The organism is Thermococcus fumicolans (assembly GCF_055386755.1).
This window is the reverse complement of record NZ_AP042424.1, coordinates 113691-223055: the sequence shown is the minus strand read 5'-3', so window position 1 is coordinate 223055 and position 109365 is coordinate 113691. Positions and strand designations below refer to the sequence as shown.

Here is a 109365-nt window from a genome sequence, read left to right as displayed (position 1 = left end):
TGGTGGAAGGACTTCGGTGCGGGACTGCCCGAGGACATCCAGTACATGCAAGACGGCTTTTACGTGAAGAGGATAGACATCCCCCTGGGAAAGAGTCTGGACTTCTGGTTCATCCCCCTCAACCATGCTAAAATAAAGGTCAACGGCAAGTTGGCGTTTTCCATTAAAGAGGAGACCCTCGTTAAGTTCAGGGTCAAACGTTGCATGCTGTTTGAAACACTCATAGGGAGGTGCTGAGATGCCCGATGTTGATAAGGAACCGAAGGAGTTGAAGGAGCTCGAAGGGGAGAAGGCCGAGGTTGTTATTGAAAGGACCAGAACCCTCACGCCGAAGCTGGAGCTCGTGATAAAAACCGCCGCCGTTCTCATCGGTATCTACGAGATCCTCTTCATATTCAACTTCAACTACACGCTCTACGACATGTTCAGCAGGATGGGCATCCACATCGGGATCCTGAGGACGACCTTCCAGCCGAAGCAGGGGGAGGCCTTCGTACTGGCCATGATCCTCCTTATAACGTACCTCCTCTACCCCCTCAGGAAAACCGAGAAGGAACTGAAGAGAGTACCCGTTTACGACTACATCCTTGCCATACTGGGGGCCATCTCCGCTCTCTACCTCTTCGCGGTCTACCAGAGGTACGCGGAGTTTGCCGACGTCTACACGCAGGACGTGGTTTTCGGGGTTCTGGCGATAATCCTCGTCCTTGAAGCCACCAGGAGGGTCTTGGGCTGGGTTCTTCCAACCGTGGTTCTAGTCTTTTTGATCTACGGCATACGCGATCTCGGGTTCGACTGGATCCGCTTCACTCAGCAGCTCTACTTCGATGAGGGTATCTTCGGGATCCCGTTCTTCGTCATGACGACTTACGTCTTCGCCTTCGTCTTCTTCGGTGCTTTCCTCCTTAAGATAGGCATAAGCGACTACATAACCGAGTTCATGATAACGCTCTTTGGAAAGAGGCCCGGCGGACCTGCGAAGGCGGCCGTTGTCTCCAGTGGCCTGATGGGAACAGTCAGCGGTTCGAGCGTCGCCAACGTCCTCACCACGGGAACGTTTACGATACCCCTCATGAAGAAGGCGGGCTATCCTCCGGAGATAGCCGGTGCCGTCGAGCCAGTGGCTTCCACTGGAGGTCAGCTCATGCCCCCGATAATGGGTGCGGCCGCGTTCATCATGGCCGAGTTCCTCGGGGTTCCCTACAACAAGCTCATAATAGCCGCGGTCATTCCGGCGCTGGTGTACTACTCCGGGGTCTACCTCTTCATAGACCTCGAAACGAAGAGGCTCGGCCTCAAGGGCATGCCGTCGGAGCACTTCGCCCCCCTCAGGTACTTCCTCAGGAAGCTCTACATCCTCCTTCCGATACTCGTCATCACCGTCGCGCTCGTCTGGGGGATCCCGCCTCACATCTCCGCAATATCCTCCCTAGGAGTGGCTATCTGGGTGGCGTGGGTGGCCAAGGACGAGATAAAGGGACACGAGGGGCTCTACGTTGGCATAGTCCTCCTTACGACTCTCCTCATGTTCACGGGGAGGTCAATGGCAACTCTAGCGGGAGGGGTTATGCTCCTCCTTGCCCTGGCCCTTGTGGTTCTAGCCTTCGTTAGCGACCTCGTCGGCTTCAACGAGAAGCTCTACATCAGCCTGCTCTTCATACTCTTCACGGCCATGACGAAGTTCCTTGGAATGTCGAAGGAGCAGATACTCCTCATGAGCGGCGTTATGGGAATAGTGTTCTCCCTCATAGTCGGCTACGTCTCAAAGAGCGAGGACGGAAGGAAGATGTACGAGGCGACCTACCAGTCCATGATCGACGCGGGTAAGACGAGCACGAGCGTCATGCTTGCCGCCGCCAGTGCTGGCCTCATACAGGGCGTCCTAACGATGACGGGCCTCGTCACGAGCCTCGGCTACCGCCTCGTTGACCTCACCGCTGGTAACCTCTGGCTGCTCCTCCTCCTGACGATGGTCTTCAGCCTCATCCTCGGAATGGGCGTCCCGACGACGGCCAACTACATCATAACGTCCCTCGTTGCAGCGCCGGCCATATACAACGCTGTCCTCGGGCTCCAGCCCTACAGCTCATCGGTTCCGGGCTTCAGCACGCCGATAGCACTCCTAGCGGCTCACTTCTTCGTGTTCTACTTCGGGATACTGGCCGATGTCACGCCACCCGTGGCGCTGGCGAGCTATGCGGGCTCGGCTTTGGCGGGAGGAGACTTCTGGAAGACTGCCTTGAACGCAGTGAAGTACGCACTGGCGGGCTACATCGGCCCGTACATCTACTTCACCCATCCAGAGATGTTCCTCATAACGGTCCAGGATTGGACGGTAAAGACCGCACTAACTGTCATCTACGACTTCGGGGCAACGCTGCTCGTTATGTACATCCTGGCAATAAGCCTGACCGGCTGGTTTAGCGTCCACATAAGAAAGGAGCTCAGGGTTCTGCTGGCTTTGGTCGGCCTGCTCTCGGCCACGCTCCACCCGATCCCGGTGGGCATTGGTTTGGCGGCGGTACTCGGCATAAAGTTCTTTGGGAAGAGGGACTGAGCCCTTTTCTTTTTATCCTCGTTCTAGAAGGCTGAGAAAAAGGGAACGCAAAAGGGCCCTCAGTAGAGCATGACCTCAAAGCCCAGCTCGCTGAGCAGATCCGCGAGCTCTTCACTGTCGACGTATACCAGCAGGTGGTGGTTCCCGAGCGTCCCGTCGATGAAGTCCATCGCGTCCTCGATTCTGAGCTTTACCTGCGTCCTGCAGCGCATGTTGCTGTGCTCCTGGCCCACAACTTCAACGCCGGCGACGACGGCCTTTCTCCCGCGTATCTTGAGCAGACTTGCTTTCCCCTTCGGCAGCTGGACGTCAACGCCGACACCGGTTCCGCTCTCGAAGTGGCTCCTGAGGACGTACCTCCCGATGAGAGGCGCGGTGCAGTGGGCTAGCAGGACGTGGCTCTCATCGTAGTCAGCTATGTTGCCCATGAAGGCCGGCTTGTCAAAGAAGAGCCTCGCTATCATCATTCCCAGGAGCGAGTTGAGCTCCCCCTCGCACGCCGCCGGGACCCCCAGGGCGTTGAACATGGCTAAGGCCAGACAGGGGGTCGAGCCTATCTTCCCTATGAGGTCGAAGCAGCCTATGGTGAAGCCGCTCAGCCTGTAATCCTCAAGGATCCTCTTTATCGCCACGTATATCCTGCCCGCCTTGATCAGCGCCTTTTTGTCCGGTTCCTTGATCTCGGCCGCTTTGGAGACTATGCCTTCAACGGCCTCCCAGCCCTCCTCGTCCGCAACAGCGTCGTAGTACTCGTAGAACTTCTTGAGGCTTATTTTCGTGTAGGGGAGCTCAAAGCGCTCGTTTATTAGCCAAGGCGAAACCCTGCCTATCAGGCCTATGCGCATTCTCAGGAACTTGTCCAGGGTTTCTTTCATGTCCTCGTACCCGAGCAAGGCAGCTTTAAGCTCGTTGAAGTCCTTGACAAGGGTCGAGGGAATAAGCCTCTCGCGAAAGTACTCCCTAAGCTCTATTCCGGCCGCGAGGGAGTTGTTGAAGGGGTCGCCGTACACGATGGTTGGCTTCCTGTAGACCACGAACTCCTTCAGCCCGTTCTCCGTGCCGCCGGTTAGGGGATACAGGATTATCGCGTCCGCTTCGTTGAAGTCAGCTTCCTCCTTAACGGCTTTGAAATCAGCTTTTTTCGAGACGAAAAGGCCGCCCATGACCTCGAACTCCCCGGCCAGTCTCGTGAGAAAATCCGAGGCCTTCTTCTCGAACTGGGCCGGCTCCGCTAGCTCACTTACGCCAAAGACCACGCCGACTTTCATTAGATCACCTCAAGTTGCTAGGCAAGTGGGGATAATAACCTTGCGGTCGGGGAAAAATATAAATAGTAGTCACCGCCAGACATAGGAGTTGAATACCATGATTAGAACAGAGGTGAGTAAGATGGTCTGGGGAGGGAAACGCTTTGTCTCAGTCTTTCTGGTTTTTGTAGTCGTGCTTGGAACCGTTGTGGTAAGCGGGTGCACCGGCGGGGGCTCGGGCGAGAAGAACTGGCTTAAGCTCGTCCCTGAGGATGCGGTATTGGCAGGGGTTTTTGACGCCTCTACCCTCGACGACCTGAAGGACTTGATGAAGGAGATCCCCTACGAGGACGGGTCCGTGTACGACGCGTACATAGATGCCAAATCTGAGATAGAGAAGGAGCTTGGAATGGATCCCGACGATGTTTCGAGGGTTATCTTCGTCATTACGAAGTTCCCGAAGTCAGACTATGAGGAGCCCCTCTTTGCCATCTACGCCGAGGGCAGCATAGACACCAGCAGGGTGGAGGAGAAGATCAAGAACGCTACGGCCGATACCAACGTGAAGGTCAAGGAGTACGGGGGTGCGAAGATCTACTACAGCGCTGACTCAGGCGAGAACTTTGGCGTTGCCCTCGGTGACGGTTACATAGTCCTGGGATCCAGCGTTGGGCTCATCGAGGACATAGTGGACCTCAAGAACGGGAAGGGGAAGTGGGCCGAGAGATACGAGGACGTTGTGGACAAGGTTGGCTCCGGGAACCTGATCCTGGTGTACGACATCAAGTACTTCCTCGGATCCATCAGCAGGCGCGAGTTCGGGGATCTTAACCAGGCCGAGGCCAGGATGCTGAGCTTCGCCGGCAAGATGGAGTACGGGGCCTTTAAGTTCAAGGTTGCCGGGGAAGAGTATTCGGTGAAGACCGTTTTGAGGGCTGAGGACGAGGCAACCGCTAAGAGCGTCGTCAAGAACGCCAACGCCCTAATAACCCTAGCCAACACAACCCTCGGCCTTGGAATGGCCGGGGCTCCTGAAGACTTCGTGAAGAGCCTCCAGGATCTGCTCGGAAAGATCCGGATCGAGGCCGACGGGAAGTACGTGGTTCAGGAGTTCACCGTGAACAAGAAGGATATAGAGGACATAATGGATTCCCTCAAGTCCTACGAGGGTTATATGCACACCCCGAGGGACGAGAGCACCTCTGCAAAGAGAACCGTAGAGGAGATAAGCAACATACTGGAAAATGAATTGAGCGAAGGAATGAGCGGGTGATAGCTTTTTATCCTTTCTCCCCCTCTTTGGTCGGGTGGTTCGAGTGAGTAGACTGCTCCCGCTCCTGCTCAAGGAGTTCAAGCTCACCTCGAAGAGGAAGGCACTTCTCTTCATGATATTCGGTCTCCCCCTGTTCTTCGGTCTCGTCTTCACCACGTATCAGGAGGCCATCCCAAGCGACACCCCGTGGCCATCATCATAGACCAGAAGAATCTGAGTCAGGCCCAGATAAACTCGATAATGGCCATAGCCAGGACGTTCTCAAATCCCCATCTCGAACCGTCCGTTGAAGAGGCAACGGCGAAGCTCCAGAGGGAGGAGTACTACGTCGTCATCGAGATAAAGAGGTACCGGAGCTTCACGGACGCGAGCTACGTGGTCTACTACGACGATTCGATGACGCCCGTTGCCGCCATCTCCGAGAACCTGCTGGAGATCCTCAGGATAAGGCTGGGTGCGACCCAGATAGAGGAGCGTCCGATAAACAGACACGCCTCACTGCCGGAGTTCTTCTTCCCTGGTGTCCTCGTGATGCTCTCCGTTCTCGTTGGGCTTGAGCTCGTTCCCAGTACAACCCTGGAGGAGAGGGGCGTGCTGCCGAGGCTGAAGCTCTACTCCTCCCTCCCCCTCAACTTCGTCGCAAAGGTGATCGCGGGGGAGGCCGTTATCCTCCTCCAGGCCCTCATCACGAAGCTTGTCTACGACCACTCCGGCAGTGAAGTGGGCTTCGGCTGGGGTGTTCTGCTCGTTCTCCTGCTCACCACCCTCTACCTCTCCCTGATGGGCCTGTGCTTCGTTTTCGCCTTCAGGTTCGAGGGCCACTCCAAGACCCTCCTCCAGGTAAGCGCTGGCTTTCTCGTCCTCATGTCCGGTCTGCTCTACCCGGTCGGCTTCTTTCCGAAGGTGTTCCAGGAGTTCGCTCGGCTTCTGCCGACCTATTACTCTGGGGTCCTCCTGAGGGCGTTCATGTTCCGGGACGTCAGCGTTGGCCTCTTCGCGGACTACCTTGGCTATCTCATCCTGACGGTTTTTGCCTTTGCTCTCCTTGACGTTCTCCTCTACAGGAGGGTTCGGGAATGGAGTACTCTGTGACGATCAAAAACCTCAGGAAGTCCTACGGGAGCGTACAGGTTCTCAGGGGCATCGACCTCAGCGTTAGGAGGGGCGAGTTCGTCTGCATAGTCGGAAGGAACGGGGCCGGGAAGACTACCCTCCTCAATGCGGTGGCGGGCCTCATTGAATACGAGGGGGAGATAAAGGTAAACGCAGAGAGGATGGGTATACTGGGTCAGAAACCCGCCCTCTACCCCAAACTTACCGTCAGGGAGAACCTGGAGGTTTTCAGGAGAATACTGGGCGTCAAAAAGCCCGATCCCGAACTCGTCGAGAGGCTTGGTCTTGGGAGGTACATGGACACCCCGGTGGAAGAACTCTCCCACGGTAACGTGAAAAAGGCCGAGATCCTCTGCGCCCTCCTTGGGGATCCCGATCTGCTCCTGCTGGACGAGCCTTTGACCTCCCTCGACTACGAATCGAGGATCCAGTTTCTAGGTCTTCTCGGGGAGCTCAAAGAGCGAGGCCGGACCGTTATAGCGGTCACTCACTTCCCAGAGCTAATGTGTCCCCTCTGTGACAGAACCTTCCGCATAACTGATGGGCTGTTGAAGAAAGAAAAGTGCCGGGGGCTCACTTGAGCCTCTCCAGGATTATTGCGGGGCAGACCTTGGTAACGCCTTCGATCTTCCCGATCTTGTTGGAGATTATGTCCGAGAGATCCTCGCCGTCCTTCGCCCATATCTCGGTCATTATCATGTGGTCGCCGCTGGTCAGGTACACGTTCCTCACGAACTCGAACTCCTTGAGCTTCTGGGCGACCTCGAATATTTTCTCCGGGAGCGTGTCTACGCCTGTGAGACTGACTAGGTTGTAGCCGAGCTTTGACGGGTCTATTACTATCGTGTACTGCTTTATCACTCCGGCCTCCTCGAGGGCCCTCACGCGCTTTCTCACGGCCGTCTCGCTTATGCCTAGGACCTTGGCGATCTCGGTGAAGGGCGTTCTGGCGTCCTTAGTTAGCATCTCAATTATGACCCTATCCCTCTCGTCGAGCAATTCATTCACCTCCTGCTGATCTCGAACTACGGCATTATGATTTATTAACTTAGTGGTTCTTCAACGGGATCCTTGACGTTTTAATTCAACCACGACCTCCACGTGGGGTGTGTGGGGGAACATGTCGAGGCCGGTTATCGACTCCACTCTGTAAGCTTCCTTGAGGTTCCTCAGGTTCTCCGCTAGGGTTTTGGGGTTGCACGACACGTAGATTAGCTTCTCGGGACCGTCCTTGACGAGCCTCTTCACGAGCTTTGGATGGAGGCCAGCCCTGGGGGGGTCCACTATCACGGTGTCGTATTCCATGAGGGACTCCACGTCCCTATCCGCACCGACCTTGAACTCCGCATCGACCCCGTTCAGTTCGACGTTCTTTCTGGCCATCTCGACCGCGAAGGGGTTGACCTCGATTCCCTCCACGACGAACCCCCTTTTCGCCAGGTAGACCCCGAAGGTTCCAACCCCTGAGTAGAGGTCGAGAACCCTTTCCCCCTCCGCCACATTCTCAACGACTTTGAGGAGGTTGACTGCCTGGTAGCTGTTCGTCTGGAAGAAGCTGTTGGGGTGGATCAGATAGGTAACGTCCCCGAGGCGCTCCCTTATGAACTCGGACTTCCAGAACGCCTCGATGTCCCCGTACGAGACGTCGCTTGAGGTTCTGTTGACGCTCCAGTATACTGAGTCCGCGTAGTCGAAGTAGTCGGGGAACCCCTCCGGGAGCTCCCCGGGGGAGGTAACGAGGTTCACCATAAGCTCGCCCGTGAACTTGCCCTCCCTTATCACGATGTACCTCAGGAAGCCCCGGTTCTCCCCTATCTCGTAGAGGCTTGGCCTGTGGTCTTCGATGAAGTCTCGGAGGGATGATAGAACCTTCCTCGAAGAGGGCCCGAAGACGGGGCATTCCCCTATGTCAACCGCGTCCCACCACGTCCCGTACCTTCTAAACCCTATGCCTTTTGTCGAAATGACAACATCAATCCTATTTCTGTGCCCAAATATCTTTGGAGACGGAATAACTTTGACTTCTTCGCCCAAGATTTTTTTGAGTTTTGACTCCTTGAACTCCAGCTGTCTCTCATAGGGCAAGTGCTGGAGGAGACACCCACCGCAGCGTCCAAAGTGGGGACACTTGGGATTGCTTCTCATCGGACTGGGTTCTAGAACCTCAAAAGTATCCGCTATGATCTTCTTTTTCTTCCTTCTGGTTTTCTCAACCCTAACCCTGTCCCCCGGGGCGGTGAAGGGGACCAATATTTTCTTCCCCCCCTCCCGGAGTACCCCAAGCCCATCCTCGTTGAGTCCCTCTATCCTTCCTTCCACCGGCATCGGGGTGCCTTGATGGAAAAAGTTTATAAACTATTGCCATCGTCGCGGTGACGATTTTTGGCCAATAAAGTTTATTTATGTTGAGGACGCACTATTAATGGTGCCTTCCCGATGTTCGGCAGGAGCAAGGATTTAGTTTACCGGGTTTTGGCGACCAAAAAGCGGGCGGTTGCACTCCAGCACCTGAGTTCTGAGCTTGAAACCCCTATGCCTGCCCTTCTCTCGACCGTCAAGGCCCTCGAGTCGGATGGCCTGGTCGAGGTGTTCTACGGAACCGAGAAGGCCCATATAATGGTGAAGGCCAAGACCCTCGAGGACTACGTTTAGTTTAATTTTGTTTTGAAACGTTTTTTCAGCCCTTCTAATCAGGGGAAACCCTTTGGGGGAATCCGGACGACCGGTGTCGTTATCACGGGACGCGGCGGGGCTGGAAAGACCACCATGACGTCAAACCTAGCCGTGTATTTCGGCAGGGTTCTGAAGGAGGACGTCCTGGCCGTGGACGGTGATCTCTACCTGCCAAAGCTAGGCTTCCATTTTGGGATATACACCCCGAAGGTTTGCATACACAGGGTTCTTAAGGATCCCAGGGTTAACCCCTTCGAGGCCGTTTACAGGGATCCCAGGACTGGGGTGTACGTTGCCCCGGGGAGCCCTAACCTCTACGACGTCCTCGACCTCGATCACCGGCAACTAGCTAGGGTGGTGAGGGAGTTTGGGGAGAGGTACGGGTTTATAATCATCGACTCCCCCGTCGGCATACCCTTTGACACGCTCTCGACCTTTAACCTCGTTGACTACCAGCTCATAATAGTCGAGCTTGAGAGGTCTCCGATATATTCGGTAGAGAGGATGATAGAAAACGAGGTCGTTAAGCTGAAGGCCATCGGAGACGAGTTCGGGCTGAAGGTTGGCGTGATCCTGAACAAGGTCAGGGAAGCCAGGCCCGAGATAGGGGGAGTTCTGGAGCTTATCGAGGGTTCCATTGGCGTCCCTGTCCTCGGGGTAGTGTCTCTCGACGAGAGAGTCCCAATGGCCCTAAACAGGGGCCTCCCCGTGCTGGAGGCCTTTCCGAAATCCAGGGCAACCATTGACATTAAGAGAACCGGTGAGAACCTGATCGAGTGGATGTTCGGAAAGAGAGTTGAGCGGAAGGAGAACTTCCTTCTGGCCTTCCTGCGCGTCGTTAGGAGATCCCTCAATCCCTATCTCCACTGGGAGTAGGCTTTCTGGCCAGTAGCTCTGATACCCTTATGACTGGCAGGAACCTGTAGCCCTTCCCTGTTATGTTCTCCTCCGCCCCCTCCTCGCGGTCGACGACAACTGATATAGCGGCTATCTTGGCTCCCAAGGACTCAAGAACAGAAGCGGCCTTAAGGACGCTTCCCCCCGTTGTCGTAACGTCCTCCACGAGGAGTACCCTCTCTCCCTTCCTCACCTCCCCCTCGATCTGGCTGTTGGTTCCGTATCCCTTGGGCTTTTTCCTGACTATGACCAGGGGCTTCCCGGTTTCTAGAGAGAGGGCCGTCGCTATCGGCACCGCACCGAGTTCCGGTCCCGCTATTCTGTCGAACTCTATCCCCTCTACCCTAACCTTTTCAGCCATCAGGCGGGCTATGAGCCTCAGCGCCTCTGGATCAGTGATCACTTTTTTGACGTTGATGTAGTAATCGCTCTCTTTTCCAGAGGCAAGGACAAAGCGGCCGAAGAGAACGGCCCCCGCCTCGAACATCTTCTCGATCAGCCTCTCCTTCCCCTTCATTTTTGACACACCCGTTTAAACTTTCAAAAGCCTAACTGGATGAATCGACAGAAAAGAGTTTAAAAAAGTAGCGGCCTCACTCGGAGGCCTTCTTCTCTTCCATGGACTTCTTAAAGGTCTCACCGGCGTCGGCGAAGCTCTTGAAGAGCTTGAGCATCTCCATCGGGAGGGGTAGCACTATGACGTTGCTCTTGTCGCTGGCCACGTCGCTGATGGTCTGGAGCGTTCTGAGCTGGAGTGCCATCGGGTGCTCGCTTATGATCTCTGCCGCTTCCCTGAGCTTCTCTGCCGCCTGCCTCTCTGCCTCAGCAAGGGTTATCCTTGCCCTCCTCTCACGCTCGGCCTCTGCCTGCTTTGCCATGGCCCTCTGCATCCCAGCTGGCAGTTCAACGTCCTTTATCTCAACGGTACTGACCTTTATTCCCCACGGGTCGGTTGCTTCATCTATAATCTTCTGGAGCTCCATGTTGAGCTTCTCCCTCTCGCTTAGGAGCTCATCAAGGTGGGCCTGGCCTATGACGCTCCTCAACGTCGTCTGGGCTATCTGGCTGGTGGCCATTATGTAGTTGGCCACCTGGGTTACGGCCTTTACCGGGTCGACGACGCGGAAGTACACGACGGCGTTCACCTTAACCGGAACGTTGTCCTTTGTTATGGTCTCCTGAACCGGTACATCCAAAACCCTAGTACGGAGGTCGACTATGTAGGCCTTCTCGAATATCGGGATGATGAAGAACAGTCCCGGGCCCCTTGCACCGACGACCCTACCGAGCCTGAATATCACTGCCCTCTCGTACTCCTTCACTATCTTTATGGCGCTTGCCAGCACCATCAAAACAAAAAGCAAAACGATTCCCAAAACAATAGTCCCAACACTGGTCATGCTTCACACCTCCTTTCCTTCATCGGGGTTCTCCCTCTCCTTTGTCACAATGAGGGTTAGGCCTCTAACCTCAACGACTTTAACCCGCTCCCCGACCTTTATCGGCCTCCCGTCCTTGCTCTCGGCCCTCCAGAGCTCGCCCCTGATCTTCACCATTCCCTCTGGGTTCAGATCCTGGACGACCCTTCCTATTTCTCCGATCATCTCCTCCTTCCCTGTCTGGGCCTTCTTCCTCCTGTCCCTCACGACCGCGGCGACGCCGAAGGCGAAGAATGCCGCGAGGAGGAGGGCTATCACTACTATGACGATCCTCAGGGTGGAGAACGTGGAAGTCTGGATGAGGTACTCGTTTCCACCTCCAAAGAGGAGTATGCCGCCTATGATCATCGTCACTACCCCCGCGACCGTGAACAGGCCAAAGGTCGGCGTCAGTGCCTCGGCTATGAAGAATATTATGGCCAGAAACACCAGCAGAAGGCCCGCTGCGTTGTAGCCGAAGTAGCCGAGGCCGATGAGTCCGAGGACGAGGAGTATCGCCCCGACGGTCTCCGGAACGTGCCACCCTGGGGTCAGGAAGCCGAAGATGAGCCCGAGGATGCCGATGTTTATGAGGACGTAGGCCACCGTCGGATCCGAGATGTACTTAACGACCTCGTCCTTAAAGGAGGGCTCCATCGTCACTATTCTGACGTTCGTGAAGTTCAGCGTTACGTAGCCCTTCCCCTTAACGGGGATCTTCGTCCTCATTCCGTTCGCCTTTTTGAGCAGGTCGGGAACGTCCTCGGCCACTACCTCTATGGTGTGGGCCTTTAAGGCCTCCTCCGGGGTCAGGCTGAGGTCCTCCGTGATGAACTTCTCGGCGGCCGTCATGTTCCTGCCGCTCGCCTCTGCAAGGCTCTTGATGTAGGCTATGTAGAAGTTCCTTATCTTCTCGGGGGCCTTCACTATGCTCCCGTTGGCGGAGTAGCCCATGATGGGCTCGCAGGCCCCTATGCTGGTTGAGGGGGCCATCGCTATGAGGTGGGAGCCGAGGGCTATGTAGGTTCCGGCCGAGGCCGCTATCGCCCCTGGTGGATAGACGTAGATGATGACCGGAACCCGCGACTCCTTTATCCTCTGGATTATCTCCTGCATCGCCTCACCGCTGCCGCCAGGGGTGTCGATCTCTATTATCAGGGCCTCGGCGTTTCCCTTCTCCGCGGCCCGGATGTACCTTGAGAACTGATCAACCGAATAGCTCGTTATGACGCCCTCGAACTTCGCAACGTACACCTTCCTCTCGTTTCCTCCGGCCGATGCCGAGGGGACGAGCATCAGAAGGAAGGCGACTACCAAAAGGATGTAAACGACCCCGTGTTTTCTCATCCCCACCGCCCGGGCATATGTACTCACAGGAGTTTAAAAGGTTTGCACTACGTTGGTTTGCATCCTCCGGGAAACTGTTTTATATCATCCCGCCCAAAATGGGATGGTGCCTGCGGTGAGGGACCTGGGGGCGCTTTCAAAAGCCTACCGGGTGGCCAGAGGGGAACGCAAGCTGGAACTAGCCCGGGAGCTCGTTAGGCGCGTCTCCCGGTACTCCCGCATGGAGCCCTTCTGGGAGGGGATCAAGGGACTGGGCGTAAAGCCTAGCCTCGTCAAAGACGCACTCACTCTCCTGGAAGAGGCCGGCGAGATCAGGATAAGGCGCTCCGTTGATGGGAGGCGCCTCTACGTTCTTACCCTGCGGGAAATCCGGAAGAATCCCGTAAAACTCGATGCGTGGCTTTTCAGCCCTCGATCCCGCGGAGGAGTGCAAACTCCCTCTCATCCCAGGAGGAGGGGTCGGTGATTAAATACAGCTTTCCCCCGGCCAGGATAACGTGATCCCTCAGTGTGTGGAGGAACTTCAGAAAGCTCTCAAACCCGTTGTATATGGCCAGGTACTCCGGGCACTCTATGACAACGGCCTTTCTCGGGTTTTCCCTGAGCTCCTCAAGGATTCGGTGGAGGAGTTTGGGGAGCTCCCGGGGACCTATGAAACCCGGCACGGTGCTCACGAGAAGGGGATCCCACCCGGAGGGAACGCTCTTCCCGGGCCTGGTAACGAGAAGGGCCTCTCGCTCAGGTACGGCCTCCCGGGAGCCCACTATCTGGAAGTGGACGGGCCCAGGGGGAAGGGGGTGGGGTGAGCTTGAGGTGTTGAACTGGGCCTGTGCGATCATCGATAGCACTGCCCTGACGGGGCTCATGCTTTCACCGCTGGGGAATTGGGCTTCGTGATATAAGTGCCTTTTTTGTAAGTGGCTATGTAGGTGCAGATGCAGGCCCTCGGTTTCCTGGACTGATCATCACCGCTCAGCCGGTTGATCCATCGTCATCGGGCGGAGGAAGTTACGAATCCAATACCCTCCCCCTATCTATCCAGACTCCCCAGGTTTTAACGGTTCCGTTTCTGAATACCACAATCCCTGAAATGCCCGGTAGGCTACCCCTCTTATATCCCCTCTCAAAGATCTCCCTCGCGTGGGGGTTCACGTAGATCCCGGTGGCGTTTATTAGGATGCCCTCAACATCGCCCCAGCTCAGCTTTTTTGAGAACCTCCTTATGAGCCGAACGTAATCGCTCCCGTTGAAGACCGGCAGGTTTTGGGAAGGCACAAGGCCCCAGACCTCTGCATCAGGGTAGATGACACCAACCCTGTCGTGGGTTTCGTTGTATGGTTCTACGACGAGCCAGGTTTCCCTACAGAGTGGCCTGTAACTGTACGAGCCGGTGATGACGAACACTCCACCTGCAGGTCTGATGTCCATGAGCTTAGTTTCCCCACCGACCTTGAGTCCCCTGAGAAGCTTAAAGCTCCTCCCGGAGAGGAGGGAAGTTATGTTCCTGCATCTCGCGATCCCTTTGTACTCGTCCTCCATAATCCGATAATCCGTCTCGTTCAGGAAGTAGAGGCGGTTGACATAGCCTTTTTCTTCAACCATTCCGAGGTTTTTTAGGGCCGAGAGGGGCATCGAGATGGATGAATAGTCGAGGCTGGTTGGATACTTCCCGGAGGACACCCCGTCTTTGGTAATGTACACGAGGGTTAGGGTTCCGTTGGGGTGGTAGAGGTAGACCTTCCACTCTATTACCGTCTCGGACGGATGCCATATCCGCAGATGGGCCGCCAGAAGCCTGTATCCCTCTTCGTCGTAGGGTTTAAGGTAGTTTTCGTAGACGTAGGTGGAGTTCACGAGAGGGATCTCTGAGGATGGTGTCCCGAAGTGGCCGAGGTATCCCACAGCCGCAATGATCAGGCCGAGCACCATGAGGGCCTTTAGGACGCTCTCCCCCTTCAACTCCCATCACTTCCCAGGGATTCTTCAAACGTGCCGTACCTGTAGTTGGGGAGGAGGAATATCCCCTCCACGGAAGCGTTTCCGTTGTCATCGGATACCCATACCTGGATGTAGGTGATATCGGGCCAGACGACCTTTGGGATGGCTTCTCTCAGAAGCTGGACGCTCTTCCCAGTGAAGGTCATGGTTTCGTTCATGTATCTCTTTGCCTTGATAGTTGTGGAGAGGCTGATGCCGGGGTAGAACACTGTGATGTTTAGCTTGTCCCCCTGAAGTTTCTTGACCACCCACACCATTTGACCGGATTCGAGGCTGTATCCCGGGATAGTGAGAAGCCCTTCGTACCCGATGAACCCTCTGCAGACGTAGTCATGGGCGAAGAGGCTTGGAGGATCACAGATCGTCTTGGTTTTGATCCAGATCTTATCCCTGGAGCCTGTCCCTTCGATGGAGTAGTAGACTTCCCCGGGCTTTATCACATCCGAGAAGGCAGGGAGGTAGGAGCCGTTTACCTTGTCTCCATAGACCCACCCCAGGGTTTTAAAGAGGAGGGCCGTTTGGTGGGGGCGGTAGTTGCGGAGAAGAGAAACTTCCATTGCGAGGGGGGAGTAGTTAACCAGGGCCTCCGCCCTTTCGACCTTTCTGTCGAGTCTTCCAAGGATGAACGCCGAGAGGGGTTTCCACTCCACGGTGTAGACATTCAGGATTCCATCCCCGTCGATGTAAGTGGCAAACTGCCAGGTGTTTCCGTGGTGATAGGCTGCAACGAGCGTCTCGTTTTCTGGAACCCCGGCTCTTTCATAGGCAACAACGGCGGATCTGAGTTCGTATTTGAGATACGCCGCCCTCATCCCGAGGATGAGGAGGACTATTAAAAGCAGAGTTTTTAAAACCTTGCGAAGTCCCGTCATTAACTCTTACCCGAGGATTGTGAATACTCACAAATTAAAAATATTTCGCAAAAAGTTGGAACTCAAAAGAGCTCCTCGAGCTTGACGTCGATCTTGTCCGGGTTGAAGGGCAGGACGTGCCTCGTGGTCTTTGGGGAGTAAACCTCGCCGCGCTTGACGAGCTCCATGACTTCTTCCTTGGTCGGGGCCTTCCTGATGAAGACGTAGTCGATCTCGCCCTTGCCCATGTCCTCTCTAGCATCTTCCTTGAGGCCGTAGTAGATGAGCTCTATCTTCCCCTCGACGCTCATCTCGTCGAGGACCTTGCTGACCTTCTTCTGCTCCTCCAGAGAACCGGGGATGGCGAAGCTCTTCTCACCGACGAGGGCGAAGGCTATCTCTCCCCTCTCAGCCTTCTCCTCAGCCTCGGGGTCTTCAACGACCTCGAGTCCTTCCGCCTTAAGTCTCTCGAGAACCTCGTTAAGGTCTCCCTTGAAGGCCGGGTACCAGGTGTAGACCTTGACGTCGTCGCTGAAGTAGTCAAGGATGACCGAGGGAGCGCGCTTGGCGCCGAGCTTTTGGAGGCCGGCCCAGCGGTGGTGGCCGTCAACTATCAGGTACATATCCTCACCGGGAACCTTGGCGAGGAGCATCGGCTTCCAGAAGATGCCGCTCCCTGTGACGCTCTCGATGAACGCCTCAAGCTCCTTCTGGACGAGCTGCTCGTGGGGCTTCATCTTGTCGAGCTCGATAAAAACGTAGTCCACTTTAACAGTCGGGATGTCGTACTTCGGAACCTTTTCAACTCCCATCCTCAACCCTCCGTAAGCGTTAAACCTTCAGACCTCCCTCGAAACGAGGGGTAAAAAGGCTTTCCCTTTCATATGGACAGCCTTTCCCGGGCATTTTGCGGAAAAACAGGAAAAAGCATGAGGATTTTAAGGGACAACCGTTAAAACACCAAAGGCTCAACTAACTCCGATGAGGAACGTCGCCGATCTGCCCCTTCACGGCGGCCACGTTCCAGCGTGGCTCGCCCAGAGGATGAGGAAGCTGACTAGGTTAGTGCTCATCTTAGCGGTCGAAGAATACGGGACGAAGGGGCTCCTTGAGAGGCTCTCAGACCCGGTGTGGTTTCAGGCCTTCAACAACGTTATCGGGATGGACTGGGACAGCAGTGGCTCGACGACGGTAACAGCAGGCATGATAAAGGACGCCCTCTGGAGGGAGGAACTCGGAGTAAAAGCGGCCGGCGGGAAGGGGAAGAAGAGCCGGGCTACTCCAGAGGAGCTGAAAACCATCGCAAAGCTCTACGACCTCGACCCCGAGCCGTACGTCAGGACTTCAAGGCTGGTCGCGAAGGTCGATACCGTTGCCCTTCAGACCGGCTACCAGCTCTACCACCACGTCTTCTTCCTCGATGAGATGGGGAACTGGGCGGTGATACAGCAGGGAATGAACGAGAAAGCTAAGCTCGCGAGACGCTTCCACTGGTTTGACGCGGAAACCTTCACCCTCGACCCACACAAAGCCATTGCCGGCCTAAAGACGGAGTTCGCGCTGAACACTGTATCGAAGGACGCGAGGGAATATCAGAAGACGCTCCTTGACATCGTCCAGGAGAACCCCACGAAGATAGAGCGTGAGCTTGAGAGCCTGAAGGCAATTGCCAAGGGTTACAGGCCCCTCGTTTACTACAAGCCCCGCGAGCCCTGGGAGAAAGACCTGCTGAAGCGCTACGAGAGTCTCGGGAGGTTCGAGCTGAACAGAAAAGCCCTAGAATTTGCGAGGGAGCTTAGCGTTTCGAACTACGAGGAGTTTTTGCTCCTCAAGGGCCTCGGGCCGAGCACTTTGAGGGCATTATCGCTCGTCCTTGAGTTAATCTATGACGTCCACCCGAGCTGGAAGGATCCAGTAACCCACCCGCCCGACCCCTTCAAGTTCAGCTACGCCGTTGGCGGGAAGGATAAAGTGCCGTTCCCGATAGACAAGCCCGCCTACGACGAGCTGCTTTCCTTCCTCGAGGAGCTTGTCTCAAGGCACCCCGAGGAGAAGGCCCTCGTGAGGAACGTGACGAAGATAACGAAGAACTGGAAGTTCCCGGAGAGGGAGAAGAGGCTGACCTAGCGCGAATTGTTGCACCATGATTAGTCTAATCGTGTTGCAACTACCCAAGCCTTTCCCCGAGGTTGTCAGTTCTCTCACGTCCACTTAACGTTGTTCTCCTGGCCTTAGAGAGAGCATTGAGGCGAGTGTCCTCACAAGGCTGTCGTGTAGAGCCCCGTAGCTTCCACCTTTGAGGGCTTCCTTGAAAAGAGGCCGCTGGCGAGGAGGCTACTTTCACATCTCAACTTTTTGAAGTCCCTTCAAAATCCCTCAAGTCCCAGGCGAGCCATCCCCCATTGCGAAGCTCCTCTTTATCCCCCAGGCCCTTTGCGACGATCCCGTACCATCTTTCCCAGCTTTCCAGCTCTACAAAATCCGCCTTCCTCTCCAAGTCCTTCAAAACTCCCTTTGCTTCCCTCCCGCTCAGCTCCTTCCACTTCACCTCAATGAAAAGGGCCTTTTTCTCCCGCTCGTTGAGAGCGAGAAGGTCGATCTCCTCGTTTTTCTTCCACCAGCCGCCAATTTTCGTGAACCTAAACGGGAGTTTCCCGGCACGGTTCAATTCCTTGAGAAAATCACCCGCCACCTTTTCAAAGACGAAGCCAAGATAGCGGTTGTACTCTTCATCAAAGTTCTCGATGTAGCCGAAGTCGAGGAGCTGGGAGCGGTTGGGATAGACGAAGCGGAACCAGAAGTTGAAGTAGAGGTCGCTCAGGTAGTAGCGGGCGTTTCTCCTCCTCTCGGGTTCTCCAACCGGGTGCCTCTCCTCAACTATGTGGAGCGTCTGGAGATTGCTCAGGTACTGGGAAACCGTCGAGCTTGGAAGGCCCGTAAAGTTCACTATATCTCCGAACTTCGTCTTTCCGAAGGCTATCGCCTTCAGTATCGCGAAGTATCGAGCTGGCTCCCTAAGCTCGCTCCGTAGGAGGAATTCGGCCTCGTCGAATAGCGGTTTGTTGGGCTGGAATACTTCTTCAAGCTTTTCTCCTGCCCTCAGTCTAAACTGAACTTCCTTAATGTACGCGGGTATGCCGTCGGTTATTCCGTAGATTCTCACGAGCTCTCCCCAGCTTTTCTCGGGGAAGAACTCCCTCAGATGAAGAAAGCTCAGTGGTTCAAGTTTTATAGAGAGCGTCCTTCTGCCATAGAGGGGACTTTTGTAGCCCAGAACGTGGCTCTCCATCACGCTTATCGCTGAACCAGTGAGTACGAGTTTGAGTTTCCTTGAAGAATCCCATATCTTCTGGAACTTTGAGAGGAGGCCTCTGTTTGCTTTCAGAAGGTTTGGGAACTCGTCTATTATGACCACAACTCCCGAGCCATCGAGAATTTCAAAGACCTCCTCCCACGAGAGTTCCGCCTTTGCTATGAGGGGGTTCTTAAGGGCATTGCCGACAAGAGATTGAAACGTCCGGAGGTTTTCCTTCTCTAGGGTCTCCTCTGCAAAAAAGTATATGTGGGGAATACCTTTCACCGACTTCTTAACGAGGGCGGTCTTACCAACCCTTCTTCTCCCATAAACGATTATGAGCTCTTTTCTGTTGCTCTCATAAGCTTCCCTTAATGCCTGCAGTTCCCTCTCTCTGTTCACGAATTGTTCACACATGATTATGATAATCCACTTCGAACTATTTAAACCTTTCTTCCCCCACTGCAAGCCCTGGGAGATCCGAGCGGTTTCCTCAACCTTTTTACTTATCTGGGTGCTGGCTTCCACTTCTCAAACACACCATGCTCCCCTGCGGCACTCCCAGTTCTCTCGCTATCGGCCGGCACTTCGCTTTGAGGAGGTAGAAGACGCGATCGTCCTTTATCTCGCTCAGCGTCTCGAAGTTGCCCTGCCCCTTGGCGATTATGACATCGGCCTTCTCAAAGACCTCCCTGAACTCAGAGGAGACCCGATCGATGGGGACGCCGACTATCCGTGTCCCCGTCGAGATTATCTCGGTGAACTCCTCAAAGCCAGCCCTCTCAAGGTCTTCAACCGTTGCGTCGTTGATTATCGGGCCGTCTTTAGCCGCAACGTAGATTTCAAGGTGCGGGAAGGCCTCCTTCAGCTTCCTTATGAAGAGCCTGTCAAAGTAGATCTCGCCGCAGTTGTCCGTGAGGTAGAGGAGGGCCTTAGCTTTTTCCAGCCTCTCGAACAGCTCATCGGAGTGGTCAACGTAGAGCTCCTCGCCGAGCATCGCCTTCACGTCCTCCTCGATCCTCTCCGGGGAGTAGCCGACGGCAAAGTCTATCACGTTGCCGATTATTGCGAGCTTGAGAGCGGTCTTCAGGTCTATCTCCTCTTTCTCGATGTCTGAGACAACCTTCTCAGCCAATCTGTTTGAGAGCTCCTTGTAGTCTTTAAACGGGTCGTCGTTGCCTATAACTTTATAAACGCCTAGAAAGACCTCGCTGCCGAAAACAGCGGGGATTGAATTCTCGTTTATCCTCGCCATGAGCTTTGCCGCCTCGATGACGCCCCTCTTTCTGAGCTCCAAGTCGTCCGTGCCCATCTCGACGATTTTCTGACACTGGTTGGCGGCGCAGGCAAAGCACTCGTAGTGGATCTCCACGTCCACCACCGGAGGATGAAACACTCCCAAGCTTTTTAATCTCACCGGTAGAGGGGAGATGGGTCGTTCTGGGACTTGAGGGGGAACTTTGCTCCTTAAAAATATCAGACTGAGTCCGCATGTCCTCTCAAGTTTGCAAGCTCAAAGTAGGTTTGAGCCTGAAAAAGCAAGCTCAAATAGGTTTCAACTTCTTTTCAGCGCTTATTGGGTGCCTTTGGAAGTGAAACGCTCACCAAGCAAGCTTTGTTGGGCAAAGCTTGACCAAAATCTCGTAGCTCTCTTCAAAATGAGAAACTTTGAGGGGGTTTAACATCTAAGACAGACTCTTCAATGGAGGAACTTCCTTTAAGGCCAGACGGCAGGAGTTTACTTTTCTCCGACGCCCATCGGGCGTATTTCCAGTGTAAACACCCTTTAAAATGAGCTTTAATGAGTTCCCTCTCCAAACGGGTAAGTTCAGGCAGAAACCCCTTGCAGGATGCGCTTGGGAAAGAAGCTACCTCTTTTGATCAAACTTTTCGCCAGAAAAGTTTGCTGAATGGTGGGGGCGCGGGGATTTGAACCCCGGTCCGCGGGTTTCTCCGGGTCAGAGCTCCAAAGGCTCATCCCCAATCAGCAAACCCGCAAGTCCTCATACCTCTGGAGCCCGCGATGATAGACCAGGCTACACCACGCCCCCATCCGTCTCAACCTTAACGGCCCCGGGTTTATAAACTTTGCTCCCGGAAGTTTTATTAACCCAAACTTACAAAAATATTCCGAGGTGGTGGCTGTGGAGGAGCCCATAGTGGTTGGAAAGGACAAGTTCAGGATAAGCGAGGACGAAACGGCCAGAAGGGAACTGCGCGTTCTCAAGGTTCACGACGACGTTATACAGGTTCAGGAGGAGGTTCACGGCATCATAGCCCTCGTCGGGGCAAGCTCGAGCGTCAACATCAAGAAGGACGAACTCAAGAACCTGATCAAGGTCGCCAAGGAGAAGTTCGGCTGGACCGACATCTGTGAATGATCTCCCCTTTCTTCCAGATCTTGTTAGAACGCCCGAATTTTGACGCCTTTTTGTGTATCATCGACGGTGATATTAACGTTTTATAAGCATGAAAGTGGTTAAAGCTACCGGTGGTTGCCATGGCCGTTGGGGATAAGATAACGATTAGCGTTATTAAGGCGGACATCGGCGGCTGGCCTGGGCACTCGAGGGTGCACCCCCAGCTCGTCGAGACCGCTGAAGAGGTTCTTTCAAAGGCCGTCGAAGAGGGGACCATTATCGACTTCTACGTCGCGACCTGCGGCGACGACCTCCAGCTCATAATGACCCACAAGAAGGGCGTTGACAGCCCCGAGATACACGGACTCGCCTGGAAGGCCTTTGAGGAGGCCACCAAGGTTGCCAAGGAGCTCGGCCTCTACGGGGCCGGCCAGGACCTTCTCAAGGATGCCTTCAGCGGGAACATCCGCGGAATGGGGCCGGGCGTTGCAGAGATGGAGATAACCCTGAGGAAGAGCGAGCCTATAGTTACGTTCCACATGGACAAGACCGAGCCTGGAGCGTTCAACCTGCCTATATTCAGGATGTTCGCGGATCCATTCAACACCGCTGGTTTGGTCATTGACCCCAAGATGCACATGGGCTTCCGCTTTGAGGTCTGGGACATCCTCAAGCATAAGCGCGTGGTTCTCAACACCCCCGAGGAAGTCTACGACCTTCTCGCCCTCATCGGCGCGAAGAGCAGGTACGTCATCAAGCGCGTTTACCCGAAGGAGGGTCACCCGATAAGCAAGGACGAGCCAGTTGCAGTAGTCAGCACCGAGAAGCTCTACGAGGTCGCTGGAGAGTACGTCGGTAAGGACGATCCCGTGGCGATAGTCAGGGCCCAGAGCGGTCTTCCGGCTTTGGGTGAAGTCCTCGAGCCCTTCGCCTTCCCGCACCTCGTCAGCGGTTGGATGCGTGGCTCTCACAACGGCCCGGTGATGCCGGTGGCGATGCACCAGGCCAACCCGACCCGCTTCGACGGTCCGCCAAGGGTTGTCGCTCTCGGCTGGCAGATAAGCCCAGAAGGGAAGCTCGTCGGACCGGTTGACCTCTTCGACGACCCCGCTTTCGACTACGCGAGACAGAAGGCCGTTGAGATAGCCGAGTACATGCGCAGGCACGGCCCGTTCGAGCCTCACAGGCTCCCGATGGAGGACATGGAGTACACTACTTTGCCGGGTGTTCTCAAGAGGCTCGAGGATAGGTTTGAGGACGTCGAGTGATTTCTCTTTCCTTTTCTGCCTTTTGAGGAGGCAAAGGATTTATACTCCTTTACCGTAGCTTTTGAGAGGGCCGCAATCGGAAGCCTTAAATATTCTTCGCCAAAGATTTAACACCCGGAGTGATACAAGGGGGTGCAGGCATGAGGTTCACGGTCTTACACCTCAAGCTTGACGATGGGAAGGTCGAGAGGGAGGAAGTTGAGAGGGAAGGGGTCTACGGGGTAATAGACTACGGTCTCGATCTCCACGAAAAGCTCGGAACCCATGGCATTGATCCTTACGATCCCAGGAACGTCGTAGTAATGGGTATGGGGCCCTTCTCGGGCTCAATCCTCCCGGGAGCGCACAGGCTCATGTTCTTCTTCAGGTCACCCCTCTACGGAACGCTCTTTCCATCAGCCATGGGGGGAGCGGCCTACGCGTTCAAGAACGTTGGCGTGGACTTCGTAACCTTCGAAGGGAAGGCAGAGAAGCCGGTGGTTGTTATCCTCTACAACGACGGCGAGAACGTGAAGGTTGAGCTCCACGAGATAGAGCTGGAAAAAGTCATCGAGATCTGGAGGGACTACAAAGGCGAGGAGGGCGTTTATGCGCTCACCCAGTATCTAATAGACACGTTCGGTGAGCGCTTCGACTTCGAGTACCGCATAGCGGTCGTTGGCCCCGCTGCTCTAAACAGCAACTACGGGGCGATATTCTCCCAGACTCTCAGGAAGGGCAAGCGCGTTGAGGGGAGTGAGGACTGGGCCGCCAGGGGTGGCTCTGGCTCCGTTCTTCTGCGCGCCCACAACGTCGTTGGAATTATCTTCGGCGGAAAGCCGAGGAAGAAGGCCTTCCCCGGCGAGGACATCTCGTCCTTCAGGACGGCAAAGGAGATAGTTGAGGGTGTCCACAAGAAGCCCTACAACGACGTAATAGCGGAGAAGACCGTCAAGTACAAGTACAACCCCAAGCTGAAAACCGGAGGAACCTTCGGAGGGAACTATCCAGCTGAGGGCGACTTCGTGCCGATACTCAACTGGCAGATGCCCTACATTGAGAAGGAGGAGCGCATAAAGATACACGAGGCCATAATGAAGCACTACTGGGAGCCCTTCAACAAGGAAGCAATCGAAACCAAGAACTGGACCAACTGCGGCGAGCCGTGCCCCGTCGTCTGCAAGAAGTACGCCAACGGCCACCACATCGAATACGAGCCGAGGGAAGCCAACGGCCCGCTCAGCGGCGTTATAACCCTCCGCGCGAGTGACATAAGCGTTCCAGCGGTGGACGCGATGGGCTTCGACGCGATAGAGTTCGGTGGAACGGCAGCGTGGGTTCTGGAACTGGTTCACCGCGGGCTTCTCAAGCCCGAGGAGGTTGGCCTCAGCGATAAGCCGGATTTCACGAAGGAGGCATTGATAGAGCGCCCTGTCGAGGCGAGCGAGAAGAACGCGAAACTCGTTGCGGAGTTGGCCCACAGAGTAGCGTTCGCCGAGAACGAGATAGCGAAGATAATCGGCCTCGGCAAGAGGAAAGCCAGTGTAATACTCGACGAGAGGTTCAAGGACAGGCTCAGCTATGGAGAAAGCTTCAAGGACTACGCCGTCTTCACCCCGCTCGGCGAGGATGGCGAGATGACACCTACTATGTACTGGGCCATAGGAAACTACATCCCGCTCCCGATACAGGGAAGATACTGGACGTTCTACCAGTTCGGCGTCTTCCTCGAGCCGGAGGAGCTGGCGCAGAAGATCATAGCCTCTGCTCTTTGGGAGTTCTGGTACGACAACGTCGGCTGGTGCCGCTTCCACCGCGGATGGATGAAGCCTGTCTTGAAGGCGCTCTTCATGGACGCCTACGGCGAAAATGTAGACATGGAGGAGCACGCGAGGAAGCAGCTCAAGCGCTTAATCGAGTTCGCGAGGAAGGCAGGCTACACACCAGCATTCTGGGACAGCATGCGCGTCATAGATCTCGTCGCCAGGGGAAGCGAGGAGTTCGGAAACGAGCGCTGGGCCGGGAAGTTCAAGCTGGACAAGGTCGGCACGGCAAAGGAATACCTTGAGAGGGTTCTCGACGCCTACAGCGAGGAGCTTGGGGTGGAGTGGAGGCTCTGAACAATTCTGCCCCTCGATACCCTTTTATATCTCCCTTCTCCTTCAGTTCTGGTGATAGAATGAGGGCAGTGGTGATAGGCTCCGGAATAGGCGGGCTTTTGACTTCTTCCTTTCTCGCCAAGAATGGCTACGAGGTCACAGTCCTCGAAAAGGCCCCCTACATCGGCGGCCGCTTCACGAACTTAGATTACAAAGGCTTCGGTCTTTCCACAGGGGCGTTTCACATGCTCCCCCACGGTGAGGACGGGCCGCTCGCTTATCTTCTCAAGCTCCTCGGTGCGAACGTCACGATAGTGAACTCAAATCCTAAGGGTAGGATATTCTACGGGGGAAAAACCTTCCACTACCGCGACGGATGGAAGTACTTCGGCTGGCGGGAGAAAGCAAAAGCCATGAAGCTCCTCGCGGACATCAAGAGGAACAAGCTTCCAGCTGAAGAAGAGGCCGAGATGAGCGGGCGCGAGTGGATACGGGAGAGGATCGGCGACAATGAGTTCGTCGACCTCTTCATTAAAAGCTTCCTCGGCTGGGCCGACAGCGTTTTGGACGTTCCAGCCGGAGAGCTTGCGAGGGAGATAAAAGCGGCTCTGAAGTGGGGCGGACCGGGTCTCGTTAAGGGCGGCTGTAAGGCGATAACCGGCGAGCTGACGAGGATAACGGAAGAAGGCGGTGGAAAAGTCCTCACGAGGGAGAAGGTCGTCGAGATAGACCCGGACGGGAAGAGGGTCATCACCGCCGATGGCGAGGAGTTCGCCTACGACGTGCTGATCTCCAACGTCGGGATAAAGGAGACTGTCGAGCTCATCGGTAGAGACAACTTCGACCGTGAATACCTCAAGCGCGTCGATGCCCTCAGGCCGAGCGAGGGGATAAAGTACAACGTTGCCTTAAAAGGCGAACCGAGGATAGGCAACACCGTCGTCTTCACCCTCGACACCGAGAGGATAAACGGCTACAACGAACCCTCCAGCATTTCTCCTGAGCTGGCTCCAGAGGGCCACACCTTGATAATGCTCCACCACGCCCTCCAGAGCAGGAACGTCAAGGCCGAGCAGAGGAAGGGAATCGAGGACATCTATCGCATATTCCCGAACCTCGATGAGGAGGGAGAAATCCTTCTCATCCAGACCTACCTCGATGGAAACCCGGTCAACAGGGTCGCCAGCGGGCAGACTGTGGAAGACTTCCCACTTCAGGACGTCTACATCGTCGGCGATGCCTACAAACTCCCCGGCGGAATAGAGGTTGAAGGCATAGCATTGGGCGTAATGAGGACCCTCGAGAGGCTGGGGTTGGGTAGCTTCTCCGAGTGGTACCTTTGAAGCCTTCCTCCATCCCTTTACCTTTGCAAACTTATCCTCCACCCCACCGAACCTTTTTCCAGTGAACAGTCATGGCACCTAACGAACGTTTTTATGCCCTTAATCTAAAACGTTCACCCGGAGGTGAGGTGCATGGAGAAGAGAGTGGTCATAGCACTGGGGGGCAACGCCATTCTCCAGAGGGGTCAAAAGGGTACTTACGAGGAGCAGATGGAGAACGTCATGAAGACGGCTAGGCAGATAGTTGATATAATCGAGAGGGGCTACGAGGTGGTTATAACCCACGGGAACGGGCCGCAGGTTGGGGCCTTGCTTCTCCACATGGACGCTGGCCAAGCCGTTCACGGCATCCCGGCCCAGCCGATGGACGTTGCTGGGGCCATGACCCAGGGTCAGATAGGCTACATGATACAGCAGGCGCTGGTTAACGAGCTGAGGAAGCGCGGAATAGAGAGGCCCGTGGCAACGATAGTAACGCAGACTATAGTGGACAAAAACGATCCCGCCTTCCAGAACCCGAGCAAGCCCGTTGGTCCGTTCTACGACGAGGAAACCGCCAAAAAGCTCGCGAAGGAGAAGGGCTGGGTCGTCATAGAGGACTCTGGAAGGGGCTGGAGGAGAGTGGTTCCCAGTCCCGACCCGAAGGGCCACGTCGAAGCGCCGATCATAGTTGACCTCGTTGAGAAGGGTTTCATCGTCATAGCCAGCGGCGGCGGTGGCGTTCCGGTTGTGGAAGAGAACGGTCAGTTAAGGGGCGTTGAGGCCGTCATAGATAAGGATCTCGCCGGAGAGAGGCTGGCGAAGGAGGTAAAGGCGGACATCTTCATGATCCTGACCGACGTAAACGGTGCCGCAATAAACTTCGGAAAACCCGACGAGAGGTGGCTCGAAAGGGTCACGGTGGACGAGCTGAGGCGCTATTACGAGGAGGGCCACTTCAAGAAGGGCAGCATGGGGCCGAAGGTTTTAGCAGCTATGCGCTTCGTCGAGTGGGGTGGCGAGAGGGCTGTGATAGCAGCTCTGGACAGGGCCGTTGAGGCACTTGAGGGGAAAACAGGTACTCAGGTTGTGAAGGCCTAACTTCCCAGCTATATTTTCTATGTATCCCTATATTCGCTATATTCGCAGCTATATTCTACTGCGGCAAGATATTTATATCGGTTCCTTTATCTCCCCCCGGTGAGAGGGATGGACCCTTGGCTGCTCATAACGATAGTCCTTGGTTTTGCCATGGCGTGGGCGATAGGGGCGAACGACGCGGCGAACTCCATGAGCACCGCGGTTGGGGCTAAGGCGATAACGCCGAAGCAGGCCGTGATCATAGCCGGAGTCCTCGAGTTCACGGGTGCCTACTTCTTCGGAAAGAGCGTTACCGAGACGATAAGGAAGGGCATCCTCGACCCCTCGAAGATAACGGATCCCCAGGTTTTGATATACGGGTCAGCGGCCGCCTTACTCGCCGCGACCCTGTGGCTCCTCATAGCGACCAAGTTCGGCTTGCCCGTCTCGACCACCCACTCGATTATAGGGGGTATAACCGGCTACGGAATAGTCTACGCGGGGTTTTCGATAGTTAACTGGGGCAAGATGACCCAGGTCGTTCTCAGCTGGATCCTTTCGCCCATAATCGGCGCCGTGATGGCTTACCTCATCTTTAAGGCCTTCACGAAGAGCATCTTCGAGAGGAAAGACCCGGTAAGAAGCGCCCGCATCTGGTCGCCCTTCTGGATAGGATTGGCTTTCGTGGTTATTGGAACGATGTTCTACATCAAGGTTCTCCACGGCAAGAGCCTGAAGACGGGCGTTTTCATGTACGGCGTTCCCCTCGGTGTTGCGGTCTTCTTCATCACCTACCTTCTCCTGAGGCTCCGCTTCCCGAGCAGCGACCCCTTCATAGGCGTGGAGGCCATCTTCAGGAGGGCGCAGGTTGTCACGTCTGGCTACGTGGCTTTAGCCCACGGTGCCAACGACGTGGCAAACGCGATAGGACCGGTGGCGGCTGTTTACGCAGTCGCTAGCATGGGGATTGCTGGCATGAAGGTTCCGGTGCCGAGGTGGATACTCGCCCTCGGTGGTCTTGGAATAGCGGTTGGAGTGGCCACCTACGGTTACAGGGTCATGGAAACGGTGGGGAAGAAGATAACTGAGCTAACCAACACCAGGGGCTTCACCATAGACTTCTCGGCTGCTACCGTAGTCTTGGTGGCCAGCTGGCTTGGGCTCCCGATATCGACAACCCACGTTGTCGTTGGGGCTGTGATAGGAGTGGGTTTAGCTAGGGGAGTAAAGGCAATAAACAAGGACATCGTGAGGGACATAATAATCTCCTGGTTCGTCACCGTCCCGGTCGCCGCTCTAATAAGCGCGGCCATATTCGAGATCCTGATGTTCGTGGGGTGATACCATGCAGGTCTGGACTAAGCTCTTCGCCAAGAGCCCCTTCAAGCCCCTCATAAAGCACTCCGAAGTGGTTCTCAACACGGTGGAGACCCTCGAGAAGGCCCTCCGCGCCTGGGAGGGCGGAAACTACGAGGAGATGAAGAGGCTCTCCGTTGAGGTCGATCGCCTGGAAGACGTGGCCGACAGGATAAAGGAGGAGATAAGGGACTCCCTCAGCTCGAAGCTCATGATGGCTGTGGCTAGAGAGGACGTCCTCATCTACCTCCACATGCAGGACAAAGTGGCCGATGCTGCCGAAGACACCGCCAAGTGGCTCCTCATAAAGAGGCCCGGAACCGTTCCGGACGAGATCAGGGAACTCATAATCCAGATGGGTGTGGAGAGCATAAAGGCTGCAAAGCTCGTCCACAGGGCGATAGTCCAGATGGACAGGGTTATAGAAAGCGGTTTCGCCGAGAGGGAGATAGAGGAGGAGTACAGGATAATCCACGAGATAGAGGGCGTTGAGAAGAAAATAGACGGCCTTGATACGGAGCTGATGCAGAAGGTCTTCGAGATGGCCGACGAGCTGAGCTGGGGCGACGGCTTCTACATTCTGAACATCGCCAGAACGCTGAGCAACATCTCGGACAAGGCGAAAGATGCAGCGGAGAGGATAAGGCTCATGATGAACAAGTGAACCCCTTTCCCTTTTAGCGGAGGGTTCGGGAAGAATAGCAAGGGAAAGAAAGGTTCAGATGGCTATCATCGTCGAGGTCATCTGGATCTCGGGCATGCGCCTTATCTTCTCCGTTATGAACTGGTCAAGGTCCTTGAGGGTCTCGGTCTCGACCTTAACAACGAGGTCGTACTCGCCGTAGACGACGTAGGCCTCCTTAACCTCCGGCATGGCCAGAAGTTTCTCCATGACTTCCCTCTCCTTTCCGGCGGCCGTAACCATCAAAATAAAAGCCGTCACCATTGGCTATCACCAAAAGTATTTTATCCGAGGGGGTATTTAAGTCTATCGAGGGGCATGTTCGAGCACCTGATAAGCAAAGCCAGGCTGGAAGGGTTCTACTCCCACTTAGGGTCCCTTGGGCTCGTCGAAATCCGGCCCTGCGCCAAGGGAACGACCAGTCTGATCTTCAGGGCTAGATTAGGTGAAAAAAACGTCATAGTTAAGCTCCAGAGGCCGGACTCACCGAGACAGAACTTTGCCAGGGAGGCGGGGATAATAAGGGCAATCGAGCCCTTCGGTGTAACTCCCCCTCTGGTCGCCTACGGGGAGTTCGACGGGCTGGAGTACATCGTCAGGGAGTTCGCCGAGGGGGAGGCCATCCTCAAGGCGGACCTTGAAAAGCGCCACCTCTTCGAGATAGCCGAGAAGACGGCCCTTCTAGACAGGCTTGGCCTCGACCACGGCCAGATACAGGGGGGAAAGCACGTAATAATCGGCGAGCGCGTCTGGCTTATAGACTTCGAGAAGGCCAACTGGAGAAAGCCGAAGAACCTAACCTCCGCGATGGCCATGGTCTTCCTGAGCGACAACGCGGTATCAAGGAGGGTCAGGCGGAAGTTCAGCGTTGGGGAGGACTTCCTGGAAGAGCTCAGGGAGGCCCTGAAAACCTACAAAAGGAGTGGAAAGCTTTCTGTTGTATTGGAAGTCCTATCAGCCCTGTGATCTCTTTGCCCTGTCCGCTGCCAAGGCCAGGAGGGGAACGAAGACCGCCATGGCTATGAGCCCCAACCTCGGATCCCAGAGGTAGTTGAAGACCAGTATGACTGCCATCGCTATGCCTATCATGAGGAAGAGGTCGCGGTCGTAGAGCCTCGACTTCGCGAGTATGTTCTGCTCCCTGGCTATGTACGCCAAGTAGAGCGGTATTCCGAGGGCCGCAACTGCGACTCCGGCGTAGGTTCTGAAGGCCAGCGAGATGAGTACGCCGATCGTCAGGATGATTCCAACGGCTGTCTCCTCCCTCATGTTCCCACCTGACCCTTCGGTATCCGTTCCGTCTTTTAAACTTCCCGGTGGACAGGGGAGTGCTTCGAGGTTAAGCTTATATACCCCGAGGCCCATTATAGGTCGGTGATAGCGTTATGAGCAACATCGAATGGGATGAGAAGACCTTCTCCAAGTTCGCCTACCTGGGCGACCCGAGGATAAGGGGCGGCTTCGTCGCCTACACCCTCACCAAGGCCAACCTCGACGAAGATAAGTACGAGAACACGGTGGTCGTTGAAGACCTTGAAACCGGGGCCAGGCGCTTCGTCGAGAACGCCTCTATGCCCAGGATTTCCCCGGACGGCAAAAAGCTCGCCTTCACCCGCTTTAACGAGGAGAAGAAATCAACGGAGATATGGGTCGCCGACCTTCAGACGCTCAGCGCCAAGAAGGTTCTCACCGCTAAAAACGTCCGCTCGATCCAGTGGAACGACGACTCTAGGAGACTGCTAGTCATCGGCTTCAAGAGGCGCGACGACGAGGACTTTGTCTTCGATAGCGAGGTTCCGGCCTGGTTCGACGGCATGGGCTTCTTCGACGGCGAGAAAACCACCTTCTGGGTTCTTGACACGGAGGGCGAAGAGGTAATAGAGAGCTTTGAAAAACCGCGCTTTTCCAACGGGATATGGCACGGGGATTCCATAGTGGTGAACGTCCCCCACCGCGAGGGTTCAAAGCCGGCCCTCTTCAAGTTCTGGGACATCTACCTCTGGAGGGACGGTGAAGAGGAGAGGCTCTTCGAGCGGGTCTCTTTTACCGCGGTTGACTCCGACGGAAAAAGCCTTCTCCTCCACGGGAAGAGGGAGAAGAGGTTCATGAGCGAGCACGAGTGGCTCTACCTCTGGGACGGGGAGCTTAAACCGGTCTACGAGGGGCCGTTAGACGTTTACTCGGCCAAGCTCGACAACGGGAAGGTCTACTTCCTCGTGCCCGACGCGGGCAGGGTAAACCTCTACGTCTGGGACGGAAGGACCGAGCCGGCCGTCGTCGGCGATCACTGGGTCTACGGCTTCGACGTCCACAACGGAAGGGCAGTCCTCCTCATAGCCACCGCCACGAGAATAGCGGAGCTCTACCTCTACGACGGCGAGCTTAGGCAGCTCACCGATTACAACGGGCCTATATTCGAGAAGCTCAAGACCTTCGAGCCGAGGCACTTCAGGTTCAGGAGCATTGACCTTGAGATAGACGGCTGGTACCTCAAACCGGAGCTGAAGGAAGGCGAGAAGGCCCCGGTGATAGTCTTCGTCCACGGCGGGCCGAAGGGCATGTACGGCCACCGCTTCGTCTACGAGATGCAGCTCATGGCGAGCAAGGGCTACTACGTGGTTTTCGTGAACCCTCGCGGCAGCAACGGCTATACCGAGGACTTCGCCCTCCGCGTCCTCGAGAGGACGGGCCTTGAGGACTTCCAGGACATAATGAACGGCATCGAGGAGTTCTTTAAGCTTGAGCCGCAGGCAGACCGCGAGAGGGTTGGAATAACGGGCATAAGCTACGGCGGCTTCATGACCAACTGGGCCTTAACGCAGAGCGACCTCTTCAAGGCCGGAATAAGCGAGAACGGCATAAGCTACTGGCTGACGAGCCACGCCTTCTCGGACATCGGCCTCTGGTACGACGTGGAGGTGATAGGCCCGAACCCATTGGAGAACGAGAACTACCGCAAGCTCAGCCCGCTCTTCTACGCGAAGAACGTTAAAGCCCCAATCCTGCTCATTCACTCGCTGGAGGACTACCGCTGCCCTCTCGACCAGAGCCTGATGTTCTACCACGTGCTCAGGGACATGGGCAAAGAAGCTTACATCGCAATATTCAAACGCGGTCCCCACGGCCACAGCGTCCGCGGCAAGCCGAAGCACCGCTCAAAGCGCTACAAGCTCTTCGTCGAGTTCTTCGAGAGGAAGCTGAAGAAGTACGAGGAGGGCTTCGACGTCGAGAAGATACTGAAATCCTGAGCGACGGGGAAAGGCCTATATACTTTCATTTTTTAACCCCGATGGTGATCCGATGAGGGGAAAGACCCTTATGGCCCTTCTCATTCTGGGCCTCCTTGTGGCGTCCCTCGGTTGCATAGGCGGCGGGGGCGGTACAACGAGTTCCAGCACGACGACAACACCCACCCAAACCTCCTCCACCACTGAAACAAGTGGGACAACAACCTCTCCCCCGTCCACGACGACTTCGGCTTCTGCTACCACGACCACCAGCCACCCGGTTACAACCACAACGACCACAACGGCACCTCCCCAGACGTCGAGTACGAGTCCAGTGACCCAGACCACCACAACAACGGAATCCACCACGACCTCGACCACGACAACCCCCTCGGAAACGCCAACGACAACCACTACCACGACCTCGGTGACGACAACCACTGCCAGCACAACGACCACGCCCTCTGAGCCGACTGTGAAGGTCTCAGAACTCCCCGGCGCCAGTGGCCAGGTCTACCTCGAGGCGAGGTGGGTGAGGCTGTACTACGACCCCTCAAACCGCGTCTACCTGATGGAGGTCAGGGACGACTCGGGAACCGCAAACCTGACCGCCGATAGGTCGATCCTCCCGAACCCCGCCGAGGTGGGCACCGGCAGTTTGATTAGGTTCCTCGTTGACGCCGGAGAGCTCAGGGTTCTCAACCTGTCCGTCGTCGAGGTCGAGGCTTCCCCGGTTCTCCATGCCTCTGAGGTGACATTTGACCGCATGGGGACCACCGCGATAGTTGAGGGAAACGTTGCCAGCTTCCAGACCCTGGGGTCGAACCTCAAGTTCCTCCTGGTTGACTCAACGGGCAACGTTACCATCTTCGTTCCCGGCTCCGTCGCTCAGGATCTCCCGGAGGAGGTCAGGGAAGGCCTGGAAGACGGCGTTCGGGTCAGGATAGCAGGGTACATAACCGAGTACAAGGGCACGATCGAGATAATACCCTACAGGCCGGAGGGCGTCGAGTTGGTGTCCTGACTCCCCTCTCCGGTGTTTTTATTTTGGCCTCTCGTAAAGTTCCCCCTTAACCAAACCTGCCCACTTCTGCCGCTATTTGACACGAAAGTGTTAAAAAAGCAGCCCTTCAACTCCCTTGCTACGTCAAATAAACCGGAGGTTGGCCTATGGAAGAGAAGAAAGGCGAGAAGAAACTGTACTATCACGGACTTACTGAGCAGAAGAAGCTCGACGTGTCGAGGCTCAAATACATCTCGGTGCTCGTAGCCGTGATAGGCGTTGCGCTCCTTCTAGTGGCCGCTCAAGGAGCCAGGGCACCCCTGACGAAGGTGAGCGACGTCTACGGCAACTACCTCATGAACTACGCGGTCGTGAGGATCAACGGGACGGTCGTTACAGTCCCCTACGTCTCCGAGAGCGGTGGGAGGCTCGGGTTGACCTTCACCGTCAACGACGGAACCGGGAACATAGACGTTAGGGTCTACTCCCCTCTCGCGGAGGAGATGATAAAGAAAGGCCTCGTCCCCTTCCCGGGCGACAACGTAACCGCTGAAGTCCAGCTCCGCGTGAGGGAAACTTACACCTACGCGATACTCAACTACCTCGACGGGCTTAAGTTCAACTCCAGGCTCTACTCCAAGAACCCGGAGACTGTAAAATACCTCGACAAGAACATGGACGGCAGGTACGTGGCGGTTGAGGGAATAGTGACGGAGTTCTCGGACGTGAGCTCCGGCTACTTACTCACCCTCGACACCGGGGAGTCGCTCGTGACGGTTCTCATCCCCAAGGTTCTCCTCGTCTTCAACAACGTCTCGGTCAAGGTCGGCGATACCGTCTACGCCCCAGGGATAGTCTACCTCTACAAGGGCACCTCGCCGGAGATCGTCGTGAGGGACCTGAACCAACTCTCGATAACCCCGATAGAGGAAGCCCCGGAGGTACCCCTCGAGGAGGCCAAGGACTATCCGGGAATGGTCATGTCCGTTAGGGGCAAATTGGCGGGAATAAGCTACGAGAACGGCCGCTACGTTCTCACGATTACCGACGGCTCGAACTACCTCGAGGCCCTCCTCCCGAGGGACGTTCTGGCGAAGCTCAACCCGTTCAACGCCTCGGACGGAAGCCTGCTCAAGGTCGCCGGAAAGATGGGCAACGACGGAAGGCTCGTCGGGGCCTACCTGGAGGTTCTTGAGCCGGTTAAGACTGAGTTCAGGCCGATAGGCGTTCTAACTACAGACATGCGCGGCTCGATAGTCGCAGTGAAGGGCAACATAGTCGAGGTGGACAGGGTCGGCTCGAACCTCAAGCTCGTCATAGACGACACCACCGGAAAGCTCGACGTATTCATACCCTCGGCGACGCTGATGGAGCTCTCGAACGAGACGATGGCAAAGCTCAAGCCGGGCCTCGGCGTCGAGGTGGCCGGCTACCTCGAGGAGTACCGCGGAAGCCTCGAAATCGTCGTCTATACCGGCGATGGCCTCAGAGCCCTTGGCGAACCGGTTCCGCCGAGCGAGATAGTCCTCCCGAAGGTCACCGCGGACGAGCTCAAGGACTATACAGGCCAGCTGGTCGACTTCAGCGGCTCGCTCGAGGGGCTGACCTACGAGAACCACACCTACTACCTGCTCGTGGACGGAGTCAAGGCCTCGCTTCCGAGGGACGTCCTAATGAACCTCAACCCGCTTGAAGCTGGCACCGGAAGCCAGGTGACGGTAAGGGGCGTCGTGGAGAGCGCGAACCTCGTCAAGGGCTGGAACCTCACCGTTGAAGTCCCGGTTTCCCCGACCCCGCTCAAGCCCGAGGAAGTAACCCCGGACATGGAAGGAAAGCTGATCCTCGTCGTCGGAAAGGTCACCGACGTCGCGAACCTCAGCGGCAACCTCAAGATAAGCCTCGGCTCGTTCCCGGTCTTCGTGCCGCGCTCAACGGCCAACGAGATGACATACGTCCCGGAGAAGGGCGACCTCGTTGAGTTAGCGGGCTACGTCGAGATATACCGCGGGGAGCCGGAGCTGGTTCTCTTCAACCCCGTTGCAATAAAGGAGATGGAAGTCAGCGGGCCGGTCGAGGGAACCGTCAGCGACCTCAATACAGCAGTTGAGCCGCTCCTCCTGACTGTCACATGGGACGCCCTGAGCTACCAGAAGCCCGACTACCTCATCACCGTCCACGACCACACCGGAAGCACCACCCTAACCATCGACCGCTCTCTCCTCCCGAACCCGCTCGAAGCCGGGACCGGAAGCGAGCTTAAGATAGTTGTCGACCCGCTGAGCGGCTCGATAACCTCCCTAAACGTCTCGAAGGCAGTCCCGGCGAAGCTCGTCAATACCGGCTCGGTAAGCCTCGGAATGAAAGGAAAGACGGTAGCGGTCAACGGAACCGCGGTTGACGTTGGGATCATCGGCAAGAACCTGAAGCTCACGGTGGACGACGGAAGCGGTGAGGTGGCTGTCTTCATCCCCGGAGGGTCTAACATAAGCGTGAGCAAGGATCAGACCGTCTACCTGGCCGGCTACGTCGACGAGTACAGGGGCGAGCCGGAGATAGTCGTCTACACCCTCGATGCCGTCAGGGTTTACGAGAGACCAGCTGGAGGAGCGGAGGAGGTAACGGTCTCCGAGCTGCCGAACGCATCAGGCAAGGTCAACCTCACCGTCACCTGGGACGCCCTGAGCTACGAGAACGGCGCCTACTACATGGCAGTCCACGACTCCACCGGAAGCACGAAGCTCAAGGTGGCCAGGGAGCTCCTCCCCGACCCGAGGGAAGCGGGAACGGGAAGCGAGCTTAGAGTTACCTACGACGCCGACGCCGGTGAGGTGGTCTCCATCACCGTCCTGAGCGCAGTTCCCTCTCAGGAGCTGAGGACCGGCGACGTCAGCCTCGACATCCTTGGAACGACCGTTATTGTTGAGGGAACCATAACGGACGTCTACACAGGCAAGAGCTTCGTCAAGCTCACCATCGACGACGGAAGCGGGGAGCTGGTGGTATTCATCCCGAAGAGCGTCGCAGGTGATACAACCTTCGAGAAGGGCCAGAGCGTCAGGATAGCCGGCTACGTGGCCGAGTACAAGGGAACCGTCGAGGTCATCCCCTACAGGGGCGACTGCATCGAGGTGAGGTGATGGCCATGCTCCCCTTTTCCACAATTTTGCTCTGGTCTCTCGCGGGGGTGCTCTTCGGCTCCCTCATCTCGTGGATTCCGGGCTTCCACATATTCAACATCATGGCCCTACTCGTTGCCGTCTTCGGCGTAGGCGAGCTCATGCCGGTTCAGGCATTCCCCTTCTTCGCCATTGGGGCCATAGTGGCCTACGCCTACGTCAGCGCGATCTCCAGCGTCTACTTCAGCGTTGCCGATGAGAGCGCCGTCTTCCTCCTCTTCCCGACGCAGCGCTATCTACTCCTCGGTAGGGGCCATGAGGCAGTGCTCCTCTACCTCATCGGGGCCGTTGCAGGAACGCTGATACTCGTGCTGAGCGCGCTCTTCATCTTCCCGCGCGTCCTGCCGCCAATCTACCAGGCGACCAGTCCCTACATCACCTACTTCCTCGTGGCGATAGTGCTCTTCATGTTCATGAGCGAGTGGCCCAAGGAGGGTGACAGAGGGAGGACTCCTGCTGAGAGGCTCTGGTTAGCTTGGAGGCAGATACTCGGCGGAATACTGGTGTTCTTCCTCTCAGGAATCCTCGGCTTCGTCGTCATGAACACGAACCTCCTGCCAACCACCAGCGCCTACACGAGGCTCACGCCAATGTTCATAGGCTTCTTCGGAATGTCGTGGGTGATACTCAACATCCTCTCCAACCCGCCTATGCTCGAGCAGGTTCCCGACGACAAGGTCGAGAGCAGCGTCTACAACATGGCGAAGGCCAGCTTCGGTGGGGCCCTCGGAGGAACGATAGCCGCTGTTTACCCGATCATCACCGGCGGAATGGGCGCGCTGGTTGCGGGCCACATGACGAGCCAGCGCGGCGACGACGCCTTCATCATAAGCCAGGGCGTCAACAGGGTCATCTACTACGTCGGGGCCTTCACCCTGCTCTTCCTGCCCAACCTGAGGCTCACGAGGGGTGCCGCTGCCTGGCTCGTCAGCTCGGTCTACACGCCCAAGAGCTACGCAGAGTACCTGGCCGCGATAGGCGTCATCCTGCTCAGCGCGGGGATAAGCTTCATCTTCACCTACTACCTGTCCAGGTTCATAGCGAGGAGCTTCAACGTCGTTCACATCAAGAAGCTCTCTTACCTCGTCGCTGCAACGCTGGTCGTCATCTCCTACGTCCTGACCGGCCCGATGGGTATAGCCGTGCTCCTCGTCTCGACGGCGATAGGCATGATGGCGGCAGCGTTCAACACCAGGAGGAGCTACTGCCTCGGCGGACTGATCCTCCCGGTTCTCATAAGCATGACTGGTCATACTGGCTACTTCATGCACCTGCTCGGGCTGGGGTGATGTGAATGAGGGGCTTTACCCACTACATATCGGGCCTTGCCGCTGTCACGTTCTTCCCCTCCTTGGTAGCGGATCTGAGGATGGGTATCCTGATCCCGGTCATAGCGGCTGCGGCAGCCTACTTCCCGGACTTCGTTGACTTCAAGTTCGGCAAGTTCTTCGCGAGGAGGGACTACGAGATAGATCCGGCACCTTGGGACGAGAAGAAGCACTACGCTCCCAAACTCGTCAAGATCAGCGAGCTTAGCGAGGAGAACCGCTACCAGTTCTTCGCCCTCAAGGGAAAGGTCGAGGAGATACTGGCCAAGGGCTCGGGGACGATATCCTACGAGGTCGTTGAGAAGGATGGAACAGTGAAAACTGTCAGCGAGGAGTACAACAGCGTCGTCTTCACATTGAACGACGGAACCGGGAAAATAACTGTGGAGGCCTTTGGAGACGACTACAAGTTCTTCGAGGAGGAGTTTGGTGAAATCGAGGAGGGGAAGGATATCCTGGTCTTCGGCTACATCGACGTTGGGGACGACGGTTCGCTCAGGCTAGTCGTCAGCGACGCGCCGCACCCGCAGGGCATAGCCGACACGATAGCCAAAGCCATCGAGGAGGCCTATCGCGAGGGCGAGAGGATAGTCAAGATACACAACATCCGCCTGCCCGGGGACGTCTACAGGCGCTTCATGATACACCTCGACCCGCCGAAGAGGGAAGTCCGCGTCGAGATGGGGCCGATAGTCACTCCAGGCGGCGTTGCCATAGGCGGCGAAGTGCCCGAGTACAGGAAGTACGGGGTAGCCAAGGTTGACGTTCCCTTCATCAAGACCTATCCAAAGCCCACGAGGATCGATTCGTTCTCAGGCCCCGAGATAGCCTTCAGAAGGGCCAAGTTCAAGGGGAAGACCGTCGTCAAAGACCGCTTCCTGCCCTGGCACCACGGCTTCAGCCACTCGCTCACGATGGGAATCATAATCGGCCTCGTCGTCTTCGCCTTCTTCAAGCTGGTAGGCTACAGCCACGCGACTGAGCTTGCTTTAGCGTCGATGATAGGCCAGTGGCTCCACGTCTTCGAGGACCAGCTCGGCTTCATGGGCAGCAACCTCCTCCCGCCGCTCACCAAGGACGTTATTCCAGGCTTCAAGCTCGGAGAGAGCGGCAGTGGGCTTACCAACTTCTCCACCGCCTGGCTCATGATAGCCTTCATGATATGGAACTTCAACCGCTTCACCGACCCAAGGCCGATTCCGATAGGTGACGCGAAGTTGCTCTTCTACCTGATATGGCCGTCAATAATAGGCTTTGGAATAGCGATAGCCAGGAGCTTCAAGCTGAGAAGGGAGATAGCCCAGCTCATGGACTACTACACGAACTTAGAGGCCTTTGAGGAGCTGGAGGAGGTCGGGGGGATCTAACCCCAAACTTTTTATACATTTTTGGACATAGCCTATGTTAGGGTGTGTCCAAAGATGTTGTTTGATGTCCGTCCTAAGACCTCAATCAAAGACCTCTTCGGTAGAAGGGCCGAGTACCTTTACTTCAAGGACTCTATTGAGAAGGGAAGGAACTTCATAATAATAACCGGGCCAAGAAGAATTGGAAAGACCAGCTTTCTCTACGCGACTCTAAACGAGCTTCACAAAGAGATGGGGGTGGATCACTTAGTTATAGATGCCAGGGCGGCAACTGCGATTAACTCGAAGTATCCCCAGAGAATCATTGCCACACAGCTCTTCAATGCACTAAATGGGAACCTACCCCAAAGGGCCATAACCAAAATCAGCTCACTCCAAATTGGCCCCATTGGGGTATCCTTCTCTAATGAGCAGCCCAATATCGTGGATCTGCTTTCGGCACTTAATCGGTCGGGAAAGCGGGTTATCATAGCCTTTGACGAAGCTCAGTACCTCAGGTTCTCAAACGAAGACCTCACAAGGCTGTTCGCATGGGTACTGGATACCCTTGAGAACGTGACTCTGGTCATAACCGGTTCTCAGGTTGGTGTGCTCGAGAGTTTTCTGCGGTTGGACGATGGTACCTCCCCCCTATTCGGGCGGTACGAGACAAGGATACAGCTTCCAAGGTTCAACCCTTCTGAGAGCGTGGAGTTTTTGACAAGAGGATTTAAGGAGGTGGGAATTCACGTGGATGAAACCGAGTTGCTGAGCACTGTCCGGACGTTGGATGGGATTCCCGGGTGGCTGGTTCACTATGGAACCGCAAGAGTAGACGGAATGACCCATGAGGAAGCCGTGGAACACGTCCTTAGCAAGGCAATGACCTATGTAATGTCTGAGTTCCAGGAGTTGGAGGGGAGGTCCCCGCGTTACAGGATTCTAATGAAGATAATAGCGGAGTTGAGTGAAGGTAGGGGATACGCAAAATTCGAGGCAATAAAGGGGAGGATGAAGAATATCGACGACAAGTCCCTTTGGAGGTACCTTTCGAAGCTCATAGATTATGGCTTTCTTGAAAATATGGGATACGGAGAGTACAGGATACCTGATCCAGTCGTTTACCGTGTTTTTAGGAGACTATGATCTTTTGTCCATTCCTCCCGGTTTTCTCGCGACCACTCCGAGAGCCTCTTCAACGCGCTTAACTCCTATAAAGCCCACCCTCCTCAGGCGCTCCATGACTCCCTTCTGGAGGTCTTTTCTGCGGTACTTTTTCCCCGGGTTGCCGACGTAGTGGAAAAGCCTTCCCCCGGGCTTTAAAACCCTGAAAAGCTCGCGGTAGAACTCCTCGCTGTAAAGCTGGCCCGCCAAAGAGAAGCGTGGGGGATCGTGGATGATAACATCGAAGCTCTCCGGCTTGAACCTTTTGATGACCTCAAACGAATCGCCCTGAATAACCTGTATCCTCCCGCCGGTGAACAGCTCCCTGCTCCATGGGTTTATGCGCGCGAGTTCGAGGACGTTGGGGTCCTTCTCGACGGTTATCACGTAGGCCCCCCTCTTGGAGGCCTCTATCGCAGTGTAGCCGAGCCCCATACACGTATCAAGGACGGTCTCCCCTTCCCTTGGCTTCACCGCGTTCACCTTGTTCCTCGTGTCCTGGAGGGGGTTTACCTCCTTCGTGCGGTGCATACGGATGCCGTTTATCTCGATCGTCGGCGGGATCGTTGGGACGAGCTTGTAGTAGCCCTCACCTGCTATAGCCGCCTTGTAGACGCCGCCACTTTTGACGAAGTATATGGAGGAGTCGTCCTTCGCGATCCTCTCGATTACACCCTTCTCGACCCTCGTTCCGTCGGGGAAGACGAACTCATCGCCTTCCCTGGTGATCTCAAACGTCCTGTTCGTCTTTCGAAGGTCGAGGTTGACCTTAACGGGAGCTGTGGACATCAGGAGTCTCCTGGCTTCTCTCGCCGTTAAGAAGTAGATCTCGCCTTCCAATTCATTCACCGGGGAACGTTTGCTGGGGACGTTAAAAACTTGTTGGAGAGAACAAAAAGTTAATATCCCCCGAGGAGTATAACGGGTATTGATATCACGGAGGCAAGGTGAGTGCGTTATGAAAACCCCCGTTGAGAGGATATCCACCGGCGTGAAGGGGTTTGATGACCTCATCGAGGGTGGCCTGATCCCCGGAAAGGTTTACCTCCTCACCGGTCCCCCCGGGAGCGGGAAAACCACGATGGGTATGCACTTTCTGCTCGAGGGCGCCAGAAAAGGTGAAAAGGTGGCCTACGTCTCGCTGATTCAGGATCCTAACGAGGCGGTAAAGGACATGATGAGGTTCGATCCATCGGTTCAGGTGTACGTGGGTTCGAAGAAGATGCTCCTCTTTGACCTGGGTCCGGTCCTCTGGAGGGAGTCCGCCCACGTGCCCACCTGGAAGAGCGTCCTCTTCAGGATAAGGGAGATAGCGGAGGACGAGAACATATCCCGCCTCGTCATAGATCCCCTAACGGCGATAGAGTTCTCCGTTGAAAACCCCGCCGAAAAGAAGGCCGAACTGGCCCGCTTCATACGCGGACTCGAGGATCTGGGCGTTACGGCATACCTGATAGCCGAGATGACGGACATGAACCGGTACACCGAGGAGCACTACCTGGCCAGCGGCGTCATAATGCTCCACTACTTCCTGCTCGAGAGGAAGATGGTGAGGGCGCTCCAGGTTCTGAAGATGAGGAGGACCAAGCATGAAACCGGGCTCTTCCTGATGAGGTTCACTGGAAAGGGACTGGTGGTGGAGCACAGGAGCCCCTTTGAGGAGACCGATTAGCCCACGACTGAGCTAAAGACCCTCTTCATGTTTTCAAAGGTTATCGCCTGCACTTCCCTCTCGCTGAAGTTCTCGGAGAGCAGCGTTAGGAGATCCGGTATCTTGGACTCGTTCTCAAAGCCCTCAACGGACTTCCCGCTCCAGCCCGGCAGGTAGTAGACGAAGTCGAACCCGAGGCCGACGTGTTCGTAGCCCGCCAGGTCGACCATGTACGCTATGTGCTCGACGTACTTTTCGAGGGTTGGCCTCTCGGGATGGACGAAGCTCGGAATCGCAACGGCCCCGACCACGCCATCCCTTTCGGCTATGGCCTTTATCTGTTCGTCCGTGAGGTTTCTGGGATTGTCGCACAGGGCCTTCGCGTTTGAGTGGGACGCGATCACCGGGAACGACGTTACGTCGAGGGCGTCCCAGAAGCCGGCCTCGTTTATGTGGCTGAGGTCGATGAGTATACCTAGCTCCTCCGCCTTTCCGACAACCTCGATCCCGAAGTTGGTCAACCCGCCGCCCGTTCTCTCGAAGACCCCGTCCCCTATCTGGTTCCTGAGGCTCCATGTGAGGGTGAGAACCCTGAGGCCGAGGTTGTGGAAGACCTCTAGGACCTCGAGGCTCTCCAGGGGTTCTCCCCCTTCCATGCCCATCCAGAGGGCTGTTCTCCCCTCCCCGATTGCCTTCTCCATATCCCCGACCCTGGTCACGATTTCAAGGTTCTCGCTCTCATCAACGTCCCTGCGGAACCTTACGAAAGCCTCCAACGCGTACTTCAGGGCAAAGCCCCTCTTATCCACCGGCGTCCACACCGAGGCGACCCTCGCCTTAACGTGCTCTCCGAAGAACTCGCTGAACCTCGACTCCAGAACCCTAGTCTTGCCCCTCTTCCTCTCCTCCCAGACGAGGGTGGGGAGGTCGGAGTGGGCGTCAAAAACCGGGTAGTTCTCCATAAAGCTCCCCCCTAAAACTCGGATCTAGTTCTCTCCTCTATCCTGGCTATCTCCGCCGAGAGCCTTGTTTTCAGCATTGAGTCCGAAACCAAAGCCGCGACATTCCTGGCCTCGTGGAACTCCTTTCTCTCGGCGAGTTTCAGTGCTATAGCCGCGAGCGCCTCATCCCTCTTCTCCGGATCCTTTATGTCGATGGCGAACTTGAGGGCCCTCTCGAGTTCGTCCATGTCCGTGAGTATCGCCGCGGCCCTCTGCACGTTTCTGTCCGAGAGGCCTATGCGGTCCAGCAGGTTGAAGGCCTCGTCCAAGACGTCCAAGTACTCCAGCGCCCCCATCCTCTTCATCCAGTTGGCTATCTCCAGAATAGCTATGAACCTCTCCTGCGGATCCTTTATGCCCTTCTCGACGGTCTTGACGGCGAACTTGTAGCGGCCCTCCAGGAGCGCCTCCCTGATCTCGGGTGTGCCGTGGTAGTAGGTGGTCCTGGCCAGCTCGACCTTTTTCTCAAGATCCGCGGCCTTTTGGCTTATCCTCAGCTTGTCGTATATGTCGTAGGCTATCTCGTAGAACCTGAGTGCGTCCGAGGATTTGAGGCCGTCACCGGCCGCCTCTATGAGGCCCGCTATCTCGGTTATGATGTCCAGCTTCTTCCTGTAGTCCATACCTGCCGATATCGCCATGTCGAAGGCCTCGTTAAACGCGTCCATGGCCTCGTCCAGAAACCCAGCCATCGACAGGTGGTAGGCCAGGATGGCCGTTGAGACTGCCCTCTCACCATCGTCCTTTATCTTGCCTATCTCCTCTGCCGCGGAATCGAAGAACTCCGATGCTACCGCCGGGTTGCCTATAACGCTGTAGGCGTGGGCCAGCCTTGAGTTCAGGTACGCCCTGTCCCTCGGGTCCTTGACCTTGCGGGCTATCTTTCTCGCCCTCTCCAGCAGCTCGGAGGTGATGTCGGGCCTGGAATCCTTGGCCCCCACCGCGATATCGATGAAAGCGTCCGCCTGCTCAACGGGGTCTTCCAGGCTTAGGGCGGCCTGAATGGCATCCTCGAAGAGTCCCTTTGATACGAGAAGCGATATGTTATCGTACGAGGCCATACTCATCACTGTTATCTTGATTGGGGACAACAGTTTATAAGGGTTCTCGGCTGAGTTTAAGCGGTGTCGGTAATGCTCACGCTGGCCCTATACAACACCTACGATCCCAGGAAGCTCCACGAGGCCCACCTGAGGGCTATAGCCAGGGCGGCTCCTATAACTTACGCCTTCGGCTTTCACCTGGCTCTCGTTGGGTTCCCGGTTGAGGGGAAGCCGGCTGAAGTTGCGAGGGAAATAGCGGAACACACGACTATTGGGGAAGGTGGAAGGTATCTGGTTGAGATGGCCGAGGGGAACCGCTTCCATATCCTGGATTTTCCAGAGAGGGGCTTTCCGCCCCAGTTCGGCACGGTCGTTGCGACCACGAGAAAACCTGACGAGAGGAAGGAGATGTCCCCTCTCGAACTGGCCGAGAGGGCCCTGAGGGGGGAGAGCTTCCTCCTGCTGGTGGGGCTTGGGAGGCATGGCCTTCCGAAGGAAACGTTTAAGATATCCAGGTACCACCTGGACATAACTGGGAGGAGGGTGAGCCTTGAAACCTGCACCGCCATAGGTGCCATTCCTGCCAGGCTGAGCACCCTGATGGAGGGCCTGAAATGGGGGACGAAAGCTGGAAGAAGGACGTGGCGTGGCTGATAACTGCCATCATCATAGTCGCTGGCCTGAACTACGGGCTCAAGTTCGTGATGGGCACCCCTTCCCCGCTGGTGATAGTGATAAGCGGCTCTATGGAGCCCGTTATGTACAGGGGGGACGTGGTGCTCCTCAGGGGGGTTGATCCCAAGGACGTTCACGTTGGGGACGTTATAGTGTACGACGCCCCCATGTACGCCTATCCGATAATCCACAGGGTTCGTGAGATAAAGACCGTCGAGATAAACGGAAAATTGGAGAGGTGCTTCGTCACGTGGGGCGACAACAATCCAGCTCCGGACTGGGGGGAGTACCGCCTGTACCCAACCCCCTATGGCGGCCTGCCGTGCGTCCCGGGGTACGCGGTTGAGGCGAAGGCCGTTGCCGTGTTCCCCAAGGTTGGCCTGGTCCCCCTCTGGATAAGGGAGCACCTTTAGCGGGATGATGTGAGGGTAGGTGGCTGAGGGGTGATGAGCTAATCGGCCCCTGACCGTCCCTTCCCCTTTTCTTGGTTCCTTCGGGCACTTGAATCAGGCGCTGGCCCTCTCCCCGGGTGCCTGGGCGTAGTACTCAACTGGGGGCCTTAGGACTCCCTTCTCGACGAGAACGGCTATGTCTCTGGAGACCCGTCTTAGGGTTGGCGGTAGCACCGCCTCGTCCCCGTAGGCGGCCTTCAGAACCTCTTCCAGCGGGGCGCTGTAGAGCCTCTTCTTAAAAAGGTACACCGTGTGACCCTCAACGAGGAGCAGGCCGTCAGGGTACGCCACCCTGACCGCCATGCGCCCCACCTCCGATTATTGAAACAAAATGTAACTTAAAAATTTAACTGCCCAGGAATGGGAATCGGGGAGGAAACAAAAGTAGAGGGGGCTCAGAGGTTCTTGACTTCCTCGTCGATGCTCTCCTCGAGCTCCTTCTCCCACTCCTCGATGTCGAAGTCCACAAGCTCTTCCTCGAGCTCCTCTTTCAGGTTGGTTACACGCCTCTTAAGGGCGGACTTGGTTTCCTCGTCGTAGACGACGTAGTACGGGTTCTTCTTGGCCGAGAGGTAGAGCATCAGGAGCGCTAGGTTGAGGAACACTAGGAGGATGACGATGGCGTACAGAGCCGCCCCCGCCATTGCTATCACCTCTTTCCTCCGAAGATGGCCTTGAAGACCCTCTTAATCGGGCTCTCGGGCTGCGGCGGCTCCCACTTGATTCCAGCCAGCTTGGCGGCGAGCTGTTTGATCGCTATCGCGGCTGGACTCGTTGGGTTCTTTATGACGAGCGGGACACCGTAGGCGCTGGCCCTCTTGACCTCCGGATCCTCGGGGATAACGGCCAAAACCGGAACCTCGAGGATGGCCTCTATCTCCTCCTGAGTGAGCTCGGTCTTCTCGTTGGTGACCCTGTTGAGTATTGCACCGAGCGGGAGCGTTCCGAGCTTTTCCGCTATGAGCTTGGTCTTGAGGGAGTCGGTTATAGCCGATATCTCCGGGTTCGTGACTATTATCAGCTCCTTACCGATGAGCAGCGCCGTAACGGAAGTCATCTCGAGACCGGCGGGGGCATCGATGAGAATGAAATCCGCCATCTGGCTTATCTCCCTTATGACCTCCCTCAGCCTTTCGGGCTTGGCCTTCTTTATTTTCTCCAAGCTTAGCCCACCGGGAATGACCTTGACCCCAGCCGGACCCTCGTAGATGGCATCCTTAAGATCAGCTTCCCTCGCTAGAACGTCGTGGAGCGTTATGGGTATGTCCTCCATTCCGAGGACGAGGCTCAGGTTTGCCATCGTTATGTCGGCGTCGATGAGGATCACTTCCTTCCCAAACTGGGCCAATGCGACACCTAGGTTAGCAACCGTCGTGGTTTTTCCAGTACCTCCCTTTCCAGAGGCAAAAACGATGGAGCGCCCCTCCAAGAGTTACACCTCCGTCCTTTGATTTAATTTCAGGGCATCAACGTGTTTGTCCACAGCCCCTTTAGAACGTTAAAGCTTTTATCTTTTGTGGTTTTTCATGTTCACAGTTGTTCTTTGAAAATCTGCCCTGCGCGGTCCACTCGAAACCCTTAAATTCCGGCAAGGTTTTAAGGAAAACGTAAAGAGAAAGGCAAGGCAGGTGGGAGAAGTGAGACCGGAGCACAAGTTCGCACTCTCGGTTTACCTATGGGGGGCCATATGCGGCGTCGTTAGCGGGGCCCTCTCGGTTCAGAGCAGGGCGGCGTGGGTAATCGGGGCTTTAATGTTCCTCGTGACGGACGTCTTCGTTAAAATCGTGATCAAGGACAGCCTTCCAGAGGATCTTCGGGGTCTTGAGGGGGGCCAGTTCAGGGGCGCGGTGCTGAGGAAGGCCTTCTGGGGCTGGTTCCTGTTCTGGCTGTACTTCACAATGCTGGTCTACACGGTCGGGATAGACTTCAAGCCGGTTCCCTACAGCAACCAGAGCCTGCTCTACCAGATGATGAACGGCACATGAGGTGGGAGAATGAACGTTGAGGAACTCAAGAGGGCCGTCGCCGTTGAGGCGCTCTCGTTCGTGGAGGACGACATGGTTGTGGGACTCGGCACGGGCTCCACGACTTCGTACTTCATCAAACTCCTCGGGAAGAAGGTGGTGGAGGAGGAGCTCGAAGTATACGGCATTCCAACCTCTCACCAGTCGAGGCTTCTCGCAGTTGAGTCAGGGATCCCCGTGGTGTCCCTGGACGAGGTCGATGCCATAGATATTGCAGTTGACGGGGCCGACGAGGTTGATCCTCACCTCAACCTCATCAAAGGCCGCGGGGCCGCGCTCACCATGGAGAAGATCGTTGAATACAGGGCCGGAACCTTCGTAGTCCTCGTGGACGAGAGCAAGCTCGTTGAGAGGCTGGGGCAGAAGATGCCCGTTCCCATAGAGGTCATACCCGCGGCCTGGAGGGCAATAGCTGAGGAGCTGGAGGTCTTCAACGCAACGGCCGAGCTCAGGATGGCGGCTAAAAAGGACGGGCCGGTCGTAACTGACAACGGCAACTTCATACTCGACGCCCGCTTTGAGAGAATAGACGACCCGCTGGACATGGAGATAGAGCTCAACACTATACCTGGAGTTGTGGAGAACGGCATATTCGCCGACATAGCTGATATAGTCCTCGTGGGAACGCCTGAGGGTGTCAGACGGCTCGAACGTTAAGTTTATAAACGCCGCTTCATTCCCCCCTTTGATCTCGTGCGGGGGTAGCCGAGCCTGGCCAAAGGCGCGGGATTCAGGGTCCCGTCCCGCAGGGGTTCCGGGGTTCAAATCCCCGCCCCCGCACCATAACGAAAGACAAGGGGGTTTCATCCCGCGGAAAGAAACTTTGCCTTTGCAAAGTTCCATCAAAGTTCGTACCTTTTTTCTTTTGAAAGCATCGCCCTTTAGGGTGGATGGGGTCAGTCCTCAATTGCTGGTTCTGAGCGTTTGCTTTCTATGGTGTCTTTCGGACGCCTTGAGGAAAGCAAACTCAATGTTACGTTCGCTGTTTCATTAGTTGCGCTCGTGGCCTATTAGGCAATTGCCGATAGGTTTATAACTCCGGGGCGAGATTTTTCAACTATGCTGGAGAAAGAGAAAGAGGCCCTGGCAAGGAGGATAGCGGGGGAGATAACCCTATCCTCAGACCCCGGGAAGACCATGAGGAAGTGGAGGGAGATCTTCGGCATCAGCCAGACCGAGCTGGCCGAGCACCTCGGCGTTTCATCCTCAGTCATAAGCGACTACGAGAGAGGAAGAAGGAAGAGCCCCGGGGCGGCCACGATAAGGAAGTTCGTAGAGGCCCTTCTGGAGATCGATGAGGCTCGCGGCGGCAACGTGATAAAGGCCTTCAGCAGGACCATAGGCGTCGAACTCCCGACGTCTGCGATACTCGATATCAGGGAGTTCGCCATTCCGGTCACCGTCTCCGAACTGGTCGAGGCTGTCAAAGGTGAAGTCGTGGCAAAGGGCGAAGCCCTCGGCAGGAAGATCTACGGCTACACAGTCGTCGACAGCATCCAGGCCATACTCGAAATGAGCAGCGAGGAGTTCCTCAGGCTCTACGGCTGGACGACCGAGAGGGCGCTGGTATTCACCAAGGTCAGCACCGGCAGGAGCCCGATGATAGCCGTCCGGGTTCAGGGGCTCAAGCCCGCTGTTGTGGTGCTCCACGGCGTCAAGAAGCTCGACGAGCTGGCGGTAAAGCTGGCGGAGAAGGAGAACATACCCCTTGTCATATCGCACGCGGACAACGAAACCGAGCTCATAAACGGCCTCAGACGGCTCGTGGAAAAAACTGAGAGAGCGTCTTAGTCCAGCCTTTTCTTCCTCCAGACCCCCCCTTCCGCCAGTCTGGTGAGCCTGTCCCTCATATAGATCAGAACGTCGCTCAGCGTTTTCCCGTTGTCGTATTCTTCGAGTATCTTCAGCAGCTCCTCCCGGCTGTAGTCCTTCATCTCCCTCGCGAGCTCCGTCATCCTCGGGTAAGCCCTGACGATGTTGTCGACTATCGTTACGTCGGCCATCCTCGCCGAGCGGGAGAGCGGGTTGAGGTCGATCGTTATCACGAACTTGCCCATAGCTACTAAAGCCTCCGTCCTGTCCCCGTCCTCAAGCGGGACGACAACGACGTCGGCCTTCCATATTCCCTCCTCGTCCACCTTGCCGCGCTCGTGCTCTAAACCAGGAATTCTCTTCGTCGGGTTTATCCCGAGGAGCTCTATCTCAGGGTCGTACTTCCTCAGCTCCTCGGCGATGGCCCTAACGCGCTCCTCGGTGCGGTAGAAGAGGTTTATCTCGAGCTTGGCGTTGATGGCCTTAGCCAGCTCTATCGTCTCCTTCGGAACCAGGGCGGCAACGTTCCCGTTCACCGAGATGACGGGATGCTTTGCCAGGAGGAGCTTTGCAACCGCCGCCCTCATCGCCCTCTCCGCCGGCTCTATCGTCTTCTCCCCGATTATGTAGTCGAAGGCCTCGCCGCGGCCGTGGGCTATGAGGCCGGCCTTTGCGGTCATGCCCTTTTCCATGCCCTCGATGATCTTCTCCCTGTAGTAGAGGCTCCAGTATCGGGGGTGACTCTTCGGTATCTTCACCACGTTGACCACCCAAAACCCCTCATCCCCGATACTAAAAAGCATTGCCTCCAAATAAACTCTGCTTTCCGGGCTTTTCTCGGCTGGAAAAGGGTTCTAAACCTTTGGTTCAAAAAAAGCGTATAAACCTTCGGTTCTTAACTTTCAGTGAACATGTTCGTACCCAGAGAGGGGGTGTTCGGGGTGGGATACAGGATTACCGCGAAGGCCGATTTGAGCCCGATTGATTATTTCGTCGAGGTCGAGGCGCCCCACGTGGCACGGGCCTGGAAGCCCGGCCAGTTCGTGGTTTTTATCCTCCACGAGAGGGGCGAGAGGGTCCCCATGTCCGTCTACAGAGCAGAGGATGGAAAGGTCGGGATGTTCATCAGGAAGCTCGGAAAGACCAGTCTGCAGCTCTACTACGAGTTCAACGTCGGAGACGAGCTTTACAGCATGGTGGGGCCTCTTGGAAAGCCCATAGAGGTAAAACACTACGGGAACGTCGTCTTCGCTTCCGACGCCGTCTGCGGGCAGGCCGAGAACTACGCGACGCTGAAGGCCATGAAAGAAGCAGGAAACTACACGATCTCGATACAGAGCTTTGAGAACAAAGACAACGTCTATCCCGAGGAGTTTCTTGCGAAGTCCGTTGCCGATGAGCACTACATAACAACCGACGACGGGAGCGTTGGAATAAAGGGGAACTACCTCGACGTCGTTAAGGAGCTCATCGAGAAGGACAAGGTCGATGTAATCTTCGCGGGCGGAAAACTCGGGACGCTCGCAAAGCTCACCGAGCTCACCAGACCGTACGGAATCCCAACGATAACGACCGTGAGGCAGATAATGGTCGATGGAACGGGAATGTGCGGCTCCTGCAGGATACTCTACGGTGGCGAGGTTAGGTTCGCGTGCAGGGACGGGCCGATGTTCGACGCCCACAAAGTCGACTGGGAGGACGTTCTGAGGAGGGCGAACCGCTTCCTCGAACAGGAGAGGCTCGCAAAGGAGCGCTATTTGGCGGAGCTGAAGGCTAACGGGGTGATCTGAATGCCCAAGCTTATCAAGGAGAGGGTCCCCACTCCTGAGAGGCCCGTTGAGGAGCGCGTTAAGAGCTTCGTCGAGGTCAACCTTGGCTACACCTTCGAGCTCGCCAAGCAAGAAGCGGAACGCTGTCTGCAGTGCCCGGTCGAGTACGCCCCTTGCATCAAGGGCTGCCCGGTTCACATCAACATCCCGGCATTCATAGCCAAGATAAAGGAGGGGGACATCAAGGAAGCCCTGAGGATAATCTGGAACGACAACACCCTGCCGGCCATCACCGGCCGCGTCTGCCCGCAGGAGGACCAGTGTGAGGGCGCATGTGTTGTCGGAAAGGTCGGGCAGGCGGTCAACATCGGCAAGCTCGAGAGGTTTGTGGCCGACTACGCGAGAGAACACGGCATAGACGAGGAGCTCTGCAACGAGATGATGGCCGAGGTGAAGCCACGCGGTGGAAAGGTCGCCGTTATTGGTGCCGGCCCGGCCGGACTGACCTGTGCAGGGGAGCTGGCCAAGATGGGCTACAAAGTCACGATCTTCGAGGCCCTCCACAAGCCGGGCGGGGTTTTGATATACGGCATCCCGGAGTTCAGGCTTCCCAAGGAGATACTGAAGTGTGAGCTCGACAGGCTTGAGAAGTTCGGGGTGGAGCTGAAGCTGGACCACGTCGTAGGCAGGACCGTCACACTTGAGGAACTCCTCAACGACTACGACGCCGTATTCATCGGAACTGGGGCCGGAACGCCGAAGCTCCTCAACATCCCGGGGATCCTGCTCGGCAGGATTTACAGTGCCAACGAGTTCCTCACGAGGATAAACCTGATGAAGGCCTACGAGTTCCCGGAATACGACACCCCGATAGCCGTTGGCAAGAAGGTCGTCGTCATTGGCGCCGGAAACACCGCGATGGACGCGGCCCGCTCCGCGCTTAGATTGGGTGCGGAAGTGACGATAGCCTACCGCCGCGGAAGGGAGGACATGACGGCCCGCATCGAGGAGATCCAGCATGCGGAAGAGGAGGGAGTAAAGTTCGAGTTCTTCCTCCAGCCGGTCGAGTTCATAGGCGACGAGGACGGGAAGGTGAGGGCGGTTAAGTTCGAGAGGATGAAGCCGCTCGAGGAGCGCGACAAGAGCGGGAAGAGGAAGATAGTCGGCACCGGCGAGTACGTTACCCTCGAGGCCGACACTGTGATCATAGCGATAGGCCTCGAACCCAACAGGATAATAAGCGAGGCTACCGGTTTGAAAACGAACCCCAACGGTACCCTGGTCGTCGACGAGAACCTCATGACGAGCGTTCCCGGCGTTTTTGCCGGTGGAGACGCGATAAGGGGGGAGGCGACCGTCATCCTCGCTATGGGCGATGGAAAGAGGGCAGCAAAGGCCATCCACGAGTACATCCAGGGGAAGACCTCAAACGCCTGATCACCATTCTCTTTTTCTTGATCCCACGAGGAACCCGTGCTTGAGTATGTCCATGAACTCCGCGTTTACAAACATCTTCGTGAACTCCATCGTCTCGTCTTCGTCAAGCCATTCAACGTCCTCGGGAACACCCTCCGTCCACAGGTAGACGAGTTCGTCCCCGTCCCTGGCTATCAGGAGTGTGAAGACCTTCACCCCCTGCTCCCGGGCAAGCCTGACCTCCCTCGCCACGAGGGACGTGAACTTTCCGAGAACCGCAACAGCAACGAAGGCTTCGGCCTCCTTTATCCTTCCGCTGGTGTCCCTCAGCCCGTAGTTCGAGGGAACCAGCACGTTCGTTGAGCCGAGCTTTTCCTCTATTATCTCCAGGATCGTTTTCTCGGTTGCGGTCTTGTAGAGGAAGGTGGGCTCGCTGAGGTACACGAAGGGCCCGCGCTTTTCTCGACTCCTTCTCAGGAAACCGAACATTGGACCACCTCAGGTGGGGATAATCTCCTCATCCGCTCAGGAGGGATGACACTCATCACAGGTGGTTCTGGTCGGAACCCCTCCATACGGCCTTCTTTCACCCAAAGGAAGATTTTGAGAGGCCACCGATAGCCCATTAGACGGTATCCTCCAAACCCTATCCCGACTGGAGGCTTAATAAGCTTAGCCCTGCCCTGAACTCTATCGCAAAAAATTTAACTTGAACCAGCGGTGGTAAACAGGGGTGAAATCACGTGGACTTGATTAAGCGGTACAAGCTGTTCTTCGCCCTGCTCAACACAGGCTTTGTTGGAAACATCCTCATCATCTACTACCTCTCAAAAGGCCTCACATACGCTCAAATAGGCACGGCAATAGCCATATCAACCATCGGAACCTTCCTCTTCGAAGTTCCAACAGGAGTAGTAGCCGACAAAATCAGCCGAAAAACCAGCGTCCTAATCAGCCTCACCCTCTACCCAATCGGAACCCTAATCCTCATATTCCTCAAAAACTTCCCAATGCTCATCGCCTACTCCATAATAACACCCCTCGCAGTCGCATTCATGAGCGGAAGCCTCCAAGCATGGCTCTTTGACAACCTCAAACACCTCGGCAGGGAGAAAGAATACAGGGCCGTAATGAGGGACGTAAAAACAATAACCCTGCCTTTAACCGCCCTAACCGTAGCCGTTGGAGGAATCCTCGCCCAACTCTACGGCTTCACCCTCCCCTTAGCCCTAACCCTCATCCTCGAAATAGGGACGCTCATAGTAGCCCTCACCATTCCGGAGTATGAGTTCCAGAAGCCCGAACGCTCCTACCTAAGCCACACCCTCCAGAGCTTCAAAGAAATCCGCCGGCCCGAACTCCTCTGGCTAATAATCCTCTCCATAACCGTCGTCATGGCCACGAACCAGTTTAGGCAATTCTTCGAGCCGTATCTGGGCGACATACTCGCCAAAAGCCTCAAAACCACCCTCATGGGCACCCTCGGAATCCTCGGCATCATTGAAGCCATCGTAAAAGTCATTCCAAAACTCATCGGAATACGCTTAAGGGACTCATGGAGCGTCAAAGCCTACTCCTTCGCCCCCGTCATCGTCCCAGTCCTAACTGCCCTCTCCGTCATCTATCAAAACCCCCTCTGGATAATCGCCCTTGGAATCATCGTTACGATTGTTCACACGGCCTTTGGCTTCAACCTCGGTGTAGAACTCCAGCACAGAATTCCCAGCGAGAAGAGGGCTACGATGATGTCAATCTACTCGATGGTCTCAGCGTTGGCCATGAGTGGGTTCTACTTCATCTACGGTTTCGTCGTGGACTGGGTAGGGCTTGCTAGGGCAAGGCTCATTTTTGCAGTAATACTCCTCGGTGCAGGAGTGCTCTTAAAGGCTGGGGAAGTTTTAGGTCCGCTCAGGGACGTTCTAAAGCTCAGGCACATGGAGGTTCTACCGAGCTCTTCATGGAGGGAAAAATCGTGACACCAAAGATTTCTCTCCCTTCACGAAGTTTCTCTGATGAGACCCTAACAGCACTCAATTCCAGATCCTCCGTATTTCCTTTCCCTCCACGTACCTGAGGGACGGGAGCTCGTAGAGGTGCTTTATGGTCCCCTCCCCGTAGATGCTGTAGAAGTCGTGCATCCTCCCAAAGCTCTCAAAGCGCCTTATCTTGAAAACACACTCATCCTTCGAAATCCCAAATACGAGGGGGCAGTACCCATTTAAAGCAACGTTTTTCCCGTCGGGTAGCATCCTGTTCCTAATACTCTCGCATTTTATCTGAACCCTGCTAACATCAAAGGCCGGCACCCCTATGGGAGGAAACCAGTCGTAGAGCTCCCATTTTCCATCTTCAGGGTAGTATACGGTCAGGAAAGCATGGCCAACGGTGGATGTGAGGAAGTACCTGGCCTTAACCCCGTACTGGCGATTTATTTTAGAGATCAAGGCGTAGGCAACTACGTGCCAGTCGTCACAGTCCCCGCAGTGGGTGACAACGTAGCGTGGATCCTTGGTCGGGCCTCCAGCGCAGTAATTCGCCCTCTCAGCCATAACTTCGTACGCCGTGCCCCTAAGGTAGAGCAGGTACTGATCCTGTGACACGTTGAGCCCCCTTACCCTTCCCTCGGCCTCTTCTATTACCGAGTCTATGAACCTCTGGACGGTGGTTGAGTTCAGTATACTGGGCAGTTTTTCCCGAGGGAAGCTGGTGTAGGTCCAGTAGGGATAACGGTACGAGTCCTTTGGCTTGTTGAGCTCCATGTCGTAAGCCTGCAGGGGTATGTGATCGACGAATTTCTGATTGAAACTGCCCAACGTTCCAAGGTATATCCCCGTGGCCTCGTAGAAGCCGTTGATGAGCTTTGTCGTCAGGTCGTCCCACGGCTCCCCGACGACGGGGAGTTCCCTAAGCCTGCCCGTGTTATGTCCTACCACACCCGTGATCAGAAACAGTATTACAATCGGGACGATTGCCGTCCTGTAGACCCCCATCGAAAGTAAGATACCACCCCAGGGGTTTTAAGCATTGTCCCGGATATCCCTAGGGTGATAGAATGCGCGTCATCCCCCTCGCAAGCGAGAGCCTTGGCGTGAGGAGTTTGGCGACCTTCGTTGAGACCTCTGGCTTAAAAATCCTCATCGACCCTGGCGTCGCCCTCGGCCCGAAGCGCTACGGCCTTCCACCAGCGAAGGTGGAGCTCGATACGCTCCAGCGGATGAGGAGAAAGCTCCAGGGATATGCTAAAAGGGCCGACGTTGTGACCATCTCCCACTACCACTACGACCACCATACCCCTTTCTTCGAGGGGCTCTACGAGAGCTCGAGCGAGGAATACGCGAGGGAGATCTACAAAGGTAAGCTCCTCTTCATCAAGCATCCAAAGGAAAACATAAACTTCAGCCAGAAGAAGCGCTCCTGGGCCTTCCTCAAGAACGCCGAGCCGATAGCGGAAAAGATAGAGTTCGCCGACGGGAGAACCTTCGACCTCGGAGGAGTCACGCTTGAGTTCTCGCCGGCGGTTCCGCACGGGAACGAGGGCTCGAAGCTCGGTTTTGTTGTTATGGTTCTCATCGACGACGGCTCTCGCTTAATCCACGCCAGCGACATACAGCTCCTGAACAGGAAAGCGATAGGGTGGATAGTCGAGAAGAACCCCGACATGCTAATAACCGGCGGGCCGCCGACCTACCTCGGAAAGCGCGCCGAGGGGAGCTGGGAGACCGGGATAAAGAATCTGAACGAGATAATCCGCGAGACGAACGCGGAAGTAATCCTCGACCACCACATAGTCAGGGACAAACGCTATCCGGAGTTCTTCGACGGGCTGGAGAAGAGGCCCAGAACCTTCGCCGGCTACCTGAGGGTCGAGGATAAGCCCCTAGAGGCCTACAGGAGGGAGCTCCACAGGATCGAAATGGGAGAACCTGCGGAGGTGCCTTTCCGCTATTCCCCGCGAAACCCTTAAACTCTGAGCGCCAACTATTACCGGTGATGAAAATGCGCGACTTCTACATCGCCCATGAGGACGATATAAGGGCGGGAAAAACGACAGATGTCTACTTCATCAGGACAAAGAAGATTCTGGAAGAAAAGGGCATCCACAGGAAAGTCTTCGCTGACGTGACGACGACCTCTTTGCCCCACGGCTGGAAGTGGGGAGTTTTGGCCGGAATTGAGGAAGTTGCAAAGCTCCTCGAAGGCCTTCCGGTGAACGTCTACGCGATGCCCGAAGGCACAATCTTCCATCCCTACGAGCCGGTTCTCCAGATAGAGGGGTTTTATGAGGAGTTCGGGATCTACGAGACGGCTCTGCTCGGAATGCTCAGCCAGGCGAGCGGCATAGCGACGGCAGCTTTGAGAACCAAGATAGCGGCCAAGTTCAAGCCGGTCTACTCCTTCGGAATAAGGCACATGCACCCTGCCATAGCCCCAATGATAGACCGCTCAGCCTTCATAGGCGGCTGCGACGGCGTCTCTGGAGTCCTGGGAGCGGAGATGATGGGAGAGAAGCCCGTTGGAACCATGCCCCACGCCCTCATTATAACGGTGGGCGACCAGGTGAAGGCCTGGAAGTACTACGATGAGGTAATGCCCCCGGAGGTTCCGAGAACCGCTTTGGTGGACACCTTCTGCGACGAGAAGTTCGAGGCGCTGATGGCTGCAGAGGCCCTCGGCGAGAGGCTCAACGCCGTCCGCTTAGACACCCCGAGTTCCAGGAGGGGCAACTTCAGGCGCATAGTGGAAGAGGTTCGCTGGGAGCTCGACCTTCGCGGCTACGAGCACGTCAAGATATTCCTCAGTGGAGGGCTCAACGAGGAGAGCCTCAGGGAGCTTGCGGACGTTGCCGATGCCTTCGGTGTCGGCGGCTCAATAGCAAGTGCCAAACCCGTGGATTTCTCCCTTGATATAGTTGAGGTTGAGGGAAAACCGGTCACCAAGCGCGGCAAGCTCAGCGGGAGGAAACAGATATACCGCTGCGAGAACGGCCACTACCACCGTGTTCCGGCCGACAAGAAGCTCGAACGCTGCCCGGTCTGCGGGGCAAAGGTCGAGCCGCTCCTGAAGCCGCTCATAGAGAACGGCGAGATAGTCGCGGAGCTTCCTAAAGCGAGGGAGATAAGGGAGTACGTGCTGGAGCAGGCGAAGAAGTTCAACCTGGCGCTCGATTGATTTCTTTTAAATTCCCCTTTCTCCCCAAAGCGTCAAAAAGCGGGGCCAACATGATCCATTGAGACAGTAGGGAACTTCAGAAACGGGTTATCAATGAGAAGGAAAAAGAAGAGGCTTCAGGCCTCTTCAAGGGTTATAGCGCCGACCGGGCAGGCCTCAGCGGCCTCCTGGGCGCACTCGAGGTCGGTGGTGTCGACTATCGGGTGGGCCTTTCCGTCGTCGCCCATCTCGAAGACGTCCGGGCAGAGGCTTGCACAGATGGCGTCACCAATGCAGGTGTCCTGGTCAACCGTAACCTTCCACGCCATGGAACATCACCGCTTTTAGGTGAACTTGGACGAATATAAAGTTTTCGTCGGGAGAAAAACGGTAGAACTGGAAAAACCTGTAGAAAAGAGCGAGAGAAGGAACCTCAGTGAACAGATATCGTCGGGGTTGGTCAGTAGAGGCCAAGTCTCTTCTTGTACTCCGGGCTTATCATGTCCGGGCTCCACGGAGGGTCGAAGGTGAGCTCGATTTCCGCGTCCTTGACGCCCGGAATCTCGAGTATCTTGTCCTCTACAGCCCTGAGAATCCACATCGTCATTGGACAGCCCGGAGTAGTCATTGTCATCTTGACGTAGACCGTGTTGTCCGGCCTTATCTCCAGCTCGTAGATGAGGCCGAGGTTGACCACGTCTATGCCTATCTCCGGGTCGATGACCTCCTTGAGCCTCTCCAGGATAAGCTCCTTCTTGAGCTCGACGTTCTCTCCGCCTTCCTTGACTTCCCTCTCGCGGTTTATCGTTATCAAACCGACGCCCTCGAGCTTCCCAATCTCGGAGTGGAGCTTGATGAGGACGTTATCGATGTCGGGGGTATCTTTCGTGAGGGTTACGGTGACGTTACCCTTCTCGTCCACCTCGATGGATTTGACGAACTTCTCGTCAACGATGCCCTTAACGACCTTTTCAACGTCTTCCTTCGTGACCATTATTCACCACCTGGCCGGAGTTAGGGAAGACAAATTTAAACCTTTTGGGTCAGAAGTGGGTAGTTACGGTGAGAGGATGTCAAGTATCAGTTTTTCCGCTATCTCGGGCGTTATTGCCCTGGCCCTGAGCTCCCTCAAGACCCGCTGTATTGCAAAGCGCCTCACCGACGGGGCCCTCCTGAAGGCTTCCCTCAGGAGCGGGCAGCCGAACCTGAGATCGTACTTCCCCCCGATGAGCTCGATTATCTCGGCCTTGTCGAGGGCGAGGAAGGCGGGAAGGTTGAGGATCACTAGGTCTCCGGAGCGGTAGATTGAAATTAGGCCGGAGCTCAGAAGGTCACCAGAGGCGAGGATTTTTATTCCCCTCTCCCTCGCGTAGTCCTCAACGGCCTTCATGACCATGGAGTGGCACTTCCCGCATATCGGCGCACCCTTCTCCATCTGGGCGGTTATCACGTCGAGGTAGTTAGGGATCTCCACGAAAACGGCCCCTTCGCGCCTGGCCTTCTCGATCACGCGCTCGTTCATCTGGGGGAACTTTGCGGTAACGGGAACCACGTCAAAGCCAGCCCAGCGGAGGATTTTGAGGGCGGCTGTGCTGTCGGAGCCGGCCGAGAAGGCGAGGGCTATTTTCACGCCTAGCGGGGAGCGGTCGAATTCCTCTCCCGTCAGGCGGTACTCGATGAGATCCTTAAGGCGAGAATAGGCCCCCTCCCCGATTTCTCCCCTAACCCTCTCGAGGGCCTCGAGGTTGTACTGCAACCGATACCGCTTGACGAAGTCCTCTCCTATCTGCCTTATCATCGAGGGCCAATCGCGGGCCGGCTTATTAAACTTGCCGCTGGGAAAACCTTAAAAGAAGCCCACCCTAACCCCGTCCACGAAGCAAATCCTTCTGGAGGTGCTTGCGATGATGGAGATAGTTGAGAAGGTTAAGGAGAAGACGAGCATTCCCCTCTACGAGAGAACCATCGAGAACGTTCTGAGCGCGATACAGGCGAGCGGTGACGTGTGGAGGATCGTGGATCTCAGCGAGGAGCCGCTCCCGCTGGTCGTGGCCGTTATAACTGCCCTCCACGAGATGGGGTACGTTGCTTTCGATGGCCCGAACGTCGTCCTGACCGAGAGCGGGAAGAAGCTCGTTGAGAAGTATGGGATCGGTGCGAGGAAGGACTACACCTGCTCCCACTGCGAGGGCAAGACCGTTGAGCTTTCGGCTTTCAGCGACCTCCTCGAGCAGTTCAAGGAGATAGTCAAGGATCGCCCGCAGCCGAAGCACGACTTCGACCAGGCCTACGTTACGCCCGAGACGACCGTCGCAAGGATCGCTTTGATGCACACCCGGGGCGACCTCGAGAACAAGGAGGTCTTCGTCCTCGGCGACGACGACCTCACGAGCATAGCGCTGATGCTCTCCGGCCTTCCCAAGAGGATAGCCGTCCTCGACATCGATGAGCGCCTTGTCAAGTTCATCGAGAAGACCGCGAACGAGCTCGGCTACGAGAACATCGAGATGTTCACCTTCGACCTCCGCGAACCCCTGCCCGATTACGCGCTCCACAAGTTCGACACCTTCATCACGGATCCACCTGAGACCGTTGAAGCGATAAGGGCCTTCGTTGGAAGGGGAATCGCGACCCTCAAGGGTCCCGGCTGCGCTGGCTACTTCGGCATAACGAGGCGCGAGAGTTCCCTCGACAAGTGGCGCGAGATTCAGCGCTTGCTCCTCAATGAGTTCAACGTGGTGATCACCGACATAATCAGGAACTTCAACGAGTACGTCAACTGGGGCTACGAGGAGGAGACGCGCGCCTGGAAGCTCCTCCCGGTGAAGGTCAAGCCGTCCTACAACTGGTACAAGAGCTACATGTTCAGGATCCAGACACTCGAAGGCTCGAAGGGCTTCGAGGAGAGAATAACGGTCGGCGACGAACTCTACAACGACGAGGAAGCGTCGACCACATGAAAAAAGAAAGGGTTTCACCCCTTCCTTTTCCGGTTTTCTATCTTGACAACCGCGTAGAACGCCCCCAGAATCCCAACGGTCAGGAGGACGAGGGCCAGGTACTGTTTCTCGTTTCCCCTCCACGGCTTTTCTGCGTTGAAGCCGTTTATTGAAACGGCACCAATTGCCAGTGGGTTCTTTTCGTTGTATATGTAGACCGTTCCGTCCAAGCCGTCTGTTTTAATAGTTCCGGTAGTGTTTCCGGCATACTTTCCGTCCCTCACTAGGAGGATCGTTGAGTTCTCCACCCTGAACGTACCGTTTTCCATTTCTGGAACTGGCAACTTAACGTAGAGTGCCCCTTTGAGGAACTCCCTTCCCTTGGTGTAGAGGTCGCTGTCTCCGAGCCCGGCCTTTTCGAGTGCCCAGAGAACAGTAGCCGTTGACTTTATGCCCTCTGGGGAGCCGACTGTGTAGCCCCATCCGCCGTTGGGCCCTTGTCTCTCTCTCAGGATTGAGAGGGCCCTGTTGAGGGCATCGCTTCTGTTGAACTCCTTGAAGACAACCAGTGCGTAGGCGTAGTAGTAGGTCGGGGAGTCGTTGCTGAGGGTTGACTCGAGGTAGTTGAGCGGTCCGCTGTAGTCGGTGCTCACGTTTAGCTCGTAGAGAACCCAGATGACGTATTCCGTGTTGTAGAAGTCCCCCCAGGAGCTTCCGTTTCTGTGTGTCAAGAGGTAATTGACCTCGTCCCCGTAAGGTTCCCCGAGCAGGGCCTTGATCTTGGCTATTTCGGCCACCTGCCAGGGCTTCAAGGAGGAGTAGGATGACTCGTTGGGGAGGTCAGCCTTCATCCCGCAGGATAGGAAGTACCTCGCGTAGACGACCTTCTCCCACTCAAATTTTATCTGGGGCTTTATCCTAGCCAGGTATGGGCACGCTACCTCTCGAAGATCCTCGAAACCGCTGATCCTTGAGGCGTCCATGAGCTCCACCGGGTTGTAGCGCAGGGTTCCCCAGAAGCCAAAGTGCTCCATGCCCAGGAGAGCCTGATGGTACTTTTCGTCCCCAGTCGCGTAGAGGAGGAGCGCCGCTTCAAGGGCGTTTTTTGGTGTTTCATTTTTCGGGATGCTTGGCCTTTCCCCGAGATACGCTAGGGCGAAGTACTTGAACGGACTGTCCTGGAGCTTTTTAAGCTCCCCCTTCTCGTGGAGCGCCATGTAGCCAAAGATTCTTTCCTCATCGTTCCTCGGCGGGTGGGTGGAGAGCCAGGCTTTACCCCTTTCAACGGCCTTTTTCACCTGGTCCTTAAACTTGGGGAGTTTAGGGTCGATGTATTTGCTGTTCAGGAACTCCTGGAGAGCCACGATCGCTATTGCAGTCCCGGTATAATCCTCCCAGGAGCCGTCGGGGTTCTGCTTGAATATCAGCCAGTAGGCCGCCCCGTTGATCGTGTCGAAGTACCTTCCCCGCGCTATGCTCTCTCCCCTTATGAGCGCCATGAGGGCCAAACCGGTGAACTTGGCCTCGTGTTCGGCCCCGTAGGTCCTCCCCCAGGAATCGAAGGGAGTCTTGAGCTGGAGAAGCCACTCACAGCCCTCCAGGACGTGAGAATAATCCCCCACCCGGTAGAGGGCAAGAACAGAAAAAGCCGTCTCGGGCACGGTGGGGATGTAAACGTAGGGCTTTTCCTCAAAGCCTACAGCACCAACCGGAACCGACGAGGATACGAGGAGGATTATTGCCAGCACCAGAAGCCTTGATTTCATTCAAATCACCTCGGCGGAGAAAAGAAAAGAAGGTTAAAAAAGCTTCAGCCGTAGTAGACCTTGGCGTCGAGCTGGTAGTCCGCCCAGCCGTATGTGCTGTAGGCGTAGACGAGGAAGTACCAGGTTCCGGGGGCGGGGTTGGTGTACTCGACGTGCTCGTAGCTGTTTGAGCTCTCGGAGCGGTCGACGAGGTTCTGGTTCGGGTCGTAGAGGTAGAGGTCAAGGTCGTGGTAGCTCGTGTCAAAAGTTAGGTCTCCTGTTATCTTGGTGGCGCCGCTGTTGACGGTCATGGTGAATGTGTCAGAGGTGTCGTAGTAGTCGTGGACGTAGCCGGTGAAGGTCTTCTCGTCAACGATCGGCTGGCTTCCTCCGCTACCGCCGTTATCCCCTCCGTTGTCCCCGCCACTACTCGGCTGACCGAGGCTTCCATCACTGACGACGTCGACCTGGTAGTTGGCACTGCCGCTGTAGCTGACGACCTTTATAGTCCAGATTCCGGCCGTGGGGTTGTAGTAGCCGACCTTTTCGAAGCCGTAGTAGGCTGTGTAGGAATAGTCAACCTGGTTGCCGTTCGGGTCGTAGAGGTAGAGGTCAAGGTCGCTCTTGCTGTTGTCCCAGTAGAGCGTAGCCGTAACGAAGGAGGCGCCGCTTATCGTGAACTGGTGGCTCTCCTGGCCCTTGTCGGAGACGTAGCCTGTGAAGGTAAGCTTGGCGTAGCTGTCATAGTGGGCAGCCTTGTAGGCGTTTACCCTACCGGCACCGTAGGCGATGTCGGCTATCTCATCGGGCTTGACTATGTCAGCGGTCTCAATTAGGGCTTTCTTAACCTGGTCAGGGGTCCAGCTCGGGTGAGCCTGGAGGATTAGTGCCGAAATTCCAGCGACGTGCGGCGTTGCCATGCTTGTTCCCGGGGCGGCAACGTAGTAGTCGCCGATGGTGACGTCGGTGAGCTGGGTTCCGCTGGCCCTAGCCGCGATAATCCAGTTGCCTGGGGCAACAACTTCCGGCTTGAGCCTGCCGTCGGCCGTCGGTCCCCTGCTGGAGAAGTCTGTTATAACATCGTTCTTGTCAACGGCACCGACGGTGATAACCTTGCTGGCGGCGGCCGGAGAACCGACGGTGTACTTGTCGGGCCCGCTGTTTCCTGCTGCAACGCAGACGACTATGCCAGCGTCCCAGGCGTTGTTAACGGCCTGGCTGAGGGAGTCCGTTCCATCGGAGCTCTGGCTCGAGCCGAGGGAGAGGTTGATGATCCTGATGTTGTACTTGTCCTTGTTCTGAACCGCCCAGTCAACGCCGGCTATGATGTCCGAGATGCTGCCGCTTCCCTCTCCGCTGAGAACCTTTATGCCGACAAGCTTGGCTCCAGGGGCCATACCCTTGTACTTGCCGTTGCTGGCGGCACCGGTTCCGGCAGCTATGCTGGCGACGTGGGTTCCATGGCCGTTGTCGTCGTAGGGAGTGGTTTTACCGTTGACGAAGTCCTTCCACCCGATGACCTTGCCCTGGAGGTCTGGATGAGAGGCGTCGATTCCGGTGTCTATTATACCGATGGTGATTCCCGAACCGTCGTATCCGAGGTTCCACATGTTGGTGGCCATGACTTGAGCGGCCGACTCGTCGAGGCCCTCGGTGTCAACGGCCACCTTAACCTTGTAGTCCTCCTGGACAAACTGAATACCAGAAATCAATGAATCTCCAAACCCGGATATCCTCAGGAGTTCCTCGGCAGGCATCCTCACTGCCAGTGCCGGGATCACCCTGTAGTTGTACTTCACCTTGATTCCCATGGATTTGAGTTGCCTCAGGGCCCTGTTCTTTGAACCCTGGTCGTGGAACATTAAGATAACACTGACCTCCTGGTCCGAGTTTATGCTCTGTATCTTCTTGAAGAGGCTAGGGCTTAGGAGGCCGTAGTCCTTGGGGCCAACTGCACTGTAAGCCCTGCCGGGATTCGGCGCAGCCGCGGCCGTTCCCACCATCAGCCCAACCAACAGGAGGGCAAGTACTACCACTGTCTTCTTCATTCCACTTCACCTACGTTCAATTATGTTCATCCGGGATAGTACTCCCGTCATCTCAAGCCAAAAGTGAGCACTGTCACAGTTATAAAATTTTCGTGCTATCTTGGAATTAACACCACCAACTGCAACATACTCAACATATCGGTTTCACAGGGATATCCTGCCGTGCATCTTTAGGAATAGAACGCGCTTTTTAGATGCTTCATCCGTACTTTAATGAAAATTTTTCGCGTGATGCATCACATCAAAAATCTGGTTCGGTGACTTTAAATATCGGCCGGAGAATTAGTTCGAATTTAGAACCAAACGTTGGGATGATTCCGGTTCGGACGCATTAAAATGGGCCATCGTGACTCAGATCTCCATAGTAATGCAGTCCTGCGGGACCCTCTCGACTATCCTCACGTTCTTCCCGGCCCTGTAAATCCTCAGCCCTTTCCTCCTAAGGCAGTCGGCGTTTATCACGAGAAGAACCACGTCCCTCCCGTGCCTCCTGCCCGTTTCTAGGGCCTCGTCTTTGCTCGTACTCAGGTGGACGAACTGCCTTTTCATAGGTTTCAGGCCTTCCCGGAGAATAGAGGGCAGGTTCCTCCTCGGCGTCCCGTGGTACAGAAAGCGACTCTCCGTGTCCTCCTCGTGGTTCAAGCTCACCGGAAAGCTGTGGCCGTAGCGGGCGCGGATTTTATCGCCCCTGATCTCGTAGCGGCCCTTTGGGTCGTTCGCAACGATCTCGCGCACGAAGTCCTCTCCAACGCCTGGATAGACTGTTCTGAGAGCATTCACGAGCTCACCGAGGGGAACGAAGCCCTCCATGTCCGGTTTTAGCCCGAACTCCTCCGGCGAGTGCCTCAGGATGTAGGCCATCAGCTTGCTGACCCTTGTCCTCGTTGGTCGCCCCATGGTGGAAAATTGGGGAGAAAGGCTAAAAAGCTCACGGGAGCTCCACCAGCGCCCACACGGGCCTGTGGTCGGAAACTTCCACATCACAGAGGCAGCCGTAGTCCTTCACTTCCGCAGGCCAGCCCTTTCTGAGCAGGATGTAGTCTATGTTCTCCTCGTCTCTAACCCCGTTGCGCTCCCAGAGGAACGTGTAGGGTGGCCTCTCCTCGAAGGCATCGCGGTAGTCGCGCGTGAGTATCTCTATGGCCTTCTCCTCAGGCTCTGCGTTGGTGTCGCCTGCTATGATCTGGGCCGTTGGGGAAGCCTCGGCGAACTTTATCAGCTCCTCCGCCTGCATCGCGCGCTCTTCCTCGCTCAGCCCCATGTGGACGTTGACGAGGGTAATTCCGAGCTCCTCTATCGAGACCTTCTGGGCCGGCCTCGCCTGGCCGACGCTCTCGAGGTTCAGCTCGCCTTCAGTCCTCATGTGCCAGTGGGAGAAGACCGCTATGCCGTAGGTGCCCTCAGCGGCAGGCTTGTACTCGTAGGCATAGCCGAGGTGAGCTGAGATCAGGAGCGGCACGTCCTGGTAGCCGTTCCCTATCATCCCCCCGACGACCTCCTGAGCCGCCCAGATGTCGGGTTTCTGCTCTTTGAGGAGGTTGACAAGCTCGTAGCCGTTGAAGGTTCCGTCGTAGGGCCCGAAGCCTTGGTGGACGTTGTACGTCCAGATCAGGACTTCCTTCTTCGCCGGCTCATAGGTCGGGCCCGCGTTGAAGAGCGCCAGCACTATAACGGCCGCCACCGCGAGACCCACCAGGGAACCGGCAATCTCCTTGGGACTTGGAAGCTTGGTCTTGGGGTTCTTCCCGTAGGCGCTCAGGGCGTATATCACCGCCGCCGCGAGGATCAGCGCCTCGAGCCTGTCCTCCATGAAGGCCAGACCGATGTCCCTGCCCACGTAGGCGCCTATGCCGAGCGTGGCGGTCAAGAAGAGGTAGACCGCCCCGATGACGCCGCCCCTGCTGCCCTTTGCGCCCTCAACGAGGGCTATGGCAGAGGCGAGGGCCAAGGGGAGACCGACCAGTCCGGCCGGCTTCACGAAGAGCGAGGCCAAACCGAGGATCAGGAGGACTGCAGCCAGTTCCGGTTTCTTCGAGAGGTACGGGCCAAGCAGAATCGCAAGAGCCACCACGAAGGAGAAGCCGATGAACTGGGGGAGGTAGTAGACGTTAAAGCCAGAGTAGCGCATGATGGCGTTCGGGTATATGAGGCCCAGCTCAAGCAACGCCGCGAAGGCGTAGAGGCCGAAGCCGGGCTTCTTCAGCGTCCCGGGTTCCCTCCGGAGGGCGTAGGCCCCGAGGAGGAGCAGCAGTGCGAGGATAACCCTAGTGTACGGGAAGTCAATGGGTTCGCCGCCAACGGCCAGGACGCGGAGGCCCAGGTCTGCAACGAGGCCCATCGCGAGGTACTTGACGTCGAGCTCCTTAACGAGTGCAAGAGCTACGGGAAGGGCGAAGGCAGCGATGAGGTGTGTGTATTCGGTTGCATCCGTGATGAGCACAGCCACCGCGTAGGCGGCCATTACCAGTGCACCGGCCTTCCTGCTCATCCGCCCGACGAGAAAGGCCGCTATGATGAAGAGCAGTATCCCGATTCCAGACGGGAAGTTCATTCCGTAGAAGAACGTCTTTTCGAGGCTTGAGTAGGCACCGGCAACGAAGACCCTCAGCGATGAGGCCAGAAGGACACCGGTTCCAAGTCCGAGCAGGATCCTATCCCTCTCTTCGACCTTCATGTCATCACCTGAAACTCAAGTTGTCGGGAGAACACTTAAACTTTGTTGGTGTTTCAACAGCATAAGGAGAGAAAAGAAACTCAGCGGAACCTCCTGAGGGCCATCTCGGCCGCAACGCTTATCGGGTCAATCGTCGGGCTTATCGGTGGAGCGTAGGCGGTCTCGAGGTAGACGACGTCCTCCACCGTTGCTCCCTTCTGCGCCAGAGCGGAGAGCGTCATTATCCTGCCCCAGACCCGCTCGCCGCCGACTATCTGTGCCCCGATGAGCTTCCTGTCGGACTTCCTGAAGATTAGCTTTACTGTTATTGGCTTTCCGCCCGGATAATACTCGGGCTTGGTCGAGCCCTTGAACTTGCCGACGGCTATTTCGATGCCCTCCTTCTTCGCCCTCTCCTCAGTGATTCCGAAGGTGCCTATCTCGAGGCCGAAGAGTTCAGTTATTGCCGTGTTGAAGACGGGCCTAAACGATACGTCCTTGCCCGCTATGTGCTCGGCCGCGACTTTGGCCATCCTGACCGCACTCGTCCCGAGCTGGCTGAGCGTTCTCTGCCCGGTGACTGCATCAACCACCTCTGCGCAGTCGCCTATCGCGTAAATATCTGGATCGCTCGTCTGGAGGTGCTCGTTTACAACTATTCCCCTGTTGACCTCGAGGCCGGCCTTCTTGGCGAGGTCAACATTGGCCCTGACGCCGGTGGCGACGAGAACCAAATCGGCGGGAACTTCCTCGTCGCCTATCTTGACGGCCTTAACGGGGCTTCCAACTATTTCGCTGACTCCCTCATTGAAGCGGAAGGAAACGCTGTGCTTTTCCATCTCTGCCTGGACGAGCTTTGCAGTATCCTTGTCCAGCATCGTCGGCATTAGGCGATCCATCAGCTCGACGACGAGAACCTCAATGCTGAGCTTCGCGAATGCCTCGGCCCCTTCGAGGCCTATTAAGCCGGCGCCGATGACGACGGCCTTCTCCGGCTTCCTCTCGGCGATGTAAGCCTTTATTTTCCTCACGTCGTCGAGGCTCTTGAGGGTGAAGACGCCTTCGTTCTCAACGCCCTTTATCGGCGGAACGAAGGCCTTGGAGCCGACCGCTAGGACGAGCTTGTCGTAGGGGACTTCTCCCTTATCGGTGACCACTACCTTCCTCTCGCGGTCGATTGATTGGACCTCGGTGCCGAGCATGAGGTTTATCCTCTGCTTCTCGTAGAACTCGTTCGGGAAGACGATGACATCTTCAGGCTTCTCGATCGTGCCGCTTATCACGTGGGGCAGGGCGCATGGGGAGTACTGCATCGTGGGTTCCTTCCCTATGACGGTTATTTCGGCCTTCCTATCGAGCTTGCGCATGAAGAGTGCGAAGTTGCTTCCCGCTGTTCCAGAACCGACGACCACGATTTTCATGGACACCACCGGAGGGAGAAGGGGGAGGAGGTATAAAAGGATTGAGATCGCCTCTGTAGAATGCGTAATGCATAAAAATTTCAACCTAACAATCAAATGTGATATGCGATGGAACAAAGAGATTTGATTGATATTTCGGATGAGTTATTAAAGGAAGCTAGAGCTGACCTTGAATTGGCTAAGATGGTTTTATATAGCCTCGAAAGTACCTCATCTTCAATGTCGGATAAAATAAAGAAGAGAATAATTTACTCTCTTCAACAGGCCTCTGAAAAGGCACTAAAGGCTTACTTTATGTCCACTTTTGTTGGGGCCATGGTGAGTTTTTCCAGTCTTATTGATGAGCGGAATGACCGGAAAAGAGGCTATGGTAGATGTATTTCGTTAATAAAGAGAGCCAAGAATTATACCAAACCGCGAGCATTCGGGCATAATTTTTCAGGATTTTTTAATTATATGAATGAAGTTTTTCGGGAATTTAATAATGGAAAAATGGGGGAATATCTTGCCCTGCTATTTGAGAGAGTTGCCGAGAATATTGAACATCTAATGAGTCGAAATTCTAATGCAACAATTGAAGAAAAAGAGTTCATAACAGAATCACTTAAATTAATTGCGTCGATATTTAGAGAGAGTAGTGTGGACGAGAACTCAACCACTAATAGAGAAAGACCACCTACAATCATCCAATCTAGCTCAGATAAATCCTTAAAGAGCCCCAAATATCCATGTATAAGAATGACCTCCGAAAAATACCTAGCCTTATCAACGAAACTCGAAAATGGGTTAGAAGACTTAAAAGGAGAGATAGCTCTATCTACAAAAGAATTAGAGGAAATAACCGGGATTACATTCCCAGAGAGTCTTTCTAACCTGAATCTTGATCAAATGCTTCAAATTGTAATGGATCTAATAAAGCCTATATTTGTAATCCCGTTGCACCTATGTTTGACCAAGTATGAGAGTTCAAGTAGATACCCTTCAGGTTTGAATATCCCAGAAGAAGATTTAGATCCGAGTTCTATAACTTTGGCTATTGACGTATTAGGAGACTTACTAGAGACCATGTCACGACAGAGGAAAGAATAAAAAACTCTTAAGGCTCCACAACAGTTCCGTGGTGCTTGCCCCTCACCACATCGAAGAGGTGGTAGGCATCCTCCTTGCCGACGATGTAGGTCCTTATCCTGCCCCGCTGGATGAACTTCGCAGCCAGGGCATCGACGACGCCGCTTCCGCCCGCTTTGCTCTCTGCCTCCATCGCTATCTCCACGAGCTGCTCCGGAGTTATCCTCTCGAGCTTCCTCGCGTCCGGGTTCTTCCTAGGGTCGCTGTCGTAGACGCCGTCCACGTTCGTGACAACCACGAGAAGGTCGGCCTGGAGGTACTCCGCGAGGAGCGCTGCAACGGCGTCAGTCGTGTGACCCGGATGCGTTCCGCCCATTATCGGTATCTTCTTGAGCTGGATGACCTCCCAGGCCTTACGGAAGTCCTGGATTATGAACGGGTATGCCTTCTCGCCGAGGGCAGCGATGAGGAGCATCGCGTTGGCGCGCGTGATGTGTATGCCGATGTAGTCCTTGAAGGTCTCGTTGGGCGTGAACTCCTTCGCGGCCCTGATGTACTTCCTCGACACCCTTCCGCCGCCGACGACGACGGCCACCTCGTGATCCTCGCTTATCTTGACGAGCTCGTACGCTATCGCCTTGATAAAATCGATGTCTGGATCGTCCGGAACGAGAACTGAACCGCCTATATCAAAGACTATTCTCATGATGACCCTCACGGTGCTAATCGAAGCCCCTTTATAACCTTTTTCTTGCCGCAGGGGTGGCAAAAATTGGGGGTAAAAGGAAGGCCTCACCCTATCTGGAATGCGCTCGTGCGGAGCTCGCAGCGCTCGAAGCGATAGGGGTCGTACCACTCCCAGTCGAGCGAAACCTTTGAGCGGCCTTTGGCCATAAGCTCCGCCATCGCCTGGGCAACGGCCGGCGCCATCATGAAGCCGTGACCGCTGAAGCCCGCCGCGATGTAGAAGTTGTCGAGGAGCTTCCCGATGGCGGGATTGCTGTCCGGGGTCTTCGCGTAGAAGCCGGCCCACTGGCGGACGATGTGAGCATAACGGAGCGGAGGCGCTATCATCGTTGCGTAGCGGAGGACGCCCCTGAGGAAGTCGTAAGTCGGCTCGTAGTCGTCGAGGCTCCTGGCTCTGTGCTCTATCCCGGCACCGCAGATTATTCCGCCGTCCTCGCCGTCCTGGATTATGTAGGCGTCATTCCAGCCCGGCGGGCAGACCAGCGGCTCCGCCTGGCCGGGTTCGAGCGGTTCCGTCTTGACGAGCTGGTGCTTGTAGGCGGTTATAGGCACGAGGTCGCGCTTCAAACCGGCCATCTCGTTGATGAGCGGCGCCCAGGCGTTGGCCGCGTTGAGGACGGCGTCGACCTTAACGCTCTCGACCTTCCCGTTGCTACGATACTTCACTGCGGTTATCACATCCCCCTCACGTTCGAAGCCGACAACTTCAGTGTGCTCCCTCGCGTCGACGCCGAGTTCCCTTGCCCGGAAGAGGTAGGCGAAGAGAGTCTTGAAGGGGTTCGCCTTGCCGTCCTTGGGGTTCCACGCTCCAGCTAAGAAGGGCTCGGTGTTGAGGATCGGGACTATCTCCTTCGCTTCATCCATATCGATCAGCCTCGTCGGGACGCCGAACTTGTTCTGGAGCTTTATGTTGTTCCTGAACCCCTCGACTTCCTCCTCGCTCGTCGCAAGGAACAGATAGCCGGTCTGTTTGAAGTTTATGTCGAAGCCGAGCTCCTCCTCAAGCTTTTCCCAGCGCTCGACCGAGTGCTTCATGAGCCTTATGTTGGCCTCGTCCGTGAACTGGGCGCGGATTCCGGTGGCGCAGCGGAAGGTGGAGCCGGAGCCGAAGTAGCTCTTCTCGAAGAGGATGACCTCCTCTCCCAGCTTTGCCAGCTCGTAGGCGGTGGCAACGCCGATTATTCCGCCGCCGATGATAGCTATTTTACTCATCGGCACCACCCACTATGACCTCTACGCGGACGGGCCTTATCGGAACCCTGGCCCGTGGAAGAGGTATCTCGTCTGGTGTCTTGCCCGTCCTCCTCGCGAGGATCGCCATCACGAGCGGTATGCACGTCCTCCCCTGGCAGGGGCCCATTCCTATGCGGAGGAGCCTCTTGATCTCCTCGATGTCCGTGACGCCAGAATCGATGAGCGCCTCGATCTCCTCGACGGTGACGTCGTTGCAGCGGCAGATGATTACCTTTCCGGACATTTCAATCACCTCTCCACCCTCACGGCCCTCACGTCCCACGCGAGCTCAATCGGCACCTCGACGATGATTATCGGCGTGTCCCCCTTCGTCTTCTCCCTCGGAACGACGGTGAGCACCTTGCCTTTTCCTACGGACTCCCCCACGCGGTTGAGGAGAACAACTTCCTCGCCCCTCTCGGGGAGCGGAAGGAGCTCGTGGGGCATCGTTATTCTCGCCTTATCCCCGACGTAGTGAACCATGAAGAAGGCCAGCCCGGGGCATATCTGGACGCAGAGGGAACAGCCGATGCACTTCTCGTAGTCGACTACCGGCAGGTCGTTCGGCGTGGGCATGCTTATCGCGTTGGTCGGGCATATCTCCCTGCAGGGGGCGCAGGGTATCTCCTGGGGGCACTCCGGGACGGCGACGGGCCTCGCCCTCAATCTCTCCTCGCTCGGCTTCGGGATTATTCTGAAAAGCTCATCGGGAGTTATGTAGCCCTCCCTGAGGTAAGCCGGAACTTCAGACATTTCCACCGACCTCCGCAAGTAGCTTCCTTATCCCCTCGGCGACGTGCCTTCCGAAGGGCCCGGAGCGGAACTCTTCAAGGTCGCGCTGGGCCCTCTCTATCTCCTCCACCCAGCTCTCCTCGGCTATTCCGAGCCGCAGGGCGGCGGCTATCCCCGCCACCTTCCCCTCGAGCATGGCGGTGGTGGCCTCCTCTATCCCCGCCGTGTCCCCGGCAACGAATATTCCCCTGACTGTGGTCTCCATCCAACTGTCGCGGACTGCGACGTGGCCGCCAAGCTCGCGGACGAACCTTATCTGGCAACCGGCCTGGTGTAGGAGCTCGATGCTCGGCCTCAGCCCAACGGCGAGGGCTATGACATCGACGTCGAAGACCTTCTCCGTCCCAGGAATAGGCCTCCAGTTCTCGTCGAGCTGGGCAACGATGGCCCTCTCTACCTTCTCCTTCCCTTCCGCGCGCAGAATCGTGTGCCTAGTGAGGATCGGCACCCCGAGGCGCCTCACCTTGGCAGCATGCACGAAGTAGCCACCCACCTTGGGCATCGCCTCCACTATCGCCTTGACCTCGACGCCCGCCTGTATGAGCTGATACGCCAGGATAAGCCCGACGTTTCCGGCACCGACTATCAAAACCCTGTCACCGGGCTTGACGCCGTAGGTGTTCATCAGCGTTTGAATCGCCCCGGCGCCGTAGATTCCCGGCAGATCGTTGTTCTCGAAGGGAATCATCTTCTCCATCGCACCGGTGGCCACTATGAGTGCCCTTCCGCGGAACTCTATCAGCTCGCGGTTCTTCCTCACACCGAGGACGAGCTTTTCATCCCCCTCCTGGAAGATACCAACGGCAGAGGTTTCAAGGAATATCTCGATGTTCTCCCTCTTTCTGGTCTCATCCTCCAGGATTTTCGCTATCTCAACGCCCCTGACCCCGGCGAACTGCTCGCGCTTTCCGAAGAACTTGTGGGTCTGCTTCACGAGCTGGCCGCCGAGTATGGGGTTCTCGTCGAGGAGAACGACGCTCGCCCTGGCATCGGCCGCGTGAATAGCTGCCATCAAACCAGCGGGCCCGCCGCCGATGACCACTATATCGGCCTTCACTACCTTCGCGTCCCTGAACTCCGGGAGCTTGGCCTCCTTCGGCAGCTTTGCCTTTCCCCTCTGGGGCTCTATTCTCATTCCGTCCTCCACGAGGGTTATGCATGTTCTGACGTTCGGTATGCCGTTTACTATCATGAGGCACGAGGAGCACTTCCCGATGGCGCAGAAGAGGCCCCTCGGACGTTTCTGGTTGTTCGAGTAGTTCAGAACCCGTATTCCAGCGGCGTGAAGTGCCGCGGCGATCGGCTCACCCTCGTGGGCGGTGATTGGTTTCCCCTTGAAGTATATCGTAACCTCCCTGCCGCGTTTAAATTTTAGAATAGGATGTTCATTAAGACGCATTGGACGTCACCTGTGAACGAGTTAGCGGCAGAACTTATGAAAATTTTTCAATCTAAAGGTGGACAACCTTTGGTTCCCGACCTACCAAAGCTTTATATATCTGGCCCGGAAACTAAAACCTGGCGGCGGGCTAGGCCGGGGGGTTCGGCGTCCCCTGTAACCGGAAACCGTCGATATGCCGGGGTCGAAGCCCGGGGGGCGGTTCCCGAAGCCGCCCGCGGAAGCCGGGGCACAACGGTGATCCCTCGTCCCGGGGGGCCGGCGGTGGAGGAGGCGGAGCTGGAGGGCTCCGCTAACCTCCTTTGCCCGCCGAACCCCGCCAGGCCCGGAAGGGAGCAGCGGTAGGCGGGACGTGCGGCGCTCCCGGGGTAGCGGGGGTGAGCGAGCCCCGGTGGAAGCGGGCGGTGGAGGGTTCCCACCCCCGGGCGCGCCCGCCGCCACTAAAGAGACCTTTTCAAGATCCTGGGCAAAAACTTAATAGTCTGGCGCTCTTTTGATATTGAGGTGTCAAAATGGCCAGCCTTGAGGTCGAGCTTTTCGGGATAAGGTTCGAGAACCCGCTCATCCTCGCGTCCGGGATAAACGACAAGGTGCCGGAGCAGTGGATAAGGGCCCACGAGGAAGGGGCGGGGGGCGTCGTGACGAAATCGATAGGAATCAAGCCGAGGAAAGGCTACGACAACCCGACCATAGTCGAGCTCCCATACGGCCTGATAAACGCGATGGGACTGCCAAACCCCGGCTGGAAGGGCTTTCTGGAGATGGTGGGGGGCTACACCTTCGACTTCCCGCTCATCGTCTCCATCTTCGGTGGCACAGCCGAGGAGTTCGCCTTTCTGGCGGAGAGGTTGAGCGACGTTGCGGATGCCTTTGAGCTGAACCTCAGCTGCCCCCACGCCAAAGGTTACGGCATGGAGATCGGCCAGAAGCTGGAGAACGTGTATGAAGTTGTCAAGGCCGTCAAAGAGGCCACTGATAAGCCGGTTATAGCAAAGCTCACACCCAACACCGACGACATAACGAAGCTCGGCTTGGCTGCTGAAAGGGCTGGAGCAGATGCCGTCTCGGCCATAAACACGCTGAAGGCGATAGCGATAGACGTCTACGCGAGGAGGCCGATACTGAGCAACAAGGTTGGAGGCTACTCCGGGCCAGGGGTTAAGCCGGTGGCTCTGAGGACCGTTTACGACCTTGCGAGAACTCTTGACATCCCAGTCATTGGAATTGGCGGCATAACCACCTGGAAAGACGCGGTCGAGTTCCTTCTCGCGGGAGCTTCCGCCCTCCAGATAGGCACGGCCGTCTTCCTCCGCGGATGGAAGGTCTTCAGGGAGATAAGCGAGGGGATTGAGAGGTACCTTGAAAGAGAAGGCTTTTCGAGCGTGAAGGACATCGTTGGCCTCGCCCTCGAGTGAGCGAAAGGGTTATCTAGTAGGAAGTCCTACTATACTGCGGTGAACTACTATGCCGCTCACGAAGGTCACGCGCAACTACCAGATAACCATTCCCGCCGAGATTCGAAAGGCACTCGGCATAAAGGAGGGCGAATATCTGGCCGTCGAGCTGAGGGGAGACGAGATAGTCATTAAAAAAGCCGAAATGGAGTGGCCGAGCCTCGACCTTGGAAGGGACTTCACACCAGAAGAAATCGAGGAGAACTCCAGAAAAGCCCTCGCGGAGGCATCCAGATGGGAAGAGTAGCGGTCGTTGATACAAACGTCCTCCTTTACTCTATCAACCGCAGCTCTAAGAGGTATGCGGAAGCAAGGGAATTGATAGACTCCCTTGATAAGGTAGTGCTACCGACAATCGTCCTTTATGAGCTCGTCTGGAACCTGGCAGCGGCAGGGGTTGCACCCAAGGAAGCAGAGAAAATCGTGTCAAAGATTCTTCTAAACGAGAAGGTTAGCCTCATCGATGACAGAAGGTACCTACTTCCGGCCTTTGACCTCTTCGGAAGCCTCGGCTTAAAACACCACAACGACTCCGTGATCCTCGCGATAGCCAAAGACGTCGGTGCCCTCGCGACCTACGACAAAAAGCTTAGAAACCGGGCTGAGAAACTTAACGTTAAACTGCTCCCGGAGGTGGTTGAATGAAGCGCGCGGTCGTTCTCTTCAGCGGTGGGCTGGACTCGACGGCCTGCCTCTACTGGGCGAAGAAGAACTACGACGAGGTGATAATGCTCACCGTCAACTACGGTAGCAACGAGGAGAAGGTTACGAACAGAGTTGCCGAGTTCTTCTCGAAAGAGCTAAACGTCCCGCTGAAGATAGTTCGCCTCGACTTCCTCGAAGAGTTCTCCAAACTGCGGGGGACGACCCTCGTGGGGGGCGAAACTCCAAAGGTTACTGGGAAAGAGCTCGATGACATGAGCGTCGCGCAGGAAACCGCAAAGAGCGTCTGGGTTCCGGCAAGAAACGTTGTTTTGATAGCCGTTGCCGCTTCTCTTCTCGATGCCCTCGGCGGCGGGGACATAATAGTGGGCTTCAACGCCGAGGAAGGGGTCACCTTCCCGGACAATACCCCCGAATTCGTGGAGAGGATGAACGAGATGCTCCGCTACGGCACGATGGCTGAGGTCAAGGTAGTTGCACCGCTCATAGACCTCGACAAGAGGGGCATAGCGAGGCTTTTGAAGGAGCTGGACGCGAAGTACGAGTACTCCAACTCCTGCTACATGCCGAAGGGCTTCACCGAGGACGGGAAGCCGATACACTGCGGCGAATGCGAGAGCTGCGTGAGGAGGCACCGCGGACTTATCGAAGGAATCGGGGAAGACAGGACTGTCTACGCTGTCGAGCCGAAGATTTGAAAACCCTACCGTGACAGGAACAGAGTACCGCAAGATTTATAAATCCGATCCAGCCTTTTATCTTTGGGCGTGGGGCGGTAGCTCAGCCTGGGAGAGCGCCGGACTGAAGATCCGGGTGTCGGGGGTTCAAATCCCCCTCGCCCCACCACTTTCTCGCAATGCGGTGGTAGTCTAGCCTGGTCTAGGACACCGGCCTTCCAAGCCGGTGACCCGGGTTCAAATCCCGGCCACCGCACCACAACAACCCTTTCTGACGAAAGCGCCGGCTGAGAGTTAAGGAGTATTTTGGAATGCTAAAAATGGGGGATTCCTTTTATCTAGCCCGGCAATTTAGGGTGAATTCCTTCATTACTGCCCTTCCCGGGAGAGTTCCTCCTTTTTGACACCCTTCGGGCGTCGGTTAGAGCTGAACTCCTTCCAAAACAAAAAACTAAATGCTGGGATTCAAGATTCAATCCAGTGTTTTTCGGTGGAATCCTCCCTCAAACTGGTGATTTAGCAGGAATCACGAACTTCGATGAAACTTTTGCCTAGCAAAAGTTTCTGTGGTGGGCCCGCGGGGATTCGAACCCCGGACCTCCACCTTGTAAGGGTGGCGTCATAACCGTCTAGACCACGGGCCCGCCCGGTGGAGGAAGAGAGGGGAAGGATATAAAGCTTTCGCTAAACATCCCTGAGGATCTCCTCGGGGGCACCGGCGAACTCCACCAGATACTCAGCCTCCACTATGTGGAGCCTGCCGGGAACAATGAGAACGTGCGGCTGTCTGCCGAAGTCCTCCTTGATGAGATCCCTAACGTAGCCCGCCCTGAGCGTTGGGTTTAGGGAACCGGCCCTCGCGAGGACAACGACCAGCGTGTCCGGCGTAAAAACCCCCCCTCCCTTCATCTCCTCCACCTGAAGGAGGATCTCCATAGCTTCGTTGGCAGTCATGTAGCGGTTCTGATCGGCTTTTATGTCGAGGAACAGGAGTGTGTGAAGGCCCCTCTCCCCGTTTTCCCGTATCACATCGTAGTGACTCGTGGGGAACCAGTTCTTCTCGGGATAGGCAACGGTGGCGCTCTTCCCGAACTTGTAGATGTGTAGACCCGTTACAGCTACGGCGGAGTATATGCTCGGAGCGTGGATGACGTAGCTCTCAACCCCGGCTTTCTTCGCCCTTATCCTGAGGTCGGAGTGAGTCGTTGCCACCATCGGGTCTCCGGCGGTTAGGAAGGCCACCTCCCTCTCCTTCGCCGCCGGAAGGACTATCCTCTCGAAGTTCAGCTCGACGTCCTCCCTGCTGAGCCTCCTTATCGGCTTTCCAATGAGCTCCTCTATCCCCTCTATCGTCGTCCCGGCGAGGATGGACGTGTAGAACTCGGCAAAGACCTCGTCGCATCTCCTCGCTATCTCAAGTCCCTTAAGGGTGATGTCCTTCTCATCGTAAAGGCCGAGGCCTATGAAGTAGAGCGCCATCTCGATCACCACGCCGGCTTGGAGAGAGGCCTTAAAAAAGCTCCCCAGAAAACCGAAAAAGCAAGAAAATCAGACTATCAGCGAAACCAGATCCCTTATGGCTTTCTCTGGGTCTTTGGCCTTCGTAACGCCGCTCGCGAGGAGAACTCCGACACTTCCAAGCTCCAGGGCCTTCTTGACGTCCTCTCCAGTTGATATTCCCGCTCCTGTGAGAACCTTCACTTCGGGGTTGATCCTCTTGACTAGTTCCACCGTGTTGGTTATCACCCCTGGCTTGGCCTTGCTGACGGGAATTCCCGTCCCTATCAGCTCGGGAGGCTCAACTGCAACGTAATCGGGGCCCAAAGCAGCAACGGCAGCGCTGACAGCTGGGTTGTTTGAGCAGACCATCGTCATGAGCCCAACTTCCTCGGCCCTTCTAATGCTCGCCTCTAGATCCGCTAGAATCATCCTGTTCTCCGAGTGGTTGAGGAGCGTTCCAACCGCGCCGGCCTCTTTTACTGCCTCCGGGAGAACGTGGCCCGTGTGGCTTCCCGGCTTAATCGGGTCAATGTGCTGTGCAAAGACCGGGATCTCGACGCTCTCAGCTATCATCCTGAGGTCTGCCAGTTGCGGGGCTACGACTATTGTTATTCCAGTCTCCCTCCAGACTTTTTCAGCGGCCTTAGATATTTCCAGGGCCCTCTTTCCGGTTGCCTCGATGTACGTCTTAAAGTTAATCGCTATAACCGGCTCCTTGAGCTTCTCCATGAGTATCACCGGAAGTGTTATGCCCTTCCTCCTTAAACCTCTTTTGGTTCGTCATGTCCGGGCCGGGATCAACGCTTAAGGCCTGCTTTTTCGGATGAGGCCGTGTAATCACCTACACAAAAGAGTTAAGTATCGGGCGGCCCTTAGAAATAGGGGGGATGAACATGAACAAGGCTCTGCTCATAATGGCGATCATAACACTGGCGCTGTTCGGCTACGCGGTGAAGACGGCCCACCTGCCGCCGGCCAGCGTTGACTACCGCGAGGTCTTCTACATAGACAACCAGAGCGTTGTCTTCGTTGAGAAGGACGGCTGGGGCCTCTTTGAGATGGACGTGAAGCCAAAGGTCAGCGGCTTCGAGCTTAAGATAACCTTCCCCAAGGGGACGGAGTACCTGATCGAGTACAACGGGGAGCAGAAACGGGGAAGCGACGAGTTCAAAACCACCGTGAGCAAGAGCGGGACGATGTACATTCACTTCAGGGTTCCCAGCGATCTCGTTAAGTCCCTCTACTACGAGAAGGGCACCGCTCAGGTTAAGATACACCTCGAAAAGGCTCCCTTCTGGAGGGACGACTACACGCTGACCCTAGCCCCGAGAAAGTCCAAGTGATCTCCTTTCGTCTCCTCCCAATTTCTCCCGGAGTTTCTCTACGGTTTCCCTCTCCTTTACGACCCTCAGGTCAAGCCCTATCTCCCTGGCGTAGTTGAGAACCCAGCCCGGGTTGGAGTTGAAGTTCGAGACGACCCAGAGCTCTGGAAAACCTGCCCGGTGGGCCTTGACGACGTCGTAGAGCAGCCTCTGAGGGAACCACTTGAAGGACGCCTCCAGCTCAATCGCGAGGAGCTTTTTCTCCCCGTCGAGGACGGCTATATCTATCCGCGTGCCATCAGTGGTTCGGTATTCGGAGACGGCTTTTAGGCCGAGCTCTCCCGCCAGGGAGATTATTTCCCGTGTTAGTGTTTTGACTTTGATGGAAAACACCCCAGAAAAGAGAATAGGAATCAGCCGAGGCTCTTCTTAACCTCGGCTATCGCTTCCTCGGCCTTGAGCGGGTTCTTTATCCTGCCCTGCGCTAATTCTTTCCTTCCGCCGCCGCCACCGCCGGCGACGCCCGTTACGACCTTCGCCAGCTCACCGGCCTTGAGGTCGAGGCCGTCTCCAACGGCAACGACGAAGTGGCCCTCCCTGGTGATGAGGACTACCACGCGCTTATCCTTCCTGAGCTTGTTGGCAGCCTCGCGGAGGTCGTCTATCGTCCCCTCGACGACTTTACCTATGAACTCGACGTCGCCGACCCTCTCGACCTCGCTCTCGAGCTCGTAGACGAGGAGCTTTGCGAGTTCTTTCCTCAGCTTCTCGACCTCCTTCCTGGCCTGCTTCCACTCGTTGAAGAACCTCTCCGCCGTCTCGGGCACCTTCTCCGGAGGAACACGGAAGACCTCGCTCGTTCTCTTGAGTATCCTCTCGGTCTCCTGCATCCAGTTTATAGCTGCCTCTCCTGCGGCGAAAACAATGCGCTCAACGCCGTCCTGTATGCGCTCCGTCCTCAGTATCTTTATCGGGCCGATTAGGCCGGTGTTAGGCAGGTGCGTTCCACCGCAGGCCTGGACGTCCCAGTCCTCTATCTTCAGCACGCGGATGACCCTTCCCGGAACGACTCCACCCTGGTAGAGCCTGAAGCCGTACTTCATCTCTGCCTCGGTCCTCGGCAGCCACTCCCAGGTGACCTTCCTGTTCTCCATGACTATCCTGTTGGCGAGGCGCTCTATCTCGCGGAGCTCCTCCTCGCTGACGCGCTTGTAGTGGCTTATATCAAGCCTGGCCCAGTCGGTGTGGAGCTGGCTTCCCGCCTGCCAGACGTGCTTTCCGAGAACCCTGACGAGTGCGCCCATGAGAACGTGCGTTCCGGTGTGGTGGCGCATGTGCTGGATTCTCCTGTCCCAGTCGAGCCTTCCGTGAACCTTGGCCCCCTCCTTGAAGAGCTCGGGCCTCTCGACCCTGTGGAGGATGACCTTTCCGACCTTCTGGACGTTGGTTACCTCGACTTCCTCACCGTCAACGCTCAAAACGCCGGTATCGTACGGCTGACCGCCACCCTCGGGGTAGAAGGCCGTCTGGTTGAGGACGACCCAGTCGTCTATAACCTTGAGAACCTCCGCATCGAACTCCTTCATGAAGGGGTCTTCGTAATAGAGCGTCCTGGTGTCCGGAAGGTCCTTAACGAGCTCGAAGTCGACGACGTACTCTCCAGCCGTCTTCTTCTCGGTCTTCTCGGCCTCCTTGGCGACGAGAGTGTAGAAGTTGTCCGGTATCTCGACCTTTACTCCCTCTTTCTGCGCCACTTCCGCCACTATCTCCGGCGTCAGTCCGTGGCTCTCGTAGAAGAGGATGAGCTTTTCGAGCGGTATCTCGTTGATGCCCTTCTTCTTGAGCTTCGCTATTTCGCGCTTCACGAGGTCGCTTCCCCTCTTCAGCGTCTCCTGGTAGCGCTTCTCCTCGACGTTGATTATGTCGAGGATCACATCCTCCATCTCCCTGAACTCGGGGTAGGTCGGCGAGAGCTCCTTTATGTGCATGGCGACGATCTCAGCGAGCGGAACCTCGAGGCCGAGCTCGCGGAGGTGCCTTATGCTCTTCCTTATGAGCAGCCTCGCCAGGTAGCCGGCCTTGACGTTGGAGGGTATGACTCCATCGGCGAGCATGAAGGTCAAAGCTTTAGTGTGGTCTGCTATCGCGTAGATGAGCTCGTAGGGCCTCACCGCTTTCTCGAGCTCTTCGACGGTTATGCCCACCTTGCCCGCGACCTGCTCCCTCAGATAGCGAAGGTCGCCCATGTCCTCGATGTCGAACATTCCAGCTAATCTGGAGTTCTCCATGAGTATTCTCTCGTCTATCTTCTCTACCCCGGCCATCTTCTTCAGCGGCTCGACGACGTAGCCGAGAACCGCGTCGTAGGCCGTTGGCGTCCCGTGGCTCATCCAGACGAGCCTCTCCAAGCCGTAGCCGGTGTCAACGACCTTCGTCTCCATCGGGACGTAGAAGTCGCCCTTTATCTCAACCACCTGGCTCGGGTCGGCGTTCTCGGGGGCCTTCTTGTACTGCATGAAAACGAGCGTTGCCACTTCCAGACCGCGGTAGAGCACCTCGAAGGCCGGCCCCGCGTTCCCTCCGCCGGCCCACGGGTTCTCCTTGAAGGTTATGTCCTCGGCCTTCATCTTCAGCTCCTTGGTGAAGAACTCGAAGGCAAGCTCGACAGTCTCGTCCATCCAGTAGATCGGCCTGCCCGGGTAGTTGAAGGCGTGGTGGGCCATCATCTCGAATATCGTGAAGTGCCTGCCGGTTATTCCGACGTTGTCGATGTCCGTAAAGCGAATCGAGGGCTGGCTTATCGTGAGCGGGTTCGCGGGCGGGTCTGCCTCGCCGCTTATAACCCAGGGCTGGAAGTCCATGATTGAAGCGCCGACGAGTAAAACATCGTCTCTCCACCTCGGCAGAACCGGGAAGCGCTTAACCCTTCCGTGGCCGTGCTTCTCGAAGAAGCTTAGGAACTTCTCGCGCATCTCGTCGAGGGTGTACTTCTTCGGTATGCCGGGCTTTCCGATGAAGGAGTACTCGTCACACGGCGGGTCGCCGCAGGTCTCCCTATCTGGGTCGAGCGTCCAGAAGAACTTGCCGCACTTCGGGCACTGCTTCCTAATCCAGCCTTCCTCCTTAAACATCCTGGTGGTCATGTCCATGCTCATAATCCTCACCTCACTTTAGCTAACCCAAGAAGAGTTCAGCACTAATTAAGGTTTCTGGTTGTCTTTAAGATCGGGGCGTAGATCAATGTCGACGTCCTCGAACTCCTCCTCGTCGATCAACACTAGGGGAACCTTCAGCTTTTTGAGGAGCTCGACGATGAGCCTCTCCCTGCGCTCCAGCGTTTCCACCTTATGCCTCAGGCTGGTGTTCTCTATGCTCAGGCTCGTTACCTCCTCGGTCTTCTTTCTTAGCTGCATCCTGAGCTCGATTATCTCCTCCTCCAGCTCCCTCACGGAGAGCTCAAGCCTCTCGATCTCCTCGATGTACTCCCGACAGAGGCGCTCCTTTATCATCCCGGTCAGCCCCGCGAAACCTCCTCACCGCTCAGGGGGCTCCAGACTCATCATCCCTACGGCACAAAGGGTTTTAACGGTTGCCTCTTATAAAAGCTGGTGGTCGAGATGCGCGGGCTTCTGAGGAGGGCTTTCCATAGGTGGCGCTCCCGGTGTCCCTTCGTGAGGCGAATTGAGGGGTGGAGGATGAGGAGAAGGGTAAAGGAGTTCAGGTTGGAGCGGAGGGATTAGGGAGCCAGGAGCTTCAGAACCTCCTCCACAACCCTCTCCTTCTCCACCGCCCTCTGTTCTCCGGTTTCCATATCCCTTACCGTTACCCTGCCCTCGGCCAGATCCCTCTTTCCGATGAGGACGACGTACGGCACGCCGAGCCTTCCGGCGTAGTCGAGGGCCTTGCCTATCTTCCTGCCCGTGAGCTCAACGTCGGCCTTAACGCCGGCCCTCCTCAGTGCTGCAACGACCCCGACGGCGGCTTTTTTGACCTCCGTGTCCTTTCCGATGGGGATGACGTAAACGTCCGGCCTGAGCTTCGGCTCCGGGATGAGGCCCTTCCACTCGAGTATGGGGATGAGGCGCTCTATCCCTATGGCAAAGCCCGTGGCAGGGGTTGGCTTCCCGCCGAAGACCTCTATGAGGTTGTCGTACCTCCCTCCACCCCCAATCGAGCCGATTCCGAGGTCGTTCGGCGCTATCGCCTCGAAGACAACGCTTGTGTAGTAGTCGAAGCCCCTCGCGATTCCGAGGTCGATCCTTATCCAGTCGGAGACACCGTAGGAACCTAACAGGTCAACCAGCTCGTAGAGTTTGGCTATCTCCGCCTTGGCCTCATCGCTCGTGAACAGCCCCTCCGCCTTCGGGAGAACCTCGTCGGGTTTGCCTTTGATCTCGATGAGCGCGAGAACCTTCTCAACGCCCTCTTCACCAAGCCCGAACTCCCTGAGCGCCCCAATAAAGTCCTCCCTGCTCATCTTGTCCTTCTTGTCTATGAGCCTCATGAGCCCGATGTCATCCTCAACGCCGAGCATCCTCGCGAACTCGTCGAGCAGAATCCTGTCGCCGATGTTGACGGTGAAGTCCTCAAGACCGGTCGCGAGGTAGCTCTCGACGAAGAGCGCTATTACCTCGGCGTCGGCCTCGACCCTGTCGCTCCCGAGGAGCTCAACGCCCGCCTGCCAGAACTCCCTATAGCGGCCGCTCTGGGGCTCCTCGTAGCGGAACATATTCGCGATATAGTACCACTTTATCGGCTTCGGGGCGTTCTGGAAGGAGTTGACGTACAGGCGAGCGACGCTCGAGGTCATGTCCGGCCTGAGCGAGAGGTTCCTCCCCCCTTTGTCCTCGAAGGCGTAGAGCTGCTCAACCACTTCTTCGCCGCTCCTCAGCTGGAAGAGCGCCGTGTACTCAAAGGTCGGCGTGAGGACCTCGTGAAAGTTATAGCGCTCGAAGACCTCCCTTATTCTCTCGAAAACCCATCTCCTCTTCGCCATCTCCTCTGGCAGGAGGTCTCGCGTTCCCTTGACCTTCTCGAGCCTTTTCATCCTCAACCCTCCTCTCCGGGAGAAAAGCGGAAGGGGTTAAAAGGTTAGCCCAGGGCTACGCGCTCGACGTCATGAGCAGGTAGATACCAACGACGCCCTCGACCATCATCTGCGCCCCGATGGCCATTATGAAGAGGCCTATTATCCTTATCGTCACGCTCAGGAAGGTCTTGTTTACGGACTTCATCATGTAGAGGGCCACGAACATGGAGAGCGCAACGAGGGCTATCGCTATGGCAGTGGCTGAGAGTGAAACCGTGTAGCCGTACTCGGCGGTTAGGGTTATGACCGCTGTTATCGCCGCTGGGCCGGCTATAAGGGGCATCGCAACGGGAACCGCCGCCAAAGCCAGTATGTCCCTTTCCCTCTTGAGGGTGAACATTCCGCCGCTCTCGAGTGCCTCCAGACCTATCTTGAAGAGCACGAAGCCGCCGGCAACTTTCAGGGCGCTTATGTCGATGTGGAATATCTCCTGCAGGATTATCTGGCCGGCAACAGCGAAGCTGGCCAGCAGGATGAAGCCTATCAGGTTGGCCCTCACTATGAGCGCCTTTATGTCCGCTATCTCGAAGTCCTCGCGCAGGAAGGTGACCAGGAGTATCTTGTCGCTTGGGTCTATCATTATCAGCATCAGCAGTGCCGAACTCAGTATTGTCGCCAGATCGCTCATGCTGGGAGCTTGAGAAACCGATTTAAAAATCTATGCCAACTTTGGCAGGCGATGACGAAACCGGCACTGGCTGACGTGTGATGAGTACCCGGTTGGCCGAGCCTTTTAAATTGGTCGGATGAATGAACCAAAATCGTTAAATATATGGTCAGTTAACTGACCAAATTGGTGGATATTGTGGTTCAACTTGATGACTATCTTATAAAACTCGCCGCGGAACTTCCCTCGAGGCTGGGCTACTCTCAAAGGCTGAGGAGGAGGTTTCTCTTTGAGAGACTGGCTAAGGAGATCGATGAGTATCTTGAGGAAGGAACGACAGGAACGCTCCTCTTGCCAGGCCTAAGGGGAACGGGGAAGACAACGCTCCTTGGACAGCTTTATTTCTACGCCCTCCAAAAAACCCCGGGAGTGCTTTATCTGCCCGTGGACGAGCTGCACCTCCTCGGGTTCACGATCTATGAAGCCGTTGAGAGGTACGTGGATATATTCAGACCTGAGAAACTCATTCTTCTCCTCGATGAGGTTCACTACGATCCCAGATGGGACCTCACCCTCAAGGTTCTCCATGACAGGAGGCGGTATTTAACGATTGCAACGGGTTCCTCGGCTATAAAACTGAGGGAAAGCCCCGACCTTGCCAGGAGGGCCGTTAGCTTGGATGTTGAACCCCTGACGTTTCTTGAGTACCTCCATCTGACCGGAGAAGAGGTTCAACCGGTGGGACTGGATGCCCTCTTTGAAGCCGATGAAAAGGCCCTCCGGAGGGCTTTGGAAACGGCCGCAAAATACGGGAACACGGCAGAAACGTATCTCCGCAGTGGCTCCCTGCCGGTGACCCTAGGAATGGCGGAGCGTGAAGCCCACGAACTTCTCTTAAGTCTCACGGAGAGGATTATCTACCTCGACCTCCGGAACTTCAGGGACTTTGACGCTTCAACCATTGATGCCGCCATGAGGCTCCTCGTTCTTCTATCCGCACCCAAAGGGGAGCACTTCAGCTACGAAAGGCTGTCGAAATCCCTGGGGATAGGAAAGGCCACCGTGGTCAAGCTTGTAAGGGCTCTAATCAAAAGTGGCCTTCTGATCGAAATTCCACCGGCTGGGAGCACCTCTTCAAAGGTTAGGAAAAGTCCCAAGCTCAAGTTTTCGGCCCCCGCGATAAGGGCCGCTATCCTGAGCCGCTTCGGAATAGTGGAGCTGGGTGCACTGCTCGAAGACGCCACCGCGTTTTACCTTTCCAAAGCGGGCATCTTGGAGTATGAACCCAGGAAGGGGGGAGCGGACTTCGTTCTGCTTAGGGGAGGCAAGAGATACGTCATCGAAGTGGGCCTGAGCAAGAAAAGCCGCTCGCAGGTTGAGAGGAGCATGGAGCGGCTGAAAGCCGATATGGGAATCGTGGTGGGTCAGGAGTTCGATGTTGAAGGAGACATAATCTCGATTCCCTGGAGGGCATTTATGGCCCTGATTTAGGCCCTTGGGTTCACTTAGAGTACATCCACTTCAGGATCGGCGGCGTTATTACGGTGGTCGTGAACACCATGAGTATCGCCACCGTGAGCGCGTCGCCACCGACGACGCCGCTGGCCATAGCGACGGAGAGCATGGCCAGCTCGACACCCATCCTCGGTATCATGCCCACGCCAATCCTCAGGGAGCTCTCCCAGGAAAAGCCTGCTATCTTTGCACCCATCCCACAACCCACCACCTTGCTCGCAACCGCCATAAGGGTATACACAACGGCGAAAAGACCCGCGTGGAGGATGTAGCCTAGCTCAACCCTCATGCCCACTTCCACGAAGAAGAGGGGGATGAAGAGGGAGTAGCCGAGGGTGCTGACGTGTTCCACTATCTCCCTCTTTCTGGAGCCTTGGCCGAGGGCGAGGCCCGTCAGGTAAGCACCGAGGATCGAGGCGAGGTTCAGATGCTCGGCCAGAACCGCGAAGAGCATCATGAACACTATCGCGAAGGAGGTGCTCGTTTCCGGGAGGTCTATCTTGGAGATCATTCCAAAGACCCTGTCCGCGAACTTGGGGCCGAAGTAGAGGAAGACGAACAGAAAAGCCGAGACCTCGGCCACTATCTCAGCTATAACTGAGTAGTGGACGCTGCCCTCGCTTACTAAGGATATGGCTACCGTGAGCACCAGTATGCCCAGCACGTCATCCACCACCGCCGCCGCCAGGATAGTCGTCCCCTCGCGCGTGTTGAGCCTTCTGAGCTCCATGAGAACCTTTACCGTTATGCTGACGCTCGTGGGCGTCATGATGGCCCCGTAGAGGATCGCCTCGTGGGGCTCCACAAACGGGTAAGCCGCCAGAAAGCCGAAGACGAAGGCCACAACAACGCCTACACCCGCCACTATAACGCTGGGCTTTCCAACGCGCTTGAACTCCTCGAGCTCGCTCTCGAGGCCGGCCAGAAAGAGAAGCATCAAAACTCCGAGGTTGGAGAACTCCTGGATTACGGGCTCGGTGTCGAAGAAGACCCCCATTAGAAACCCGCCTATGAGCTGCCCCAGGACGACGGGCTGGCCGAGGCGCTCAAAGGCGTAGCCCATTATCTTGGCAACCGCAAGCATGAGGGCGATGAGCAGGATTATCTCCATCCTATCGCCCCTACTCCTTTGAGAACGCCCACTTCAGCAGGAAGGGCGTCACGATCGTCGTTATGAGAACCATCGTAACCGGGATCGAGAAGGTTCCGTTGTCGAAGACGCCCTCGTTCAAAGCCACGTTGGCCATTATCAAGGCCACCTCCATCCTGGGTATCATCCCTATGCCGATCTGGAGGGCCTCTTTCGGCTTGAAGCGAGAAGCAAAAGCCCCCAGGCCGCAGCCGAATATCTTGCTGATGATTGCAAGAACCGAGTAGACGAGAGCGAAAATCCCTGCGTGGGCTAAAACGCGAACGTCGCTCTCTATTCCGATGCTGACCAGGAAGACTGGGATGAAGAGCGAATAGCCTATGGTCATCGTCTTGTTGGTTATCTCTCTGGCCTCCTCGGTTCCCGCCACTAAGATCCCGGCCAAGTAGGCGCCGGTTATGCCGGCTATCTGGAACTGCTCCGCCAGATAAGCGAAGACCAGCATTATCGCTATCGACATTGCCGTAACTGTCTCGGGGAGGGTTATCCTCTCAGAAGCTTTTAGGGCCTCCTTAACGGCAGGGTGTCCAACGAAGAGGCCCAGGGCGAAGTACAAAGCAACCTCCCCCAGTATTATCATCAGGTCATCCAGGTACACGCTACCGCGGGTGTTTATCCCGACCAGTATGGTGAGCACTATTATGCCCAGGACGTCGTCGACGACTGCCGCAGCCAGAATCGTCGTCCCGACCCTCGTGCGGAGCTTCTTCATCTCCATGAGTATGCTGGTGGTAAGACCAACGCTCGTTGCCGTTAAAACACCTCCCAGGAAGAGCGCCTGGACGCTCGAGTATCCCCAGGCCATCGCGCCTAGATAGCCCAGGACGAAGGGAACCAGGACGCCGAGCGAGGCCACTATGAAAGCCGGAACCCCAACGTTCCTGAACTCCTCGACGTCGGTCTCCAATCCGGCCAAAAAGAGGAGCATGACGACGCCCAAATCAGCCAAAAGCTTCACTCCTTCGTCATAACCCACCAGTCCGAGGATTGAGGGGCCTATGAGTATGCCTCCGATGAGCTGGCCGAGGGCCGCTGGAAAGCCGATGCGAACGGTTAAGTACCCGAACAGCTTGGCAATCACTAGTATGAGCGCGAGCTCGAGGAAGACGTCCATGATTACCATCCCCTGGGTTGATTTAATCGTCAGGAAGATACTATGCGGATCAGGCGAATTATGTCCTTGACCTCTAGGACTCCATGAACCCTCCTCTTGTCATCTATAGCTGGAAGATGATGCTTCCCAGTCTCGAGCATTAGCTTTATAGCCCTTCCTAGGTCGGAATCCACGCTTACGGTTACGGGGTTTCTGATCATTAAATCCTCAACCTTCGATGCCCTGTTGAGGGAGTACTTCTTCAGTAGGTTGATGCCCACAACGGAGTACCTCCTCGGGGGCTCGAAGTAGTGGAGAAGGTCCTTCATCGTTATGAACCCCAAAAGCTTGCCCTCTTCATCAACGACAACGGCCGAGCTCTCCTCGCCCCTGAGGCGCTGGATAAGGTACGACAGCGGGTCAGAGGGGTGGAGAACTAGGAACTCCCTGTCCATCACCAGCTTTACCGGCACCTTGGAGATGTAGCGGATGTTATGGCTCAGCTCCTCCTTCCTCTTGAGCTGGATGAGCCTCCTCTTGCTGTGGATTATGTGGATCTTCTTGTTCTTTGCTTCGCTGGCCTTTCCCGAAAGCTCACCCATGCTCCTCACTGTTAGGCACTACTGTGCAAACCTGTTTAAGGTTTTCGGGAATTCGTTGACAAATTCACGTCAAGTTTTGATGTCGAACTCGGCCAATTGTTCATCAACATGCCAAAAGCTTTTTAAGGGGCTGGCCATAAAAGTTGGCAAGGGAAATATGGTTTCTGGGAACGGAAGCGGAAAGGTCTACGACGTCGTTATTATTGGAGCAGGCCCCGCAGGGCTTTTTGCGGCCTACGAGCTCGCCGAAAGGAGCGATTTTAGGGTTCTCGTTATAGACGAGGGTGGAGACGTCGATCAAAGAACCTGTCCGATGTACGAGCTCGGCTACTGCATTGGTTGCCAGCCCTGCCACATAATGAGCGGTGTCGGCGGTGCCGGCGGCTTAAGCGACGGCACGATAAACCTCCGTCCGGATATCGGGGGGAACCTGACCGAGCTGACGAACGACGAGAACTACTCCTGGCAGCTCGTCTGGGAGGTTGACCAGATTTTTCTGAGGCACAAAGCGCCGAGGAACCTCTTCAAGGGAAAGCAGGAGCAGGTGAAGTACTGGGAGCAGAGGGCCGCTCAGGCCGGCGTGAAGTTCATCCCGATAATCCAGAGGCACATAGGCTCCGACAGGACGCCCGAGGTAATAGGCGACATCAAGAAACATCTCGAAAGCAAAGGCGTGAAGTTCCTCCTTTGGACCAAGGCGCTCGAATTCGGCCGGGGATGGGTTAAAGTCAAGCGCGGAAAGGACGTCTTCGAGATCAAAGCTCGCTACATCATCGTTGCACCGGGCAGGGGAGGGGCCGACTGGTTCCACGACGTGGCCCAAAAAATAGGACTGAAGGCGAGGCACGGGCCTATTGACGTCGGCGTCCGCGTCGAGGTTCCGGCGATAGTGATGGAGCCGATAACGAGCATAAACCACGACCCCAAGTTCCACATCTACACCGACACCTACGACGACTTTGTGAGAACCTTCTGCACAAACCCGAACGGCTTCGTCGTCGAGGAGCGGTATGACGGCTACGTTGGCGTTAACGGTCACTCGATGCACGAGAAGAAGAGCAACAACACGAACTTCGCCTTCCTGAGCAGGATAGAGCTGACCGAACCGGTGGAAGACACGACGGCCTACGGCAAGAGCATAGCCCAGCTGGCAACGACCATAGGCGGCGGAAGGCCACTGATCCAGCGTTTGGGCGACCTCAGGAGGGGGAGGAGGAGCACGTGGACGAGGATAAGGAGGAGCGACGTCGAGCCGACCCTTAAGCACGTCACGCCGGGGGACATAGCGATGGCCCTTCCTCATCGTGTCGTGACCAACATCATCGAAGGTTTGGAGAAGCTCGATCGCGTTCTCCCGGGAGTCGCGAGCGACCACACCCTGCTCTACGCCCCGGAGATAAAGTACTACGCGATGAGGGCGGAGGTCGATGAGAACCTTGAAACGAGCATCGAGGGGATCTTCGCGGCAGGAGACGGCGCCGGTTTGAGCAGGGACATAGTCAACGCCGCCGCGACCGGCCTTCTCGCGGCAAGGGGGATACTGAAGAAGGAAGGTCTCTACACGGAGAGGGACTTCAGGAAGCCCGGAAACTGGAAGAGCAGGGTTGAAGGACTACAGTGATGCCCCGGTTTTTTCCTTTGACTCCGCAAACTATATAGGCAGGAGCGCAGATAAAAACTCCAGGGGGTGTTCATGGTCGATATCCTTGGGGAGCTCCTCAGTGCTAAAAGTGCCACTGTCCTCATAGAGTACCCACCTAGCGGTCATCCCGAGCGCGTGTTCGCCGACATCATCAAGGGATACGCCGCGATGGGGGTAAAACCCCTCGTGGTGGACATCTGGGACACGCTTCACGTGTTCGTCCAGAACCTCCGCTTCAGCGGCATCGAGGTTGACCTCGAGGGCGTTCCGGTGATCAAGGAGAAGGGGGCTGTGAACGTTGGAAACGTCCTGGGCAGGGTGGACGTGCTGGACGACTTTGAGTATCACCTCGCGGTGTACTCCAGGGTGGCTAAGTCGATCCCCGAGGAGAGCAGGTCTTACACGATCGTCCTCGGCTTGGAGAAGTTCCCATTCACTTTCCTCGACGACCCGCCCAAGCTGGAGAGGTACTTCGAGACCATTACGAGGAGGTACCTACCCGTTTTCAACAAGGTGAGCCTTCTCTTCCTCAACACGGGGGTCGCGTCGAGGTACCTGATCAAAGAACTCGAGCAGGAGTCGGACTACGTTCTCCTCGTCAAGAGGGGAGGTATCGAGCTCATGAAGTCTCCGGGTGATGTCCCATGAGGTTCTCGGAGTACCTGCGGCTTATAAAGCCCGGGGAGATAGTTCTGCTGGAGCACACCTCGCTCTCGCCGTACCATTTCATGCTCCACGCCATCGGGGAAACCTACGGCTGGGAGTCCGTTCTGGTGGTCGACGTGATAGACTCCATAATTCCGGTCGTTAGATGGGCTATGCTCTCTGGCAGGGAGATACCGGCCGACGTCAAGCGCATAAAGGTCGGCGGGGTCTCGGACTTTGGGAACGTGATACTTGAAATTGATCCCCATAAGGATCCGGGGATCTTCATGACCCGCTTCTCACGCTACCTCAGGGAGTTGTACTCAAGCTCCTCTGGAGGTAGGCCCCTCGTCACGGTAATAATGAACCCTGAGCGCGTCATACCGATGCAGAACAACGACCCGCGCTTTATACTGTCCCTGACGGGCTTGGCTGTTACCTTCCTCGGAAACCCGATCAGGAGGGCGTTCTACTTTGTGAACTCCGACATGGCGTACCCAAGGTACGTATTCCTCCTCGAGGAGCTCTCGACCCGGGTGATAAGGATAGACGACTCCGGGAAGATCAGCGTCGTCAAGTCCCCTGTGGTCGAGGAAGAGGACTCCATCCTTTTGCCCTGAGGTGGGAGCGTGGGGTTCCTGGGCAGGCTCCTTTTAGCCGTCCTTCTGATCCTCATCCTCTGGGTTTCGTACATCGCCTACACCCTCTCCTCGTCCCCGCCGAAGATCCGCGCCAGCTGGGGCCCGGTTGATGAGAACAGGACGACGATCTTCATAAACGCCTCCCTGAGGGGGCCTCCCCTGGTTCCGGCCAGCGTTGAGAACGCGAGGGTCTCTTTCATGGGCCTGCCGGTTGGGAGGGTCGAGAGCTTTCACTACTCCCCGTTCTCCAGCTCGATGTCAGTGGTGCTAGCTCTGGACAACAGGGAGCTGGTGAAAGCCTTTGCCAGGTACCTGGAGAATGGAGAAGAGGGAGAACTTAGGGTTTTGGTGGTGCCCAAGTTCCTCGGCCTCCTGTCCGCGGAGTTCAACGTCTCCGTTGGAGTTCGGGAGAGGGTTCTGGAGAAGATCCGCCTCTCAGCCGAAAGCCAGTCGCTGGGTGGTCTTCCCCTGGTTAAGACCCCTGCCCTACTGGACACGAACGTCTCTTATTTGGGCACCGAGGGAGACAGCATGGTTTTCAGGACCCGGCTGGTCCTCTACAACCCGAACCCCTTCCCCCTGCCCGTCCTGAAGACCTCCTACAGGGTCAGGGTCAACGGCTTCGAGCTGGCTCTAGGCTCCAGCGAGGAGACCGTGATCATACCGCCGAAGGCCCGCTCTTCCGTGACTTTGGTGACCTACCTGAACTCCTCGATGCTCCCAGCCGTGTGGGCCTCCCACGTGAGGAACGGGGAGAAAAGCACCGTCGATGCGGATCTCTACCTGAGGCTCAAGATCGAGGCCCTCGGGGTGAGTGCGGTCAGGGACGTTAAGCTAACGACGGTGAGGAAGACCGTTGAGACGGACTTGATGTCGGAGATAAACGGGAAGTTGCGGGGAATCAACAACCCTTAAAAACCGGTTCCCCTTTTTCTCCCCTGGTGAGATACATGGGGAAGCCAAATGTTCGCGAGATCCACGACTTTCTCAACGAGATGTGGGAGAGCATATTCACGCTCAACGGGGAACTCAAGGCCGATCCGCCGGAGGGCTTCAAGGTGGAGGATGTGGAGGAGGTCTTCGGGGCCTACGTCTTCCTGGACGGCGAGTGGAGGCTCATGAAGTACCCCCACCCTGCCTTCGAGATAAAACCCCAGATAGAGGTTGGGGCCACACCGGAGAGCTACTACTTCGTCGTCGCCGTTCCAAAAGAAAGGATAAGCGAGAACTTCGTCGGCCTCTTCCTCGAGGTCTTTCCCAGGAGCTTTATCTACGGCAGCGAGGACTTCCTGAGCGACGTCTACAACTGGAGGCGCGATGGGAGAATCTCCCCGACGGAGGTTCTCAAGAAGATAGCCGAGAGCGACGAGAAAGTTTTCCAATTCGAGGCCAACTTCGGGGGCGTAAAGGCCCTCAAGCAGGGGATCAAGAGGCTCATAGACCTCGGAAAGCGCTTTGAAATCTTCGACCTCTGAGGGGTTGCTATGGGCTACGAGGAGGCCTTCCCATCAGAGCTGAGGAAGTACTACAGGAAGCTCTTCGGGGATGAGGCCGAGGAGATAATGGCCTCCCTCAGGACGCCGGTGGAGAAGTACTACATCCGCGTGAACACGCTCAAGACCAGCCGCTCGAAGCTGATGAGCATCCTCAGGAAGGAGGGCCTGAAGCCGAAGAGGAGCCCCTACCTCAAGGAGGGGATATACTTCGAGAGGGAAGGCCCGAACTTTCCCGACGACTACGAGCCCGGCCTCCCCGTGGTGAGGGCCAACAAGTTTGCAAGTGAAAGCGTCTACCAGGGGGCGATGCTCTACGCTCCCGGGGTTCTCCAGGCGGATAAGAAGATAAAGCCGGGAGACGAGGTGGAGATTAGAGATCCGAGGGGCCTGCTAGTCGGGATTGGGGTAGCAAGAATGAGCGCCAAGGAGATGGTTGTATCTACGAGGGGCCTGGCCGTAGAAGTGACGCTGCCGAAGTTCAGGCTGCCGAGTTTGAGCGAGCTTGAGAGCTTTAAGGAGGGCCTCTTCTACGCTCAAAGTTTGCCCTCGATGGTAACCGCGAGGGTTCTCGAGCCGAGCGAGGAGGAGCTGATAATCGACATGGCTGCCGCTCCCGGTGGGAAAACCTCTCATATTGCCCAGCTGATGGGGAACAGGGGCGAGATAATTGCGATGGACAAGTCGAGGAACAGGCTGAGGAAGATGGAGGAAGAACTGAAAAGGCTCGGCGTGAAGAACGTTAAGCTCATCAGGATGGACTCGAGGAAGCTGCCTGAACTCGGAATCGAGGCGGATAAGATACTCCTGGATGCACCCTGCACCGCCCTCGGCATAAGGCCGAAGCTCTGGGAGAGCAGGACGCCGAAGGACATAGAGGCGACCGCGCGCTACCAGAGGGCCTTCATCTGGGCGGCGATAAAGTCCCTCAGGAAGGGCGGCGTTTTGGTCTACTCCACCTGCACGCTAAGCTATGAGGAGAACGAGGCCAACGTTAAGTACATGCTCGAGAAAGGCTTAAAGCTCGAGGAGCAGGGCGTCTTCATAGGCTCCCACGGCATCGGGATGGAGAACGTGCAGAGGTTCTACCCGAACAGGCACCTCACGCAGGGCTTCTTCATAGCCAAGCTGAGGAAGGTGGGCGGATGAACCCGAGGAAGGTCCTTCCTTTCCTCGCCGCGATCCTGATAATAGCCCTCCTCGTGTGGTGGGCGGGTGCCGAGGGAGTCCTCGAAGTGCTCAGTAAGAGCAACCTCCTAGTGCTCTCTCTGGCTTTTCTGGCGTATTTCATGGGGTTTTTAACGTGGGCGCTCCGCTGGCACGTCCTGATGAGGAGCCTGGGCCTTGAGGTCAGGTTCAGGGACACGCTGGCGGCGCTCTTCATAGGTGTGCTCTTCAACAACATAACCCCGGGCGCGAGGGGGGGCGGCGAGGCCGCGAGGGTGTACTACCTGGTGAAGCGATCCAGCTCGACCTACGGTCAGGTGTTCGCCACAGTCACAGCGGACAGGGTCCTCGACCTCCTGCCTGTGATGACCATGCTCCTCGTCTCGGCCGCCTACGTCTACAGGAAGGGCGTGACGAGCCTCTTCCTCGTCGTGCTGATCCTCACGCTGGTTCTGGCAGGGTTAACCGGGCTGGCCACCCTGATAGTCACCAGCGAGCGCAGGATGCGGAGAACCCTCTACTGGTTTTTCAACCTCCTCCTCAAGCTTGTTCCGTCGAGGGTCAAGAAGTACGAGGAGAAGTTCAACAGGGCCGTCGACGTCAACATCCCCCACTTCACCGGGGCCCTCAAGGGCGTCATGAGGGACAGGAGGGCCTTTGCAGTCTCGACTTTCTACTCCTTCGTTACGTGGTTCTTCGTAATCCTCAGGAACTACCTGGTGTTCCTGAGCCTAGGCTACAGCATCCACTTCATGGACGTCATGGCCGTCCAGATGATAGCCACGGCCGTCGGCCTGCTGAGCGTCATCCCCGGCGGGGCAGGTCTGATAGAGGCCACGACCTCCGGCGCCTACGTAGTTCTCGGCGTGACGAGGGAGATGGCCGTTACGTCGAGCCTCTTGGACAGGATAATCTCGTTCTGGCTCCCACTGACCATAGGGGCTTTCCTCATGACGTACCTCGGGCTGAAGCCCAAGGTGCCTAAAACCTCCTCTTGAGCCTGATGGTGTACTTCGGGTACACGTCGTTTGAGAAGCGGACGAACTTGGCCTTTCTCGGGGACTTCCTTATCCTTATCTCCGTGTCGGGGCTGACCCTCGTGTAGAACTGGCCGTCCACGGTCAGGATCATCTCCCTCTCGGGTGGGAGGGCGATGACCTCGACCTCGCTCGAAGACGGTACCACCATGGGCCTGGAGCTCAGCGCGATGGGGTTGAGAGGGGCCAGAACGAAAAGCTCAAGCCTCGGGTCTACGAAGGGCCCGCCGGCGGAGAGGGCGTAGCCCGTTGACCCCGTCGGGGTGGCTATTATGAGACCGTCGGAGCGTATCTCGTCCGCCAGCCCCCCGTCGACGTAGTACTTCAGGTGGATTATCTTTCCTGGGATCCCGGTCAGGATGGCGTCCTCGTTGAGGGCATCTGGGACTGAGTTCTCGCCGTCGAGGTAGGTTCTAAGCTTCATCCTCTCGTCTATCCAGTAGTCCCCCTCGAGAAGGCGGCTCAGTGCGAAGAAGGTCTCGTGGGGCTCCACCTCGGTCAGAAAACCCAGCGTGCCCATGTTGACGCCGAGTATCGGGAAGTCCCTCCTAGTCTTGTGCTCGATCCTCAGTATCGTCCCGTCGCCGCCTATGGCGATTATGAAGTCCACGTCGAAGTCTTGCAGCTGAACTACGTCCCCTTCGTCGAACTCGCGGAGGTGGGAGAAGGTATCGCTGTCGACGACCACGTCGTAGCCGCTGACCTTCAGAAAATCGTACACCCTGTAGGCCAGCTTGAGCGCGGCTTCTTTGTCCCTCCTGGCGACGATCCCGAACTTCATAGCCCCACCTAAGCTTTAGAATGGCCCTCATTCCCTTTAAGGCTTTCGACCGCAAAGTTTTTGTTGGGGGACGGGGAGAGCAGATGGGGCGGAAAATGCGGGGTAAGGTGCTTCCCCTTGTTGTCCTGATCGTTTCACTCCTTCTCGGGTCAGCTTCCGTCAGCGCGGAAAATCCTCCCCAGGACGTTTTCAACGCCGTGATGATGATCCAGGTTATGGAGGACGGGACGGCCAGGGTGGACGTCTCCGTCGAGCTCATCAATCCCGTCTACCGTGAGCAGCTTAGGGAGGGGGATTTTGAGAGGTTCGTGGCCGAGCTGGTCTACAGGAACCTCCTGAACGACATGGTCCGCCGCTACGACAACCTCACCGTCTACCTCCCGGAGGGGGGGCCTGTTGAGAGGACGGGCAACTGGAGCGCTAGAGTGAGCTTCTACGTGAGGCCCTTCGTGATCCGGGGCAAGCACGGCCTTGAATGTCCCTACTCGGGCCCGCTGGACTTTCTCGCGGGCGGAAAGGTCTACTCCTTCCTCCTCAGGAGGGTGATCCTGATCCTGCCGAAGAACGCTTCGCTGGTCTACGCCTTCCCTGATCCCGACGACAGCTCCTCCAACGTCCTCATATGGGACAACGCTACTTTCCTACCCATGTTCGCCTTCACCCTGGGTCACGAAAGGAACTCAAACGGGACCGCTGGGGAGTGCAGGCCCCTCGGTATAGCCCTCCTTTACTCGCCCGGAGAGGGCAGGGTTTTCTTCAACGCCACCTTCAACTGCAGCTCCGGCCTTCCTGAACTTCCAGGGGCTGAGAACGTTACCTACTCTCGCTCCGGAAGCTCGGTCGAGGTCAGGGGCTACTTCGTCCCGGACGTGGACTACAGCGAGAACCTCCTCTGGCGGGAGTGGAAGGCTAGACTGGAGCTCCCGGCAGGGTTTCAGGTGATATCCGGCGGTGAAGTTTCTGGAGACGGGAGAACCGTTGAGTTCACAGTCAGGAAGACCTCGCCCGCGGGCATGGCCCTGGTGTCAACTGCTATGGTCTCTCTCCTCGGTGTAGTGCTGGTCTGGAGGTGGAGGAAATGAAGGATCTGTCCCAGTTTTTCTATCCGGAGAGCGTCGCGGTCTTTGGCTCCTTCAAGGATGGCGCTATAGCGAGGGAGATCCTCAGGAACATCGTCGAGGGCGGTTTTGAGGGAAAGATAATCCCCGTGAACCCCAAGGGCGGAACCGTTGAAGTCGCCGGGAAGGTCTTTGAGATCAGGCAAAAGCTTGACGAACCCGTTGACGTCGCGATAATAGCGGTTCCCGCCAGAATAGTCCCCGCTTTAATCGACGAAATAGGGCCGTTCATCAAGGGCGCGGTCGTTATTAGCGCTGGTTTTTCAGAGGTCGGGAACGATGGGCTTGAGCGCGAGCTTGTTGAAAAGGCGAAAAAACACGGCGTCCGCCTGATAGGTCCCAACTGTGCAGGTATCTTCGGGGTTCACGGGAAGTTCTTCGGCTCATTCGAGGTCCGGGTTAGACCTGGTGGGCTCGCTTTGATCAGCCAGAGCGGGGCTTTCGGCGGTGCTGCCTTGACGATGGGCAACGACGAGGGGATAGGATTTTCGGCCTTCGTTTCCTATGGAAACGCCGCTGACCTGAACGAGAGCGACTTTTTAGAATACTTCGCCGACGACGAGAACACGAAGACCATAGCCCTCTACATCGAGGGCGTCAGGGATGGCAGGCGCTTCCTTAAGGCGCTCCGCTACGCGAGCGAGAAAAAGCCCGTCATAGTGCTCAAGGCAGGGAAGAGCGCGAGCGGAGCTAAAGCCGCAGCAAGCCACACCGGTTCGCTCGCTGGTTCATACGAGATTTATCGGGCTGCCTTCAAGCAGGCAGGGGCGATAGAGGTCGAGGAGATGGAGGAGCTCTTCGACGCGGCTAAGGCCTTCGAGATGTACTCCAAAGCCGGAAAGCGCGTAGCGGTGATAACCAACTCCGGCGGGCCCGGAGTTTTGGCTACCGACAAGCTTGAGAAGCTTGGCCTCGAGATAGCTAAGCTGGGCGAGGAAACCGTTGAGGAACTTCGCTCCTTCCTTCCAGAGCAGTGCTCCGTTAAGAACCCCATCGACCTCATAGCCGACGCCGACTACGAGCGCTATAAGAGAACCATCGAGACTGTCTGCAGGGACGAGAACGTTGACTCTCTCCTCGTCATCTGCGTGCCGCCGATCTTCATCCCGAGCGGGGAGATAGCTAGGGCGGTGCTCGATGCCGACTGCGACAAGCCGGTTATAGTCAACTTCATGGCGGGGGAGCTCGTGAGGGATGGGGTTGAGGTCCTTGAAAAGGGTGGGGTGAAGAACTTCCCCACGCCCGAGAGGGCCGCCAGGGCCCTTCACTGGCTCTCAAAGCGGTGATCGTTTCTCTTTTCAAATATGTCCTTCACGTCGTCCAGAACGCCGGTTTTGGCGAAGACTATCAGTGAGCCCTCCTCGGGAAGCTTGGTGTCGCCGGACGGGATTATCAGGTTCCCCCTCCTGTCGTAGACGGCAACTATAAGCGCGTCCTTCGGGAGGTTGAGTTCCCTGACCGTCCTCCCGGCCACCCAGCTGTCCGGCGTTATCTCGAAGCGGACTATCTCGGCCCCCTCCTTGGGGAAGAGCACCCTGTCGAAGCCGGGAGTTGATAGGTTCCTCGATATGTACTCGGCCGCTATCTCCTCGGGGGAGATTATGAAGTTGAAGTACCTCTTTAGATCCGTCACCCTCTCGAAGATCCTCTTGTTCTTGGGGTTGCTTATCCTCAGGGCTGTGTACACGTTCGGGTTGAGGTTCTTCGCCAGAATGCACGCGAGTATGTTGGCGTCGTCCTTCCCGGTTAGGGCCGCGAAGGCGTGGGCCTGCTTTATGTTGGCCTCCTCGAGGGTTTTTGGATCTGTGGCGTCCCCTTCTATGACGAGGCCGTTTATCTCGAGCGACAGTTCCCTGGCCCTCTCTCCGTTCTGCTCTATAACGGTAACGTCGTGGCCCTCCTCCTCGAGCATCTTGGCCACCAGATAGCCGACCCTACCGGCACCCATTATTATCACGAACATCCTACCACCACCGGGAAAATTGAGGAAAAAGAAAGCTCACTCGAGCGAGAGCAGGTATTTGGCGATCTCGGCGTAAGCCGGCCTCGTTACAAGCACGCCGATGAGGACGCCCAGTATGGTCGTGAAGGCGAATCCCTTGAGCGTTCCGACGAAGTACATGAGGAGGAAGCTCATCGCGACTATGGTGGTCGTTGCCGACGCCAGGATGACGAAGAAGGCCCTGGCCATCCTCTTGATGAGCCCCATCCTCTTTGCCACCTTGCCCGTTGGGGACCCGCCGAGGAGCTCGTCGGTGATGACTATCTGCTGATCTACACCTGTACCTATGGCCGCTATGATGCCCGCTATACTCGGGAGGTCGAGGTTCCAGCGGATGAGGGCCGCTATGCCGAGGATTATCGTGACCTCGAAGAGGCTAGTGCTGGCCACGGGTATGGCTATCTTCCAGCGCCTGTAGTGGAAGTAGACTATGAGCAGGACCGCTATCAGGGCCCCTATCCCGGCTATTCCGGCCTGCTTCTTGAAGCCCTCTCCCAGGGTGGGCGAGATGTACTCCTCGCTTATGACGTGGAGCTTGACGGCCAGGGAACCGCTCCTCAGGACGCTGTATATCCTCCTGGCCTCCTGGAGGGCCTCTTCCTTGGTAGCGGCGCTTCCGCTGAGCTGCAGCCTGTCGACGGTGCCCTCGGCCGGGTCGAACTGGAGGGTGTACGGGCCGTAGAGGTTGAGGATCCTCATGACGAAGCCCTTCATGCCCTCGTCCGGCTGGGGCGTGAAGTAGGAGACGCGAATCTTTAAGCCGTTCTTCAGGACTACGTCCTTGACCCCGTCGTAGAGGTTTTTGGGGACGTCCGCTAGGATTATGGTCTTCTTTCCTAGCTTCGTCGCGTTGGAGACTATCTCGCTGGCACTCTGGTTTGTGTAGACGATTACAGTGTCGTTGAAGGCCTTCTCAATCCTCTCCGGGAGGGGGAGCGGGCCTTGGCCTGCCTCGCCCATGAAGTCGCTCGATTTCATCTCAGAGTACACCCTTTCAGAGACCACGAGGAGGGCGTTTGTCGGAGGATCGAGAAATATGTCAACCGGCCAGCCTACTTTGCCGCTTGCCACCTTCTTGAAGTTCTCCTGGGCCTTTCCTGAGAGGGTGAAGCCAACGTACCAGCAGGTCGGGCACTCCCTGAGGTTGAGGCCATAGTCGCTTGAGTGGACCGTAACATCGGCCCCGGTCGCGAAGACCACTCCGTTGAACTCCATGTAGAGGACACCCTGGCTCTCTATGAGCCTCTTTATCTGCTTGGCCTCGTCGAGGGTGACGTTGGCGACCTTGACTACTATGAGGCTCTCCCCGGTTTCGGGATCGCGCTGGGATTCGATGGTTATGTCTTTGACTCCGAAGGTGTTGAGCCTGTTCTGGAGGGAGGTTATGATGCCGTTAACGGTGTCGCCGCTCACAGGCTTTTCAGGCTTGGCTATGAGGGCCACACCACCGCCTATGTCTATACCGTAGGTGAGGCCGTTGGCGGCTATAGCCGCTATCGAACCGATCAGGAAGAGCGTGAGCAGGAGCACCCTCCAGTTGAGAAGGAGGGCCTTGATACCTCTTCTCTTCCGGGCCATCAGCTACCCCTCCTGAGCTTGATCGAGAACTTGAACGGGCTTGCTATGTACCACCTCAGCACGCCGGCGTTGAAGACCCACGTGTTCATGAAGTCCGCCAGCAGGCCGAAGATGAGGACTATGGTTATGTTGTCGATGACCTGGGAGGTCGAGACGAGCCAGAGTATGAAGAGGGCACCGAGCGTTGTCGTGCTCATCGTAAAGCCCGTTGAGACCGCCGAGAGGTAGGCGTCCTCAACCGTGTCCTCCTTTCTCCTGAGCAGTCTCGTGGTGAGGAGTATGTTGCTGTCGACTGTGTAACCTATGAGCATCAGCAGCGCCGCTATCGTGGCGGTCGTCAGCTCTATCCCGAGGATCCCCATGGTTGCCAGGGCTATGACCATGTCCGAGAACGCGGAGAAGATTATGGTTCCGGAGGGTATGGGGTCCCTGAAGAACAGGAAGACCACGATGGCCATCCCTATGAAGGCGTAGATAACCGCCTTCACCCCCTGCTTCTGGGCGATTTTACCGAAGGTCGGATCCACAACCCTCGGTGTTATGTCGGCGTCCTTGTATTTGAGCTCGATTGCGTTGGAGATTGAGTCCGGATTAGTACCCGCCGGGGCGTAGAGCCTTATGCCCGAGAGCCCCGTTACCGGGTCGCTGAACTTTTCGGCCCTGACGGGTATCCCCGTCGTCTCCTTGATGTAGCTGGCCAGCTCGTTCGGAGACGCAGAGACGTGGTACACGGTTACGACCACTCCTCCCTTGAGGTCTATACCCTTCTCGGGCGGGTGAACCGCGAGCAGGAGTGCCGCGAGGATGAAGACCACCAGCGGGTAGAGTATCATCCTCTTAGGTTCCATCCTGACGAGAAAGGAAAGTCTTTTTCTTTTCTCTTCCAGCACTTTATCCCCTGGCCTCGATGGGCCCTTTCCCTTGTTCTTAGATGCCATAACCACACCCCACTGTCATTTTATACGGATCGGTGAACATCCACTGAACCACTATCGATAATGAAGCTGGTGGGTTTTAAAATTAGTGGTGGGCCCCGTTGAGAGTTTCCAGAAATCCAGTTTGGGGAGGAGAGAAAAGGCAAAACCAAAATCGGGGCCGTGATGATGGCAATATCCACTCGTATTCAGAAACTTCCGCGAAATTCCAAAAACGGCTGAAAGATAACAGCTTAATAGTTTACAGGTCCAGCCTAATCCGGTTAAAACCTAAAAAGCCCGCTCAGAGCTCTTTGATTTGGGATTAACTTTAAAAAGGGAAGAGCCTAGCCATCGTCGGGTGAGAGCCATGGGCGAGATAGAGACGATAGGGTTCCACTACGTTGTTGAGGCGGCAGGTTGCGATCCCCAGATCCTCGGTAACGCTGACAAGATAAGGGAGATCTTCCTCGAGGCCGCTAAGGTAGGCAACATGGAGGTTAAAGCCAGCTACTTCTTCAAGTTCTCGCCGACCGGCGTCAGCGGCATGGTCATCGTAGCGGAGAGCCACATCTCAGTTCACACCTGGCCGGAGAGGGGCTACGCAGCCCTCGACGTCTACACCTGTGGCACCAAGGCCGACCCGGAGAAGGCCGTCGACTACATCCTCGAGCAGTTCAAGGCCAAGTACGCCCACGTCAGCGAGATAAAGCGCGGAATCGAGGAGGACGACGACACCTACACCCACATGATAATGACCTGGGAAGAGGCCCTTAGAAAGAACGGAAACGGGCAGTGAATTCAAAGCAGCTTTTCTATCTCCTTTACCCTCTCCAGCGTGTCGTTGAGGATCTTCCTGACGTTCTCGACCTTGGTCTTCAGCTCGCGGTTTTCGCTCTCGAGCTCCTTGATCCTCTCCTCGAGCTTCCTGCACTCCTCCTCGGGGACGAGCTTCCCGCCGCCTGCTAAAATCTCGATGTTCCTGACGAGCTCGTCGAGCTTGCCCTGCTTGATCTGCTCATAGGTCTCCCTGACTAGCTGTCCGGCCTTCGTCTCGCCCTTGAGGTGCTTCCTGATTGTTGCCTCGGTTCTGCCGAGCTCCTCGGCTATCTCGCCGGTGGTCATGCCGGCCTTCTCCCTGGCTATGGCACCGGCGGCAACTGCTAAGCTGTCGACCCAGGTGAGCCTCTCTGCCGGGTCCTTTATCAGCTCTATGACCTCGGGCCTGAAGAGCGTCGCGAAGAGCAGTATGCTCTCGAGCCTGTGTATCTCCTCCCTCCCGATCGGGTTCAGCGGAACCTCCATCCTCTCACCCCCTTCCAGTTTTTCACTCGGTTTCGACGATTCCACCTCTCTTCAGAACCTTGTCGTGGTGGACGACTATTCCCTTGTCGGTTATCTCGAAGGGGTGCCTCCTCATGCTGTGGCTCGTCCCGCGCATCTTCCAGACTATGAGTGAGCGCTTAAGCTCGCCGTCAATCTCGTCGAGGTCGAGGCGGATTATTCCGTCGACGCCGTGCTCGACTCCGGGACCGCCGAAGCCCCTCTCACCGACGCTTATCTGACTGACGAAGATGCTCGTGACGCCGAGGCCGGCTAAAACCCTCTTGAGCTGCATGACGATGCTCCTCGCCATAGCTGGTTTGTTGATGTAGAGGGTCGTAACCGAGTCAACTACCAATCTCTTCGCCCCGATGTCCTTCACCGCCGTCCTGAGCACGTCTATGAACTCCCTGATGTCTGTGAGGTCGTGGACTATGTACTTCTCGTACTCCTTGCTCTTTCCGATTCCAGCTGTGAAGGCATCGACCATGGCAAAGAGGCCCTCCTCCTCGTACTTCCTGACGTCCCAGCCGAACCCGGCCATGTTCTGCCTGACCTGAACGGGGTGCTCCTCGAGGGCGACGTATATTCCCGGCTCGCCCATCTGGAGGCCGCTCCAGAGGAACTGCTGGGAGAATATGCTCTTCCCGGTTCCAGGGCCACCGCTGAGTAGCACAACGTTCCTCTCCGGAATCCCCCCGTTGAGTATCTTGTCCATCCCCGGGATTCCGGTTTTAATCCTGCGCATGAGCGTCACCCCCCTTTAGTAACCTTTGGTTACCATTAGGTTCTAACGCGGAGGTTCTTAAAAAGGTTACGTTTGGTGAGAAAAGTTTCTAGCCGAGTTTATTCGCCCATGGACAAAATGCACTCTAATGTACTTCGGTGCGTTACCCACAACATTTATAAGAAGGTGCGAATGTAAGGAGGTGAGAACTTGCTGGTCGTGGATAGAAAACTTGCCGGCATACTAGGTGGCCTCGGGAACGTTGGAATAATACTTTCCATAGCGGGCCTCGGTGCCGTTATGGAACCAAGCGAAGCGGGAATAGGATTCACATTGGCCATGGTTTTTCTCGGGATTGGAAGCGTTTTGGCACTGATGATAGGCCTGACGTCGCTTGCCCACTACTACAACGTTCCGATCAAGGATAAAACAACGAAGTTCGCCTGGGCGACTTTAATAGCATATATTCTCACACTGTTGACCTTATGGATAAACTCCGAATCAATGATAGGATTCCTTTTGTTCATGGCGTTTGTAGTTTTGCTAATATTGACCAAAAAAGATGTCTACATTTACACTGGTCAGGCCTCTTCAATCTTCGGAATTGTGGCAAGGGTCTATGCAAGGGTTTCAAGGAAGGCCATTGACCCCCACAGTGGAGGAAGTGGAAACGTCGTTGTTGTGATGACCCCCCAGGCTTACGTCGGTTCTGGAATCGCTATGCAAATCTTCGCAATTCTCCTCGCCCTCGTTCTCTGGTTCACCCTTGAACCAATAGCCTGGATACTCTGGGGACTCGCCGGGAAGTGAGGGGTACCAAGGCAAAAGCTTCCTTTTCCTTCTTTCGATTGCCTTTGAAGTAGTGGCAGGCGGCAACTGGTTAAATTTAACTTCACAACCTACCTTAACTGGTTAAGGTAGGTTGTTACTACTTCTTCCTCCTCAGAAACTCACCGATGTCGGTGACGTTCAGGATGAACTTTTTCTTACTGTCCGGGTTTATCCTTCCTATGCCGAGGATTACCCCGTTCTCGTCGTAGATTACCAGCTTCTTCGTGCCCTGCCAGTTGTACTTCCTCACGCCGCTCTTCGGGACGTCTTTGCCGGTGGTGAAGAGAAAGCCGGCCCTGGGGGTTAAGACCGCGTAGTTCTTCTCAACATCAACGAAGTAGAAGAACTCGACGTTGGGGTAGAACTTCTCCACAAGGTTCTTATCCACATTTATCGTGCCGACGAAGGTGCCGTAGGCGTAGGGCTTCATCCCTAGGCTTTCTATCCCCATCCAGACCCTCTCGTTCACCGCGTAGACGTCCCTAAAGCGGCCCTCAACGACGGCAAAAAAATGGTGCCTGAGCTCGCCGTACTTCTCGGCCTCGCGGAGGATTAAATCGTACTCCCAAGCCGAGGAGCGGCGGTATCGGAGAACCTCAGCCATCCCCCTCTCCCTCGAGCCGCTCTATTAGCTCTGCAAAGCCGTCCATATCCGTCTTCTCAAACTCCCTCTCGAACTCGAGGCCGAGTTTGGCTATCTCCTCTGGGCTTATCGTTGTCTCGGGCTCCTCGGCGTTTATCCCGGGGCAGCTTTCATCGTAGTAGAGCCAGAGCTTTTCGCCTTTGTGGTGGAACGGCTTCTCCCCCTCGACGCCGAGCGGCTTCCTCGAGACCATGAAGGGGTAGATCCTGCAGATTATCGGGTTGGCGTCGTGGATAGTGCATTTCCCAGTCTCCGGGTCGTGGAAGACGCAGCCGAGGTCCCACTCCCTCACAGCCATGACAAAGCGGATTTTCCCGTCCTCGACGGAGAACGTAACAAAGTCCTGGGGGTCGTAACCCTTTCTGGCGATTCTCTCTATATCCTTTAAGGTTAGATAGACGTGCCTCCCCCTGCAGCAGTCGAGGCAGTGGAGGCACCTGAACTCCACGGGTTCCGTGAATGGTCTCGGCCTGAAGCGCATGGTTTAAAGTGGGGGGAGGGTTTAAAAAGTGTGTCACTTGGAACCGAGGGAAACCAGGAAAGAGCCCTCGTCCTCCTTTCCCATGTACCTGACCTTGAACGAGACTCTTTCGTACTCCCCCGGTTTTTCGTTTTTGTGGAAGACTATCATTGTGCCGCTGCCCAGGTACCAGTAGAGCTCGCCGCTCTCGCGGGCCGCCCTCACGTCGAAGGAGTAGTAGTTTACGGAGACCGACTTTGAGCAGTTAGCCTTTAGAACCCATCCTCTCCCCATGCCGCCCCAGACCCACATGTCCATGCACCATCCGGGCGTCTCGAGGGTTATCGTGACGTTTCCAGCCTTCTCCTCGCTTGAGCGGATTATCAGGTTGTTGTAGTAGGGGCTTAGGATAACCGCGTAGGTGTAATTGACGTTTCCGATGGTCTCGTTCACCGCGAGGAGGGGCTGCCCTTTGGGGGAGCTGACCTCGAATATGTTTGTCCCGTGATGGAGGATCGGGTATATCATGGCCGCCAGAATGCTTAGAAAGACGACCGAAAAGGCGAGTACTATCAAAAGGGACGTTTTCTGCTCATAGGACAGGCCCTTTAACGCCATTTGACCACCTGGGTTAAGTAAGGGGCGTAGATTTAAAAGGTTTACTGGACATTAAACCTTTAGCTCTTAAAGGAGTTCGACACGGGGCTTAAACGGGCGCTGGAATAGTGAACATGTCATCATCGTTGGCGGGCTTTACTTCAGAGTGGCTTTTGGGGTACTGGCACTCTCCTTGAAAGGAGTGGGGGCAGGGGAACGATAATGCAACGGTTAAGAATCTTCTCATGGGTCACTCAATCAGGGGCGACATAAACGCACTCCATTACTCCCGCAGGAGCGTTTACGGTGGAGTCTTTCAAAAAGATCCAAATTCGGGGCAAAGCCCGTGTGAGTATCTTAGATGGATTTCTCAATTCCTTCCAATCTCGTTTCGAGAATCGCCTGTCGCAAGGGACGCTCCGGAATCTGATAAACCCCCCGTTTCGGTTTTATCAGAAAGCCCCCATCAACGAGGTTCTTGAGGACCTCCTTTGCCCTTCTTTCGGAGATTCCCAAGACTGAGGTTATCTCGGTGATAATCTCTTCGGTTGTTACACCATACGAGGGTCCTTTGGCAACCCTTTTCAAGGCGATTATATACGCGGGAGACCTGTATATTCGGATAAAATTGCCCAGATCTTTCTTCCAGAGCCTGACAGCATAATGAAGAGCCGTCCTCAGTGCTTCCCCATGAGAATTTCCCTTAGTTCTCAATTTGCCATAATACGCCAAAAACCCCGGGACGTTTGAGAGCTCACGGGCTGCCTCATAAAGCTCCTCTTCATGGGCATCGGGAAGGCCCTTTCTCAGGTATTCAACGCTTTCCTCAACTGTCCATCTGGTGATGTGAATTTTCTCAACGTATCTCGCGAAGAACGGCTTGTCCCCTGAAGGGTTTATGATTCTCTCCAACAATCCCGGCATCGAGCCCGACAAGATTACTGTAACGTTCTCTAAGCCGTCTGAAATCGTTTGGAGCATGCCGAGCATGTTCAAAGGTGTAAACCTTGGAAGGACCTGGGCCTCGTCAAACACCACCACCGTCTTCTTTCCCGACCTGTTCAGGTGCCTAAGGAGGTTCAGGAACGCATTCTGAAACTCGGCAATTCCCCTTGGTTTAACGTCCATCTTCACAATCCCGAGGCTCAGCGTGGCGGAGTATTCAAGCTCTTCGGGTATGTTCGCCGAAATCGGGACGAGTTCGGTGTAACTTATTGCCTCACGCCCCATCCCAAAGGCCAGGTCGTAATAAAGGTAATTGTATCTCGAGCGGTGCTTGTTGAGAAAGACGTTGATGACACTGGTTTTGCCCACTCTCCTCGAGCCCAGAATCGCCACGAAGTCACCCTCATCAACGGCATTCTTAAGTTTCCTAACCGCTCTCCTGTGGGCTTCCCCATGAAGGTTTTTCTCATCTCTTATCGGGCGGGTACTGAACAAAGTGAACACCCCATCACTAGTGATGCCCCATCACTTTTAAGGCTTTCCACTCAAAGCCAAAGCCGTCGAGGTTAACAGGTATTTCAAGAACAAGCAGGATCAAGATTACAAGATCCATGAAAATTTCACCTTCTTCTCCTGCGTTTTCTCCTAGCCTGTGTGAGAATATACCGTGAAACCATCCTCCTATATTTCATCCAAATTCTGCTTGTATACAGCTTGGCCAAAATTTTCTGGCGTTAAAATTTGTCATGACGGGGTTTGTACGTGCCTCATGCTGGGAATTAGTTGAGAGAGCTTTCTTGGATTCACGGCCGATATTTGGGGGTTCATCCCTTCCGCGCCCTTCGGGCGCTATTGAAAGTGAACCCCGTCAAAAACGGGTTTGAGAGCGAAAGCCACTGAGAGCAAGACTGCAAAAAGCACGTACGAACCTTGATGAAACTTTGCGCAGGCAAAGTTTTTTTCCGTGGGGCAAAGCCCCGCACCGAGAGTTGAGAGTACAGGAAACTTTTCTGACGAAAAGTTTCATCAAAGTTTGTGGTTCCTCTTAAGTTGCCAGATTGAGGGGGATTCCATAGAAAACGCCGGAGTGAATTTGAATTTCACCCTTTGCTAATTCTCGTTTTAAGTAGAGTTCAATTTTAACCGAGGCCCGAAGGGCCTCAAACAACGAGAACTCCTTCAAGGGATACAGTAACATAGGGAATTCCAAACCCAAAACAGCCTGTAAAAGAGAATCCTCTCGCGATTTGGCGCTGTCAAAAAGAACCACAAACCTTGATCAAACTTCGCGCAGGCGAAGTTTGTTAGAATTATGGGGCCGGGGCCGGGATTTGAACCCGGGCTAGGGGATCCACAGTCCCCTGTGCTGACCAGGCTACACCACCCCGGCCATGTCCAGCTAAACCTTTTGGGTTAGCTTTATAAAGTTTTCGACACAACGGGCTGAAAGAGAGAGGATATGCCTTTTACTTACCCCAACCCGCCCCTGAAGGCGCTTTCGGGACAACTGAAAGTGATCGGGAGGTTTCGAGATGAAAGCCAAGCGCGAGGCCCTTACAAGTCTCTTCACGGCGATGAGAGAGGGGAAGGTGGACGAGGACATAATAGAGCTGCTCCTCCTCATCAACTCCATTAAAGGCATTTACACGACCTCCTCCTGCTCCGGCAGGATTGGAATCATCGAGGAGCCGGCCCTGGGGGCCAAGCCGCTCTCCCGGTGGCTGATAAAGGTCCACAGGCCCATCGAATTCGAGGAGGCCAAGAACGCGCTTAAGGACGCGAGGGAGGGCCTCATCTTCCTCAAGAGCCAGCCTCCGATTTTCCACGTCGTGGCGGAGGACATGGAAAAGGCCAAGAAGCTCCACGAGCTTGGTCTCGCGAGTGGCTTCAAGTACACGACCTTCAAGGTCATCTCCAATCGCTACCTCATCGAGATAAACGCCACGGAGTACCTCACCGCCCCCCTCGGGAAGGACGGAAAAGTCCTAGTGAGCGACGATTACCTCAGCTTTGCCATAGAACTCGGCAACTCCATGCTGAGGCGCTCGAAGGGC

General features: G+C 56.1%; 113 protein-coding genes, 6 tRNA genes and 1 other RNA gene (2 of these 120 running past the window's edge). 60 read left to right on the top strand and 60 right to left on the bottom strand.

Annotated features, from left to right (window positions below; genetic code table 11):
* Both ACZ5AM_RS01165 and ACZ5AM_RS01160 read left to right on the top strand, forming a co-directional pair.
* Positions 1 to 237: the 3' portion of a DUF1850 domain-containing protein gene (locus ACZ5AM_RS01165; RefSeq protein ID WP_464915856.1), read on the top strand. It extends 171 nt beyond the left edge of the window; only the last 237 of its 408 coding nucleotides appear in the window; the start codon falls outside the window, past its left edge; the stop codon is at positions 235 to 237.
* A 1-nt stretch (position 238) separates the two neighbouring features.
* Entirely contained in the window at positions 239 to 2557 is a 2319-nt protein-coding gene (locus tag ACZ5AM_RS01160) for a TRAP transporter permease (protein WP_464915153.1), read from the top strand.
* A 59-nt stretch (positions 2558 to 2616) separates the two neighbouring features.
* Here ACZ5AM_RS01160 and ACZ5AM_RS01155 read toward each other — a convergent pair whose 3' ends face one another.
* Entirely contained in the window at positions 2617 to 3825 is a 1209-nt protein-coding gene (locus ACZ5AM_RS01155) for a hypothetical protein (RefSeq protein WP_464915152.1), read from the bottom strand.
* Positions 3826 to 3946: 121 nt separating this feature from the next.
* Here ACZ5AM_RS01155 and ACZ5AM_RS01150 point away from each other — a divergent pair, with 121 nt between their 5' ends.
* From ACZ5AM_RS01150 to ACZ5AM_RS01135, 4 genes are read left to right on the top strand one after another with little or no spacing between them, the layout of a single operon-like run.
* Positions 3947 to 5077, top strand: coding sequence for a hypothetical protein (locus tag ACZ5AM_RS01150; protein ID WP_464915151.1), 1131 nt, complete (start codon positions 3947 to 3949; stop codon positions 5075 to 5077).
* 34 nt (positions 5078 to 5111) lie between these two features.
* Positions 5112 to 5279 (top strand): hypothetical protein, encoded by a 168-nt coding sequence (locus ACZ5AM_RS01145; protein ID WP_464915150.1) that lies wholly within the window; start codon positions 5112 to 5114, stop codon positions 5277 to 5279.
* Positions 5264 to 6169 carry an ABC transporter permease gene (locus ACZ5AM_RS01140; protein ID WP_464915149.1) on the top strand — a complete coding sequence of 302 codons (906 nt, stop codon included), beginning with the start codon at positions 5264 to 5266 and terminating at the stop codon, positions 6167 to 6169. The genes ACZ5AM_RS01145 and ACZ5AM_RS01140 overlap by 16 nt, the downstream gene beginning before the upstream one ends.
* Positions 6154 to 6771 (top strand): ATP-binding cassette domain-containing protein, encoded by a 618-nt coding sequence (locus ACZ5AM_RS01135; protein WP_464915148.1) that lies wholly within the window; start codon positions 6154 to 6156, stop codon positions 6769 to 6771. Before ACZ5AM_RS01140 ends, ACZ5AM_RS01135 begins: the two co-directional genes overlap by 16 nt.
* Here the strand turns inward: ACZ5AM_RS01135 and lrpA are convergent.
* Together lrpA and rlmD are read right to left on the bottom strand one after the other, a co-directional pair.
* A complete protein-coding gene (lrpA, locus tag ACZ5AM_RS01130; protein ID WP_464915147.1) occupies positions 6764 to 7189 on the bottom strand; it encodes an HTH-type transcriptional regulator LrpA in 426 nt (141 codons plus the stop codon). The two genes, ACZ5AM_RS01135 and lrpA, sit on opposite strands and share 8 nt — an antisense overlap.
* Before the next feature lie 60 nt (positions 7190 to 7249).
* Positions 7250 to 8515 (bottom strand): 23S rRNA (uracil(1939)-C(5))-methyltransferase RlmD, encoded by a 1266-nt coding sequence (rlmD, locus tag ACZ5AM_RS01125; RefSeq protein WP_464915146.1) that lies wholly within the window; start codon positions 8513 to 8515, stop codon positions 7250 to 7252.
* 111 nt (positions 8516 to 8626) lie between these two features.
* Here rlmD and ACZ5AM_RS01120 point away from each other — a divergent pair, with 111 nt between their 5' ends.
* Both ACZ5AM_RS01120 and ACZ5AM_RS01115 read left to right on the top strand, forming a co-directional pair.
* Positions 8627 to 8842: an ArsR family transcriptional regulator gene (locus ACZ5AM_RS01120; RefSeq protein WP_464915145.1), complete on the top strand. Its 216-nt coding sequence runs from the start codon at positions 8627 to 8629 to the stop codon at positions 8840 to 8842.
* Positions 8843 to 8956: 114 nt separating this feature from the next.
* On the top strand, positions 8957 to 9739 hold the full coding sequence (locus ACZ5AM_RS01115; protein WP_464915144.1) for a MinD/ParA family ATP-binding protein: 783 nt from the start codon (positions 8957 to 8959) through the stop codon (positions 9737 to 9739).
* Here the strand turns inward: ACZ5AM_RS01115 and pyrE are convergent.
* From pyrE to ACZ5AM_RS01100, 3 genes are all read right to left on the bottom strand, one after another.
* Positions 9714 to 10277 (bottom strand): orotate phosphoribosyltransferase, encoded by a 564-nt coding sequence (gene pyrE / locus ACZ5AM_RS01110; protein WP_464915143.1) that lies wholly within the window; start codon positions 10275 to 10277, stop codon positions 9714 to 9716. The two genes, ACZ5AM_RS01115 and pyrE, sit on opposite strands and share 26 nt — an antisense overlap.
* A gap of 76 nt (positions 10278 to 10353) precedes the next feature.
* Positions 10354 to 11160 carry a slipin family protein gene (locus tag ACZ5AM_RS01105; RefSeq protein ID WP_464915142.1) on the bottom strand — a complete coding sequence of 269 codons (807 nt, stop codon included), beginning with the start codon at positions 11158 to 11160 and terminating at the stop codon, positions 10354 to 10356.
* Between the two features lie 3 nt (positions 11161 to 11163).
* Positions 11164 to 12525: an NfeD family protein gene (locus tag ACZ5AM_RS01100; RefSeq protein ID WP_464915855.1), complete on the bottom strand. Its 1362-nt coding sequence runs from the start codon at positions 12523 to 12525 to the stop codon at positions 11164 to 11166.
* A gap of 106 nt (positions 12526 to 12631) precedes the next feature.
* Between ACZ5AM_RS01100 and ACZ5AM_RS01095 the strand changes: the two genes are divergently transcribed.
* Entirely contained in the window at positions 12632 to 12991 is a 360-nt protein-coding gene (locus tag ACZ5AM_RS01095) for a hypothetical protein (RefSeq protein WP_464915141.1), read from the top strand.
* Here ACZ5AM_RS01095 and ACZ5AM_RS01090 read toward each other — a convergent pair.
* The 4 genes from ACZ5AM_RS01090 to serK all read right to left on the bottom strand — a co-directional run bounded on the left by ACZ5AM_RS01090 (position 12930) and on the right by serK (position 16186).
* The gene (locus ACZ5AM_RS01090; protein ID WP_464915140.1) at positions 12930 to 13391 is read right to left on the bottom strand and encodes a DUF835 domain-containing protein; all 462 of its coding nucleotides are present in this window, start codon (positions 13389 to 13391) and stop codon (positions 12930 to 12932) included. The two genes, ACZ5AM_RS01095 and ACZ5AM_RS01090, sit on opposite strands and share 62 nt — an antisense overlap.
* 142 nt (positions 13392 to 13533) lie before the next feature.
* On the bottom strand, positions 13534 to 14484 hold the full coding sequence (locus ACZ5AM_RS01085; RefSeq protein ID WP_464915139.1) for a hypothetical protein: 951 nt from the start codon (positions 14482 to 14484) through the stop codon (positions 13534 to 13536).
* On the bottom strand, positions 14481 to 15395 hold the full coding sequence (locus ACZ5AM_RS01080; RefSeq protein WP_464915138.1) for a hypothetical protein: 915 nt from the start codon (positions 15393 to 15395) through the stop codon (positions 14481 to 14483). The genes ACZ5AM_RS01085 and ACZ5AM_RS01080 overlap by 4 nt, the downstream gene beginning before the upstream one ends.
* 62 nt (positions 15396 to 15457) lie before the next feature.
* Entirely contained in the window at positions 15458 to 16186 is a 729-nt protein-coding gene (gene serK, locus ACZ5AM_RS01075) for an L-serine kinase SerK (RefSeq protein ID WP_464915137.1), read from the bottom strand.
* 169 nt (positions 16187 to 16355) lie between these two features.
* Between serK and ACZ5AM_RS01070 the strand changes: the two genes are divergently transcribed.
* A complete protein-coding gene (locus tag ACZ5AM_RS01070) occupies positions 16356 to 17501 on the top strand; it encodes a DUF763 domain-containing protein (protein WP_464915136.1) in 1146 nt (381 codons plus the stop codon).
* Between the two features lie 220 nt (positions 17502 to 17721).
* Here the strand turns inward: ACZ5AM_RS01070 and ACZ5AM_RS01065 are convergent, their stop codons facing one another.
* From ACZ5AM_RS01065 to ACZ5AM_RS01055, 3 genes are all read right to left on the bottom strand, one after another.
* Positions 17722 to 19086: an ATP-binding protein gene (locus ACZ5AM_RS01065; RefSeq protein ID WP_464915135.1), complete on the bottom strand. Its 1365-nt coding sequence runs from the start codon at positions 19084 to 19086 to the stop codon at positions 17722 to 17724.
* 85 nt (positions 19087 to 19171) lie between these two features.
* Complete coding sequence (locus ACZ5AM_RS01060) at positions 19172 to 20041, bottom strand: damage-control phosphatase (protein ID WP_464915854.1); 870 nt, start codon at positions 20039 to 20041, stop codon at positions 19172 to 19174.
* Positions 20042 to 20580: 539 nt separating this feature from the next.
* Positions 20581 to 20720 (bottom strand) — tRNA-Trp (locus ACZ5AM_RS01055).
* 93 nt (positions 20721 to 20813) lie between these two features.
* Between ACZ5AM_RS01055 and ACZ5AM_RS01050 the strand changes: the two genes are divergently transcribed.
* The 7 genes from ACZ5AM_RS01050 to ACZ5AM_RS01020 all read left to right on the top strand — a co-directional run bounded on the left by ACZ5AM_RS01050 (position 20814) and on the right by ACZ5AM_RS01020 (position 28797).
* The gene (locus tag ACZ5AM_RS01050; RefSeq protein ID WP_464915853.1) at positions 20814 to 21050 is read left to right on the top strand and encodes a hypothetical protein; all 237 of its coding nucleotides are present in this window, start codon (positions 20814 to 20816) and stop codon (positions 21048 to 21050) included.
* 119 nt (positions 21051 to 21169) lie between these two features.
* Positions 21170 to 22297 (top strand): fructose-1,6-bisphosphate aldolase/phosphatase, encoded by a 1128-nt coding sequence (gene fbp / locus ACZ5AM_RS01045; RefSeq protein WP_464915852.1) that lies wholly within the window; start codon positions 21170 to 21172, stop codon positions 22295 to 22297.
* Positions 22298 to 22437: 140 nt separating this feature from the next.
* Positions 22438 to 24396 carry a glyceraldehyde-3-phosphate:ferredoxin oxidoreductase gene (gene gor, locus ACZ5AM_RS01040; protein WP_464915134.1) on the top strand — a complete coding sequence of 653 codons (1959 nt, stop codon included), beginning with the start codon at positions 22438 to 22440 and terminating at the stop codon, positions 24394 to 24396.
* Between the two features lie 59 nt (positions 24397 to 24455).
* Complete coding sequence (locus ACZ5AM_RS01035; RefSeq protein ID WP_464915133.1) at positions 24456 to 25718, top strand: phytoene desaturase family protein; 1263 nt, start codon at positions 24456 to 24458, stop codon at positions 25716 to 25718.
* A gap of 132 nt (positions 25719 to 25850) precedes the next feature.
* A complete protein-coding gene (gene arcC / locus ACZ5AM_RS01030) occupies positions 25851 to 26798 on the top strand; it encodes a carbamate kinase (protein ID WP_464915132.1) in 948 nt (315 codons plus the stop codon).
* Between the two features lie 108 nt (positions 26799 to 26906).
* Positions 26907 to 28118, top strand: coding sequence for an inorganic phosphate transporter (locus ACZ5AM_RS01025; RefSeq protein ID WP_464915131.1), 1212 nt, complete (start codon positions 26907 to 26909; stop codon positions 28116 to 28118).
* Between the two features lie 4 nt (positions 28119 to 28122).
* Positions 28123 to 28797, top strand: coding sequence for a TIGR00153 family protein (locus ACZ5AM_RS01020; RefSeq protein WP_464915130.1), 675 nt, complete (start codon positions 28123 to 28125; stop codon positions 28795 to 28797).
* 54 nt (positions 28798 to 28851) lie between these two features.
* On the opposite strand, the gene ACZ5AM_RS01015 is transcribed toward ACZ5AM_RS01020, so the two are convergent.
* A complete protein-coding gene (locus ACZ5AM_RS01015) occupies positions 28852 to 29079 on the bottom strand; it encodes an Lrp/AsnC family transcriptional regulator (RefSeq protein ID WP_011251002.1) in 228 nt (75 codons plus the stop codon).
* Between the two features lie 54 nt (positions 29080 to 29133).
* Between ACZ5AM_RS01015 and ACZ5AM_RS01010 the strand changes: the two genes are divergently transcribed.
* Complete coding sequence (locus ACZ5AM_RS01010; protein ID WP_464915129.1) at positions 29134 to 29781, top strand: serine/threonine protein kinase; 648 nt, start codon at positions 29134 to 29136, stop codon at positions 29779 to 29781.
* Here the strand turns inward: ACZ5AM_RS01010 and ACZ5AM_RS01005 are convergent.
* The gene (locus ACZ5AM_RS01005) at positions 29770 to 30084 is read right to left on the bottom strand and encodes a hypothetical protein (protein WP_464915128.1); all 315 of its coding nucleotides are present in this window, start codon (positions 30082 to 30084) and stop codon (positions 29770 to 29772) included. The two genes, ACZ5AM_RS01010 and ACZ5AM_RS01005, sit on opposite strands and share 12 nt — an antisense overlap.
* A 116-nt stretch (positions 30085 to 30200) precedes the next feature.
* Between ACZ5AM_RS01005 and ACZ5AM_RS01000 the strand changes: the two genes are divergently transcribed.
* Positions 30201 to 32063, top strand: coding sequence for a prolyl oligopeptidase family serine peptidase (locus ACZ5AM_RS01000; RefSeq protein WP_464915127.1), 1863 nt, complete (start codon positions 30201 to 30203; stop codon positions 32061 to 32063).
* A 15-nt stretch (positions 32064 to 32078) separates the two neighbouring features.
* Here ACZ5AM_RS01000 and ACZ5AM_RS00995 read toward each other — a convergent pair whose 3' ends face one another.
* Entirely contained in the window at positions 32079 to 32501 is a 423-nt protein-coding gene (locus ACZ5AM_RS00995) for a hypothetical protein (RefSeq protein WP_464915126.1), read from the bottom strand.
* Between the two features lie 16 nt (positions 32502 to 32517).
* Here ACZ5AM_RS00995 and ACZ5AM_RS00990 point away from each other — a divergent pair, with 16 nt between their 5' ends.
* From ACZ5AM_RS00990 to ACZ5AM_RS00970, 5 genes are all read left to right on the top strand, one after another.
* On the top strand, positions 32518 to 33066 hold the full coding sequence (locus ACZ5AM_RS00990) for a hypothetical protein (protein WP_464915125.1): 549 nt from the start codon (positions 32518 to 32520) through the stop codon (positions 33064 to 33066).
* 146 nt (positions 33067 to 33212) lie between these two features.
* On the top strand, positions 33213 to 36182 hold the full coding sequence (locus tag ACZ5AM_RS00985; protein ID WP_464915124.1) for an OB-fold nucleic acid binding domain-containing protein: 2970 nt from the start codon (positions 33213 to 33215) through the stop codon (positions 36180 to 36182).
* 5 nt (positions 36183 to 36187) lie between these two features.
* The gene (locus ACZ5AM_RS00980) at positions 36188 to 37510 is read left to right on the top strand and encodes a tripartite tricarboxylate transporter permease (protein WP_464915851.1); all 1323 of its coding nucleotides are present in this window, start codon (positions 36188 to 36190) and stop codon (positions 37508 to 37510) included.
* A gap of 5 nt (positions 37511 to 37515) precedes the next feature.
* The gene (locus ACZ5AM_RS00975) at positions 37516 to 38916 is read left to right on the top strand and encodes a metal-dependent hydrolase (RefSeq protein WP_464915123.1); all 1401 of its coding nucleotides are present in this window, start codon (positions 37516 to 37518) and stop codon (positions 38914 to 38916) included.
* Between the two features lie 21 nt (positions 38917 to 38937).
* Positions 38938 to 40041: an AAA family ATPase gene (locus ACZ5AM_RS00970; protein WP_464915122.1), complete on the top strand. Its 1104-nt coding sequence runs from the start codon at positions 38938 to 38940 to the stop codon at positions 40039 to 40041.
* Here the strand turns inward: ACZ5AM_RS00970 and ACZ5AM_RS00965 are convergent.
* On the bottom strand, positions 40036 to 40848 hold the full coding sequence (locus tag ACZ5AM_RS00965; protein ID WP_464915850.1) for a class I SAM-dependent methyltransferase: 813 nt from the start codon (positions 40846 to 40848) through the stop codon (positions 40036 to 40038). The genes ACZ5AM_RS00970 and ACZ5AM_RS00965 overlap by 6 nt on opposite strands.
* A gap of 169 nt (positions 40849 to 41017) precedes the next feature.
* Between ACZ5AM_RS00965 and ACZ5AM_RS00960 the strand changes: the two genes are divergently transcribed.
* Entirely contained in the window at positions 41018 to 41731 is a 714-nt protein-coding gene (locus ACZ5AM_RS00960; protein WP_464915121.1) for an RAD55 family ATPase, read from the top strand.
* Here the strand turns inward: ACZ5AM_RS00960 and ACZ5AM_RS00955 are convergent.
* Together ACZ5AM_RS00955 and ACZ5AM_RS00950 are read right to left on the bottom strand one after the other, a co-directional pair.
* Complete coding sequence (locus ACZ5AM_RS00955) at positions 41728 to 42672, bottom strand: dipeptidase (RefSeq protein ID WP_464915120.1); 945 nt, start codon at positions 42670 to 42672, stop codon at positions 41728 to 41730. The two genes, ACZ5AM_RS00960 and ACZ5AM_RS00955, sit on opposite strands and share 4 nt — an antisense overlap.
* Before the next feature lie 11 nt (positions 42673 to 42683).
* The gene (locus ACZ5AM_RS00950) at positions 42684 to 43778 is read right to left on the bottom strand and encodes a tetratricopeptide repeat protein (protein WP_464915119.1); all 1095 of its coding nucleotides are present in this window, start codon (positions 43776 to 43778) and stop codon (positions 42684 to 42686) included.
* A 66-nt stretch (positions 43779 to 43844) separates the two neighbouring features.
* Between ACZ5AM_RS00950 and ACZ5AM_RS00945 the strand changes: the two genes are divergently transcribed.
* Together ACZ5AM_RS00945 and ACZ5AM_RS00940 are read left to right on the top strand one after the other, a co-directional pair.
* Positions 43845 to 44408 carry a DUF531 family protein gene (locus ACZ5AM_RS00945; RefSeq protein ID WP_464915849.1) on the top strand — a complete coding sequence of 188 codons (564 nt, stop codon included), beginning with the start codon at positions 43845 to 43847 and terminating at the stop codon, positions 44406 to 44408.
* Positions 44369 to 44842, top strand: coding sequence for a signal peptidase I (locus ACZ5AM_RS00940; RefSeq protein WP_464915118.1), 474 nt, complete (start codon positions 44369 to 44371; stop codon positions 44840 to 44842). Before ACZ5AM_RS00945 ends, ACZ5AM_RS00940 begins: the two co-directional genes overlap by 40 nt.
* A 93-nt stretch (positions 44843 to 44935) precedes the next feature.
* On the opposite strand, the gene ACZ5AM_RS00935 is transcribed toward ACZ5AM_RS00940, so the two are convergent.
* The 3 genes from ACZ5AM_RS00935 to minD all read right to left on the bottom strand — a co-directional run bounded on the left by ACZ5AM_RS00935 (position 44936) and on the right by minD (position 46310).
* Entirely contained in the window at positions 44936 to 45184 is a 249-nt protein-coding gene (locus ACZ5AM_RS00935) for a hypothetical protein (protein ID WP_464915117.1), read from the bottom strand.
* 92 nt (positions 45185 to 45276) lie between these two features.
* Complete coding sequence (locus ACZ5AM_RS00930) at positions 45277 to 45525, bottom strand: hypothetical protein (RefSeq protein WP_464915848.1); 249 nt, start codon at positions 45523 to 45525, stop codon at positions 45277 to 45279.
* Positions 45526 to 45530: 5 nt separating this feature from the next.
* Entirely contained in the window at positions 45531 to 46310 is a 780-nt protein-coding gene (gene minD / locus ACZ5AM_RS00925) for a cell division ATPase MinD (RefSeq protein WP_464915116.1), read from the bottom strand.
* Between the two features lie 208 nt (positions 46311 to 46518).
* On the opposite strand from minD, the gene ACZ5AM_RS00920 reads away from it, so the two are divergent.
* The 4 genes from ACZ5AM_RS00920 (at position 46519) to ACZ5AM_RS00905 (ending at position 48696) form a co-directional block, all read left to right on the top strand.
* Positions 46519 to 46866 carry a hypothetical protein gene (locus tag ACZ5AM_RS00920; protein WP_464915115.1) on the top strand — a complete coding sequence of 116 codons (348 nt, stop codon included), beginning with the start codon at positions 46519 to 46521 and terminating at the stop codon, positions 46864 to 46866.
* Positions 46867 to 46875: 9 nt separating this feature from the next.
* Positions 46876 to 47562 carry a ribose-5-phosphate isomerase RpiA gene (gene rpiA, locus ACZ5AM_RS00915; protein WP_464915114.1) on the top strand — a complete coding sequence of 229 codons (687 nt, stop codon included), beginning with the start codon at positions 46876 to 46878 and terminating at the stop codon, positions 47560 to 47562.
* 38 nt (positions 47563 to 47600) lie between these two features.
* Positions 47601 to 47688: transfer RNA gene (locus tag ACZ5AM_RS00910), tRNA-Leu, on the top strand.
* Positions 47689 to 47964: 276 nt separating this feature from the next.
* Complete coding sequence (locus ACZ5AM_RS00905; protein WP_464915113.1) at positions 47965 to 48696, top strand: helix-turn-helix domain-containing protein; 732 nt, start codon at positions 47965 to 47967, stop codon at positions 48694 to 48696.
* Here the strand turns inward: ACZ5AM_RS00905 and ACZ5AM_RS00900 are convergent.
* Positions 48693 to 49478: a 4-phosphopantoate--beta-alanine ligase gene (locus ACZ5AM_RS00900; RefSeq protein ID WP_464915847.1), complete on the bottom strand. Its 786-nt coding sequence runs from the start codon at positions 49476 to 49478 to the stop codon at positions 48693 to 48695. The genes ACZ5AM_RS00905 and ACZ5AM_RS00900 overlap by 4 nt on opposite strands.
* A gap of 180 nt (positions 49479 to 49658) precedes the next feature.
* On the opposite strand from ACZ5AM_RS00900, the gene ACZ5AM_RS00895 reads away from it, so the two are divergent.
* Together ACZ5AM_RS00895 and gltA are read left to right on the top strand one after the other, a co-directional pair.
* Entirely contained in the window at positions 49659 to 50507 is an 849-nt protein-coding gene (locus ACZ5AM_RS00895; protein WP_464915112.1) for a sulfide/dihydroorotate dehydrogenase-like FAD/NAD-binding protein, read from the top strand.
* On the top strand, positions 50508 to 51923 hold the full coding sequence (gltA, locus tag ACZ5AM_RS00890; protein WP_464915111.1) for an NADPH-dependent glutamate synthase: 1416 nt from the start codon (positions 50508 to 50510) through the stop codon (positions 51921 to 51923).
* Here gltA and ACZ5AM_RS00885 read toward each other — a convergent pair whose 3' ends face one another.
* The gene (locus ACZ5AM_RS00885; RefSeq protein WP_464915110.1) at positions 51924 to 52391 is read right to left on the bottom strand and encodes a hypothetical protein; all 468 of its coding nucleotides are present in this window, start codon (positions 52389 to 52391) and stop codon (positions 51924 to 51926) included. It lies immediately after the preceding gene.
* Positions 52392 to 52645: 254 nt separating this feature from the next.
* Here ACZ5AM_RS00885 and ACZ5AM_RS00880 point away from each other — a divergent pair, with 254 nt between their 5' ends.
* Complete coding sequence (locus ACZ5AM_RS00880; RefSeq protein WP_464915109.1) at positions 52646 to 53878, top strand: MFS transporter; 1233 nt, start codon at positions 52646 to 52648, stop codon at positions 53876 to 53878.
* A 54-nt stretch (positions 53879 to 53932) separates the two neighbouring features.
* Here the strand turns inward: ACZ5AM_RS00880 and ACZ5AM_RS00875 are convergent, their stop codons facing one another.
* Complete coding sequence (locus tag ACZ5AM_RS00875) at positions 53933 to 54892, bottom strand: hypothetical protein (RefSeq protein WP_464915108.1); 960 nt, start codon at positions 54890 to 54892, stop codon at positions 53933 to 53935.
* A 62-nt stretch (positions 54893 to 54954) separates the two neighbouring features.
* Between ACZ5AM_RS00875 and ACZ5AM_RS00870 the strand changes: the two genes are divergently transcribed.
* Complete coding sequence (locus ACZ5AM_RS00870; RefSeq protein ID WP_464915107.1) at positions 54955 to 55866, top strand: MBL fold metallo-hydrolase; 912 nt, start codon at positions 54955 to 54957, stop codon at positions 55864 to 55866.
* 32 nt (positions 55867 to 55898) lie between these two features.
* Positions 55899 to 57071 (top strand): nicotinate phosphoribosyltransferase, encoded by a 1173-nt coding sequence (locus ACZ5AM_RS00865; protein ID WP_464915846.1) that lies wholly within the window; start codon positions 55899 to 55901, stop codon positions 57069 to 57071.
* Positions 57072 to 57187: 116 nt separating this feature from the next.
* Here ACZ5AM_RS00865 and ACZ5AM_RS00860 read toward each other — a convergent pair whose 3' ends face one another.
* The 3 genes from ACZ5AM_RS00860 to ACZ5AM_RS00850 form a co-directional block, all read right to left on the bottom strand.
* Positions 57188 to 57379: a ferredoxin gene (locus ACZ5AM_RS00860; RefSeq protein ID WP_088857084.1), complete on the bottom strand. Its 192-nt coding sequence runs from the start codon at positions 57377 to 57379 to the stop codon at positions 57188 to 57190.
* A gap of 131 nt (positions 57380 to 57510) precedes the next feature.
* On the bottom strand, positions 57511 to 58044 hold the full coding sequence (locus ACZ5AM_RS00855) for a metal-sulfur cluster assembly factor (protein WP_464915106.1): 534 nt from the start codon (positions 58042 to 58044) through the stop codon (positions 57511 to 57513).
* Positions 58045 to 58107: 63 nt separating this feature from the next.
* A complete protein-coding gene (locus ACZ5AM_RS00850; RefSeq protein ID WP_464915105.1) occupies positions 58108 to 58848 on the bottom strand; it encodes an ATPase in 741 nt (246 codons plus the stop codon).
* A gap of 106 nt (positions 58849 to 58954) precedes the next feature.
* On the opposite strand from ACZ5AM_RS00850, the gene bpsA reads away from it, so the two are divergent.
* The gene (bpsA, locus tag ACZ5AM_RS00845) at positions 58955 to 60010 is read left to right on the top strand and encodes a N(4)-bis(aminopropyl)spermidine synthase (RefSeq protein ID WP_464915104.1); all 1056 of its coding nucleotides are present in this window, start codon (positions 58955 to 58957) and stop codon (positions 60008 to 60010) included.
* Positions 60011 to 60024: 14 nt separating this feature from the next.
* On the opposite strand, the gene ACZ5AM_RS00840 is transcribed toward bpsA, so the two are convergent.
* From ACZ5AM_RS00840 to ACZ5AM_RS00820, 5 genes are all read right to left on the bottom strand, one after another.
* Complete coding sequence (locus ACZ5AM_RS00840; protein WP_464915103.1) at positions 60025 to 61755, bottom strand: prenyltransferase/squalene oxidase repeat-containing protein; 1731 nt, start codon at positions 61753 to 61755, stop codon at positions 60025 to 60027.
* A gap of 44 nt (positions 61756 to 61799) precedes the next feature.
* Positions 61800 to 63782, bottom strand: a complete 1983-nt coding sequence (locus ACZ5AM_RS00835; RefSeq protein ID WP_464915102.1) for a S8 family serine peptidase — start codon at positions 63780 to 63782, stop codon at positions 61800 to 61802.
* A 351-nt stretch (positions 63783 to 64133) separates the two neighbouring features.
* A complete protein-coding gene (locus ACZ5AM_RS00830; protein ID WP_464915101.1) occupies positions 64134 to 64679 on the bottom strand; it encodes an RNA 2'-phosphotransferase in 546 nt (181 codons plus the stop codon).
* A 31-nt stretch (positions 64680 to 64710) separates the two neighbouring features.
* Positions 64711 to 66456, bottom strand: coding sequence for an endonuclease/exonuclease/phosphatase family protein (locus tag ACZ5AM_RS00825; protein WP_464915100.1), 1746 nt, complete (start codon positions 66454 to 66456; stop codon positions 64711 to 64713).
* A gap of 80 nt (positions 66457 to 66536) precedes the next feature.
* Positions 66537 to 67856, bottom strand: a complete 1320-nt coding sequence (locus ACZ5AM_RS00820) for an NAD(P)/FAD-dependent oxidoreductase (protein ID WP_464915845.1) — start codon at positions 67854 to 67856, stop codon at positions 66537 to 66539.
* A 108-nt stretch (positions 67857 to 67964) separates the two neighbouring features.
* On the opposite strand from ACZ5AM_RS00820, the gene ACZ5AM_RS00815 reads away from it, so the two are divergent.
* Positions 67965 to 68945, top strand: coding sequence for a hypothetical protein (locus tag ACZ5AM_RS00815; protein WP_464915099.1), 981 nt, complete (start codon positions 67965 to 67967; stop codon positions 68943 to 68945).
* Between the two features lie 7 nt (positions 68946 to 68952).
* Here the strand turns inward: ACZ5AM_RS00815 and pyrH are convergent, their stop codons facing one another.
* From pyrH to ACZ5AM_RS00790, 5 genes are all read right to left on the bottom strand, one after another.
* Positions 68953 to 69630, bottom strand: coding sequence for a UMP kinase (pyrH, locus tag ACZ5AM_RS00810; RefSeq protein WP_464915844.1), 678 nt, complete (start codon positions 69628 to 69630; stop codon positions 68953 to 68955).
* An 86-nt stretch (positions 69631 to 69716) separates the two neighbouring features.
* A complete protein-coding gene (locus ACZ5AM_RS00805; protein WP_464915098.1) occupies positions 69717 to 70883 on the bottom strand; it encodes an NAD(P)/FAD-dependent oxidoreductase in 1167 nt (388 codons plus the stop codon).
* Entirely contained in the window at positions 70876 to 71148 is a 273-nt protein-coding gene (locus ACZ5AM_RS00800; RefSeq protein WP_464915843.1) for a (2Fe-2S)-binding protein, read from the bottom strand. Before ACZ5AM_RS00800 ends, ACZ5AM_RS00805 begins: the two co-directional genes overlap by 8 nt.
* Before the next feature lie 5 nt (positions 71149 to 71153).
* The gene (locus tag ACZ5AM_RS00795; protein WP_464915097.1) at positions 71154 to 71657 is read right to left on the bottom strand and encodes a 4Fe-4S dicluster domain-containing protein; all 504 of its coding nucleotides are present in this window, start codon (positions 71655 to 71657) and stop codon (positions 71154 to 71156) included.
* Positions 71650 to 73095, bottom strand: a complete 1446-nt coding sequence (locus ACZ5AM_RS00790) for an FAD-dependent oxidoreductase (protein ID WP_464915096.1) — start codon at positions 73093 to 73095, stop codon at positions 71650 to 71652. Before ACZ5AM_RS00790 ends, ACZ5AM_RS00795 begins: the two co-directional genes overlap by 8 nt.
* Positions 73096 to 73218: 123 nt before the next feature.
* Here ACZ5AM_RS00790 and ffs point away from each other — a divergent pair.
* The 7 genes from ffs (at position 73219) to ACZ5AM_RS00755 (ending at position 76148) form a co-directional block, all read left to right on the top strand.
* Positions 73219 to 73532, top strand: an RNA gene (ffs, locus tag ACZ5AM_RS00785) — signal recognition particle sRNA.
* Between the two features lie 75 nt (positions 73533 to 73607).
* Complete coding sequence (locus ACZ5AM_RS00780; RefSeq protein ID WP_464915095.1) at positions 73608 to 74510, top strand: dihydroorotate dehydrogenase; 903 nt, start codon at positions 73608 to 73610, stop codon at positions 74508 to 74510.
* 49 nt (positions 74511 to 74559) lie between these two features.
* Positions 74560 to 74796, top strand: coding sequence for an AbrB/MazE/SpoVT family DNA-binding domain-containing protein (locus tag ACZ5AM_RS00775; protein WP_464915094.1), 237 nt, complete (start codon positions 74560 to 74562; stop codon positions 74794 to 74796).
* Entirely contained in the window at positions 74784 to 75194 is a 411-nt protein-coding gene (locus ACZ5AM_RS00770; RefSeq protein WP_464915093.1) for a PIN domain-containing protein, read from the top strand. The genes ACZ5AM_RS00775 and ACZ5AM_RS00770 overlap by 13 nt, the downstream gene beginning before the upstream one ends.
* The gene (gene queC, locus ACZ5AM_RS00765) at positions 75191 to 75910 is read left to right on the top strand and encodes a 7-cyano-7-deazaguanine synthase QueC (RefSeq protein ID WP_464915092.1); all 720 of its coding nucleotides are present in this window, start codon (positions 75191 to 75193) and stop codon (positions 75908 to 75910) included. The genes ACZ5AM_RS00770 and queC overlap by 4 nt, the downstream gene beginning before the upstream one ends.
* A gap of 71 nt (positions 75911 to 75981) precedes the next feature.
* Positions 75982 to 76058: transfer RNA gene (locus ACZ5AM_RS00760), tRNA-Phe, on the top strand.
* Positions 76059 to 76070: 12 nt separating this feature from the next.
* Positions 76071 to 76148 (top strand) — tRNA-Gly (locus ACZ5AM_RS00755).
* Positions 76149 to 76456: 308 nt separating this feature from the next.
* Here ACZ5AM_RS00755 and ACZ5AM_RS00750 read toward each other — a convergent pair.
* The 3 genes from ACZ5AM_RS00750 to tpiA all read right to left on the bottom strand — a co-directional run bounded on the left by ACZ5AM_RS00750 (position 76457) and on the right by tpiA (position 78118).
* A tRNA-Val gene (locus ACZ5AM_RS00750) sits at positions 76457 to 76533 on the bottom strand.
* Between the two features lie 40 nt (positions 76534 to 76573).
* Positions 76574 to 77368, bottom strand: coding sequence for a diphthine synthase (gene dph5, locus ACZ5AM_RS00745; RefSeq protein ID WP_464915842.1), 795 nt, complete (start codon positions 77366 to 77368; stop codon positions 76574 to 76576).
* Positions 77369 to 77437: 69 nt separating this feature from the next.
* Positions 77438 to 78118, bottom strand: coding sequence for a triose-phosphate isomerase (tpiA, locus tag ACZ5AM_RS00740; protein WP_464915841.1), 681 nt, complete (start codon positions 78116 to 78118; stop codon positions 77438 to 77440).
* 158 nt (positions 78119 to 78276) lie between these two features.
* Between tpiA and ACZ5AM_RS00735 the strand changes: the two genes are divergently transcribed.
* Positions 78277 to 78732, top strand: a complete 456-nt coding sequence (locus ACZ5AM_RS00735; RefSeq protein ID WP_464915091.1) for a hypothetical protein — start codon at positions 78277 to 78279, stop codon at positions 78730 to 78732.
* Here ACZ5AM_RS00735 and ACZ5AM_RS00730 read toward each other — a convergent pair.
* The 3 genes from ACZ5AM_RS00730 to ACZ5AM_RS00720 are packed head-to-tail and all read right to left on the bottom strand — an operon-like array spanning position 78709 to position 82220.
* Positions 78709 to 79104 carry a hypothetical protein gene (locus tag ACZ5AM_RS00730; RefSeq protein WP_464915090.1) on the bottom strand — a complete coding sequence of 132 codons (396 nt, stop codon included), beginning with the start codon at positions 79102 to 79104 and terminating at the stop codon, positions 78709 to 78711. The two genes, ACZ5AM_RS00735 and ACZ5AM_RS00730, sit on opposite strands and share 24 nt — an antisense overlap.
* Before the next feature lie 20 nt (positions 79105 to 79124).
* A complete protein-coding gene (gene alaS, locus ACZ5AM_RS00725; protein WP_464915089.1) occupies positions 79125 to 81866 on the bottom strand; it encodes an alanine--tRNA ligase in 2742 nt (913 codons plus the stop codon).
* 45 nt (positions 81867 to 81911) lie between these two features.
* Positions 81912 to 82220, bottom strand: coding sequence for a hypothetical protein (locus tag ACZ5AM_RS00720; protein ID WP_464915088.1), 309 nt, complete (start codon positions 82218 to 82220; stop codon positions 81912 to 81914).
* A 99-nt stretch (positions 82221 to 82319) separates the two neighbouring features.
* Here ACZ5AM_RS00720 and ACZ5AM_RS00715 point away from each other — a divergent pair, with 99 nt between their 5' ends.
* Positions 82320 to 82451: a hypothetical protein gene (locus tag ACZ5AM_RS00715; RefSeq protein ID WP_464916180.1), complete on the top strand. Its 132-nt coding sequence runs from the start codon at positions 82320 to 82322 to the stop codon at positions 82449 to 82451.
* Here ACZ5AM_RS00715 and hisS read toward each other — a convergent pair.
* Positions 82448 to 83758, bottom strand: coding sequence for a histidine--tRNA ligase (gene hisS, locus ACZ5AM_RS00710; protein WP_464915087.1), 1311 nt, complete (start codon positions 83756 to 83758; stop codon positions 82448 to 82450). The genes ACZ5AM_RS00715 and hisS overlap by 4 nt on opposite strands.
* 55 nt (positions 83759 to 83813) lie before the next feature.
* Positions 83814 to 84428, bottom strand: a complete 615-nt coding sequence (locus ACZ5AM_RS00705; RefSeq protein ID WP_464915086.1) for a MarC family protein — start codon at positions 84426 to 84428, stop codon at positions 83814 to 83816.
* Between the two features lie 168 nt (positions 84429 to 84596).
* Here ACZ5AM_RS00705 and ACZ5AM_RS00700 point away from each other — a divergent pair, with 168 nt between their 5' ends.
* Positions 84597 to 85898 carry an ATP-binding protein gene (locus ACZ5AM_RS00700; protein ID WP_464915840.1) on the top strand — a complete coding sequence of 434 codons (1302 nt, stop codon included), beginning with the start codon at positions 84597 to 84599 and terminating at the stop codon, positions 85896 to 85898.
* 10 nt (positions 85899 to 85908) lie between these two features.
* Here the strand turns inward: ACZ5AM_RS00700 and ACZ5AM_RS00695 are convergent, their stop codons facing one another.
* From ACZ5AM_RS00695 to ACZ5AM_RS00685, 3 genes are read right to left on the bottom strand one after another with little or no spacing between them, the layout of a single operon-like run.
* On the bottom strand, positions 85909 to 87033 hold the full coding sequence (locus tag ACZ5AM_RS00695) for a cation:proton antiporter (protein WP_464915085.1): 1125 nt from the start codon (positions 87031 to 87033) through the stop codon (positions 85909 to 85911).
* A gap of 10 nt (positions 87034 to 87043) precedes the next feature.
* The gene (locus tag ACZ5AM_RS00690) at positions 87044 to 88186 is read right to left on the bottom strand and encodes a cation:proton antiporter (protein WP_464915839.1); all 1143 of its coding nucleotides are present in this window, start codon (positions 88184 to 88186) and stop codon (positions 87044 to 87046) included.
* Positions 88187 to 88215: 29 nt separating this feature from the next.
* Positions 88216 to 88767 carry a CBS domain-containing protein gene (locus tag ACZ5AM_RS00685; RefSeq protein WP_464915838.1) on the bottom strand — a complete coding sequence of 184 codons (552 nt, stop codon included), beginning with the start codon at positions 88765 to 88767 and terminating at the stop codon, positions 88216 to 88218.
* 157 nt (positions 88768 to 88924) lie between these two features.
* Here ACZ5AM_RS00685 and ACZ5AM_RS00680 point away from each other — a divergent pair, with 157 nt between their 5' ends.
* The 7 genes from ACZ5AM_RS00680 to ACZ5AM_RS00650 all read left to right on the top strand — a co-directional run bounded on the left by ACZ5AM_RS00680 (position 88925) and on the right by ACZ5AM_RS00650 (position 95353).
* Positions 88925 to 90388, top strand: coding sequence for an NAD(P)/FAD-dependent oxidoreductase (locus ACZ5AM_RS00680; RefSeq protein WP_464915084.1), 1464 nt, complete (start codon positions 88925 to 88927; stop codon positions 90386 to 90388).
* Between the two features lie 72 nt (positions 90389 to 90460).
* On the top strand, positions 90461 to 91057 hold the full coding sequence (locus ACZ5AM_RS00675; RefSeq protein WP_464915837.1) for a DUF257 family protein: 597 nt from the start codon (positions 90461 to 90463) through the stop codon (positions 91055 to 91057).
* Complete coding sequence (locus ACZ5AM_RS00670) at positions 91054 to 91674, top strand: DUF257 family protein (protein ID WP_464915083.1); 621 nt, start codon at positions 91054 to 91056, stop codon at positions 91672 to 91674. The genes ACZ5AM_RS00675 and ACZ5AM_RS00670 overlap by 4 nt, the downstream gene beginning before the upstream one ends.
* 9 nt (positions 91675 to 91683) lie before the next feature.
* Positions 91684 to 92610: an LEA/WHy family protein gene (locus tag ACZ5AM_RS00665; RefSeq protein WP_464915082.1), complete on the top strand. Its 927-nt coding sequence runs from the start codon at positions 91684 to 91686 to the stop codon at positions 92608 to 92610.
* Positions 92611 to 92645: 35 nt separating this feature from the next.
* Positions 92646 to 93170, top strand: a complete 525-nt coding sequence (locus tag ACZ5AM_RS00660) for a DUF3201 domain-containing protein (RefSeq protein ID WP_464915836.1) — start codon at positions 92646 to 92648, stop codon at positions 93168 to 93170.
* A gap of 9 nt (positions 93171 to 93179) precedes the next feature.
* The gene (locus ACZ5AM_RS00655) at positions 93180 to 94337 is read left to right on the top strand and encodes an NOL1/NOP2/sun family putative RNA methylase (protein ID WP_464915081.1); all 1158 of its coding nucleotides are present in this window, start codon (positions 93180 to 93182) and stop codon (positions 94335 to 94337) included.
* Complete coding sequence (locus ACZ5AM_RS00650; RefSeq protein ID WP_464915080.1) at positions 94334 to 95353, top strand: lysylphosphatidylglycerol synthase transmembrane domain-containing protein; 1020 nt, start codon at positions 94334 to 94336, stop codon at positions 95351 to 95353. The genes ACZ5AM_RS00655 and ACZ5AM_RS00650 overlap by 4 nt, the downstream gene beginning before the upstream one ends.
* On the opposite strand, the gene ACZ5AM_RS00645 is transcribed toward ACZ5AM_RS00650, so the two are convergent.
* Positions 95337 to 96173, bottom strand: coding sequence for an NAD(+) kinase (locus ACZ5AM_RS00645; protein WP_464915079.1), 837 nt, complete (start codon positions 96171 to 96173; stop codon positions 95337 to 95339). The two genes, ACZ5AM_RS00650 and ACZ5AM_RS00645, sit on opposite strands and share 17 nt — an antisense overlap.
* Positions 96174 to 96256: 83 nt before the next feature.
* Here ACZ5AM_RS00645 and ACZ5AM_RS00640 point away from each other — a divergent pair, with 83 nt between their 5' ends.
* Together ACZ5AM_RS00640 and ACZ5AM_RS00635 are read left to right on the top strand one after the other, a co-directional pair.
* Complete coding sequence (locus ACZ5AM_RS00640; protein ID WP_464915078.1) at positions 96257 to 97255, top strand: hypothetical protein; 999 nt, start codon at positions 96257 to 96259, stop codon at positions 97253 to 97255.
* Between the two features lie 5 nt (positions 97256 to 97260).
* On the top strand, positions 97261 to 98577 hold the full coding sequence (locus tag ACZ5AM_RS00635) for an acetate--CoA ligase family protein (RefSeq protein WP_464915835.1): 1317 nt from the start codon (positions 97261 to 97263) through the stop codon (positions 98575 to 98577).
* On the opposite strand, the gene ACZ5AM_RS00630 is transcribed toward ACZ5AM_RS00635, so the two are convergent.
* From ACZ5AM_RS00630 to ACZ5AM_RS00620, 3 genes are read right to left on the bottom strand one after another with little or no spacing between them, the layout of a single operon-like run.
* Positions 98556 to 99254, bottom strand: coding sequence for a potassium channel family protein (locus ACZ5AM_RS00630; protein WP_464915077.1), 699 nt, complete (start codon positions 99252 to 99254; stop codon positions 98556 to 98558). The two genes, ACZ5AM_RS00635 and ACZ5AM_RS00630, sit on opposite strands and share 22 nt — an antisense overlap.
* 36 nt (positions 99255 to 99290) lie before the next feature.
* Positions 99291 to 100871 carry a preprotein translocase subunit SecD family protein gene (locus ACZ5AM_RS00625; RefSeq protein ID WP_464915076.1) on the bottom strand — a complete coding sequence of 527 codons (1581 nt, stop codon included), beginning with the start codon at positions 100869 to 100871 and terminating at the stop codon, positions 99291 to 99293.
* Complete coding sequence (locus tag ACZ5AM_RS00620; protein ID WP_464915075.1) at positions 100871 to 101809, bottom strand: protein translocase subunit SecF; 939 nt, start codon at positions 101807 to 101809, stop codon at positions 100871 to 100873. The genes ACZ5AM_RS00625 and ACZ5AM_RS00620 overlap by 1 nt, the downstream gene beginning before the upstream one ends.
* A gap of 346 nt (positions 101810 to 102155) precedes the next feature.
* On the opposite strand from ACZ5AM_RS00620, the gene speD reads away from it, so the two are divergent.
* Positions 102156 to 102584 (top strand): adenosylmethionine decarboxylase, encoded by a 429-nt coding sequence (gene speD / locus ACZ5AM_RS00615; RefSeq protein ID WP_464915834.1) that lies wholly within the window; start codon positions 102156 to 102158, stop codon positions 102582 to 102584.
* A 2-nt stretch (positions 102585 to 102586) separates the two neighbouring features.
* Here the strand turns inward: speD and ACZ5AM_RS00610 are convergent, their stop codons facing one another.
* Complete coding sequence (locus ACZ5AM_RS00610; RefSeq protein ID WP_464915074.1) at positions 102587 to 103090, bottom strand: hypothetical protein; 504 nt, start codon at positions 103088 to 103090, stop codon at positions 102587 to 102589.
* A 22-nt stretch (positions 103091 to 103112) separates the two neighbouring features.
* Positions 103113 to 103856 (bottom strand): KaiC domain-containing protein, encoded by a 744-nt coding sequence (locus ACZ5AM_RS00605; RefSeq protein ID WP_464915073.1) that lies wholly within the window; start codon positions 103854 to 103856, stop codon positions 103113 to 103115.
* Positions 103857 to 104054: 198 nt separating this feature from the next.
* On the opposite strand from ACZ5AM_RS00605, the gene ACZ5AM_RS00600 reads away from it, so the two are divergent.
* A complete protein-coding gene (locus tag ACZ5AM_RS00600) occupies positions 104055 to 104645 on the top strand; it encodes a hypothetical protein (protein WP_464915833.1) in 591 nt (196 codons plus the stop codon).
* Between the two features lie 118 nt (positions 104646 to 104763).
* On the opposite strand, the gene ACZ5AM_RS00595 is transcribed toward ACZ5AM_RS00600, so the two are convergent.
* The 5 genes from ACZ5AM_RS00595 to ACZ5AM_RS00575 form a co-directional block, all read right to left on the bottom strand.
* Positions 104764 to 105270, bottom strand: coding sequence for a PUA domain-containing protein (locus ACZ5AM_RS00595; protein ID WP_464915072.1), 507 nt, complete (start codon positions 105268 to 105270; stop codon positions 104764 to 104766).
* Complete coding sequence (locus ACZ5AM_RS00590) at positions 105263 to 105790, bottom strand: YkgJ family cysteine cluster protein (protein ID WP_464915071.1); 528 nt, start codon at positions 105788 to 105790, stop codon at positions 105263 to 105265. The genes ACZ5AM_RS00595 and ACZ5AM_RS00590 overlap by 8 nt, the downstream gene beginning before the upstream one ends.
* A 33-nt stretch (positions 105791 to 105823) precedes the next feature.
* On the bottom strand, positions 105824 to 106387 hold the full coding sequence (locus ACZ5AM_RS00585) for a hypothetical protein (RefSeq protein WP_464915070.1): 564 nt from the start codon (positions 106385 to 106387) through the stop codon (positions 105824 to 105826).
* Between the two features lie 336 nt (positions 106388 to 106723).
* Complete coding sequence (locus ACZ5AM_RS00580) at positions 106724 to 107815, bottom strand: AAA family ATPase (RefSeq protein WP_464915069.1); 1092 nt, start codon at positions 107813 to 107815, stop codon at positions 106724 to 106726.
* Between the two features lie 809 nt (positions 107816 to 108624).
* Positions 108625 to 108701, bottom strand: a tRNA-His gene (locus ACZ5AM_RS00575).
* Positions 108702 to 108843: 142 nt separating this feature from the next.
* Here ACZ5AM_RS00575 and taw3 point away from each other — a divergent pair.
* A protein-coding gene (gene taw3 / locus ACZ5AM_RS00570) for a tRNA(Phe) 7-((3-amino-3-carboxypropyl)-4-demethylwyosine(37)-N(4))-methyltransferase Taw3 (RefSeq protein ID WP_464915068.1) crosses the window boundary here: on the top strand, positions 108844 to 109365 show its 5' portion. It continues 117 nt past the right edge of the window; 522 of the gene's 639 nt are visible here — the first part of the coding sequence; it begins with the start codon at positions 108844 to 108846; its stop codon lies off the right edge, out of view.

Bases quoted from the DNA above. Each gene is read 5' to 3' on its own strand.
- ACZ5AM_RS01160 (WP_464915153.1), top strand. From the start codon at position 239: ATGCCCGATGTTGATAAGGAACCGAAGGAGTTGAAGGAGCTCGAAGGG.
- ACZ5AM_RS01155 (WP_464915152.1), bottom strand. From the start codon at position 3,825: ATGAAAGTCGGCGTGGTCTTTGGCGTAAGTGAGCTAGCGGAGCCGGCC.
- ACZ5AM_RS01150 (WP_464915151.1), top strand. From the start codon at position 3,947: ATGGTCTGGGGAGGGAAACGCTTTGTCTCAGTCTTTCTGGTTTTTGTA.
- ACZ5AM_RS01135 (WP_464915148.1), top strand. From the start codon at position 6,154: ATGGAGTACTCTGTGACGATCAAAAACCTCAGGAAGTCCTACGGGAGC.
- rlmD (WP_464915146.1), bottom strand. From the start codon at position 8,515: ATGCCGGTGGAAGGAAGGATAGAGGGACTCAACGAGGATGGGCTTGGG.
- ACZ5AM_RS01120 (WP_464915145.1), top strand. From the start codon at position 8,627: ATGTTCGGCAGGAGCAAGGATTTAGTTTACCGGGTTTTGGCGACCAAA.
- ACZ5AM_RS01115 (WP_464915144.1), top strand. From the start codon at position 8,957: ATGACGTCAAACCTAGCCGTGTATTTCGGCAGGGTTCTGAAGGAGGAC.
- pyrE (WP_464915143.1), bottom strand. From the start codon at position 10,277: ATGAAGGGGAAGGAGAGGCTGATCGAGAAGATGTTCGAGGCGGGGGCC.
- ACZ5AM_RS01105 (WP_464915142.1), bottom strand. From the start codon at position 11,160: ATGACCAGTGTTGGGACTATTGTTTTGGGAATCGTTTTGCTTTTTGTT.
- ACZ5AM_RS01100 (WP_464915855.1), bottom strand. From the start codon at position 12,525: ATGAGAAAACACGGGGTCGTTTACATCCTTTTGGTAGTCGCCTTCCTT.
- ACZ5AM_RS01090 (WP_464915140.1), bottom strand. From the start codon at position 13,391: ATGAGCCCCGTCAGGGCAGTGCTATCGATGATCGCACAGGCCCAGTTC.
- ACZ5AM_RS01080 (WP_464915138.1), bottom strand. From the start codon at position 15,395: ATGACGGGACTTCGCAAGGTTTTAAAAACTCTGCTTTTAATAGTCCTC.
- serK (WP_464915137.1), bottom strand. From the start codon at position 16,186: ATGGGAGTTGAAAAGGTTCCGAAGTACGACATCCCGACTGTTAAAGTG.
- ACZ5AM_RS01070 (WP_464915136.1), top strand. From the start codon at position 16,356: ATGAGGAACGTCGCCGATCTGCCCCTTCACGGCGGCCACGTTCCAGCG.
- ACZ5AM_RS01065 (WP_464915135.1), bottom strand. From the start codon at position 19,086: ATGTGTGAACAATTCGTGAACAGAGAGAGGGAACTGCAGGCATTAAGG.
- fbp (WP_464915852.1), top strand. From the start codon at position 21,170: ATGGCCGTTGGGGATAAGATAACGATTAGCGTTATTAAGGCGGACATC.
- gor (WP_464915134.1), top strand. From the start codon at position 22,438: ATGAGGTTCACGGTCTTACACCTCAAGCTTGACGATGGGAAGGTCGAG.
- ACZ5AM_RS01035 (WP_464915133.1), top strand. From the start codon at position 24,456: ATGAGGGCAGTGGTGATAGGCTCCGGAATAGGCGGGCTTTTGACTTCT.
- arcC (WP_464915132.1), top strand. From the start codon at position 25,851: ATGGAGAAGAGAGTGGTCATAGCACTGGGGGGCAACGCCATTCTCCAG.
- ACZ5AM_RS01025 (WP_464915131.1), top strand. From the start codon at position 26,907: ATGGACCCTTGGCTGCTCATAACGATAGTCCTTGGTTTTGCCATGGCG.
- ACZ5AM_RS01020 (WP_464915130.1), top strand. From the start codon at position 28,123: ATGCAGGTCTGGACTAAGCTCTTCGCCAAGAGCCCCTTCAAGCCCCTC.
- ACZ5AM_RS01015 (WP_011251002.1), bottom strand. From the start codon at position 29,079: ATGGTGACGGCTTTTATTTTGATGGTTACGGCCGCCGGAAAGGAGAGG.
- ACZ5AM_RS01010 (WP_464915129.1), top strand. From the start codon at position 29,134: ATGTTCGAGCACCTGATAAGCAAAGCCAGGCTGGAAGGGTTCTACTCC.
- ACZ5AM_RS01005 (WP_464915128.1), bottom strand. From the start codon at position 30,084: ATGAGGGAGGAGACAGCCGTTGGAATCATCCTGACGATCGGCGTACTC.
- ACZ5AM_RS01000 (WP_464915127.1), top strand. From the start codon at position 30,201: ATGAGCAACATCGAATGGGATGAGAAGACCTTCTCCAAGTTCGCCTAC.
- ACZ5AM_RS00985 (WP_464915124.1), top strand. From the start codon at position 33,213: ATGGAAGAGAAGAAAGGCGAGAAGAAACTGTACTATCACGGACTTACT.
- ACZ5AM_RS00980 (WP_464915851.1), top strand. From the start codon at position 36,188: ATGCTCCCCTTTTCCACAATTTTGCTCTGGTCTCTCGCGGGGGTGCTC.
- ACZ5AM_RS00975 (WP_464915123.1), top strand. From the start codon at position 37,516: ATGAGGGGCTTTACCCACTACATATCGGGCCTTGCCGCTGTCACGTTC.
- ACZ5AM_RS00965 (WP_464915850.1), bottom strand. From the start codon at position 40,848: ATGTCCACAGCTCCCGTTAAGGTCAACCTCGACCTTCGAAAGACGAAC.
- ACZ5AM_RS00960 (WP_464915121.1), top strand. From the start codon at position 41,018: ATGAAAACCCCCGTTGAGAGGATATCCACCGGCGTGAAGGGGTTTGAT.
- ACZ5AM_RS00955 (WP_464915120.1), bottom strand. From the start codon at position 42,672: ATGGAGAACTACCCGGTTTTTGACGCCCACTCCGACCTCCCCACCCTC.
- ACZ5AM_RS00950 (WP_464915119.1), bottom strand. From the start codon at position 43,778: ATGAGTATGGCCTCGTACGATAACATATCGCTTCTCGTATCAAAGGGA.
- ACZ5AM_RS00945 (WP_464915849.1), top strand. From the start codon at position 43,845: ATGCTCACGCTGGCCCTATACAACACCTACGATCCCAGGAAGCTCCAC.
- ACZ5AM_RS00940 (WP_464915118.1), top strand. From the start codon at position 44,369: ATGGGGGACGAAAGCTGGAAGAAGGACGTGGCGTGGCTGATAACTGCC.
- ACZ5AM_RS00935 (WP_464915117.1), bottom strand. From the start codon at position 45,184: ATGGCGGTCAGGGTGGCGTACCCTGACGGCCTGCTCCTCGTTGAGGGT.
- ACZ5AM_RS00930 (WP_464915848.1), bottom strand. From the start codon at position 45,525: ATGGCGGGGGCGGCTCTGTACGCCATCGTCATCCTCCTAGTGTTCCTC.
- rpiA (WP_464915114.1), top strand. From the start codon at position 46,876: ATGAACGTTGAGGAACTCAAGAGGGCCGTCGCCGTTGAGGCGCTCTCG.
- ACZ5AM_RS00905 (WP_464915113.1), top strand. From the start codon at position 47,965: ATGCTGGAGAAAGAGAAAGAGGCCCTGGCAAGGAGGATAGCGGGGGAG.
- gltA (WP_464915111.1), top strand. From the start codon at position 50,508: ATGCCCAAGCTTATCAAGGAGAGGGTCCCCACTCCTGAGAGGCCCGTT.
- ACZ5AM_RS00885 (WP_464915110.1), bottom strand. From the start codon at position 52,391: ATGTTCGGTTTCCTGAGAAGGAGTCGAGAAAAGCGCGGGCCCTTCGTG.
- ACZ5AM_RS00875 (WP_464915108.1), bottom strand. From the start codon at position 54,892: ATGGGGGTCTACAGGACGGCAATCGTCCCGATTGTAATACTGTTTCTG.
- ACZ5AM_RS00870 (WP_464915107.1), top strand. From the start codon at position 54,955: ATGCGCGTCATCCCCCTCGCAAGCGAGAGCCTTGGCGTGAGGAGTTTG.
- ACZ5AM_RS00865 (WP_464915846.1), top strand. From the start codon at position 55,899: ATGCGCGACTTCTACATCGCCCATGAGGACGATATAAGGGCGGGAAAA.
- ACZ5AM_RS00860 (WP_088857084.1), bottom strand. From the start codon at position 57,379: ATGGCGTGGAAGGTTACGGTTGACCAGGACACCTGCATTGGTGACGCC.
- ACZ5AM_RS00855 (WP_464915106.1), bottom strand. From the start codon at position 58,044: ATGGTCACGAAGGAAGACGTTGAAAAGGTCGTTAAGGGCATCGTTGAC.
- ACZ5AM_RS00850 (WP_464915105.1), bottom strand. From the start codon at position 58,848: ATGATAAGGCAGATAGGAGAGGACTTCGTCAAGCGGTATCGGTTGCAG.
- bpsA (WP_464915104.1), top strand. From the start codon at position 58,955: ATGATGGAGATAGTTGAGAAGGTTAAGGAGAAGACGAGCATTCCCCTC.
- ACZ5AM_RS00840 (WP_464915103.1), bottom strand. From the start codon at position 61,755: ATGAAATCAAGGCTTCTGGTGCTGGCAATAATCCTCCTCGTATCCTCG.
- ACZ5AM_RS00835 (WP_464915102.1), bottom strand. From the start codon at position 63,782: ATGAAGAAGACAGTGGTAGTACTTGCCCTCCTGTTGGTTGGGCTGATG.
- ACZ5AM_RS00830 (WP_464915101.1), bottom strand. From the start codon at position 64,679: ATGGGGCGACCAACGAGGACAAGGGTCAGCAAGCTGATGGCCTACATC.
- ACZ5AM_RS00825 (WP_464915100.1), bottom strand. From the start codon at position 66,456: ATGAAGGTCGAAGAGAGGGATAGGATCCTGCTCGGACTTGGAACCGGT.
- ACZ5AM_RS00820 (WP_464915845.1), bottom strand. From the start codon at position 67,856: ATGAAAATCGTGGTCGTCGGTTCTGGAACAGCGGGAAGCAACTTCGCA.
- ACZ5AM_RS00815 (WP_464915099.1), top strand. From the start codon at position 67,965: ATGGAACAAAGAGATTTGATTGATATTTCGGATGAGTTATTAAAGGAA.
- pyrH (WP_464915844.1), bottom strand. From the start codon at position 69,630: ATGAGAATAGTCTTTGATATAGGCGGTTCAGTTCTCGTTCCGGACGAT.
- ACZ5AM_RS00805 (WP_464915098.1), bottom strand. From the start codon at position 70,883: ATGAGTAAAATAGCTATCATCGGCGGCGGAATAATCGGCGTTGCCACC.
- ACZ5AM_RS00800 (WP_464915843.1), bottom strand. From the start codon at position 71,148: ATGTCCGGAAAGGTAATCATCTGCCGCTGCAACGACGTCACCGTCGAG.
- ACZ5AM_RS00795 (WP_464915097.1), bottom strand. From the start codon at position 71,657: ATGTCTGAAGTTCCGGCTTACCTCAGGGAGGGCTACATAACTCCCGAT.
- ACZ5AM_RS00790 (WP_464915096.1), bottom strand. From the start codon at position 73,095: ATGCGTCTTAATGAACATCCTATTCTAAAATTTAAACGCGGCAGGGAG.
- ACZ5AM_RS00780 (WP_464915095.1), top strand. From the start codon at position 73,608: ATGGCCAGCCTTGAGGTCGAGCTTTTCGGGATAAGGTTCGAGAACCCG.
- ACZ5AM_RS00775 (WP_464915094.1), top strand. From the start codon at position 74,560: ATGCCGCTCACGAAGGTCACGCGCAACTACCAGATAACCATTCCCGCC.
- ACZ5AM_RS00770 (WP_464915093.1), top strand. From the start codon at position 74,784: ATGGGAAGAGTAGCGGTCGTTGATACAAACGTCCTCCTTTACTCTATC.
- queC (WP_464915092.1), top strand. From the start codon at position 75,191: ATGAAGCGCGCGGTCGTTCTCTTCAGCGGTGGGCTGGACTCGACGGCC.
- dph5 (WP_464915842.1), bottom strand. From the start codon at position 77,368: ATGGCGCTCTACTTCATAGGCCTCGGCCTTTACGATGAGAAGGACATC.
- tpiA (WP_464915841.1), bottom strand. From the start codon at position 78,118: ATGGAGAAGCTCAAGGAGCCGGTTATAGCGATTAACTTTAAGACGTAC.
- ACZ5AM_RS00735 (WP_464915091.1), top strand. From the start codon at position 78,277: ATGAACATGAACAAGGCTCTGCTCATAATGGCGATCATAACACTGGCG.
- alaS (WP_464915089.1), bottom strand. From the start codon at position 81,866: ATGAGCATGGACATGACCACCAGGATGTTTAAGGAGGAAGGCTGGATT.
- ACZ5AM_RS00720 (WP_464915088.1), bottom strand. From the start codon at position 82,220: ATGATAAAGGAGCGCCTCTGTCGGGAGTACATCGAGGAGATCGAGAGG.
- hisS (WP_464915087.1), bottom strand. From the start codon at position 83,758: ATGAAAAGGCTCGAGAAGGTCAAGGGAACGCGAGACCTCCTGCCAGAG.
- ACZ5AM_RS00705 (WP_464915086.1), bottom strand. From the start codon at position 84,428: ATGAGCGATCTGGCGACAATACTGAGTTCGGCACTGCTGATGCTGATA.
- ACZ5AM_RS00695 (WP_464915085.1), bottom strand. From the start codon at position 87,033: ATGGAGATAATCCTGCTCATCGCCCTCATGCTTGCGGTTGCCAAGATA.
- ACZ5AM_RS00690 (WP_464915839.1), bottom strand. From the start codon at position 88,186: ATGGACGTCTTCCTCGAGCTCGCGCTCATACTAGTGATTGCCAAGCTG.
- ACZ5AM_RS00685 (WP_464915838.1), bottom strand. From the start codon at position 88,767: ATGGGTGAGCTTTCGGGAAAGGCCAGCGAAGCAAAGAACAAGAAGATC.
- ACZ5AM_RS00680 (WP_464915084.1), top strand. From the start codon at position 88,925: ATGGTTTCTGGGAACGGAAGCGGAAAGGTCTACGACGTCGTTATTATT.
- ACZ5AM_RS00675 (WP_464915837.1), top strand. From the start codon at position 90,461: ATGGTCGATATCCTTGGGGAGCTCCTCAGTGCTAAAAGTGCCACTGTC.
- ACZ5AM_RS00670 (WP_464915083.1), top strand. From the start codon at position 91,054: ATGAGGTTCTCGGAGTACCTGCGGCTTATAAAGCCCGGGGAGATAGTT.
- ACZ5AM_RS00660 (WP_464915836.1), top strand. From the start codon at position 92,646: ATGGGGAAGCCAAATGTTCGCGAGATCCACGACTTTCTCAACGAGATG.
- ACZ5AM_RS00655 (WP_464915081.1), top strand. From the start codon at position 93,180: ATGGGCTACGAGGAGGCCTTCCCATCAGAGCTGAGGAAGTACTACAGG.
- ACZ5AM_RS00650 (WP_464915080.1), top strand. From the start codon at position 94,334: ATGAACCCGAGGAAGGTCCTTCCTTTCCTCGCCGCGATCCTGATAATA.
- ACZ5AM_RS00645 (WP_464915079.1), bottom strand. From the start codon at position 96,173: ATGAAGTTCGGGATCGTCGCCAGGAGGGACAAAGAAGCCGCGCTCAAG.
- ACZ5AM_RS00640 (WP_464915078.1), top strand. From the start codon at position 96,257: ATGGGGCGGAAAATGCGGGGTAAGGTGCTTCCCCTTGTTGTCCTGATC.
- ACZ5AM_RS00630 (WP_464915077.1), bottom strand. From the start codon at position 99,254: ATGTTCGTGATAATAATGGGTGCCGGTAGGGTCGGCTATCTGGTGGCC.
- ACZ5AM_RS00625 (WP_464915076.1), bottom strand. From the start codon at position 100,871: ATGGCCCGGAAGAGAAGAGGTATCAAGGCCCTCCTTCTCAACTGGAGG.
- ACZ5AM_RS00620 (WP_464915075.1), bottom strand. From the start codon at position 101,809: ATGGCATCTAAGAACAAGGGAAAGGGCCCATCGAGGCCAGGGGATAAA.
- speD (WP_464915834.1), top strand. From the start codon at position 102,156: ATGGGCGAGATAGAGACGATAGGGTTCCACTACGTTGTTGAGGCGGCA.
- ACZ5AM_RS00610 (WP_464915074.1), bottom strand. From the start codon at position 103,090: ATGGAGGTTCCGCTGAACCCGATCGGGAGGGAGGAGATACACAGGCTC.
- ACZ5AM_RS00605 (WP_464915073.1), bottom strand. From the start codon at position 103,856: ATGCGCAGGATTAAAACCGGAATCCCGGGGATGGACAAGATACTCAAC.
- ACZ5AM_RS00595 (WP_464915072.1), bottom strand. From the start codon at position 105,270: ATGGCTGAGGTTCTCCGATACCGCCGCTCCTCGGCTTGGGAGTACGAT.
- ACZ5AM_RS00590 (WP_464915071.1), bottom strand. From the start codon at position 105,790: ATGCGCTTCAGGCCGAGACCATTCACGGAACCCGTGGAGTTCAGGTGC.
- ACZ5AM_RS00585 (WP_464915070.1), bottom strand. From the start codon at position 106,387: ATGGCGTTAAAGGGCCTGTCCTATGAGCAGAAAACGTCCCTTTTGATA.